Consider the following 115,343-nt stretch of genomic DNA (forward strand, 5'->3'; position numbering starts at 1 on the left):
GCTGACCGCCTGAATGAGTTCCACCTGGAAAATCCAATGAAGCAAGGGGTCAATAAAGCAGAATTACTGCAGGCAATGCAGAAAAAATATCCTAAAACCCTGGTTGAATTTGTCTTAAATTCAGGGATTGAAGAGAGTGCGTTCCAACGAAATGGCCAGTTTCTGCAGAATAAAGGTTTCAATCCTCATATACCGAAAAGCTGGCAAAAACGCACTGACAATCTTCTTGCTGAATTAAAAAAAGACGGCTATAAAGTAAAGCCTTTCGATGAATATTATGCTTCTGCAGGAATCCCTGAGAATCTCAAAGGAGACTTAAAACGATATTTAGAAGACCAGGAAATCGCAGTACCGCTCGATGCTCAATACTATTGGCATGGCGATCATTTTAGAAAAGCAGTAGAAGAACTGAAAAAGAGCACAGCTGTTGAATTTGAAGTGGGCAATGCAAAGGAAGTATTGGGCCTTTCCAGAAAGTATATGATTCCTTTCCTCGAAAAACTTGATTCTTTGGGAATGACACGCAGAGCAGAAAATAAGAGAATATGGATTTAAAGAGTTTTCTTTAAATAGATCAGCTTTTGAATGCTGATCTATTTTTTGTTTATGAAGAAGAAAGTTTAATTAGAATAATCAGAAATATGACGAAAAACTACCCGGTTTCGCCTGTTAGCATGGAAATTACTACTAATTAATACAGGATAAATTTACTGCAACTTAACCACTTGAGGAAATGCTATGAAATTATAGATGATTTTACCTGTTTGTCCATTATTTTCAGATAGGATTTTACTAGAATTATTACTAATATTAGGTTGTCAAAGAAATTTAAGGAGTGTACAACTTGAAGAAACAACTACTTACAATGGCTGCGACAGCTGGTTTTTTGATTACACCGTTCAATGGAGAAGCAAGTGCTCATGAAAATAAATATATAATTCAGTCTGGAGACACTCTATGGGGAATCTCCCGCTCTAATAATCTTTCAATTGAAGAGTTAAAGACATGGAATAATATTTCAGGATCGATAATATATAAAGGACAAGCTTTGACTCTGCTGGCACCGCATGGCCATGACGCTTCAACAGGCGGGTCTAAAAGCGGTACAGTCAGCTACACAGTGAAATCAGGCGATACTTTATGGGGAATTGCAAGAACTCACGTCCTTTCCGTCAGTACACTAAAGAGTCTAAACGGAATCAGCAGTGACACGATATATCCAGGCCAAAAGCTTAAAGTGAAAGGATCGGCTAACACTGCTGCACCTTCTGCTCCTGCTAGCACTGGATCTTACACCATCAAAAGAGGAGACACTCTTTCAGGGATTGCATCTCGCCATAACTTATCGGTTTCACAATTAAAGGCAATGAATAACCTATCTTCTGACTTAATTTATGCTGGCCAGACTCTAAAAGTATCTGGTACGGCATCGAGCAAGCCGGCAGAATCACAGGTAGCAGGCCAAACGACGTCAAAGGTGAATGAACTCATTACTGAGGCAAAAAAATACATCGGTTCACCATATGAATGGGCAGGAAGCACACCTGCTGGATTCGACTGCAGCGGCTACTTGAACTATGTATATGGTAAAGCAGGAATCTCAATTCCTCGTACTGTAGCATCCATTTGGAGCGCGACAAAACATGTTACAGCACCAAGAGTGGGCGATTTGGTTTTCTTTGAAACATACAAGTCAGGCCCATCACATGCGGGAATTTATCTTGGTAATTACAAATTCATTCATGCTGGTTCTTCACGCGGTGTAGAAATCAGCGACATGAATAATTCATATTGGAAGCCTCGTTATTTAGGGGCGAAAACGACTTTTTAAGAAATCTTCTGATGGAAAAAGTACTCAACGCTCTAAAGCTGCGTTGAGTACTTTTATTAATCTCTGCGATCATTGAAAGTCTTTGACAGTGCTTGCTTTGCATCTCCCCATTTTTCCTGTGCCTGTCCTTTTAATTTTTCCATATTTCCTTCAGCTTCTTTGGATTCATTATTGGTCAGCTTGCCGTATTGCTTTTTAAATTCACCTTTTAATTGATCCACATTGCCGTTTGTTTGATCTTTGTTCATAAGTATCTCCTCCTCTGTTATGGCTTTCTATTTTGTATACCCAAAACCTATTTTCCAAAACAAATAAATATATTTTTTCTTTCTAGCAAATGAATTAATTTGCTTGTCTACCAGTAAGGATTGACTTCCTATTATTAATTATGGAATTCATTCTTTAAAAAGGTGAAGTTTCGAAAAAGTCTTGTTAAAATAAGAAGGATCAATCTGAGGAACCCTCAAAGAAAGGACAAAAAACCTTGCTTTTTAGACAATTAAGAAGATTTCTTGTTTTTTTATTATTGATATCGACTATCGGACTTTTATTCTATCAATATATTCGATTTATAGAAGAACCTGACTTTACAGAAGTTCCACCGCCAACTGCTCTGCACCCTGTCGTTGCAGAAAAGAAAGAAGAACTTATTGCTCAGGCTGCTGACAAAGGCATTAACGTAGTCATCACCCAGGATTTCAGAAGTATAGAAGAACAGAATGCCCTATACGAAAAAGGGCGCTCAGCGGAGGGGAATATTGTTACACATGCTAAAGGGGGAGAGTCTTACCATAATTTCGGTCTGGCGATTGATTTCGCCCTGATGTCGGTAGAAGGCCAGGTTATCTGGGATATGCAGTATGACGGCAACGGCAACAGCAAGGCGGATTGGATGGAGGTCGTTGAAATGGCAAAGGATCTTGGTTTTGAATGGGGCGGGGATTGGGCACAATTCAAAGACTACCCTCATCTCCAAATGGACTTTGGACTTACCATCTGGGAGCTGCAAAGAGGCAAGTGGCCGCCTGAAACTGAATGATGATATAAAAGAACCTGCACTCATAGTATATGGTGCAGGTTCTTCTTTCTTTGTTAAAGTACCATCTCTGACTGTACATAGTGATACAGCAGCTTAGCTGTATTCTCAATTGAATCCTCATGTGTACGTTCGAATGCATGGGAAGAATCAATTCCAGGACCGATTAAGCCGTGGACAATATCATGGCCAGCACGGATGGCTGCCGAAGCATCGGATCCGTAGAAAGGGTAAATATCCAGTTTGTAGTCAATTCCATTTTCCTTGGCAAGCTGAACCAGACGCTTTCTTAGTTCGTAGTGATAGGGGCCGCTTGCATCCTTCACACAGATGGAAACGGTGTACTCATCAGTGGATTGGCCATCACCCATAGCACCCATATCAACAGCCAGATATTCTACAGTCTCCGGTGTGATATTGGAGTTTCCGCCATATCCAATTTCTTCATTATTTGAAATGAGGAAGTGGGTAGTATATGGCAGCTCAATGTTATCGGACTTCAGTTGTTTAATCAGCTGAAGAAGGATCGCGACACTTGCCTTGTCGTCAAGATGGCGTGATTTAATGAATCCTGCCGGAGTGGTCTGCACACGAGGATCAAAGGAAACAAAATCCCCAACTTCTATGCCCAGTGCACGCACATCCTCAGCATTATGTATTTTTTCATCAACGCGGACTTCCATGTTTTCCTGGTTTCTTTCTGCTTTTCCGGCATCTTTATATACATGAACAGAAGTTTGATGCATAAGAATGGTGCCGGTGAATTTACTGCCTGAAGATGTTTCGATTTCGCAATATTCGCCTTCAATAGAGTTATATTTGAATCCGCCGATCAGGTCAATCTTCAGTCGTCCGCTTGGCTTAATTTCTTTCACAATCGCTCCAAGGGTATCAACATGGGCAGTCAGCATCCGGTGATGATTTTGGTCTTTTCCGGGAAGAGCAGCAATTAGCCCTCCTTTGCGATTGCGTTTTGTTTCAACATTAAGCTCATTCAAAAACTTTTCCACATATGTAATCACTTCATTGGTATTTCCGGATGGACTTGGAATAGAAACGATTTCTTTTAGTAAGTTAATGGTTTCTTTTGTGTTAGGGTATGCCATATAGAAAATCTCCTCTCAAATTATTCACGCGCAATTCTTATTATACTGTTATTTCTTGGGATAAGCATGCCCTATAAATAAAAAAACTGCCATAACGGCAGTCACACTCTTTATATATCTTCTGAAAGCAAACTTTTCCTTGTTCTTAAACGGTAAAACCTTCTAAAGTCTTTTACAAGAACCTTAACCACGGAATAGAACGGAATGGCAATCAGGATCCCGATAAAACCATAAATCGATCCTGCAGCCATTAAGATTATTATGACTGTAAGGGGGTGGAGATTAAGCCTTTTGCCCATCACGTGAGGGGAAACGAGATTGCCTTCAAGCAGCTGAACAGCGATCAATACCAGTATTATTTTTAATACCATTCCTGGGCCTTGCAGTAATCCGATGAAAACGGCGGGGATGATTCCAAGCACTGGACCAAGAAATGGCACAACAGTCAGGAACATCGCAAAGAATGCCAAAGTTAATGCGTATTCCAAGCCTATAATCATATAGCCGATATACATTAACACACCATCGACGACTGCCACAATAAACTGGCCGGTAACATAGGAAAATAACGTTTTATCAATATCAGCAAGTATCTTATTTCCCTCTTCCTCGTGTTTATCAGGGAGATATTTCAAAAGAAACGGCCGGAGCTTATGATCATCCTTCAGGAAATAGAAAAGGATAAATGGCACAACCACGATTACAGTGACAATGCTTGTAATGGTAGAGAACACTTTTATCACATTTTTGCCAGCACCTGATAAAATGGTTTCTAAAAAGTTCAGCACTTTATTTTTTAAATGGTCATAAGAGAACATGCCCATATTGTTTTTTTCAACCACTTTCTCCGTTTCATCCGATAAATCTTCCATCTTTGCTGGCAGGTTTCCGCTGAGTTCAGTAACCTGGCTGCCAATCAAATTGCCGATTGCGTGAAATCCAAAGTACCCTAAACCCAACACCACAGCAAATATGACGATAATGCTGGCTGTTTTGGGTAAAGACTTAGAAACCAATCTGACCAGGGGCCTCAATATATAGTATAGAATGCCGGCAATCAATACCGGAAAGAAAATGGTTGCGATCAAAGCCCGGATCGGCCACAGGAAATGATCAATCTTTCCAAGCAGAAAGATAATGATTAAAACGAAAATAATGCCAGCTGCATATTTAAAAAATGGTTTATTGATCCACATTCATGTACCCCAACCTTAATATATGTATTTACTATTCACCTTTCCTTTTTTTAAACATTGTTAAACACAGCAGTTTAAGAATCGATGTAAGAGGAATAGATTAAACAATAACTACATAACAGGTGAGGGAATATAACTATGTTCTTTATTAAGAATGTTACCATTAAGGAAGCAATGCTTTTTTTATTGTTTGCAGGAGTGATATTGGCTGCCAAATGGACAGTTAACTTACTTGTGAAAAAGAGGAAGGGCAAGTCAGTACAAAACGACCGGATCATGCAGGGAATTTCTTCACTCGTGAACTGGGCAGCTTTTTATGGAATTATCATTCTATTCTTGTTTTATTTTTCAAGGGAGAAATGGCTTTTTTATACCTTGTTCACGGCAGGGGAGGTAGATGTGACGCTATATTTAATCATTGTAGCGTTTTTGACAGTCTCGCTTGCAAATCGGATCGTAAAAGTATTCACTAAATATGTATTAACATCTGTTTATGAATTCTATGGAGTTGATCGGGGGCTCGGCTATTCATTCAACAGAATGATTTATTATACCGTCATGGTTGCAGCGCTCGCCATCAGCCTTACAACGGTCGGGCTTGATTTAACAGCGGCTGCTGCCATACTGGGTGTCCTTGGTATTGGTATAGGGTTCGGCATGCGCAATATTGCCGGTAACTTTATTTCAGGCATCATCATCCTTTTCGAACGGCCGATTGAAATTGGGGAAGTGATCGAGATCAATAATAAGATCGGTAAAATAGAAAGCATCCGTCTCAGATCAACTATCGTCCGTACAGCTAAAGAGGGAACCCTCATCGTCCCAAACCAATACTTCATCGAACAAATCATCAAGAACCGGACAGGCTCAGAAATGCTTGCCCAGGTTCTAATCAGCGTAGCGTACGGCACTGATACAGATAAAGTCGAAAAGCTTCTGAGAGAAGCAGTGGATGTGGAAATCCCCAAAACAGAAGGGATTTTAATGGCACCTGCACCTGATATCCGTTTTGTGGATTTCCGCAATAAGGCAATGGACTTTTTGATAGAAGTACCTGTTGCAGATTTTGAAGCCAAACAGAAATTTGAAAGCCGGCTAAGACATGTAATTGCAGAGAATTTTTATAAAAACGGAATTGAACTTGCCTCAGCACAGCTGCTGCCCGGTGAATGACGGGTTCAGTTAACAGGAGATAAAACGAAAACACCAGCCGCTCGGGGCTGGTGTTTTCCAAAGTGTATCCTATTTCCCTAACAAAGCTTTAACTCCAAGATAAAGAATGGCAAGACCAAATATGATCATAGCCAGACCGCCGACAATGGTGAAAAAGCTGGCAATACCTGAAGTAATAACTGCAGAAACAGGTACCATAGTCATGCCGTAGCCAGCAAGCATACATGCAAGATATAATAATGCTAATTGATACATTATATATCCCTCCCTTCCATACTAAGGTATGAAAAAGAAGGAATTTTGCTTGGTTTAATATCCCGAATCTTCCGAATAAGATAAAAACAGTTCTTTAGAATTATTTAGTGCTAATGATTCTCCTTTACTTCCTGAATAGCAATGAGTTTTAAAGCAGTTAATTCTTCCTCTGATAACCTTTCAGTTAAAAGACTGTATAATTCATTCTGCTCTTCAGCAGTCAGTCCGCCTTTTACTTTTGAGACACTCTGCTGGATTTCCTTCATCGAAAAGCTTTCTGAAATCTTTTTCACAGCCTCTTCTTTTGTCTTAATCGGCAATGATGTCTCTTCAAGATCTACAGCTTTTAAATCATCCTGGCTGCTTCCAAGCAGGGCCTCTACATTTGGATCACTGGCAAGCATCTCCAGATCATCCTCAGTGATGCTGCCGGCAACTTCTGTCATTACTTTATTTGATATCAAATCCATTGAAGCAAAATAGATGAGGAATCCCAATAAAATAAAAGACCCTCCAGTTATTGTCCAAAAAATAATTTTTTTCAACTTTTTGGGCTGCTCAAATAACGAACAGATCCGTTCACACTCCTCCCATTTTCCATCTCTTTAAATTGTAAATGGTCTTTTCCTGATTTTGCAAATCTTTCTCACCTATAGAACGTATGTGCTATAATAGGGGAATAATAAAGCAAGGAGCCGTTTCCATGCATAATAAGATAAAAATATCGGTTAGATCGTTAGTTGAATATGTTTATAAAAGCGGCAGCATTGAAACAGGCTTCCGTTCTGCAGTGCCGCTTTCAGAAGGAACCAGGATTCATCAGAGAATCCAAAAACTTTATGGGGAAGAAGATCAAAAAGAAGTGTATCTGCACACAGCCTTAACCTTCAATCTCCTCAACTTTCAGCTGGAAGGCAGGTGTGATGGGCTTCTCATCAGAAATGAAGAACGGATGATTGATGAAATTAAGTCTGTTTCCCTCCCGCTATCTGAAATTGATGAATTTGCTTATCCTGTCCATTGGGCTCAGGCTAAATGCTATGCTTTCATGTATGCAAAAGATCATAATCTTCCAGAAATGACGGTTCAATTAACATATATTCAGTCTAAAACAGATGAAGTGAAAAGATTTCAGCAAAGCTATTCTTTTCGTGAACTTGAAGAATTTATACTTTGCCTTCTGGAATCCTATTTTCCATACGCCGACTTGAGGATTCAGCATCAACAGGCATTAATAAGGAGCGTACAAGAACTGGCTTTTCCTTTTTCTGCCTACCGAAATGGCCAGAGAAAATTTGCCGGGGCTGTATACAAAACCATTGCTGAAGGGAAAAACTTATTTGCCAACGCACCTACTGGCATCGGCAAAACTATTTCTACCCTTTTTCCAGCATTAAAAGCCATTGGGGAAGGACATATTCATAGGATCATTTATGCTACAGCCAAAACCATTACCCGTCAGGCTGCTGAAGGGGCCATTGCCATGATGGAGGATGGTGGATTGAAGCTAAAATCGGTCACAATCACGGCCAAGGACAAAATTTGCTTTAAGGAAGAAACCAATTGCCAAAAAGACAGCTGTGAGTTTGCCAATGGATATTACGACCGGATAAACCATGCCGTACTTGACCTCCTGAAGAATGAGAACATGATAACCAGAACGACAATTGAAAAATATGCTATGAAGCATAAAGTCTGCCCTTTTGAATTTTCATTGGATGCTGCATACGCCGCCGACGCCATTATCGGTGATTATAACTATATTTTCGATCCGAGGGTCTCACTTAAGCGATTGCTGGAAGAGGAGAAAAAGAAAACGGCGCTCCTGATCGATGAAGCGCATAACCTTGTGGACCGTGGAAGGGAAATGTATTCAAGTTCCCTGGAGAAATCAGCCTTTCTTCAATTGAGCAGAAGCTTTAAGGGGAAGGATGAAGGGATTCAAAAAAGCGCTAAACAGGTTAATGGAATTTTTATTGCATTAAAAAAGAAATGTGGTGAAAATCAGGAAATCGCTGAAAAGGATCCCCCTGAAGAACTTTTTAATGTTCTCGAGGAATTTGTTCAATATGCCGAAAACTATCTGGGGCAAACCAGAAACAATACGGATGAAGAATTGCTGGAAGTTTTCTTTGCTGCACAGAACTTTATAAGAATAGGGAAACTGTATGATGAAAGATTTGTAACGTATATTCAAAAGCAGAGGAATGACCTGATCATCAAGTTATTTTGCCTGGATCCATCGTATCTTCTGCAAAAGGCCAGAAAAGGATATAAAGCGGCTATCTTTTTTTCAGCTACCTTAATGCCTCTCAATTATTATTTGGACATGCTTGGCTTTCAGGAAGAAGATTTTATTTTATCCATTCCTTCACCATTCTCAAAAGATCAGGCTAAGGTCTACATACAGCCGCTTTCCACAAGATATCGTGACCGGGAAGGATCAATTGAACCAATCGTCATCACCATTAAGAACATGCTAAAGGGTCAAAAGGGAAATTACCTGATCTTCTTTCCATCCTATCAATATATGGAGAATGTTTATGGAAGGTTCCTCGATGAGGAAATGCCAATGCATACAATCATTCAAAAGACTGGAATGGATGAAAGAGAAAGGGAAGAGTTTCTGGATGCATTCCAGCCAAATACTGCTGGAACGCTGTTAGGGTTCGCAGTCATGGGCGGGATATTTTCAGAAGGCATTGATTTACAGGGGGATAAGCTGAATGGTGTATTTGTGGTGGGTGTGGGTCTTCCCCAGATCGGCTTTGAACGTAATATTATGAAAGCTTACTTCCAGCAGCAAGGAAAAAACGGCTATGATTATGCCTATACCTATCCTGGAATGAACAAAGTTCTTCAGGCAGGAGGCAGACTTATTCGTTCTGAAAACGATACAGGAATAATTGTCTTAATGGATGACAGGTATGTTCAGGCAAAGTATCAGGCCCTGCTGCCAGAAGAATGGAAAGATTCTATTTTGTTAAGAAGGTAAAAGCATCCTGCTCAGAAAGAGCAGGATGTTGGTGATCATTTAGTAATAAGCGGGCCTTTAGGCGCCTGCATTTTTTCAAGCGTTTTTTCGAAAATAGGGTAAAAGAATTGTACTACCAGACCAAGTGTTAATGTTACCACAATCGTGCCTACACCGATTGCACCTTTGAATAAAAACGCAAGCAGCAGGGCAAAGCTTTCGCTGATGATCCTTGAATTTCTTAAATTCAATCCAAATCTTGTGTGAATAGCTACCATCAATGTATCCATCGGACTTGCCGGAAATTTGGCCTGAAGATAGATGGCAACTCCCATTCCCATCGAAAGGATGCCAAAAAGCAATATGAATGATTGACCTGCCAATGTTTGAGGGGAAAGGTCACCAAAAATAACGAGAAGCCAAAAGTCAATTAGTGCGCCAATAATTAAGATGGAAATGGCTGCTAGGACTTCAGGCTTTTTTTTCATTAAAAAAGCATTTATAAAAATAAGTGCGATTCCATTAATAAAAACAAAGGTGCCAACTGTTAAGTTAAACATTTGAGATTCACCAACTGCCAGGGCATCCCATGCAGAAGCTCCAAGGTTTGACCTGATAATCAGGGCTACACCCATTGTCAGGATAAGCATCCCAATGATAAAAAATAAGAAACGTTCTTTCATGAAGACTCTCCAATCAACTATGTTTAATATTTAGCTTGACCCTTTTTAAAATCAATACTCCCTCAGCACTGAAATTATGAAAGGAAAATTCATTTTACCATCAGATTATATTGGTTAACAGATATTTTTTATGAAAAGTTGTTGGATTTTGCAGGAAAAAGGCGAAAGATATTAAGAAGATATCAGTTTTCATTCATCTGAAACTGTGCTATATTATTTTACATTCATTCACCATTTATTAATGCTGGCTTTACATATTTTTTACATATAAAAACTTAGCCGCTGCTAAGTTTTTCGCATGTTTACAATTTAAGAGGTGAAACCACACTTATGGGAAAGTTATTTAAATCGCCTAAGAAATTGGCGAAAAACAGCCTTGCTGTGTTCTTTCTGACTGTTATCCTTTTTTGGCTAAAAACGTATATAGCCTATCGCATTGAATTTAATTTAGGGATCAATAATGATATACAGCGATTTCTGCTGTTTCTGAATCCTTTAAGTTCAACGCTGATATTCCTGGGATTTGCTTTGTTTTTTAAAGGGAAATTGCAGTCAGGCATGCTTATTGGCTTGAATTTATTTTTATCTTTCCTGCTTTATGCAAATGTCGTTTATTATAGATTCTTTAACGACTTTATTACAGTTCCCGTACTAATGCAGGCAAAAGTAAATGGGGGGCAGCTGGGGGATAGTGCTCTTTCTTTAATGTCTCCATGGGATATTTTTTATTTTACAGATACACTGCTGCTCCTCTTCCTGGCAGTCAGGAAATGGTACAAACCAGGAAAGAAAATTAGCCGAAAACCCGCATTGGCTGTTATCGCTGCAGGTATCATTGTATTCTTCATCAATCTTGAAATTGCTGAGAATGACCGGCCTGAACTGCTTACACGTTCCTTCGACCGCAATTATTTGGTGAAATACCTTGGAGCATACAATTTCACGGTATATGATATTGTCCAAAATGCGAAGTCTGCCAGCCAAAGGGCTCTTGCGGATAATAACGATGTGACTGAAGTGGAGAACTATGTAAAAGCCAAGTATGCACCTCCGAACCCTGAATACTTCGGAAAAGCTAAGGGCATGAATGTTATTTACGTGTCCATGGAATCACTTCAGACTTTTATTATTGACTACAAGCTGAATGGAAAAGAAGTTACCCCATTCCTGAACTCACTTGCACATAGCGGCAAGACATTTTATTTTGATAATATTGTTAATCAAACCGGACAGGGAAAGACTTCCGATGCCGAGTTCATCATGGATACATCGCTATATCCAATGTCACAGGGAGCGGTTTATGTAACAAAAGCGCAAAATACCTTCCATGGCACACCTGCTATTTTAAAGTCACATGGCTATACTTCAGCAGCTTTCCATGGAAACTACAAGACATTCTGGAACCGTAACGAAATGTATAAAACCATGGGCTATGACAAGTTTTTTGATGCTGAGTATTACAATATGAGCGATGAAAACACTAAAAACTATGGGTTGAAGGATAAGCCGTTTTTCAAAGAATCCATGCCGATGCTGACCAGTCTTCCTCAGCCATTTTATACAAAATTCATCACTCTTTCTAATCACTTCCCTTTTAAAATGGATGAGTGGGATACTGATTTCCCTGCAGGCGAAACGGATAATGATGTGGTTAACCACTATTTCCAGTCGGCGAATTATATGGACCAGGCACTCCAGCAGTTCTTTGAGGATTTAAAGGAATCCGGCCTATATGATCATACAGTAGTTGTCCTGTATGGCGATCACTACGGAATTTCCGAAAACCACAATGAGGCAATGGCGGAAGTGATCGGAAAAGAGATTACTCCATTTGAATATGCCAGGCTTCAAAGAGTGCCAGTATTCATTCATGTACCTGGAGTGGATGGCGGCATTGTCCATAATGTTGGCGGACAGATAGATGTGCGTCCGACATTACTTCACCTGCTGGGCATTGATACAAAAAATTACCTGGAAATGGGATCAGATCTGTTATCAGATAAGCACCGTGAAGTACTCCCATTCCGAAACGGCAACTTCATTTCACCTGAATATACACAGATTGAAGAAACCTGTTATTTTTCTGAAACTGGCGAAATAGCTGAGGCTCATGCATGTAAGCCATTTTCCGATCAGGCGAAAAAAGAGCTTGAAATGTCAGACAACATTGTTTTCAAAGACCTGATGCGCTTTTATAAGCCGGAAGGATTTGTTCCAGTCAACCGGAATGATTACTCTTATGTAAAGAAAGAGGTGCCATTTAAAGAGGAAAGAAATGGCCCGGGTATACAGAAGTAAGATTTAGGAGCAGAGAGATAACTCTCTGCTCTCTTTTTTTGAGAGATAAGAAAGTATCATTTTTGAACGTCGATAACTGTCTAGCTCCACAAGGAATGCTTCGACAGCTTTATCATCGCACGACTAAATGCGTTAGCTTTTAGGAGGAGTGCCTACCCCCTCGAGGTCACAAGCTTGTCTAGTTGCGGCTCCTAGGGACTCGGGGTCATAAGCCGTTTCCTTTCGGAAGGAAGAACGCCTTCTTACAGGAACCGTCTTATGCCTGTCGTCCCTGGGCAGTCGCCTCCACATATCGGGCAATCCTCACAAAAAGGCAAAGTACGCCTTTCTGGGAGGATTGCTTGTGCTTGTCGGGGGTGGGCAAGGCAATTCCTCTTTTCTTGGCAGCCGCAATATATGCAGAAAGTATGCAGTTTACTAAGAGAATGCACGGGTAGAGTATCTTTGTAAAGAGATTAAAGGAAGGATGATATTAATGTATAGCCAATCTTTTGAAGAATGCATCCAGGCTTGTTTAGAATGCATGAAGGCCTGTAATGTATGCTATGATGCATGCTTAGGAGAAGAGGATGTTAAAATGATGGCGGATTGTATCCGCCTGGACAGGGAGTGCGCTGATATCTGTGCCTTTGCAGCTAAGGCGATGCAGACAAACAGCCCTTTTGCCAAGCAAATTTGCACTCTATGTGCAGACATTTGTGAAGAGTGCGGAAATGAGTGCAAAAAACACGACCACGGCCATTGCCAGCGCTGTGCTGAAGCATGCTTTAAGTGTGCGGAAGAATGCCGTAAAATGGCTGCTTAAATTAGCAGGCAAAACAGACATCCAGCAGGGTGTCTGTTTTCAATGCGGATTATTTACAATATTCGGTTATGAATAAATGTACATATTTTCCATTTCTCAGGGAAGTATTAATTTAGACTTTTGTATGCCTGTTCCATAGTTTCTGCACAATTTATTGCCATACTAACTTCATGAAGAAAAGGAGGAATAGATATGTTAACAAATAAAAAATTCGCCATTTGGTTTGTTTCGCTCGCTGCGGCTTTAACTTTAACTGCCTGCGGCGGAAATGACGGGGATGCCGGTCAAGAAGGTACCAGCAATGAAGAGAGCACAGCGAATAATGAGAGCAGCGGCCATTCAGGAGACCATTCTGGCATGGACCATTCCGGCTCCGGAGAAGTCCCTGAAGGAATAAAGGAAGCAGAAAATCCAAAATATGAAGTTGGAAGCAAGGCCTTTATTACAGAAGGACATATGGAAGGGATGGAGGGAGCTGAAGCAACAGTTGCAGGTGCATATGATACAACAGTCTATTCAGTCTCTTATACACCAACCACTGGCGGTAAAAAAGTTGAAAATCATAAATGGGTAGTTCACGAAGAGATTGCTGATGCGGGAGAGGAACCATTTAAAGAAGGCGACGAGGTAAAAATAAATGCAAGTCACATGGAGGGGATGAAAGGAGCAACTGCTGAAATCGATTCTGTGCAGGAAACAACAGTCTACACAGTTGACTTTACTACAGCTGACGGCCAGGAAGTAAAAAACCACATGTGGGTAACAGAAAACGAGCTTTCTCCATCGGAATAATATAGAATGTTAAAGAGCTTATCTGCCGAAGATAAGCTCTTTAACGTAATTTATAATTTTTACACAAATGGTAAACCAAAAAGGAAAAAGCAGCTAAAAGGAAAATGGCTATTTGCAGCTCCATTTTTAATTTTAGTGCATGTGAAACCGCAAAGGCTTCAATAACTAAAGCAGGTATTTTTCCGATGGTGCTGGCAATGCCAAAGGGCAGAAGCCTCATTTTGCTGTATGCTGCTGCCAGCGTGACTGCACCTGATGGGACAAAAGGCAAGACTCTCAGCAAAACAACCATGAAATACGCAACTGGACCTTCCGCATTCTGGAGCTTAGAAAAAAATTTGTTATTCTTTAGCCGAGGAAAAGAGGAGGTAAGCTTGGTGATTCCTTTGCGATAAAGAATAAAACTAATAATAGCTCCTGCTGCTTCTCCGATGATTAATAGGATTAGACCCATTTTGAGATCGAAAGCGGCAACTGTGCCCGCAGTAATAAAGGCACTTGGGAGGAAACCCGTTATCGCTGCAGCAATGTTCATAGATATGCTAAAAAAAGCTGCCAATATCGGTTCCTTTGATAGCCATCCGATGATATCAGAAAACATCTATTAATCCTTTCCGGTCCATTTATAGCCTAAACCCCAGACAGTCGTCAGATACTCATCTGCAGGAAACCCGGCTTTCCTTAATTTTTCCCGTAAATTTCTGACATGCGAATCTATGGTGCGGTCTTCGATTGACACCCCATAGCCCCATACAGAGCCTATTAAATGCTCACGTGAAAAAACTCTGTTCAGGTTTGAGAGGAAAAGGCTTAACATTGAAAACTCTTTTGGAGTCAAAAGGATTTCCTTATTTTTATAGGAAAGCTCAAAAGAATCTTCTTTAAGTTCCAGCCCTTTAAAAGTTTTGGTTTTTCCATCTTTTTTGCTTCTTCTCAGAACCGCTTCAATCCTTGCAGATAATTCCTCTTCATCGAATGGCTTTAAAATATAATCATCTGCTCCGATGTTCAATCCTTTTACAATGTCTGGCTTTTCGCTTTTGGCAGTAAGCATGATGATGGGAATATCCCAATATTTTTTAATTTCCTCGCATACTTTCCATCCATCCATTTCAGGCATCATAACATCCAAAAGGACGAGATCTGCAGAATGGGTTTCTAAGTAAAGCAAGGCATCTGAACCTGAAGCCAATTTAATGCATTTGTAGCCGCGGGGCGTTAAGTATAAAGAAATTAGATCAAGCATTCTAGTTTCATCGTCAACCAAAAGTATTGTTTTCATTATTCCGTTTCTCCCTTAAAAACAATTTCAAATTCTGTTCCGTCACCTTCCCTGCTGCAGACAGATATAGTCCCTCCATGGGCATGGACAAGTTCCTTAACAATGGCGAGTCCGAGACCGGTCCCACCAAGAGCTCTTGCACGTGATTTATCCACTCGGTAAAACCGATTAAAGATAAAGGGCAGTTCCTCCTCAGAAATTCCTCTTCCAGTATCATTTATTTTAATGGTGACATGTTTTTTGGTCCTGCTTACATTAATTGTGGTTTTATCTCCAGCTGCCGAATACTTAATGGCGTTATCCAGAAGATTATATATGATCTGTTCCAGCCTTGATGCATCCGCAGATATGGTGATTGATTCATGGCAATTAACAGAAAGCAGCATGCCTTTTTCGATGAAAGCCGGAGAGAATTTTGTTTCAATTTTTCTCATGAAATCCTGCAGGTCAATAGGTTTTTTTATTATATCAAAGGTATTTTTATCGATCTTAGCCAAATCGAAAAGATTTTTAACCATATTTGAAAGCCGGTTGGTTTCCTCCAGGATAATAGATAAATACTGATTTCTTTCTTCCGGGCTCAGGTTCCGCTTCTGAACGATATCCGCATACCCTTTTATATAAGTAAGAGGAGTGCGAAGTTCGTGCGAAATGCTGGATAAAAATTCATTGCGTTCTTCTCTGAGATAATTCAGGTCACCCGCCAATAACTGAATGGACCGTGCTAAATCCCCTAGTTCATCGTCACCAGTTTTAGGAAGGGAGACTGAAAAATCACCGCTGCTTATTTGTGAGGTGGCTTCCTTCATTTTAATCAGCGGTTTCGCCAGGGCCTTTGATAAAAAGATGATGATAGTAATGGTAAAAATGACGGCAATGAAACCGGCGATTAAAAATTGTTCATTTAAGCGTGAAATTAACGACTGAATCCAGGCTGTATCCTGAAACATATATACATGGCCTATCAGAACTCCATCCTGTTCGATCGGGCTGACTGTTGAGATATAATCCTCTTCTTTCCAATTGTCTCCGATGGTTTTGCCGCCCCTTATAACAGATGTAATAGGCCTTTCTATGTACCTTTGGATAGAACTGCTATCAACAGAAGCGCCAAGGATCTCTTTAGTTGGATTTGTAATAACTACATCTGTATTTGCTTCAGATTCCATCAGAGCCACATGGGAAATCGTATTTTCATCAAAATGCTTTTCGAGTATAGCACGGTGTGAGTTGCCGCGTGTCTGCAGGGCTATAAGCTCTTCTTCCACACGTGATTCAACAAGGGTACTATGTAAAAAAAAGAACATAATTGTTTCAAGTCCGAAAAGGATCAGAAAGAACAACAGGCCTAGCTTCATGGAAAGTTTTTTCAAAGAACTCACTCATTTCAAGTCAATTACTTCTATTATATTCTAAATGTTTGAAGAAACTATGCAGAACAGGTATATGTTTTAATAGGACTGTAGAAGGTAAAATAGAATAATGATTTATATTAATGAAAAAACAAGTATACAGTCATACAGGAGGTTTTTTTAATGAGTGAATGTAAATTGGATCACACACCGGAAGATGTACAAAATAAGTTTGAACAGCAGAAAGAATTTCTGCCGGAAGATATGAGTTCTTTGTTTCAATCTTTTTTTCAGCAGGAACATACCCAGGATATTTTAAATGAGGTATTCCATTTGCTGAAAAAATTTGATCTTGCTTCTGAGGAGGAACGAACCGAGCGAGTCAACAGGCTTTATCTTGTATTAAAAAATGTATAATATAGAATTGCCGCATCTGATTAATTGTTGCGGCAATTTTTTATGTATCTTACAATTTTTTTGTAGCTATTAAAATTTTATTTTAACATTGTATGTTTTTATGTTAAGATGCAATTATAGAGAAATATAGAGTAGTATAATAATGAAAGCGATTTCATAAAAGGGAGTGACAAAGTTGAAGGAATGCCATAGACCTGTTTTTGACTTGGCGATCCGGACGGCAGATATGCTTGTTCGAATGTTTGGCTCCCGCTGTGAAGTGGCCGTCCACGATTTCAGCGACTTAAAAAAATCGCTTATTCATATAGCAGGAGATATAACGGACAGGAAGATCGGCTCACCCATCACAGATCTCGTATTGAATGAATTAGCCAAACATAAAAACGAAGTTAATGATATAGCCAATTATAAAACACAATCCAAAAAAGGAAATATCATGAAATCATCCACGATTTTTCTCCGTGATGATGAAAATAAAGTAATTGGCGCATTATGCCTTAATTATGATATTAGTTTGCTCATGCAATTTGGAGGAGAAATTGAAGAGTTTATCAGCTTTGATGAACATTCTTCTAAATCGGAGACCTTTTTTAATTCCGTCCAGGATGTTATTCACGAGATGGTGGATCAAGTACTTCAAGGCTTTAGGAAGGCACCTTCATTGATGACGCTCGAAGAAAAAGTTGAATGTGTCCGCCAGCTTGAAGATAAAGGGACATTCCTCATTAAAGGGGCAACTGATTATGTCGCATCTGTGCTGGGGGTTTCCAAATTCACTATTTATAATTACCTGCAGAAAATCAGAACAATTAATGAGCTGCACCCGGAAGCTGCCGTGGAGCATAAATAAGAAAATTTTTGGGAAAAGGTAACTGTAATTTTTTATTGCAGCTATCTGAATTTAAAGACCTTAAAAGTAAAGGGGCATACAAAATGAAATACAGATCAGCATTTGATATTATTGGCCCGGTTATGATCGGACCTTCAAGTTCCCATACAGCTGGAGCTGCACGCATTGGGCGTGTTGCCCGGACTCTTTTCGGAAAACAGCCGTCCAAAGCCGAGATTTCTTTATATGGTTCTTTTGCAAAAACCTATAGAGGACATGGTACGGATGTTGCAATTGTCGGCGGAATCCTCGACTTTGATACTTTTGACGAGCGAATTCCTTCTGCCCTGCAATTAGCTGAAGAAGCAGGGATTGAAGTCATTTTTACAGTTGAAGATACCGTTACAGACCATCCCAATACTGTAAGAGTCAAGCTTACAGAAGGGGGACGTGACCTTGAACTTGTAGGAATATCCATTGGCGGCGGCACAATTGAAATAACCGAACTGAATTCCTTTGAACTTAAATTATCTGGTGAACATCCTGCCATTTTAGTTGTTCATAACGATCAGTTTGGAGTTATCTCCGCTGTTACGAATATTTTATCAAAGCACCAGATTAATATTGGACATATGGAAGTTTCACGCAAGGAAAAAGGAAAAATGGCAATAATGGTTATTGAAGTGGATCAGAAGATCGGCCATGATGTGATGACGGAGCTTGAAGGGCTTCCGAATATCACACAAATTATTAGAATGGTTGACTAATAGTTAGCTGGTCATCAGGAGGGAAAGTCTAATGTTGTTTAGAAATGTTGCTGAGCTTGTTGAGCTCGCTGAAAATAAAGGTGTAAAAATTGCTGAAATCATGATTCAGCAGGAGATAGACGTAACTGGTTTAAGTCGTGATGAAATAATCGCTAAAATGGACCGTAATCTGACTGTCATGGAACAGGCAGTTGAGAGGGGATTGAAAGGCGTCACGTCTGTTACAGGCCTGACTGGCGGAGATGCAGTCCTTTTGCAAAAGTACATTCAGAGCGGAAAGGCATTATCAGGAAACATTTTATTGGACGCTGTCAGCAAAGCAGTTGCAACCAATGAAGTGAATGCAGCAATGGGTACAATTTGTGCCACCCCTACAGCAGGTTCGGCAGGCGTAGTGCCAGGTACACTGTTCGCTGTAAAAGAAGTACTCAATCCAACACGAATGGAAATGATAGAATTTCTGTTTACTTCAGCAGCATTTGGCTTTGTGGTGGCAAACAATGCCTCCATATCCGGTGCAGCAGGAGGATGTCAGGCTGAGGTAGGGTCTGCAAGCGGCATGGCTGCAGCATCCATTGTGGAATTGGCAGGCGGGACACCACAACAGGCTGCTGAAGCAATGGCGATTACACTTAAAAACATGCTGGGCCTTGTTTGTGATCCAGTTGCCGGACTAGTAGAAGTCCCATGCGTAAAGCGAAATGCCATGGGTGCTTCCAACGCCATGACAGCAGCAGACATGGCCCTCGCTGGAATTACAAGCAGAATTCCATGTGATGAAGTCATCAACGCAATGTTCTTAATCGGGCAATCCATGCCTTCAGCACTAAGGGAAACAGCTGAGGGGGGACTGGCTGCAACGCCAACCGGAAGAAGACTGCAGGAAGAGATTTTTGGGAAAAAGAAGTAATTTAATTTTGTAGCTTATAACACCAGTTCTTTAGTGAATTGGTGTTTATATTTGTGTGGAAAAAAGTTATGCTTATTTAGGATAAATTTTAAAAAAGGGGAGAGAAATAAGAGTTTGAAAGTTATAAGAGGGGCTATTATCACTATTGTTATTGTGTTTATGCTGTTAATGGGAATTGCTGCTCCTGCAGCATTTATTGGATTAGCTGTCTTTTTAGTTGGATTATATTTAAATATTCAATACCGAAAATATAAGATTAATTTTAAAAAATCTGGCTGGATTATGGCTGCTGGCTTTGTGTTATCCATTTTTTTAGCAACTGCAGATTCTGATGCAACAGAAACAGTAAGTGAACCTGAGAAAGAACAAATAATGACAGATCAGGATGAAGCAGATAAGAAGGCTGAAGAAGAAAAGATTGGTGAAGAGAAGGCTAAAGAAGAGGAAGCCAAGAAGCAGGAAGAGGAGCAAGCACGGCTAGAAGCAGAACAGGTAGAAAAACAGAAACAAGAAGAGGCTGAAAAGCAAAAACAGGAACAGGATCAAAATCAGGCTGCAGAAAGCTTGGGCCTGGAACTAGTTACCGTTGGCAGAGTAGTAGACGGTGACACAATAGAAACATCAGACGGGAGAAAGGTCCGCCTGATTGGAGTGAACACTCCCGAATCAACAACAAGAGTAGAAGAATACGGAAAAGAAGCAAGCCAATTTACCACATCTGAGCTGACTGGCAAGAAAATCTGGATGCAAAAGGATGTCTCTGACACAGACCGGTATGGCCGCCTGCTGAGAATCATTTGGGTGGATATCCCGACTGATGATATGGACGAAAATGAAATACGTGAAAAAATGTTCAATGCCCATTTGGTTCTGAATGGTTATGCCGAGCCATCCACCTACAATCCGGATGTAAAATACAGTGAATACTTCAGAAAATTCGGAAGGGAAGCAAGAGAAGCCAATAAAGGGTTATGGGCTCTCGGGGATGAGGGTACTACTAAAGGGGACCTGGATTCTGCAGCAGCCAGCGGGTCGAATGACAGCAGTGGTACAGCCAGCAATTCGACTTCCGCAGATGGCAGCACTGAGTCCTACCAAAACTGTACAGAGTTAAGAAAGGTTTATCCAAATGGTGTGCCGTCTACACATCCTGCATATGCCTCGAAACATGATCGAGACAAAGACAACTTTGCCTGCGAACGATAATAGAAGGGGTGGCTCTAGATATAGAGCCGGCTACTTTTTTGTAAAAAGAGAACCTGGGCGTACATGACCCAATTTAAATAAAGAACACTGGCTCCTGGCCAGTGTTCTATGAGGTTCTTTTATGATGGTCATTCAATTTAATAAGGGAACCCCTTTTTATCCAATAATGAAAATTTTCTGCCGGGAAGACCCCGCGTCCATTTGACCTGTCCATCTGGATGACAACGCTGTTCTGGGTCACCTCCAGAATTTTAAGTGTTTGGGAACGGTTAAGATTTGGCATGAAGGTACTTTTGATTTCAAATTGCATATCCTTATCAAGGTTCAATGATGACACCTCCTAAATATTTAATTATTTCTAATCTTCCCATTCACCTTTATTTCTATCCAATTATTGGCCAGTATATTTTTGAATAATCGAAGCGCAAAGCTTTTTTAACCTATTAGAGGATTTACAACTTTAGAATTTTTGTAATAAACTGTATAATCCAATGGAGAACTATGAAATTTAACAAGCAGGTGAAGTATGTTGAAGGAAAAAATTAAAGTTGGATTAATAGGAATGGGTGCCGTGGGGGAAAGGATCCTGCGTCAATTTCGGCAGCATGAGGAGTTTGAGATTGCAGCTCTTTGTGATCGAAATGCCGAACGATTAGATAAATTTAATGCTGAGCTGCCAGATGCAGCATTACATACCAATCATTTGGAACTGCTTCAGGACGAAACCATCAAACTAATCTATTTAGGTGTTCCGCCAAAATTTCATTATTCAATTAGCATGGATATTATAAAGAGCGGCAAGCACCTTCTTTGTGAAAAGCCCCTGGCCAATTCTATTGAAGAGGCTAAGGATATGTATGAAGCTGCTGAAAATGCCGGAATTATCCATGCCATGAATTTTCCAATGGCATACAGCCCGGCCTTTAAAGTGTTTAGAGAAAAGATACAGACTGGTGAACTGGGTGAGATTAAGAAGGTAGAACTGCACCTGCAATTTACACAATGGCCACGTGAATGGCAGCAGAACGAATGGATTTCCAGCAGGGAACAAGGGGGCTTTATCCGGGAAGTATCTCCTCACTTTATTCATATGATTCTGGATACCTTCGGAGAGTTGGCCAATATCCGTTCTTTTGTGGAATATCCGGATGATGAACGTTTATGTGAAACCAGCTTTACCACTTCATTGAAGCTTCCAGGCGGCATTCCTGTTCTATTTAACGGAATTGCGGGAATTGGGCAAAAAGAACATCTGTCTTTTAAAGTTTTTGGTGATAAAGGAACTATGGATATGCAGAACTGGGGTGTTCTTGTACAAAGTACGTCCGAAAACAGCGGAGAAATGATAAGGCTTGATAAGCCGAAAAACAGTCTTCCTGCAGAACTCCTCAAAGCAATAAGAGGAGACAATGCATTATTGGTTTCCTTTAAAGAAGGATATCAGGTGCAAAAGGTGCTTGAAAAAATCCTATTAAGATAATTAGAGGTATTTGTGTCTCTTTTTTATTCATCTAAACCGTACAGTAATCCCATCCTTCTTCTTATGAAACAATACTCGAAAAAGTCCTGTGTTTTAATGTATAATAATCAGGTGAGAGTTCTTCCGATCTGTGAAGACTCTATTATTTATCATAAATTTCATAGATCCAAAGTTGAAAGAGAGTGGGACATATGGGCCGTAAATGGAACAATATTAAAGAAAAGAAAGCATCAAAAGACGCAAATACGAGCCGTGTATATTCCAAGTTTGCACTTGAAATATATGTGGTTGCCAAGCAAGGTGAGCCTGATCCGGAAGCAAACCAGGCTTTAAAATTTGTGCTCGAACGTGCAAAAACATATAACGTGCCAAGAAATATCATTGATCGTGCAATTGAAAAAGCAAAAGGCGGAGCGGAAGAAAACTATGATGAGCTTCGCTACGAAGGATTCGGGCCTAGCGGATCCATGATTATAGTCGATGCATTAACTAATAACGTAAATCGCACAGCTTCTAACGTACGTGCTGCATTCGGAAAAAATGGCGGGAATATGGGTGTGAGCGGATCTGTTTCCTATATGTTCGACTCAACCGCTGTTATCGGCATTGAAGGCAAATCGGAGGAAGAAGTGCTGGAAATCCTGATGGAAGCAGACGTAGATGCACGTGATATTCTGGAAGAAGATGATACGGTAATCGTTTATGCAGAACCCGATCAGTTTCATGCAGTTCAGGAAGCATTCAAGTCAGCAGGCATAAATGAGTTTGCTGTTGCTGAATTAACAATGCTCCCGCAAAATGAAGTCACCCTTGAGGCTGATGCACAGGCGCAATTTGAAAAGCTGATTGACGCCCTTGAAGACCTGGAAGATGTCCAGCGTGTTTATCACAATGTAGACCAAGGTGAATAACTGAGAAAAGGAGTCCTCTTAATTGCTGGACTCCTTTTTTTGTGAAATAATTTTATTATGTAAACTAATAATGTTACCAGATTAAGCATTTGGGAGAAAAGGCATTTTAGATAATTAAATTTACTCTCTTTTGAAAAACCGCTGAAAAAAATGTGGCTTTATGGTGATATCAGCCGATATCTTTCGAATAGCATTTTGCTATCTAGTGCTATCTCCTTGCCGAATGTAAGTATTGCCCTTAACATCCCATCGAGAGATTCATTGGAGTTTAATCTGACTAATGGAAAATAACTGCAATACAAATTTCTGTGTTTAAACACTGTATACACGGGAACATGAATGGGGAAAGGAGAGTTTAGCACACATGAATACGTTTAAGGTTATTTATACTTTTGAAAAAGGTGTTACCGTAACAGAAGAGGTTGAAGCAGAAAATAAATCCGAAGTAATCGGAAGCATTAAAGACCTGGAAGGGTTTGTAGAACTAACATGTTCTGAAGGTCACTACCATCGTTTTGATTTTGCAGATGTAAAGTTAGTCACAATTACAGAATAAAAGGAAGGCCAAAAACGGCCTCCCTCTAAAAGCCCGCCTGGATAGCGGGTTTTTTATTTTCTTACAAGATCTCCCATGAGGATATACCTCTGTGGTGCATCTCCAATAAAGTCAAAAGGATAGCAGGTTGTTACAGTTAGAGTTGCTCTTGGCTTTGGTACAATTACTGTTCTGTCGTCTGCATCGACGATTCTTACTTTACGAACTTTATAGGTAAATTCACCAGCAGAAGTGTTTACGACAAGTAAATCGCCAATCTCTACTTCTCCAAGTTTGCGAAAGACTGTATCCCGGTGGCCGGAAAGGACTGAATTGTCTTCTTCTCCTGGAAGGACGCTGCCGGCATAATGGCCAACTCCCTTTTCTAACTCATCTTCATCCGTACCATGGAAGATTGGCAGATGTGCTGATATCTTAGGTATTGATAAAACGCCCATTTCTTCTCCCATTTTTGGACGGACGGTGTATAGGCTATGCTGTTCCGTTTTTTGTTCAGCCTTCACTTCTGTTTTTACAGTGCTGGAGGGATCAATATGGGCTGAAGTTTTTTGGCTATTCAAATATGGCATGAGATTTGAAGCTGCAATCCAAATTCCGCACAAAATAAAAGTTAGACCAATAGCTCCTTTTAATGAGAGTTTCCTTTTCACGCAGCTTTCACTTTTCGTCTTCGGAAAATGGTAATTCCTATAAGGGTTAGACCGATGCCTGCTAATAGTCCTTCAGTATAGTGGCCTGCTGTGTTTGGCAGTTTTCCGCCTTTTACAGTTTTTACGTGTTTTGAAACTGGTTTCACTTTAGCAGGCTCCTGTTTTTTGATTACAGTTTCAGCCTGATTCAAATCTGTCACTGTGTCTTCAATTAGCTCTGAACTGAACATCTCTGCTGTAATAATCATATCTGCCAGGAACTGGCCTTGAGTATTATAAAGTTCAATAAGCAGGTCATAGCCATTTGTCTCTTCCAATGCAACCATTTCAGCTGTAGTTAAATGGATTTTTTCACCATCTTTCACAAGATAAAACTCGGCATCAAGCTGAAACAGATCCATCATTTCCTTCATAATGCTGATAAGTTCAGCTATTTCTGCTTCTGTTAAATCCCCGGCACTGTCAAACTCCCCAAATGCCATTAAACGGCTTTCAAGGTCCATCATTTTATCAAGCAAGTCGGGATTCTCGAAATCCAAGGTCATAAAATGTGCAAATAATGCTTCAAGTTCTTCGTCTGTAAGATCTATATCTGCAAGTATTTGGTTCATTTCGTCTTCACCAGGTAATTCATCTCCACCCAGATAAATGGAAACCATGATATCAAGGTCCTCAATATATTCGTAGTTTTCAATGGAGTCATCGTTCTCCTCAAGCAGGGAAATGAGCTCCTCTTTTGTAAGTCCGTAATCATTTAATAGCTGCTGAAGAGTTTCATCGTTAATTTCAGTGCCTGTATATGTTAAAAAAGAAATAGTGGAATCCAAAGCATCAATATATCGGAAAACATCCCTAACATCGTCAGTCGTTTCCATTTCTCCATTCTCCGCAAGCAATGCCACTAACTCTTCCTCATTTTCAAAATCATAGTCAGCTAAGAGCTGCTGAAGGTTTTCTTCAGTAATAGGCTCACCCAGATATTCAATCATTTCCTCCATCGTATCGAAATCTTCGATATTCATATCCCAAAAATATTCCAGATGGTCATTTAATCCTTCTTCAGACCAATTTGTTTCATTCAGGAATTCAGCCACTTCATCATCGCTTGGTGCTGCAAAGCTGACAGCCGGAAACAAGCTCAACAATAGGATGGATGCAATAACAATACTTAGTCTTTTCAATGATATTTCCTCCATATAAGATAATAAATTCTAGAATAATATAATGGAAAAAATATTTTTCGGATAGAATTGTTATTTGAAAATTTATAAGATATAATATTTGGATTTTTTTGCAGCAGAGTGAGAGGGGGGGAATGCTGGTTTATCAAGGGGTTTAATTATTAGGCTGAGAAGATCCGGTTAAGAAAAGAGCTGATAATTCCTTATTAATCCATTTTTTCCTCTAATTAAATAATTATTTTATACACATACACGTGAAGTAAAAAATGCCAAAACAGGGATTGATTAATTATTTTAAAATGTGTAAAATTACACTAATCGAACCAAACGAATATTATTCTATTTAAAAGAGGTGAATCCCTTGAACGCCGAAACCGAAAAATATCAGCAGAACATATTTCAATTTGAACTCATGAAATTGAAAGAGAAAGACTATATATCATCAGAACATTATGAAATCACCTTGAAAGCCCACCATCAGTACTATCAGGACCTGGAAGAGCTGAAGCAAGTGCAGGTTAAGGCAGCAAAAGCTGCAGAAGAAATCAGGCAAAAGTCCATTCAGCCAGCAAAAAAAACTGTGAAAAAGAAATTATCTCAGGAAGAAGTCCGTGAAAGAAACATTTCCTGGCTGCTGAATGTTGGAGTCATCCTGCTCCTGATTGGCGGACTTTTTGTGGCAACAAGCAATTGGGATACAATGTCAAATTTCATGAAAAGTGCATCCATTGCTGTTGTTTCCCTTATTTTCTATGGCTTTGCCTTTATTTCGGGTAGGGTATTAAAGATAGAAAGAACGTCGTTTGCTTTTATTGTTCTTGGGAGTTTATTTTTGCCAATATTTATTTTGTCTATCGGCTGGTTTGAATTGCTTGGCCCTTATCTTTCCTTTTATGGGGAAGGACGCTATATACTCGGAGCGGCTGGCAGTTTATTGATCGTTCCAGTATACAGTGTATTTGCACAGAAACTGGGCTCACGTCTTTTTGTCTGGTTTGCTTATATTGCCCTGACTGCATGGGCTGGTTATACCATGGCAGCGTTCAAGCTTGAAAATGACAGTTTTTATCTTGGATTGATGATTTTCAATGCTCTGCTGTCTGCAGCCTATCACCGCATAAAAAAACAGGCTTCCCTTAAATTGTTCTCGAGAGAATTGGTTTTCTTTGCTCAAATCAATTTAGTGATCTCTACTTTATTGATGCTTGTATTTTTCAATAGCCATGTTTTTTACAGTGTGAATATTCTGTTGACGGCAGCTGTTTATTTATCAATGGTGTATGTAACAGGCAGGAAGGAGTTTCATTTCGTCTTCAGCTTACTGATTGTCTATGGTGCCTATCAGCTGATTGAAAATACTATGTTAAATGCAGCAGGCCCATTTTTCTTTGCGCTAGTAGGAATTGGTTTTCTGTTTGTTCCTAGAGTTATGGATAAGCAATATTCCTGGGATAAGATTTTTATACTGACCAGTGCAGCGGTTTCGATACTTGCTTTTCTCTATATTTCAGTTGAAGGAATCCTGTTAATGGCCGGCGAACCCTCTGCATCACTGCTGCTGGCTTATATTATTCTTGCGGTGCAGTTTATATATTTGGCAAGTGTTATGGCAAACGGGATATTTGCTTACCTGGCACCGGTATTTTTAGCCTCTGCCCTATTCGAAGTAGTACTAATGCTGGATAAAGCCGCCCCGTTCAATAATCTATCTTTACCTGTTTTCTTCATTGGCTTTGTGCTTTTTATTAGTTTCGGCTATCTGCTTAATTATCCGCTCTTAAAAGTGGTGGAATCAAGCTCACGGGATGTGGCTGTTAGTATTATGTTATTTTCAGTTGTGATTGCAGCAGGATTTCTTGATTGGCTCGCTGCAGGCACCATGCTATTAATCTTCAGCTTTGTCATGTACCTCATGAATAAGGCTGAAAATCGGATTTTTTATACAGAAGCCATTCCCTGGGCCATCCCTTTGTCAATCGGGTTTGCATTTATGTTTTATGGCGAACATCTGCGAAGCTACTCAAGCTTTTATCAGAATGAGTTAGGTATGGCCATGAATACCGTAATTGCAAGTATTGCCCTCCTTATACTTTATGGAGTTCTTTCTAAGAAAGGGCACAAAACTCATGCCAGAAACGTGTTTTTAATCTCGCTGGGATTTTATACAATCTCACTGTTTACAGCAGTTGCTTTGACAATCAATGAAGTCTGGATGAGACCTGCAGTATTTATAGGCGGCATAATCTTGTATCTTGCCCTGTATCATTTCCATAAACAAAGCTGGATTCCGTTTGTGTCAGCATCGATTTCTCTTTTTGCTTACTTTATGCTCTTGATTGGTTTACCAGTTAACTTTACATTTTTTAATTGGGTACAATTTCCGCTAGGGGCATGGATGCTGCTTGGTGCGGCTTTCTATATTTCTAATAAAGACTTTGTCCTGGCAAGAGGGTTCAGCTGGATTGGCCATATTTACATGCCGTTTGCCATGATCCTGACATTTTTTATCTATAGGGAAAACAGTATCTGGTCCTTCCTGGTCACCCTGGCGGTCTATTGGATCAGTTTCAGGGTTTCTGTTAAAGAGTGGAAGGTAAAGATATTCCTCTACAGCTCATTCTTAACTTTGTTCATGGTAATCTTGACGGGAATGGATCATATTTGGGAGGAGAACTTCAGTGAGTATGCCGTTCTTTTAGTCAGCTGTGCCGTATTCATATTCTGGCTAACCGGAAAAACTCAAGATAAACAGAGAAGTGTTTACTTTCTTATACCCTGGTCCGTGATTGGGATCTTGGCATTTTTAACTTCATATCCCTTTGGGTATGTGCCGTTTATCGTTTCTATTATCTATTCTGCAGGATTGATTGTATATTTGCATAGAACTAAACTTGATATATTGGATGCTGTTCCATTGTTATTATTATATGTGGCAGTACTTAAATTTCTGTTCATTAACGGAGTCGCTCCAGATATGAAAATTCTGGTTTCCGCAGGTTTCGGGCTGGTTTCGGCAATCATCGGAAAAATGGTATATGCCAAAATTTTAATGACTAAAAAAGCTGATAGCTACACTATTATCTCGCTGTTATTTTTCCTTACCGCCTATCTTTTTCCGGCAGTTTCCCTATGGGCGGAAGTTCTCCCTGGACTCCTGATCGGTACACTTTTATTTTTACAGAGGGGCAGAATGGCATCAAAACACGAATGGCTGCCTGGATTGCTGTCGGGAGCGGTATTGCTGGAGCCTTATTATAGTTTATTAAAGAATATTGAGTTGCCTGACCTTTTCATAAGGGAGGCATATGTGCTTCCATGGATTATCCTGATTATTTTTGTCAGGAAAGTTCTGAAAGGGCAATACGCAGCACAAACAAACAAAATTCAGTGGGCAGTCCTAATATTGGTTTCCCTGCTGCTTGTACAGGATGGCCTTGCAAGCAATACGGTTTATGATGCGCTCATAGTCGGTACGCTCTCCCTGATTTCGATGCTGGCTGGCACCTTCTGGAGAATAAAGTCCTATTTCTTTGTTGGTTCTGGGGTCCTGCTTCTGAATGTGCTTCTTCAAACAAGACCTTATTGGGGAAATCTCCCTTGGTGGGCGTATCTTTTAATTGCAGGCTCTATCCTCATTTCTGCAGCAAGTTATAATGAATGGCAGAAGCAAAAGACAGCTAAAGGTGAGGAGACTTTAATATCTAAATGCAAAAATAGCATAATGAATAAATTAAAAGAATGGTCCTAAGAAAGTTAACCTAGCCCTCGGGCTAGGTCTTTTTATTAAATCAGATTGTATAAATTTGTACGTCAATAACTGTCTAGCTACAGCGCCTACCCCCTCGAGGTCACAAGCCAATCCTCCCAAAAAGGCAAAGAACGCCTTTCCGGAAGGCTCGTCTTGTGCTTGTCAGGGGTGGGCAAGGCGCTTCCGCTTTTAAAATAAATAAGTAAATTTTCAGAAAATAAGTTGACTTTTTCCTGTTTACACGGTATCTTTGTGTTAAATATATAACACATATTTTATCTGACGATATTTTAACGTTATATGAAATAACTATCTTAATATGATGATAATCTGGGAGGTCATGTCTTGATTCTGCATGATATTGAAACGGAAAGCCGCGATTTTATAGAAGAATTGCAGTTGGACCGGCTCAAGCAGACAGTGGAAAGAGTATTTAATCATGTGCCTTTTTATCGGAAAAAGTTTTTGGAAAGTAATATTGCACCTGAAGACGTTAACAGCCTGGATGATATTCAAAAGCTGCCCTTTACTGTTAAAGCAGATTTGCGGGAACATTACCCATTCGGGCTTTTTGCTGTGGATAAAAAAGAAATTGTCCGGCTGCACGCTTCTTCGGGAACGAGCGGCAAGCCGACTGTAGTGGGCTACACCCGAAATGACATCGAAATGTGGAGCAATCTGATAGCCAGGGCAATCTCAATCGGAGGAGGTGAACCTGGTCTGACATTGCATAATGCTTACGGATACGGTCTGTTTACGGGTGGATTGGGACTGCATTATGGCAGCGAACAGCTTGGCATGGCAACCGTACCTGTTTCTGGAGGAAATACTGACAGACAAATTATGCTGATTCAAGACTTTAATCCAGAAGTTATTTGCGGAACTCCCTCCTACATCCTCAATTTAGCAGAGAAGTTGGAAGAGAGGGGAATAGAACCGGCCGATACATCATTAAAGTATGGGATATTTGGTGCAGAGCCCTGGTCTGAAGAAATGAGGAAAACACTAGAAGCTAAGCTTGGGATTAAAGCATGCGATATTTATGGACTTAGTGAAGTTCTGGGACCGGGTGTAGCCATGGAATGCCATGAATCTCAGGATGGGCTGCACATTGCAGAGGATCATTTTTATGCAGAGGTGATCGATCCGATAGAAATGACACCGCTTCCAAACGGGGAGGAAGGTGAGCTCGTCTTTACAAGCTTAACGAAGGAAGCTTTTCCGGTGATTCGCTACCGAACTGGTGATATCGCCTCCCTTTCTGAAGAGAAGTGTGTTTGCGGGAGAACTACGATTCGCATGAGCCGAGTGAAAGGCCGCATAGACGATATGCTTAACGTAAATGGTGTAAACGTCTTTCCTTCCGAAATCGAACGGTGCATCCTTCAGATGCCTGAGCTTTCTCCCCATTACCATATCCAAGTGTATAACAGGGGAAGTTTAAAAGTTTTGGAGCTTCATGCTGAATGGAGCGAGGAGTTATATAGAGATATGGGAGAAGCAGAACATGTAAAAAAGAAGATCCAGAAAGCAGTGAAGCAAAATTGCTTTATTAACATCGGACTTGTTCTCCATCCGCCTAAAACGCTGCCAAGATCGGAAGGGAAAGCTGTCAGGATTGTAAATCCGGCAGTGAAAAATGCAGTAACCTGAATGAATAATTTTTAACTCACTGGGGGTGAATCACATGTCAGAAGCTCTTTTCTTTCAAGAAATGACGGAAGAACAAAAATACGAGAAGTTCATGAAACGCATTAATGCAGAAGAAAAAATTGAAGCGGATGATTGGATGCCGGAAGATTACCGAATGACATTAATCAAATTGATTTCGATGCATGGAATCAGTGAAATTATGGGAGCACTTCCTGAAAAGGAGTGGGTGCCAAAAGCCCCATCATTAAAACGGAAGCTGGGAATTATGGCAAAGGTGCAGGATGAGATGGGACATGGACAGCTGCTGCTCCGTGTTGCAGAGGATTTAATGAAGCCTCTCGGCAAAACCCGTGAAGATATTATGCAGGATTTATTCAGTGGAAGACTGAAGTTCCACAATGTTTTTCATATGGAGGCTCCAACATGGGGGGATGCCGGGCTGATTGGCTGGCTGGTTGACGGTGCTGCTATTATTACCCAGACCAATATGCTTAATGCTTCATACGGCCCTTATGCAAGAGCGCTTAAGCGGATTTGCGCGGAAGAGGTTTTTCATGCCCAGCATGGTGAAGCAATCATCATGGCGCTTGCAGAAGGAACCGAGGAGCAAAAAGCGATGGTCCAGGATGCGGTTAACCGCTGGTGGGAAGCGCTGTTAATGTTCTTTGGCCCCGGTGATGCCTCTACTACCGGCACTTCCAAACAGGATACAACGATAAAATACAGAATCCGGACAAAGACGAACGAAGACTTAAGGCAAGACTTTTTTACAAAGTATATTCCCCGGGTTCTCTCGCTTGGCCTCAAACTGCCGGATGAGACAATGCATTTTGACCAGGAACAGGAGCTTTGGGTCTATAGGCAGCCTGACTGGAATAAGTTCAAGGACATTATTAAAAATAATGGGCCAAAATCTCAGGAGCGACTCGGACTCCGCCGCACAGCTTATGAGACTAACAAATGGGTGCGCGAAGCGCTCAATACTGCAAACTAAACCGTTCAGATGGGAGGGGTCCCTTTGGGAAACGAAGGATTTTATCAGGAATTCGAAGTCTTTAGTCAAAGAACCGATACCTCGCCTCTGCAATATCAATTTTCCCTGCTGGCGCCAAATCGAGAGCTTGCACTAGTCATGGCACAGGAAAATTTTATGAGGAGAGAACCGGTTGCTGATATCTGGGTCATCAAACGCTCTGATATCCGGAAGCTGACACCGGAAGAAAAGCACTCACTTCAGCGTCTGGACAACAAAGATTACCGCACGACAAAAGGATACGGATATTTGAAGAAAAAGTGGCGCCACTACGAGCAGGAAATGCTTGATGAAAAGGAAATTCTGTCATGGGGAGGGATGAAGAAAGGTGACTGAGCCAGTTAGTAAAATGCCAATTGACGCTAAGGTTAAGCCGGCACTGACATCGTTATTATATCAGCTTGCTGACGATGACTTCATACTTGCCTACCGGGGTTCAGAGTGGCTTGGCCTGGCACCTCATATAGAGGAGGATGTCGCCTTTTCATCCATCAGCCAGGATACCATGGGCCATGCCGCCATGTTTTATCAGCTGCTGGAGGATCTTGGAGAAGGCAATGTAGATAATCTTGCACATGCAAGAGAAGCTTCTGAAAGGAGAAATGCTGTCCTTTTGGAGGTGGCCAATGGACCAGGTCATTACTTGTCTTCAGCACAATATGACTGGGCATTCGCGGTAGTAAGAAATTATTTTTATATCCAATCGAAAAAAATCAGATTGGACTCTCTTAAAAATTCTTCTTATCGGCCTTTAGCCGAGGTGGCATTAAAGGTTAATATGGAGCTTTATTATCATCTCCTTCACTGGAAGACATGGTTTATACAGCTGATGCAGGTTGGCGGGGAAGCCAGAACGAGGATGGAAGCGGCCATTGGGAAGGTTTTAGCTGATTTTGAAGGAGTCATAACATTGGGACCGCTGGCAAAAGATATGGAGGAAAATGGTCTCATTGAGAAGGAAGAAATATTAAAGCAGCGCTGGCTGCTTACAATGAAGCCTGTTTTTGAATCTATCAATCTTGCAGTCTCAGAAGCAGACATTTCAATGGAAAATGGAAATGGCCGCATTGGAGAGCATACTGCCGACCTTGAGGCAGCTTTAGCCACTTTGAGCGAGGTGTATAACATAAATCCAGCTGCAAGCTGGTAAGTTTTTTTAAGGGTGATGTAAATGGAGCAGGATCAAATATTGATAAAAACCGCGTTAGAAGCGCTTCATAATGTTAAAGACCCTGAAATAGATACCATTTCAATCGTTGATTTAGGAATGCTGGAGCAGATTGAGGTGGAGGGCAATTCAGTATTGGTTAAACTCCTGCCTACTTTTATGGGATGCCCTGCACTGGATATCATTCGAAAAAACGTTGAAACCGAGATAGGCAAGGCAGGGATTTTTGAAAAAATAGATGTCCAGTTTATCTATCATCCGCCCTGGACGTCTGACCGGGTAACAGAAACAGGAAGGATAAAGCTAAAGGAATTCGGGATTGCGCCGCCTCCAAAATTAATAAGTGAAACAGGCGAATGGCATGTGGATTGTCCTTTTTGCGGGTCCGCATATACGACGATGGAAAACCTGTTTGGCCCTACAGCATGCCGCAGTATTTTATACTGCAAATCCTGCAGGAACCCATTTGAAGCTATGAAGCCTGTATCAACGATGATGTAGCTATTAGGACTTTCGAATTTGTTATGAACGCCTGTCAAATTGTGTCTAATGCTTGATAAAAAATAAAACCTTCTACATGATAAAAAATCATGCTAGATAAACTGTTAATACTGCAAGATAAATTCATGGAGAGAAAACACAAATAACATATGAATTCAGCTCCAGGAATACTATTAAATGAATCAAATCCACTAAACCTGAAAGGAAGTTGACAAATGGTAAAATTAATCGCTCTTTATAAGCACCCTGAAAATAAGGAGGCATTTGATGACCATTATTTTAATACGCACGCGCCGCTTACAGCCAAAATTCCGGGCCTCCGCAAAATGGAAGTTACAAAAATTGTTGGCAGTCCTATGGGAGGCGAAGGGAAGTACTATTTGATGTGCGAAATGTATTATGATAGCCATGAAGCTTTGCAGGAGGCCATGAGAACAGATGAAGGCAAGGCATCAGGAAAAGACGCCATGAAATTTGCAGGTGATATTATCACTCTTATGATTGGTGAGGAAGCAGATGAGTAAAAGCTATGAAGCCATTGAAGTTTCACAGCACGGAAAGCTTGGTTTAATTGCCTTAAACCGGCCAAAAGTTTTAAATGCAATCAACCGCCCGATGGTATCAGAGATTCTTGAGGCAATGGAAGGGTTTGAGGCCGACAGCAGTATAAAGGCCATCGTATTAAGAGGCAATGGCAGAGCCTTTGCAGCCGGGGCAGATATTGGTGAAATGGCAAATGACCAGACAATAGATTTCGAGCTTCGCAATCAATTTAAAGATTGGGATCGCCTTGCCATGATCAAGAAACCGATTATCGGGGCGGTACAGGGTTTTGCCCTTGGCGGGGGCTTTGAGCTTGCCTTATGCTGTGATTTGCTTTATGCCGCTGATAACGCGGAATTTGGCTTTCCGGAGGTTAACCTGGGTGTAATGCCTGGTGCTGGCGGCACGCAGAGGCTAACTAAGCTTGTCGGAAAAACGAAAGCAATGGAATGGCTTTTTACCGGCAAAAGAATAACGGCCAAAGAAGCGCTTCAACATGGCATCGTCAACCAGCTTATCGCAGAGGAGCTTCTATTGGAGGAAACGATGAAGGCGGCTGAACAAATTGCCAATCAGGCGCCAATCGCCATACGCCTCATAAAAGAAGCAGTCCTTAAAGCAGTTGATACTTCTTTAAATGAGGGAATGGAATTCGAACGGAAGAATTTTTATCTATTATTCTCGACAGAAGATCAAAAAGAAGGAATGAATGCCTTTATTGAAAAACGAAAGCCTCAATTCAAAGGGAAGTAGAGGAGGTGTACATAGCAAATGTTTGAAACAGTGAAATATGAGGTCGCAAACGGTGTTGCTTGGATTTCATTAAACCGGCCGGAGAAACTGAATGCATTCACTGAACAGCTTAATAAAGAGGTTCAGCAGTCCATAAAACAGGCAAGCCGGGATAAAGACGTCCGATGTCTTGTTATTACAGGTGAAGGACGCGCATTTTGCTCTGGCCAGGACCTTCAGGGTGTAAATGAGGATATGGATCATGGCGAGGTACTCCGCCGGTTCTATAATCCAATGGTATTGGAGCTTCATAAATGTAAAAAGCCGGTTATCGCTGCGGTCAATGGGGTGGCAGCAGGTGCAGGCATGAGTCTCGCATTAGCATGCGATTTTAGGCTCCTATCTGATAAAGCCAGTTTTTTAGAAGCTTTTATCCATGTCGGGCTGGTGCCTGATGCCGGGAATCTCTACTTTCTGCCAAAGCTGATCGGTCATGCGAAAGCCATGGAGCTTGCAGTGCTCGGTGAAAAGGTTAATGCACAGGAAGCCAAAGAGCTGGGCCTGGCTACAAAAGTAATTCCTATGGAGAAATGGCAAGATGAAATAACGGCTTTTGCAGAAAGGCTGGCCAGCATGCCGACAGCAGCCATTGCCATAATAAAGAAGAACCTGAAAGCGAGCTGGGAATCCACTTTAGAAGAATGTTTGGAGAGAGATGCACAGGGTCAGCGGCTGGCAGGACTTACTCTTGACCATAAAGAGGGTGTAGCAGCATTTATGCAAAAGCGAAAGCCTGTGTTTCAAGGGAAATAGACCTTGCTGGATTAAAAGACTTAGAATCCTATTAAAATATTTGCCCGTTTTCTGTTCTTCTTGCGAGCATCTCGTTTCGGGTGCTCGTCTTTTTTTAAACTGAAAGGAGGATTACACCATGAAAAATATAGTCGTGATTGGTTCAGGCGTAATGGGGCGGGGGATTGCGTATGTCAGTGCAGTCGGGGGATTTCACACCACCCTTGTAGATATCAGCCAAGAACAATTATTCCGTGCGGAAAAAGAGATTTATAGCATCTTTGAAAAAGGACTCGCCAGGAATAAAATAACAGCCGCTGATATGCAAGCAAGCAAAAACCGTCTTACCTATTCTGTAAGTCTTGCACAGCATGTAAGTGAAGCTGACCTTGTTATTGAGGCAGTCCCTGAAGTGTTGGATATTAAGAAAAATATTTTCGAGGTGATTGATCAGCACGCACCTGAACACTGCTGTTTTGCTACAAACACTTCTACCATGAGTCCAACCGAGATTGGATCATTTACAAAACGTCCGGACAAAGTGATTGCCATGCACTTCTTTAATCCCGTCCAAAAAATGCCGCTTGTTGAAATTATTAAAGGGCTTGAAACAAGCGAAGTAACAGCACAGTTAATTAAACGGGCTGCCGAGCAAATGGGTAAAGAAACAGTAGTCATTAATGAGTTTCCAGGCTTCGTAACAAGCAGGATCAGTGCGCTCGTTGGAAATGAGGCATTTTATATGCTGCAGGAAGGTCTTGGCACACCTGAAGAAATTGATAAGGCAATTAAGCTTGGGCTGAATTATCCGATGGGGCCATTCGAACTTGGCGACCTTGTCGGTCTTGATACGCGCCTGAATAATTTAAAATACCTTCACAGCAAGCTGGGTGAAAAATACCGGCCGGCACCGCTCCTTGAACAATATGTTAAAGCTGGCAGGCTTGGACGCAAAACGGGCAGGGGTGTATATGATTACTCTGCCAGAGAGGAAATTAAGCAATGAGAAAAGCAGTAATTGTGGATGCTGTCAGGACACCAATCGGAAGATATAAAGGTGCTTTAAAGGATATTCGTCCGGATGATTTGGGAGCCATCGTCATTAGGGCTCTGCTGGATAGAAACCCGATCGTGAATCCAGCAGAAATTGAAGAGGTCATACTGGGAAATGCCAATCAGGCAGGAGAAGATAATCGCAATGTGGCCAGGATGGCAGCTTTGCTTGCCGGTTTGCCTGTCGAAGTGGCTGCTTCAACAGTTAACCGGCTTTGCGGGTCTGGTTTAGACGCTGTTAATTATGCTGCACGGGCCATTATAGCCGGAGAAGGAGATATTTTTATTGCAGGCGGTACGGAAAGCATGACTCGTGCACCATTTGTCCTGGCAAAGCCAAGCAGCGAGTTTCCAAGAGGGAATATGGAGATGTATGACACGACCATCGGCTGGCGATTTACAAACAGCAGGCTTGAGAAAATGTACGGTGCTGAAAGCATGCCTAAGACCGCAGAAAATGTTGCAGAAAAGTATGGCATATCCCGTGAAGAGCAGGATCTGTTTGCTTTTGAAAGCCAGAAGAGAGCAAAATCAGCTATTGAAAAAGGCATATTCAAGGATGAAATCATTCCCGTTACATATATAGATAAAAATGGGAGTGAGGTGACGATTTCACTTGATGAGCATCCCCGTCCCGAAACAACTTATGAAAAACTCTCAAGCTTAAAACCCATTTTTCAGGGCGGAACTGTAACTGCAGGCAATGCTTCAGGGGTTAACGACGGTGCGTCTGCATTGCTGCTGATGTCAGAGGAAAAAGCGAGTGAACTAGGATTAAAGCCCCTTGGAACTTATACTGTATCCGCAGCAGCAGGGCTTGAGCCTTCGATTATGGGGGCAGGTCCTGTTTATTCCACTCAGAAAGCTTTGAAGAGGGCTGGCCTTACCATGAATGATATAGACTTAACCGAATTAAATGAAGCTTTTGCTTCACAATCCCTTGCCTGCATAAAAGAACTTGGCTCCGATTCGGAGCGGGTAAATGTAAATGGCGGAGCAATTGCATTTGGCCATCCGCTTGGGGCGAGCGGTGCCCGTATTCTGACAACTTTATTGCATGAAATGAAGCGCAGGAATTCAAAATACGGCCTGGCAACAATGTGTGTGGGAGTTGGCCAGGGGATTTCTACAATCGTTGAGCGCTGACCATAGAGACTTTATACTCTATGGTTTTTAGGGTTTATAAAGACTTTATCGGTGATGCATAAAGGCAGAGGCAGGCAAATTATTTAGTATGCCGAAAAAGTATTGTTCAAAACTGCCTAATTTTAGTACAATTGTTTATAACGAATTTTTTCCGTTCAACCCACATGATGAAATGAGGATGAAAGCAAGTTGAATACAAGGTCAATGATTTTCACACTTTATGGCGATTATATTTCACATTATGGAAGCAAAATTTGGATTGGAAGCCTTATAAAGCTTTTAAGCGAATTTGGTCATAATGATCAGTCTGTCAGAGCAGCTATTTCCAGAATGAATAAGCAGGGATGGGTGAGCGCAGAAAAGATCGGCAATAAAAGCTATTATTCCTTAACGCCAAGAGGGCAGAAAAGGATTGAGGAAGCGGCTAAGCGCATCTTTAAATTAAAGCCTGAAGAGTGGGATGGCAGGTGGCGCATACTTATGTATACAATCCCGGAAGAAATCCGCAATGTGAGGGATGAATTGCGGAAGGAACTTGTTTGGAGCGGTTTTGGCTCGATGTCAAGCAGCTGCTGGATTTCAGCTAATAATCTTGAGAAACAAGTATTTGATTTGATCGAGAAATATGATATTGCCGACTATGTTGATTTCTTTATTGCCAGGTATGCAGGTCCGCATAAGAATATCGAAATTGTTGAAAAAAGCTGGAACCTGACAGAGATCAATGAAAGATACCAGGAGTTTATATCCGAATACAGCCAGAAATATATCATTGATAAAAATAAAATCCAGAAGGGGAATATGACTGATGCAGAATGTTTTGTGGAAAGAACAAAGCTTGTGCATGAATACCGGAAATTCCTCTTTGTGGATCCAGGGCTTCCGGAAGATCTCCTTCCAGATAAATGGCTGGGCAGTCATGCTGCTGCATTATTCAGTGAATATTATAAAGAACTGGCAGAACCGGCATCAAGATTTTTTGAAAGTGTTTTTAAAGAAGGAAATGAACTTAAGAACAGGGATGCTGATTATGACGCATTAAATCACCCTTATATGGTTGAGTGAGAAAGAGCCATCTTGCTGCAGACAAGCAGGATGGCTCAATTATTTTCGCAAATAAAGGAATCGAATCTATTTCCATCAGTAAATATTAAAGCTTTCCACGCAGTATCATTATAAAAATCTAACGTAAAAGATCTATCGGCACCTCAAACGTTTTCCATAAAAATATAATCCAAATGAACCCGATTCCCACTGCTGCTAACGGCCGATTATGATGAATCCTAAGAATAATAAACATGAAAACATTAAAAAAGAACGACCATTGAATTGACCAGCCATTTGAATGCTCAATGAGGTTCAAATAGTAAAGATTGATAAATTCAATTGAGGTATATAGAAACACCCATAGCAAAATCCATCCAGCCTGCTTGAGGAGTCCAGCCGGATAACGGCCGATGAAAATTAGAATAGTTACCGGATACACGATTGCCATAATCATGAGATTAATGACCGGGTGTCCAATAAGGATATTTTCTGCAAATATGGTCTCTTTATATTGCCACATTGGGTAATTGCGAAAAAGAAAATTTTTTAACAAATCACCTCCAATAAAAAAAAGTATAGTTGGGTAGTATACACGCCAGTTTCTCCAATCCCCCCATTTCAGTCCCGCCAATAAAAAGAAAAAATTATAAAATAAGTGCATCATATCCCTCTTTCAATACGAATCCCAAAAATAAAACATCGCATTAATGAATAAATATATCTTTCCTAAACAATATTACTTTTATGATTCATTTCTTCATTAGAGTTTATTAATCCGAAAATCCATCCAAATAAGGTGATTTTATGGTTCTGCCTGCAGCACTTGTAATTGCATTTTATACACTAAGTTTCTTTTTCTTTATAGAAAAAAAGCTTTCCTTTATGCAAAACTCTCTGGTTCTTATGCTAATTTCAATTGCAGCCCGAAATTACACAACCATACTTGCCCTTCAATTAAAGTGGATTCATATAACAGAAGACTCTATTTTATTTATTGTCTTTTTGATTCATCGTGAAATTATTGGTCCCTTTCTAGTTCTAATGTTTATTAATATTTATTGGAAAACTCAATCTGGCGTTAAAAGGATAAATGTCTTCGCCATATTCTTAATCTGTCTTCTTGGAATGGATCTTTTCAGCTTAACGTCCGGAGTAATTACATTTTTAGACTGGAATTTAATTAAAGCAGGCATAGGAAATTCGGCCTTTTTGATTGCCGGGCTCGGATTGTCCAGGTGGATAATGTATCTAAAGCAGGAGCCTACTAATTATGGAAAAGGTATATGAAAGAGCTTTTGACGCAAATGAATGGTTTGTATTAGCAAATTTACTGGTATCGCTAATTGTTATATGGAAACTGCCCAAAAAATTATCTGGCTTGGAAACGGCAGTTCATATCACCATCGGCGTATTTATCGGAATGTTCTTCGATCATACCATTAGTATCAGGCCGTGGGATTTATATGATGTAAATGATACATCGAATTATCAAATCATTGATCTTTTGAGCTATATTATGTACGGGCCATACAGTTATTTTTTTGTTTATTTATATGTGAAACTAAATCTAAAGGGATATAAGAATATCCTGTATGTCACCCTCTGGTCTATTCTTGCTGTACTGATTGAATGGTTCTCTGTTAAGCTGGGCATATTTCATTATGAAAAAGGCTATCAGATGGCCTGGTCTTTTCCTATTTATGCATTTGTTCAAACCCTGCAAATCATGTTCTATAAAATCTCACTAAAAATGGAAAAGCGCACTGAATAGAGGTCTGCTGCAAAACCGCGATATGCATGTAACGGTCATTTTAACCTGATGCATAGACTGCACCTTCATTGTTAAGTATATGTGTTCCTAATTGTCAAACTATTAAAATTAGTATAACATTATTTTAACGAAGGAGGAATTTTATTGAATATATTAACGGACATTTTAAATATTAAATATCCAATTATTCAGGGTGGCATGGGAAATATTAGCAACGCCATTTTAACAGCGGCAGTCTCGGAAGCCGGAGGGCTTGGCACTATCGGGGCAGGAACAATGTCTCCTATGGAAGTTGAGAAGATAATTGAGGAAACAAAGAGTTTAACAAATAAGCCATTTGCCGTTAACGTTGCATTAAGTGTCTCCCCTTATGTAAAGGAAATCCTGTCCCTTGTAATTAAACATAAGATTCCTGCAGTATCCCTTTCGGCCGGAAACCCGGCTCCTTTTATCCCTAAGCTGCATGAAAAAGGTGTGAAGGTCATAACCGTAGCTGCTTCGGTAAGACAGGCGCTGAAAGCAGAGGCAGCCGGCGCGGATATCATTGCTGCTGAAGGGTATGAGGCAGCAGGAATCAATAGTTCTCTTGAAACTACTACACTCGTATTGATTCCTCAGATAACAGGCGAGGTGTCAGTTCCTGTCGTGGCTGCCGGGGGAATCGGTGATGGCAAAGGGCTTGCTGCCATGCTTGCACTGGGGGCAAGCGGGGTGCAAATGGGCACTAGATTCATAGCAACCAAGGAGGCACCATTCCACCCGCAATATAAAAAGAAAATTATTGAAGCATCCGATCATGAAACCCTTATATTGGGGCGTTCAGTTGGCAGAATACGAAGAGTGCTTTCCACCGGTTATGCCAATAAATTGCTGGATTACGAAAAACAGGGCATCAGTCTTGATGAGTTTAATAAACTCACTTCAGAAGACTATCATAAAATTGGAGCGATAAATGGAAACGGTGATGAAGGGTTTATGAACAGCGGCCAGATAGCTGGCCTGATTGATGATCTTCCAAGCGTAAAGGAACTTTTAGAAACAATGATAGAAGATGCCAATCTTCAGATTCAAAATGCAAAGAAGCTATTAAACTAGCAAGCAGGCAGTTATATTTCTGCTTGCTTTTTTATGTAATCATAACTTGCTAAAATATATTAAATTTTTAGAATATTATTGACACTCCAATGCTTAGGGTGATAATATAACGTTGTATTTACGATATTAAAAGTAAATATCATATAAATGGTGAAAACCATTTTGCGTACAGTTTCTACTCCAAGATGTAAGCGCATACATAATAGGTTTAAACTATCAGTAAGCTGATAGTTAATAAATTTGAATAGGGGGTCATATAATGAAAAAATCGTTAAAAGCTCTTTCCTTGTTAATGGCTGCAGGGATGCTTGTTTTGAGCGGCTGTGGACAGGAAAAATCCAGTGGTTCTTCTTCAGAAGGAGATGAGAAGAAGCAATACACAATTGGCATCACACAATTTGTAGAACATCCATCTTTAGATGCTGCGACAGAAGGATTTAAAAAAGCATTGGAGGATGAAGGCTTTAAAGAAGGCGATAATGTAAAATTCGATTTCCAAAATGCTCAAGCGGATATGAATAATACGCAGTCGATCGCAAATAATTTTGTCGGCGATAAAGTGGATATGATTTTTGCAAATGCTACTCCGAGTGCCGTGAGTGCTCTAAATGCGACGAAGGACATTCCAATTCTCTTCACATCTGTTACAGACCCTATTGGAGCCGGCCTTGTTGAATCCTTTGATCAGCCTGGAGACAATATCACAGGTACTACTGATAACCACCCGGAAGGAACTTCAAAAACAATTGATTTTATGATTGATGAAGCAGGTGTTAAAAATATTGGCATCATTTACAATTCTGGAGAGCAAAATTCCGAGGTTCAGGTTAAACAGGTAAAAGAACTTGCTGAACCAAAAGGTGCAAAAATTGTTGAAGCATCTGTTTCAACCTCTGCTGAAGTTAAGCAGGCCGCCGACTCTCTTGTTGGAAGGGTAGATGCCATTTATATCCCTACAGATAACACGGTTGTGTCGGCTCTTGAATCGGTTATTTCTGTCGCTGACAGCAAAAAGATTCCTTTATTCGTGGGTGAACTGGATTCCATGAAACGCGGGGCTATAGCAGCCAGCGGTTTCAACTATTTTGATCTTGGTTATCAGACAGGCACAATGGCCGCTGAGATCTTAAAAGGAAATAAAAAACCATCTGAAATTCCGGTTGAGCTTCCTGGAAGCCTTAAACTGGTTATCAATAAAAAAGCAGCTGAAGCACAAGGACTGGAAGTAAAAGAAGAATGGGCAGATTTCGCAGAGTTCCATGAAGAATAAATGAGAATATCCGCCGGCTGGAAGCCCAATATCCTGCCGGCTGCTTTATAAACTTAGCTATAAAGAATTAAATAAAGGGTGTGATTCTTAGTGTTTACAGCCATATTCGGTGCGTTCGAGTCAGGTATTATTTACGCAATTATGGCACTTGGAGTATATTTATCGTTCAGGGTACTGGACTTTCCGGATTTAACGGTCGATGGAAGTTTTGTGACTGGAGCGGCGGTAGCTGCAACCATGATTGTCAGCGGTGCTAATCCTTTTCTGGCTACGATCACTGCCTTATTTGCAGGTTTTATAGCCGGCTGCCTTACTGGTATTATTCATACTTTCGGAAAAATCAATGCTCTGTTATCAGGAATCCTGATGATGATTGCTCTGTATTCGATAAACCTTCGTATCATGGGTAAATCAAATGTTCCGCTCTTGAACACAGAAACAGCTATTACACATGTCAGGGATTTTTGGGATAAAACAGGAATTGATCCTTTTTTCAACGGTATATTGACCATGGTGGGACTTGGCGACAGCCTCCCGAGAACATGGGGCATTATCCTCTTTATGTTAGTTGTAACATTGGCCATAAAATTCTTGACAGATCGGTTTCTTCAGACTGAGATTGGATTAGCTTTAAGGGCTACAGGCGACAACAAGAGGATGATCCGCAGTCTTTCTGCCAACACCAACATGATGGTGATTTTGGGGCTTGGCCTTTCCAATGCAATGGTTGCTTTCTCCGGAGCATTGATTGCACAGCAAGGAGGATTCGCCGATGTTGGTATGGGTATCGGAATGATTATCATCGGGCTGGCTTCAGTCATCATCGGTGAAGCATTATTTGGCACAAAAACCATTGCCAGAACTACTCTCGCGGTTATTGGCGGAGCGATTATCTACCGCATCGTAGTTACCATGGCGCTGAGAGTAGAGTTCCTGGAACCTGGTGATATGAAGCTGATTACAGCAACTATTGTAATCCTTGCTTTAATAATGCCCAAGATTATTGACCGCACGAAGGAGAAGAAACGGAAAGCCAAAAGACTGGCAGGAAGCATGAACATAAGTGAATTGCCATCAGGCGGAAAGGGTGAGACTGGTGCTGCAATTAAATCAGATTCATAAAGTCTTCAATGAAGGTACTCCAGATGAAAAGATTGCACTGGATACGATCAATCTCACATTGAATGAGGGGGACTTTGTCACTGTTATCGGAAGTAATGGGGCAGGGAAGTCCACTTTAATGAATATTATCTCCGGTGTCATGATTCCTGATGTCGGGTCCGTTTATATCGATGGCCTAAATGTCACGGGCATGTCTGAATATAAACGGGCAAAGCTCATAGGCCGGGTTTTTCAGGATCCGATGGCCGGTACCGCTCCGTCCATGACAATTGAAGAAAATCTCTCCATGGCGTATTCAAGGAATAAAACAAGAACATTAAGAAAAGGAGTTACGAAAAAGCGCAAAGACTATTTTCGTGAAGTTCTTGAAACCCTCCATCTTGGCCTTGAAGACCGTTTAAATGCAAAGGTTGGTTTATTATCAGGAGGAGAACGGCAGGCACTTTCATTATTAATGGCTACCTTCACAGAGCCATCCATTCTTTTGCTCGATGAACATACCGCTGCTCTTGATCCGGCTCGCGCAGAGCTTATAACAAATCTGACAAAGGAAATTGTTGAAAAGTACAATTTAACCACTTTAATGGTCACTCATAATATGCAGCAGGCGCTGGATTTAGGAAATAGGCTGATTATGATGGATAAAGGCCAGATTATTCTTGAAGTAGATGATGGACAGAAACAGCATCTGACAATTGAACAGCTTCTAAACGAATTTCAGCGGATTCGCGGAACAAAAATGGCAAGTGATCGTGCTTTGCTTTCTTAGAATAATAAAAAGGATTAGCCAATTTTGCTGGTTAATCCTTTTTGCATGGCAGAGAATCAAAAGAATTTTTAAAGTTTTTACAATTTATTGACTATTTATTTAACGTAATGGTATCATATCGTTAAATAAACGTCATACATATTTTATGAATAACAGGGAGGGATGGTATGAAACCTGGGCTGCAAATTGGGAACCAGGCAGTTGTCCATGCAGTGGTTTCCCCTGAGATGTTCGCACAGTTTGAAGGGGAGGTCATTCATCCTGCCTATTCAACCGTAACGATGATCTATCACATGGAATGGGCATCCCGCCTGCTGATCATCCCCTACTTGGATGAGGAAGAAGAAGGGATGGGGGGAGCTGTTACAGCCAGGCATTTATCCCCTTCACCTGAAGGATCATCCATTATCATAACAGCTACCGTATCCAAGCTGGACGGAAATTCAGTTTACTCAACTGTAACCGTCCATAATGGAAAAATACTTGCTGGCGAAGGTGAAGTCAAACAGGTGATTCTGAAGAAAAGCAGGATTGCAGAATTGTTAAAGAGAGAATAAAAGAATAGAAGTATCTTAGCCTAAATAAAAAAAGGCATTTTAATTTAATCTTATTGTAAGCGCTATCATATATAAAGGGGAGAATGAAATGACAGATATGTTTCAAAAAATTAAAGATCATGAACAAGTCGTTTTCTGCAACGATGAATCTACCGGTTTAAAGGCAATCATTGCAATCCACAGCACTAGATTGGGTCCGGCTTTGGGAGGCTGCCGTATGTTTCCATACAACAGTGTCGATGATGCCCTTGAAGATGTCCTCCGATTATCAAAAGGCATGACCTATAAATGTGCAGCAGCCGATTGTGACTTCGGAGGCGGGAAGGCTGTAATTATCGGGGATCCATTAAAAGATAAAACACCCGAACTATTCCGCGCTTTTGGCCAATTTGTTGAATCATTGAACGGGCGATTCTACACAGGAACAGACATGGGTACTTCTACAGAAGATTTTGTTCATGCCCTGAAGGAAACGAATTGCATTGTAGGAGTTGATGAGGTTTATGGAGGAAGCGGCGATTCTTCGGTACCAACCGCACAGGGTGTTATTTATGGCCTTCAGGCAACAAATAAAGCACTGAATGGAACAGACGACCTTTCAGGCAAAAGTTATGCCATTCAGGGACTTGGCAAAGTTGGATATAAAGTGGCAGAAAGACTGCTGGAGGAAGGGGCAGATTTATTTGTGACAGATATCAGCCGGCAGGCAATCGACCAGCTTCTCAGCAAAGCGAAAGAAATTGGTGCCGGGGTGAAGGTACTATCCAGCAATGAAATATATGCGGCTCAGGCAGACTTTTTTGTTCCATGTGCAATGGGCGGAGTCATTAATGATGACACAATCGGCCTGCTTAAAGTAAAAGCAATCGTAGGTTCTGCCAATAACCAGCTTATGGATATGCGACATGGTCAAATCCTTAAAGATAAGGGCATCTTATACGCTCCCGATTATATTGTGAATGCAGGGGGATTAATCCAGGTCGCAGACGAATTATATACACCTAATAAAGAAAGGGTACTCCGCAAAACAAAAGCTATTTATAACTCTCTTCTGAACATCTACGAACATGCTGAAGCAAATGGAATAACAACGGTGGAAGCATCCAACCAATTCTGCGAGAGCCGCATTGAAGCGCGCACACGCAGAAATAGCTTTTTCTCCCATATGAAACGCCCGAAGTGGGCAGTAAGAACTTAATTTTTTTGCTTGGATAACAATATATATACCGTATAAAAGTGCTGAAAATAATTAAATAGCCAAAGGGTGAGAAGATGGAAAATCACTTTCCGATCAGGCGGATAATGGACGAAAATGGAAAAATTATCAATTCCGATTATGAAGAAAAAATAACTGAAAAACTTGTAAAAGAGTTTTATAGACATATGGTAAGAATTCGTATTTTTGACCGCAAGGCTATTTCACTTCAGCGTCAGGGCAGGATAGGCACATATGCACCTTATGAAGGACAGGAGGCTTCCCAGGTCGGAACTGCTGCTGCATTAAGGGAGAATGATTGGATGTTTCCTACCTATCGCGACCACGGAGCAGCTATGACATTTGGCCACTCATTGCGAAATATCCTGTTGTTTTGGAACGGAAGAAATGAAGGGTGTGTGCCGCCTGACGGAAAGAATATTTTTCCTCCGGCCATCCCGATTGCAACACAAATCCCTCATGCGGCAGGAGCTGCTTTCGCAGAAAGGAAAAAAGGCACAGCAAATGCCGCTATTGCTTATTTTGGAGACGGTGCGACTTCCGAAGGAGATTTTCATGAAGGGTTGAATTTCGCCAGCATTTTTAAAGCGCCGGTTGTCTTCTTTAATCAGAACAATCAATACGCCATATCTGTTCCTTTTGACAAGCAGATGAACACAAAAACAATCGCCCAAAAAGCCCTGGCTTATGATATTCCGGGAGTCAGAATCGATGGGAATGATGTTTTCGTGGTTTATTTTGAAACCTTAAATGCATTAGAAAGGGCACGTAAAGGTGAAGGGCCGACACTAATCGAAGCAGTAACGTGGAGATATGGGGCTCATACCACTGCAGATGATCCATCTAAGTACCGCGATCAATCGGAAAGCAACAATAGAAGACAGGAGACTGACCCCATTTTAAGGCTTGAGCGCTGGATGAAAAATATGGGGAGATTCGATGAGAAATGGGTGCAGACCACTGAAGAGAAAGCAGCTGCTGAAATAGATAAGGCTATAGCCGAAATGGAGAATTTTCCTCCTGCCGATCCAGCAGTTATTTTTGACCATGTCTTTGCAGAGCCTACATGGCAAATCAGGCAGCAGAAAGAAGAGTACCTGAAGCTGATGGGAGGTGGCCGATAATGAAAACGGCAGTTGAAGCAAAAACCATGACATTGGTTCAAGCCATTACCGATGCACTAGATACCATGCTGAATGAAAAGGAAGAGGTTTTGCTGCTAGGAGAAGATATCGGAAAGAACGGTGGTGTTTTTCGTGCAACTGATGGTCTCCAGGCTAAGTATGGCGAAGGCCGTGTTATTGATACTCCTTTAAGTGAAGCGGGTTTTGTCGGAGCGGGAATTGGCATGGCTGTAAATGGATTTTTACCGGTAATCGAAATTCAGTTTCTGGGTTTTATCTATCCTGCATATGAACAAATCATGACTCATGCTTCGAGGATCCGAATGAGGACTATGGGACATTTTACTGTTCCGATGGTTATAAGGGCTCCATATGGTGCAGGTGTAAGGGCTCCGGAAATTCACTGTGATTCAACGGAAGCCATTTTTACTCATATGCCTGGAATTAAAGTAGTCTGCCCATCCAGTCCTTATGACGCGAAAGGACTGCTGATTGCTGCCATTGAAGACCCGGATCCGGTTCTGTTTCTTGAGCCGATGCGCTGCTATCGTTCGGCCAGGGAGGAAGTTCCTGAAGGGAAGTATAGCATTGAAATTGGAAAAGGCAAAAAGCTCATGGAGGGTGATGATGTGACGGTCATTACGTGGGGAGCAATGGTGCCTGAGGCTATGGAAGCGGCAAAGCTGATGAAAGAAAAGAACACTCATTGTGATGTGATTGATTTAAGAACCCTTTTCCCTCTGGATAAAGATATGATCGCAGAATCTGTCCAAAAGACAGGGAGAACAGTCATTGTCCATGAAGCTCATGCTACCGGTGGAGTAGGAAATGATGTGCTTGCCATCATTAATGATACATCGTTTTTATATCAGAAAGCACCAGTTGAACGGGTTACTGGATTTGATGCACCAGTGCCATATTTCGGTTTTGAGGACCATTACCTGCCAACTCCGGCAAGGATCCAGCAAGCAATAGAAAAAGTTATGAAGTTTTAGGAGGAGAAGCCGTGGAAGTGAAACTTCACGATATTGGAGAAGGCATGACAGAAGCAGATATCAATTGCTTTTTAGTCAAACCAGGGGATGCAGTCAAAGCCGATGATCCGTTAGTGGAAGTACAGACTGATAAAATGACTGCTGAAATACCTGCTCCCAGAGCGGGAATTATTAAGGAATTTAAAGTGGAGCCTGGCGATACGGTTACAGTGGGGACGACCATATTAATTTTAGAGGCTGCGGGACTTGATGGGAATGAGAAAGTGAAGGTCACTTCTCATACTGCGAACTCTCATAAGCCGCAGGAGCCATTGAAATCTTTTACGGCATTCAAAGGAAAACGGGTGCTTGCTTCTCCATTTACGAGAAAAATAGCACGGGAAAATTCGATAGACATTGAGAATATTACTGGGTCAGGTCCTGCCGGCCGTATTTTGGATGAAGACATCTATCGATACTTAGCATCCGTACAGAGTAAACCTGACCCAGCTGAACAGGAGATAGAGGTTTCAATGGATACTTTAGTAAGCCTTCCTGGTGAGAAAGGAATCATTCCATTTAGGGGCAGAAGGAAACAGATTGCCAGGAAAATGGCACAATCCCTCTATACTATTCCGCATTGTACCCATTTTGAAGAAATCGATGTAACCGAGCTGATCACTTTCAGAAAAGAACTTAAAATTCTAAACCAAAATATATCTGCAACAGCCTTTTTCCTGAAGGGATTGTCCATTTGCCTGAAAGAATTTCCTGTGTTCAATGCAGTCCTGCATGAAGAAAAGGAAGAAATACATTTGGCCAGTGAACACCATCTCGGTGTTGCGGTTGATACGGCTGAGGGGCTCATCGTTCCGGTCATTAACCATGTTGAGAATAAAACAATCAGAGAAATTCATGCAGAAATGAAACAGCTCACGGAAAAAGCGGTGGAAAATAAGCTGTCTGTAAAAGAAATTTCTGGCGGGACATTTACGATCAGCAATGTGGGACCGCTTGGCGGAAGCTTTGGAGCGACCCCGATTATTCAGCATCCGCAAACCGCACTGGTATCTTTTCATAAAACAAAAAAGATGCCTGTTGTCACAGATGATGACCAGATTGTGATCCGGTCAATGATGAATATATCTATGTCTTTTGATCATAGGGTTGCAGACGGGGCGACAGCTGTACGCTTTACAAACCGGTTTGCTGAATTGATTAAAAATCCGAAATTGCTTGTTCTGGAGATGGTATAAATGGTAGTTGGAGAACTGGCACATGAGCGCGATGTCATCATTATCGGCGGCGGCCCTGGAGGATATCATGCTGCGATCCGTGCTGCACAGCTCGGAAGCAGTGTTACCTTGGTTGAACAGGAGCAGCTTGGCGGGATTTGTTTAAATAAAGGCTGCATACCTTCAAAGATCCTTACACAGTCTGCAGAAAAATTCACTTCATTTCAAGAGGGGGAAAATTGGGGGCTGGAAGGAGGAGATATATCGTTTAATTTAAGCAAGCTTCAGCAATACAAACAGAAGAAAATTGAACAGCTACGAGCAGGAGTTGAAGCGCTCTGTCAAGCCAATAAAATTGAAATACTTAATGGTTCAGCTTTTTTTCTGTCTGAGGATAAGGTTGGCATCGAAAAAGGAGACAAATTTGATGTTTTCAGATTCAGGAATGCAATCATTGCGACCGGCGGAACACCTGAAAAACCACCTTGGACCAGAGAGTTAAGTGAAATGGTATTAGATCAGCATTCCATTTCAGATTTGAGTGAAATACCCGATAAACTATTAATCTATGGCAGTGACTATATTGCGCTTGAAATTGGTATGGCTTTTCAGACGCTGGGATCTAAAGTGACTATGATCCTTGATGAAGGGAAAGAGGATTTTGATTTCGATCAATCCATTTGCCAGGAACTGAAGAGGATTTTAAAAAAGAAAAAAATAGACATTGTAAGAAATTCGGATGTATTGGAATTACAGCATAAGGAAGACATGTTTACAGTAACTTTTGAATTGAAGGGAAAAATAGAAACAATTTCAGGCACACATTTATTTGTTTCAACTGCCCTTAGACCAAACACCATTCAGCTGGGACTACCCCGAATAGGGGTTGAACAATGTGCTGCGGGGTTTATAAAGGTGGATGCTCAAAGCAGGACAACACAGAATCATATCTTCGCTGTGGGTGATGTAACAGAAGGTCCGGCACTTGCTGTAAAAGCAATTAAACAAGGAAAAACAGCTGCAGAAGCGATTGCAGGGATTCAATCTCAATCAGATTTCCATTTCATTCCGATTGTAGCTCATACACAGCCTCCAATTGCGAGTGCCGGGTTAACGGAAAAGGAAGCAATAAACATGGGCAACGATATTGAAATTGGCCAATTTTCATTGTCCGCCAACGGATTTAGCACTCTGACCGGAAAAAAAGAAGGATTTATAAAAGTGATCAGCTGCAAGGAAAAACAAGTTCTTCTGGGAATCCACATGGTAGGCACTGGGGCAATAGAGCTAATTTCAGCCGGCATTACTGCATTGGAAATGGCAGCCAGGGATGAAGATCTAATTTTCCCTAACTATCCTCATCCCAGTGTAAATGAAGGCTTACTGGAAGCTGTTGAAGCTTTAAGGAATCAGGCTATTCACATCCCCCCAAAAAGCAAAAATGAGCAAAAGTTAAAAGTGTAACTTCCTTTAATGCAGAAGTGCATTATAGCTTTAACTTGAACTCTTGAGAACGTTTGCAAGTTTCGTATATGATAAATTCAAAATATTACTAATATTTAAAATGGAGGGGTTAGCATGCAAGATGAAAAAATGTTAAGGGAACAAAATAAAGCCGATTTCTTTCCTGTTAAAGAGGTAGATTATTTAGAAATCTACTCAGGGAATGCGAAACAGTCCTGCCATTATTTCTGCACGGCTTTCGGCTTTAAGCCAGTTGCTTATTCTGGTCTGGAAACAGGCAATAGGGAAACGGTGTCTTATGTTCTTCAGCAAAGAAAGATCCGCCTCGTGATCACCGGAACTTTAAATGACAGTTCCAGAGTATCGAATTTCATTAAAAAGCATGGGGATGGCGTAAAAGATATTGCTTTAGCCGTCGATAATGTTGAAACGGCCTACAATGCTGCAGTCGAAAGAGGCGCAATTGAAATACAGCCCCCTTTTGAGATAAAGGATGCACATGGCACAGTAAAAAAAGCAGTTATTGGTACATATGGAGATACAATTCACACACTTGTCGAACGCAATAACTATAAAGGCGTATTCATGCCTGGCTTTGAGCCTTATCAAACTGAAGTTCCATTTGAAGATGCCGGTTTTATCGGAATCGACCATGTTGTTGGAAATGTAGAGAGAATGGAGGAATGGGTGAATTATTATGCAAATGTAATGGGCTTTAAGGAAATGAAGCACTTTACAGATAAAGACATTACAACAGAATATTCCGCACTGATGTCCAAGGTTATGCATAATGGCGGCAGGATAAAGTTCCCGATTAATGAGCCTGCAGAAGGGAAACGCAAATCCCAGATTGAGGAATACCTTGAGTACTACAACGGGCCTGGTGTGCAGCATCTGGCGATCCTGACAGAGGATATTGTCAGTACTGTCAGCATCCTTCGCAAAAATGGGGTGGAGTTTTTAAGCACACCTGATTCTTACTATGAAATGCTTTCTGAACGCGTAGGAAAGATTGATGAAGAGATTGACAAATTGAAAGAATTGAATATACTCGTTGACCGCGACGACGAAGGGTATTTGCTTCAAATCTTCACGAAGCCAATAGTTGACCGCCCGACCCTTTTCATCGAAGTCATTCAGCGTAAAGGTGCCAGAGGATTTGGTGAAGGCAACTTTAAAGCACTTTTCGAATCAATTGAACGCGAGCAGGAGAGACGCGGAAATTTATAATTTTTTAGCCTAAAAGGGAGATTATTTCTCCCTTTTTTAATAATAATTAAAGAAGGAGGCAACGCAGATGGTCAGAATCCAGACAAAAAGCGCAGTGGAGAAGATTGTTTCTTATCCGCTTGGCAGCTCGCCGGAAGAGATCAAAGAAAAGTTCAATTTAATGGCTGTCCGGAAAATGTCTGATAATGAAAATGTGTATGGCTGTTCACCAGAAGTAAAGAACAGCATCAGCAAAGCAATGAACAGTCTTTATTTTTATCCGGACGGAACTGTTTCCCTGCTCAAGCGCAAACTGGCCGGGTTCTATAATATACGTGAAGATAAATTTATTGTAAGCAATGGTTCAGAAGAAATCATCCGCTTATTGACTAGAGCATACATAAGTCATGGAGACGAAGCTATTATGGCACAGATTACCTTTCCGAGATATGAAACAAACGTCCTGATTGAAGGCGGCAGTGCTATAACTGTCCCGCTGCAAAATGGCACACATAATCTAAATGCCATGTATGCGCAGATTAACAAAAAAACAAAAATGGTATTTATATGCAATCCTAACAATCCTACAGGAACCATAGTCGGTAAAACAGAACTTCTGCAATTCATCGAAAAAGTTCCTTCGAATATCTTGATTATTCTAGATGAAGCTTACTATGAATATGTGCAATCTGCAGATTACCTTGACTCTATTTCACTTTTGGAAAAGAAGCCGAACTTGATCATTCTGAGGACTTTTTCTAAAATTTATGGTCTCGCCGGACTCCGTGTCGGCTATGGAATCATGGATTCTGAGATAGTGAATGAACTTCATAAGGTAAAAGATGTTTTTAATGTCAATCATCTGGCACAGGCAGCAGCTGCAGCAGCATTACATGATCAAGGCTTTATAAGGGAATGTGCTGAAAAAAATGCGAATGAGATGGAATTTGTGAGCCAAAAGTTAAATGATTTACACGTCGGCTTTTTTCCATCCCAAACCAACTTTATTTATATTTTCAGTCAGTATCCTATAGCGGAAAACTTGATTGCAAATGGCTTAGTTGTACGGCAAATGAAGCTTGAGGGATATCTTGATTCTTTTCGGATGACTTTAGGTACAAGGGAAGATAATGAAGCAGCCATGAATGTGATAAACAAACTTCTAAAAGAAAAGGCGGTGTAAAGTGTATGGATTTAAATCCTGCCAGTCTGGAATGGAATAACGCTTATAAGCTGCTGGTTGGTTCTATCCTGCCGCGTCCCATTGCGTTTGTTACCACAATGGATGCGGATGGAAATGTAAATGCAGCTCCATTTAGCTTTTTTACTGCCATTTGTGCGGATCCGATGCTGATTTGCTTTTCACCGATGCGAAAAGGGACGGATGGCTCTAAGAAAGACACGCTTGCCAATATCGAAGCGACAAAGGAATTCGTTATTAACATCGTCAGTGAAGACTTTACTGAAAAGATGAATATTTGTGCAGCGGATTATCCGGCTGGTACAGACGAACTAGTCGCCGCTGGGCTAACTAAAGAAAAAAGTGCCGCTGTGAATCCTCCTCGGGTGAAAGAATCAAAAGTCCACTTGGAATGCAGTCTCCATCAGGTACTTCATTTTGGAGAACAACCTGGTTCAGGAAGCCTGGTGATTGGAAAAGTGGAGCATGTGCATGTTGCTGAAGAACTATATGAAAATGGAAGGATTAATTCTGAGAAACTGAAGCCAGTTGGCCGGATGGCAGGACATATATATACCAGGCCGATGACGGATGTATTTGAATTAATCAGAAAAACAGACCCAAGGTGATGCTATGAAATTCATAACCTTTCAAAAATCAGATGGATCCATAAGAGCTGGCTGGCTTAAGAATGAGGAGTATGCCGTTGATATGCATGAAGCGACCAATGGCGTTCTTCCCAAAACAATGCTGGCATTCCTGGAGAATCATGAATTTTTTATGGAATACTTATCTTCCAGCAAAAAGCTGAAGAACACTGATAGAGGGGTATATCCTTTATCAGAAGTCACTTTAAAAGCTCCACTTCCAAATCCAAAAAGCTTCCGGGATTTCTATGCTTTCGAGGAACACGTAAAAACGGCAAGAGCCAACCGAGGACTTGATATGATACCCGAATGGTATGACATACCAGTTTTTTATTTCTCAAATCATTTAAGCATCAAGGGGCCGAATGAAGAAATTTCACGCCCCAGCGAGTGCGAATGGCTTGATTATGAGCTCGAAATTGGCTGTATCATTGGAAAAGAAGGAAGGGATATCATAGCTTCTGAAGCGGATGATTATATTTTCGGGTATTGCATCTTAAATGACTGGAGTGCAAGAGACATTCAGCGCAAAGAAATGAAGGTAGGTCTTGGCCCTGCAAAAGGGAAGGATTTTGCCACTTCTACCGGGCCATACATCGTTACAAAAGATGAGCTTGAGGATTTCCGTGTTGAAAATGGCTATGATTTGCTGATGACAGCAAAAGTAAACGGAACTCTTCTATCAGAAGGGAATATGCAGGATATCTACTATTCTTTTTACGAAATGATAGAGCGGGCTTCTGACGGTGTAACCCTTTGCCCTGGTGAAATGATAGGATCTGGGACTGTTGGCAGCGGCTGCATCCTTGAGCTGGGCACAGATGTGCACCGCTGGCTTGAACAAGGAGATGAAGTGGAGCTTGAGATTGCAAGTCTTGGAGTCTTAAAAAATCGAATTGCAAACGAGTGAGGTGGAACCATGTTTTATCGCCAAATGGGAAGAGTCCCGCACAAACGGCATACAACTTTCAAAAAATCGGATGGAACCCTATTCAGGGAACAGGTTATGGGGACAAAAGGTTTTTCCGGTACCCAATCCATTCTTTATCATCACTATATGCCGACAGAAGTAGCACGTACTGAGCTGATAGGAAAATATGTTCCCGAGTATGAGGAGCAGGAAAGCTTGAAACACCGCCATTTGTTTACAGATCAAATCGAAAAGAAAGGAAATGCACTTTCAGCCAGGGAATATCTGCTTGGGAATGATGATCTTTTAATAGGCACTATAAATATTACAGAGCCGATGAAGAGCTTTTACCGGAATGGTGATGGCGATGAGATGCTCTACATTCACTATGGCACAGGGAAAATTGAGACCATGTTCGGAACATTAACCTATCGTCCGGGGGACTATGTCATTATTCCGATTGGCACTATTTACCGGGTGATTCCGGACAAAGAGCAATTGACTAAAGTGCTCCTGGTGGAGTCCTTCAGCCAAATTACAACACCAAGAAGATACCGGAATGAATATGGACAGCTGCTCGAACATAGTCCATTCTGTGAAAGAGATATTCGGGGACCGGAGACCTTGGAAACATATGATCAAAAAGGGGAACATGAAGTTATTACGAAAACAAGGGGATATTTGCATTCTCATATCCTGAATCATCATCCGCTTGATGTGGAAGGCTGGGACGGCTATCTCTATCCGTGGGTATTTAATATTGAAGACTTTGAACCGATTACAGGAAGGGTCCATCAGCCTCCGCCAGTTCATCAGACATTTGAAGGGCATAACTTTGTTGTGTGTTCTTTTGTTCCTAGATTATATGATTACCATCCAGATGCAATCCCTGCCCCATACTATCATAGCAATGTCAATAGTGATGAACTGCTTTACTATGTGGAAGGCAACTTTATGAGCAGAAAGGGTATAAGGGAAGGCTCCATCACACTTCACCCAAGCGGGATTCCCCATGGCCCTCACCCTGGGAAGACAGAAGCAAGCATTGGCAAAAAGGAAACACTTGAACTTGCGGTTATGATTGATACATTCAGGCCATTAAAATTGGTGAAAAAAGCTAAGGTAATAGAAGATGAAAAGTACATGTACACATGGATTGAATAGTGAAAAGCACTTTCCCTTTTGCTTGAGGGAGAGTGCTTTATTTTACATTTCATTCTGCCAAATGATGGCAATCGTTCCTTCACCTGCATGGGCAGCAATAGTTGAGCTTATTTCACCAATGAATATATCGAGGCGGGGAAAGTGCGATTTGATTTCCTCCGCCAGTTCCTCCGCTTTGCCGCGCACATTCCCATGCATGATTTGAACCTGAGGAATGGTGTGGTTTTCGTAAGCATCCCCGAGCAATTCTATCATTCTTTTAATTGCTTTTTTATCCGAACGGACTTTATCAAACAATTCAAACTCACCGTCCCGGTTAATGCGGATTATTGGCTTTATTTTTAATATGCTTCCCAGCAGATATTGTGTTCCTGACATTCTGCCGCCTTTATAAAATTGCTCAAGGCTGCCAAGCAAAATATAATTCTCAGATTTATATGCCTCACTTTGCAGGATTTCAGCAATCTTATGTGCTGGCATATCATTCTCAGCAAGCTTTAATCCTTTATACAGTAAAGACGTAATGGCATAAGACATGCATTTTGAATCAACTGCCGAAACAGGGAACCCTGCCAGCTCTGATCCAGCCAGGCAGCTGTTCATCGTACCGCTTAATTTGCTGGAAACATGTACAGCAACCGCAGCATCATATTCAATCTTCAATGATTCAAATAGTTCAGCAAATCTCCCGGCAGATGGCTGTGAAGTTTTAGGCACTTCTTTTTCTGTCCGGATTCGGCTGTACAGCTGGTCTGTGTTTAAATCAATACCATCTTCAAATGACTCCTCACCGAATGTAATTGATAGAGGCACAACGTAAACATCAGGATGTTCGAGCAGCTCCTCAGAAATATAAGCAGTGCTGTCTGTAATCCAGGCAATCTTCTTTTTTGTCATGAATTTTATAAGTCCTTTGCCAATTATTTTTCAAAAATATTAACCGCTTCCATTATTGAAAACTTCCCTTATTATACACGAAGAAATCATTGCCTGTATTGCTTTTGAGTGATCCATTTATAGGAAATGGCCTGAGTATGTTAGGTAGAATGTTTATTTGGAGAACCTGAAGGTAAATAAGAATCTTTTGTGAACAATGTTTGAACCAGATAAAAAGGGCGCCTGAAATGAAAAATCCCCTGCGTGGCAGGGGATTGTGTCTACTTTATTGACCTAATACCATTTAAACTTGTTTATTGAATTAAAAAACTTTCGTAGTCCAATCCTCACAATTCCAAATATCGGTCGCAATTTCACGATAGAAATCAGGTTCGTGGGATACCATCAAGATACTTCCGCGATATGCCTTTAAAGCACGCTTTAATTCTTCTTTTGCATCCACATCCAAGTGATTGGTAGGTTCGTCTAGAATTAATAAATTCGTTTCTGTGTTTAAAATTTTACACAATCGAACTTTGGCTTTTTCGCCACCAGAAAGGACTTCGATTTTACTTTCAATATGTTTCGTCGTTAATCCGCATTTTGCAAGAGCAGCACGAACTTCAGCCTGATTCATACTTGGGAACTCGCTCCAAATCTCTTCAATACAAGTGTTGTAGTTGGACTGTTTAACTTCCTGCTCAAAGTAACCGATGTATTGATACTCACCGCGTTCAACTTTACCCGAAATGGGACTAATCAATCCAAGAATACTTTTTAAAAGAGTAGACTTACCAATACCGTTAGCACCCACGAATGCAATTTTTTGTCCGCGTTCCATTTTCAAATTCAGAGGGCGAGAAAGTGGTTCATTGTAACCAATAACAAGATCTTCAGTCGTGAAAATCCAACGACTAGCTGCACGAGCTTCTTTGAAAATAAACTCTGGTTTCGGCTTCTCTCTCCCCAATTCAATAATTTCCATTTTGTCGAGCTTCTTTTGACGAGACATCGCCATATTACGAGTCGCAACACTTGCCTTGTTGCGAGCAACGAAATCCTTTAAATCAGTAATTTCTTGTTGTTGACGCTTGTATGCAGCCTCTAGCTGCTGCTTTTTCATTTCATATATTTTTAAGAAGTTATCATAGTCACCAACATAGCGATTCAACTCTTGGTTTTCCATGTGATAGATCAAGTTAACAACATTGTTCAAGAATGGAATATCATGTGAAATCAAGATAAATGCATTCTCATATTCCTGTAAATAGCGCTTCAACCATTCGATATGCTGTTCATCCAAATAGTTTGTAGGCTCGTCTAGTAATAGGATTTCAGGCTTTTCCAGCAAAAGCTTAGCTAGTAAAACTTTCGTACGTTGCCCACCGCTAAGATCATCTATATCACGATCAAGTCCAACATCGTCTAATCCTAGGCCACGAGCAACTTCCTCAACTTTTGAATTAATTTGATAGAAATCATTACTATCTAAAGTTTCTTGTAGCTCGCCAACTTCTGCAAGTAATGCATCGATATCAGCACCTTCATCACCCATTTTTGCATAAAGTTCATTGATCTCTGATTCAGCATCAAAAAGATATTGAAAAGCAGTACTCAAAGCGTCACGCATCGTAGTGCCTTTTTTAAGTACAGCATGCTGATCTAAGTAACCAACACGAACTTTTCGTGACCACTCAACTTTCCCCTCGTCGGGTTGCAGCTTCCCGGTAACAATATTCATGAATGTAGACTTACCCTCACCATTTGCCCCAACTAGTCCAACGTGTTCACCTTTTAAAAGTCGAAAAGACACATCATTGAATATCGCACGATCACCGAAACCGTGACTTAAATTTTGTACATTTAATACGCTCATTTTTTTACCCCTTCTCTAATATTCCATGTGGATATCTTACTAGATTTAGAATGTTTTTTCTATCTAAAGTTATTTCTTGTGAAAAAGGTAATTCGATTATTGGGATAAATTGAAGTCTGTCCTTTCTTAATTAAAGGCTCTATTAAAGCTGGATGTTGATTTTATGGCATTGAAAAATAGGCGGAAAGAATCCTGCTAAATCAGGGAATCCACATAATTCCCTACAAATAAGCGGATTTTTCCAATTCCTAAGATAACCTTGAAGGACCATTTCCAAAGAGAGGCCACCCGCGCTGCTTTCTCAATTTTAATATCCAGAGAATAAAAAGCCGCCATCATCAAGATGGTCCTGGATTTCGCCCATTTTTTCAAGATGCTCCTCATGCTCTTCAGGGGTGGCATCTGCCATTTTGGCTGTTGCTTCATTTAGTTCCTCCTCTTGCTTGAAATGGGCAGGGGGGACAGGAAGCTTCTTTAGATGGACATGAAGCCAACCTTGCACAAGGAAGACAAAGGATTAATCAGGATGGCCATGACGCGGAAGTAATGTTGGGGGATCAGCAAATAGGGGGTCACACTAACACTTCATCCGGAAAAAAGGTGCCAATTAGGTTATTGGCACCTTTCGCTATTTCTAATGGTTCACTTTACTCCCTGCGGAACTGCCAGGCCAAGCCCTTTAGCAATACGTGTACCGTAATCAGGGTCCGCTTTAAAGAAATGCTGAATCTGGCGATGCTTAATTTCTTCTTTTTCTACAGGCTTCATTGCAGCAACAATGTTTGCCACCAGACGGGAGCGTTCCTCTTCATTCATTAAGCGGTATAGATCACCGGCTTGTGTGTAGTGGTCATTATGATCATACGCAACGCTTTCGGCTAAACCGGAAACAGGGTATGCAGCCTGCTTGTGCTCCGGTGCCTCAGTAGGTCCTCCAAAGCTGTTCGGCTCGTAATAAACAGAACCTCCGCCATTGTTGTCAAAGCGCATCTGACCGTCACGCTGATAGTTTTGCACTTCGTTCTTAGGGCGGTTGATTGGCAGCATCTGATGGTTCGCACCTACGCGGTAGCGGTGTGCATCATGGTAGGCGAACAGACGGCCCTGGAGCATCTTGTCAGGTGAAACATCAATCCCCGGCACAAGTGTTCCAGGAGAGAAAGTAGCCTGCTCAACTTCAGCAAAGTAGTTTTCAGGGTTTTTATTCAGTACCATGCGTCCTACTTCGATTAATGGATAATCTTTCTGTGACCATACCTTTGTTACATCGAATGGATCGAAGCGATAAGTATTCGCATCTTCAAGCGGCATGATTTGTACGCATAGTTTCCATGATGGGAAATCGCCATTCTCAATTGCATTAAATAAGTCCTCTGTATGATAATCAGGGTTTTCTCCAGCCATTTTCGCTGCAGCTTCCACGCCTAGGTTTTTAACGCCCTGTTCAGTTTTAAAGTGATACTTAACCCAGACACCTTCACCTTGTTCATTTACCCACTTAAATGTATGGCTGCCGAAGCCGTGCATATGTCTAAGGGTTGCAGGTATGCCGCGGTCTGACATCAGGATGGTTACCTGGTGCAGAGATTCAGGGGATAAGGACCAGAAGTCCCAAACGGCTGTCGGGTTTTTCAGGTGTGTCTTTGGATCACGCTTTTGTGTATGAATGAAGTCAGGGAATTTAATTGCATCCCGGATAAAGAATACAGGCGTATTGTTCCCTACAAGATCGTAGTTGCCTTCTTCTGTATAAAACTTAACCGCAAAGCCGCGTGGGTCGCGTACAGTATCAGCAGAGCCCAATTCACCGGCAACAGTTGAAAAACGGATGAATAAAGGAGTTTTTTTGCCTACTTCTGATAGGAATGCGGCTTTTGTATATTTAGTGAGGTCATTAGTAACTTCAAAATAGCCATGTGCGCCAGCACCTTTGGCATGAACAACTCGCTCAGGCACGCGTTCTCTGTTGAAATGAGCCAGTTTTTCCAGCAAGTGTACATCCTGAATTAAAGTGGGCCCTCTTGAGCCGGCGGTCATTGAATTTTGATTGTCGCCAACAGGGGCGCCCCAGCTTGTAGTTAGATTATTCTGATTTGTCATTCTATAATCACCTCATAAAAGTTTAATAGCTTGCTTACATTCATAATGATAACACTTCTCAATATAAAATCAATACTGTTTTATAATTATTATAAATAAAAACAAATTCTTAAGAAGAACATCTTATAAAAAGGGGAGGAGAATGCTTGTTTTTAATGGCATTAGTATATTTATATTTGCGTTTTTTCTTAAAAGAACTGGTTTTTTCTGAAGGAGGGGAGCAGAAGGGGGATGTTCATATAAATTTAGAGGATCCATATGAAAAAATCGGGCGGTATATGGAACCGCCCGATTTACTAGCTAATATTTTCTCTTATTATCGGCATGCTCATGCATCTTGGGCCACCCCGTCCTCTTGAGAGTTCTGAGCTGAGAATTTCAATTACCTCAACCCCATTTTGACGGAGGATGTCGTTTGAGACATAATTCCGGTCATAAGTTACAACTACACCGGGAGCGATGGCGAGTGTATTGGATCCATCATTCCATTGTTCGCGTGCCGATGCAATCGGGCAGCCTCCTCCACAAGGGATTAACACTATTTCATCAAGATAAAGAACTTCTTTTAATGTTTCCTTCAAAGAGTTTTTCTCTGTAATTTTAAGAAGATCGGAATTCTTCTCCTGTTCCAATATGTAAATCTTCATACTGCCATCTCTATCTTCAATAGCAGGATGGTAAGTGAACTTATCATGATCAATCATCGTAAATACAGTATCCAGGTGCATGAATGCCCGGATTTTGGGGATTTCAACTGCCACAACTTTTTTAAAGGATTTCTGACGGGTGAATAGTTCCTTTGCAAGTTTTTCTATCCCTTGCGCAGAAGTTCTTGCGCTGACGCCAATGGCGACCGCTTCATTGCTCAATATCAGTTCATCTCCGCCTTCAAGTGAGTAGTGATCATCACGTTTAAAGTAAGCAGGGATTTCATGTTTATTAAAACGGGGATGATGATTCATGATGCAGTCCATAAAAATGGATTCCCTTCTCCTTGCAGGTTCATGCATTCGATTTATGGTAATGCCTTCACCTATAACCGCAGCAGGATCCCGGGTAAAATAGAGGTTGGGCATCGGGTCCAGATAAAAAGGATAATGATCCGGCATCAGTTCATGAAGATGAATTTTCTTATCCTGATCAATATCCGATTTTACGACACCTGACATCACTTTCTTTACCAGCTCATCAGGCGGAAGAGATAAGAGATACTCTTTTACTGTTTCGCAGGAACCATTGATATTCGATTGACTTTCCCATAAGACCTTTTCAATAAAAGACATTCTTGTCTCGTCTTGCTGTATGGCTTCTGTCATCAATTTATCGAGATATAAGACCTCTATTCCCCGATTGCTCAGAATATTGGCGAAATAATCATGTTCTTTTTGAATGGCAGGCAAAAAGGGAATGTCATCGAATAAAAGTCTTTTCAAATATTGAGGTGTGAGATTTTCAATTTCCTTACCCGGCCTATGAAGAAGGACCGTCTTTAATTCTCCTATTTCCGAAGTTACATTTAGCGGATGTTTCATTATAAATACCTCCAAAGGCTTAATGCCTGACCTATTGTTATATGTTTGATTGGTTCCCTATGCATTCATAGAGTAAACAGATCATTCTTGTGCATATTTATTCAATAGAGCTAAAATGTGCCGGGTAAATTTTTTCAGATTAAAAGGGCAAACTAAATATCAGGCAATCTTAATGAAAATGAAAGAAAATCTGTCCTTCATAAGTGTACAAATTGAAAAATTGTGTTAAAGTATTAATTGATAAACCTTTACATAGCTTTATTTGTTTCATGAAATAATGTCCGCTCTGAAAGTACAGTTGTGTATGAGTTGACGACATTCAATAAAAATGTACTGGGGGATACTGATATGACCAGCAAAATTTTAGATGCTTTTTTACAGGAAAACCTGGAGGATTTAAAAGATAGAGGACTTTACAACGTAATCGACCCTCTTGAAAGCCCAAATGGCCCTATAATCAAAATCAACGGAAGAGAATTAATCAATCTTTCATCTAATAACTATTTAGGTTTGGCAACTGATGAAAGACTTAAAAAATCCGCAATTGAAGCAATTGAGAAATATGGCGTTGGAGCAGGTGCTGTCCGCACTATAAATGGAACGCTTGAACTTCATACAAAACTTGAAGAAAAGCTGGCTGAGTTCAAACATACAGAAGCAGCCATCGCATACCAGTCTGGTTTTAATTGTAACATGGCAGCTATTTCAGCTGTTATGGATAAAAATGATGCTATATTGTCTGATGAATTAAACCATGCCTCCATTATTGATGGATGCCGTCTATCCAAAGCCAAAATTATTCGCGTAAATCACTCTGATATGGAAGATTTACGGGCAAAAGCGAAGGAAGCAAAAGAATCTGGACAGTACAACAAAATTATGGTTATTACTGACGGTGTTTTCTCAATGGATGGGGACATCGCAAAGCTTCCTGAGATTGTGGAGATCGCAGAAGAATTCGATCTGATTACTTATGTGGATGATGCACACGGTTCAGGAGTTCTTGGAAAGGGAGCAGGTACTGTTAAGCACTTCGGCCTTTCCGATAAAATCGATTTCCAGATTGGAACACTTTCTAAGGCAATAGGTGTTGTTGGCGGATATGTGGCCGGCAAAAAAGACTTGATCGATTGGCTGAAAGTCCGCAGCAGACCATTCCTTTTCTCAACTTCTTTAACACCTGCTGATGTAGCAGCAAGCACGAAAGCCATTGAGCTGCTGATGGAAAGCACAGAGCTGAATGAAAAGTTATGGGAAAATGCCAACTACCTTAAGGATGGTCTGGAAAAATTAGGATTTGATATCGGCGACAGTGAAACACCAATCACTCCTTGTATTGTGGGAGATGAAGTAAAAACACAGGAATTCAGCAAAAAACTCAATGAAGAAGGCGTTTATGCGAAATCAATCGTCTTCCCGACTGTCCCAAGGGGAACGGGACGTGTCAGAAATATGCCGTCTGCGGCACATACGAAAGAAATGCTGGATCAGGCTATTGCCATTTATGAAAAAGTCGGCAAAGAAATGGGAATTATTTAAGTTTGACTATAAAGCAAAATCTAGAAGGCAAAGAGGAAATGTTGGAGGAATAAGATGAAACGAATTATGATTACTGGAGCTTTAGGCCAGATTGGCTCTGAACTAACCTTGAAATTAAGAGAAATCTATGGAACAGACAATGTTATTGCAACAGACATCAGAAAAAGTGAGTCTGAAGCTGCCCAATCAGGACCGTTTGAAATGGTTGATGTTACTGATGCAAAATCAATGCTGGATACGGCTAAAAAATATAATGTGGATACAGTCATCCATATGGCAGCCCTGTTATCAGCAACAGCTGAAGCCAACCCAGTATTTGCATGGAATTTAAATATGGGGGGGCTTATGAATGCACTTGAAACGGCTAGAGAGTGCAGCGCACAATTCTTTACGCCAAGCTCCATTGGCGCATTTGGTCCTTCTACGCCAAAAGACAACACACCACAGGATACTATTCACCGCCCAACTACTATGTATGGCGTGAACAAGGTTGCGGGCGAATTACTGTCTGATTACTACTATTACAAATTTGGTGTTGATACCAGAGGCTTGCGATTCCCTGGTTTAATCTCTTATGTTACTCCTCCAGGGGGCGGAACGACTGATTACGCTGTTGAGATCTACTATGAAGCGATTAAAAATGGCCGCTATACTTCTTATATCGACCAGGGCACATATATGGATATGATGTATATGCCGGATGCGTTAAATGCCATCGTTGATTTAATGGAAGCCGATGCAGATAAACTCAATCACCGCAACTCCTTCAATGTAACTGCAATGAGTTTTGAACCTGAACAGATTGCGGCAGAGATCAGAAAGCATATTCCTGGGTTTGAAATTTCCTATGAGGTTGATCCTGTGCGCCAGGCGATTGCCGACAGCTGGCCAAATTCGATTGATGCAAGCGCAGCAAAAGAAGAGTGGGGATTCAAAGCAGACTTCGATTTAGCCAAGATGACTGCTGATATGCTTGATAAACTAAAAACAAAATTAAGATAAAGCAAAAGGGACGCCGTTTGGCCGTCCCTTTTATAATTTTATATTGAATTGCTCGCGGAGAAAATCCTTTTTTTCCTCCTCGGTAAGTTCATATTTTTCTTTTGCGCCTTCCTCAGACTTAGTGACAGTCAATCCTGAGAGTGTAACACGGCCATTTTTTGTCGCAATAGTGGCCAGGTCGCCATGTGTAAAATGGGATTCAGGAGAAGTCTGATTGAATAAACATGCATCATGGAAGTCATCGAGCTGCTTTGGCTTATCAGAAAAACGGTAAAGAATTCTCCATTCACCATCCTCAAGTCTTTGAAGATCATATATTCCTTCACCGGACTCTCTTATCCTGTAAGTTCCGCTTACATCGGTTTTTTCATCTCCCGTTAAAGGCAGAGGCTGCCTGACGGAATCACCAAATCCAACATCCGCCAAATAAGGAATTTGGTTTAAAAAAACCAGTATGGCTGCATGGGAATCTTCTCTGACCCATCCATCCGGCTTTTTGACGGTGCAGGAAATCAGGTGTGATTGAAATCCCAGTTCGGACAGCAGGTGTTGAAAAAGACCGTTTAATTCATAGCAAAAGCCTCCCCGGCTTCTTTCAAGAATTTTTTCAAAAAACGCATCTGTGTCCAGCTGAATGGGAATTTTTCTTGTTACATCCAAGTTCTCAAAAGGAATGTTGTGCATATGGCTGCTCTGGAGTTCTTTCAGATATTCAAGATCCAGATTGCGTTCAGCGGATACTGCAATGCGTTTTAGGTATTTCTGTGCATCCATAAGATCACTCCATAAATTTTTTTCTTTTTTAGCGATTAAGAAGGAAAAACAAATCAATTTGCAGTAATGAAATAGTTATACTAAAATGTCATTATATTTACATTTTAGCAAATTACATACGGGGGTTTAAATATGGCATATGAAGTAACTGTTGAATTTTGCATGATGTGAAACTACGCACCAAAAGCCGCGAGTTTCGCGGAAGAACTTTTTACACATTTTCGCTCTGAGATTTCAAAAATGGAACTGGTTCCAAGTAAAGGCGGAGCTTTTGAAGTGACAGTAAATGGAGAAAAGCTTTATTCTAAGCTCGATACTGGCATTTTTCCTAAAACCAAAGAAATTATTGAAAAGATGCAGCAATAAGCTGCCAAACCTTCTCCCGACGGAGGAGGTTTTTTTACTGATCCATAATAATTTTATCGCAGTCTAACGGGCAGTAAGACTCCCACTTCAAGACTCAGAGGAATCAATGGAGGATAAGTGGGGGTCAAACTGCCCGTAAAGGCCCGATTGGTTCAACTAACAATCAGTGGGGGATAAAACCCCACTGATTGAAGTTTCACTTTATGTAAACAAAGGGCAAAAAGGCTACCTCTATCTCAGTTTTTCAATTGATATTTATATCTCTATCGCATCCTGGCCCTGCTTTATGTTTATTTATAAATATCTCTAATATCTCATTGGAAAAATCTGCACTTACCTTTTTATTAATAACTGAAAAAGGCAGCATTACCTTCCGCATACATGGCTGGCCGCAGCGAATTGGATCTGTTTCATCTATTTTAACCGCTTTAATGATCACGGTGTTTTCTTTTAAGGAAACGGTTACATCTTTTGAAACGCATCCTGTTAAAAGCGCCTCAACGATAATTTCCGCTTCCGTATCATATAAGTCGATGCGAAAAGTAATTTGATCCAAATACGATGAAAGCGGGTCCAGGTAATAATCCTCCATCCATTTTTCCAATTCATCCAAATTAAACGGATGGAAATCTTCCTTTTTGTTCAATTTCAAAACCCCCTTGTTTCAATCTATAGTATTCATTTCATGTAAAATAGTGAAAAATGATATAATAATCAGGCAAGTGCTGGAGGGATCTATATGAAAAGTACAGTCAGAAATATTTTGCCGGTTCATGAACTGCAAAAAGACCGGCGTTTTACTCATTTAATGAAACAGTATGGACTTGACTTTATACATACAACTAACATTTTAAAAGAGGTAATTTCTGAAATCAGGAATAACATTCTTGTTGGTAATTGGACCGGTGAGGAGCCTGGTACTGAAAAATTTACCAACGCTATATTTAAAAAAGCAGAAGAGGTAATCACTGCTCGGTATGGATATACACTAAAAAGGGTTATCAATGCCACCGGCACTATTCTTCACACTAATCTTGGCCGAGCGCGTTTAAGCAAATCAGCAGCCGAACATATGCTTGAAATTGCCATGAACTATTCCAATTTGGAGTATAACTTGGGTGAAGGAGCACGGGGATCCAGGCATACTCACCTGGAAAGCCTGGTCAAAGAGCTGACAGGTGCAGAAGCAGCTATGGCAGTTAACAATAATGCTGCTGCTGTTTATATTATCTTAAAAGCTCTTGCTGAAGAAAAAGAAGTAATAGTTTCCCGCGGTCAGCTTGTTGAAATCGGAGGCTCCTTCAGGGTATCAAGCATAATGGAAGAGAGCGGTGCAACGCTTGTTGAAGTAGGAACAACGAATAAAACCCATTTGGAAGATTATAAAAATGTGATCAATGAAGATACAGCCATGATAATGAAGGTACATACGAGCAATTTTAAAATTATAGGCTTCACCAAAGAAGTTGGAACTGACGAACTTGCCCAGTTATCCAAAGAAAAAGATATCATATTCTATGAAGACTTGGGCAGCGGTGCACTATTTGATTTTAAAAGCAAGGGTATCGGAAATGAGCCAGCCGTACGCGATGTGATAAAAATGGGGGCAGATATCGTTTCTTTTAGCGGGGATAAGCTTTTGGGCGGCCCGCAGGCAGGCATTATTGCCGGGAGAAAGGACTTAATTGAAAAACTGAAAAAACACCAGCTTGCCCGGGTTCTTCGAGTTGATAAAATGACAATTGCTGCGCTCGAAGGCACGCTTATTGATTACTTAAAAGGGGAAGAGGGGCTGAAAAATATTCCGGTGGTCCATGATGTATTGATGACCGGTGATGAACTCGAAACGAGAACAGCACAATTTCTTCACAGATTACAAGCAGCTGCGAAGGATTATGAATGCTCTATGAGAGAAAGCACAGGGCAAGTAGGGGGAGGCACAATGCCCGATGTTGAACTGCCGTCCTGGATTGCCGTTCTAAAGCACCGGCGTTATTCAGCGGAACATATTGGCCGCCAGTTAAGGATTGATTGTAGCCCTTCCATAATAGTGAGGATACATAAAGAAGAAATACTGATTGATCTGCGGGCAGTAACTCCAAATGAAGAGGACACCATTATAAAAGCATTAACTGCTATTTAATTCTAGCAGCTGCCTGATTTTGAGGCAGCTGCTTTTTTATTAAAATTTACATATCATGGTGGGAATTATGTTTTTGTCTGGTATGGTTACGGTTTTTCACTTTTTTTGAGCCGCTTAATGGTTCAGGCTGTCCATCGTTATTATGTCCTTTGGGTGCATTTTTTCGCATGTCTTTGCCATTGTTTTTGTTCATTTGATGCCCTCCTCATAATATAGGATGCTGACTTCCGCTCCAGGCAGCTGCTATACTGTGCTGCCGTCTTACTGGCTGCTGGGCAATAAGATAGAAGGAGAAATTCACCTTCATCTCATGTGTTAGTTTGGCTCTTTTACATGAAAAATTGCCTTGCAAATTGTGGCTGAATTTCAAGATTTCCGCCTGAGTGATTTGGCGGAATATTTTATGGTTCTATTGCGCAATTTAATGGTACAAATTTTATTAGGAGTGAAAAAAGCATGCCATATCATAAAGATAAACAGCAGGCATTTCAGGCAGCACAGCAGGGAATGGAAGATGCACAGGAGCTTTATGCTGAAATTGTAAAAGATTCTGCCAGTTACGGCCATCAGCTTAAACATCTTAAGCAGGAGGTAAACGAAGCGTACGCTCAAATTGAAAATGCACTTGAGGTTGCATCGGAACATCAGCGGGCACAATTGGAGAGATTCCAGCAGGACTTGCGAACTATGGTTGATGATGTGAACCAATACTAGAACGTATGAATGAATAAAATTAACCAAAAACCCGGCTGCGGACCAGCCGGGTAATTTAAATTTAATTTACTAAGGAAATACAACATTTTGAACTTCGATAACGGTCTAGCGCAAGCAGCCTGCCCCCTCGAGGAGGCCCCCAGGATGGGGGTCATGCAGATGTTGCCACAGGACGTGGCGTTCTTAATCTGCGATCCTTTAGTGGGCAAGGCGCTTCCGTTTTTCTTATTTACTGATTCTTTTTCCTCTTTTTATTATTTTGCTTTTGCGCTTCTGTTAGGGGTTCATTGGCATATTCCTCATTGTATCCGGTGCCCATGCCCTGCCCTTTTGCAGCATTCATACCCTCTATAATATGATTAGCCTTTCTTTTAGCCATAGCGAATCACCTCCGTAGTACTATTTTTCCGTGGATGATGTCAATTTATGTTGTTTTTTAGACAAGAGATTCCGCTTTTTCGTTTTATCAGTATAATAACCAAGCAATAATGGGTTTTATCTTCTAATTGAAAAACGCTATCAATTACGGCATTTAAAAGGCTAAATGAAGTAAATAAGAAATTATGATAAGAAAAACTTATCAAAAACAATAACTTTCTTGTTATTTACTTATATAACTGGTTGTATTAATATAGGAATTGTGAGAAAAGTAAGGATGGATGAAAATTCAAACTTTTCGACAATTACCTAACACTTGGTATATGATGTTTATTGAAAGAGGGGGTAATACATTTGGCAAAGAATGATGTGTTCAATTCCCGCAAATCCTTTGATCTGGACGGGAAGCGCTATCATTACTATCATTTAGGCGCTCTGGAAGAAGCTGGAGTAGGTAATGTTTCCAAATTGCCTTATTCAATTAAAGTATTATTGGAATCCGTACTTCGTCAATATGACGGCCGTGTAATTACAAAAGAGCATGTTGAAAACCTGGCAAAATGGGGAACTTCTGAAGTAAAAGAAGTAGATGTTCCTTTCAAACCATCACGTGTAATTCTGCAGGACTTCACTGGAGTTCCGGCAGTAGTTGACCTGGCTTCATTGCGTAAGGCAATGGCTGACATGGGCGGGGACCCTGACAAAATCAATCCTGAGAAGCCGGTTGATCTGGTTATCGACCACTCTGTACAGGTAGATAAGTATGGTACACCTGATTCTCTTGAAGCCAACATGGAGCTTGAATTCGAGCGCAATGCTGAGCGATACCAGTTCTTGAGCTGGGCACAAAAAGCATTTGACAACTATCGTGCAGTTCCGCCTGCAACAGGTATTGTTCACCAGGTAAACCTTGAGTTCCTTGCGAATGTTGTTCATGCTCTTGAAACAACGGAAGGCGATTTCGAAACTTTCCCTGATACTCTTGTAGGTACTGACTCCCATACAACCATGATCAACGGTATCGGCGTTCTTGGATGGGGTGTAGGAGGTATTGAAGCTGAAGCAGGTATGCTGGGCCAGCCTTCATATTTCCCTGTTCCTGAAGTTGTAGGGGTTAAACTTACCGGCGAGCTTCCTAACGGAACAACTGCTACTGACCTTGCATTAAAGGTAACTCAAGTACTGCGCAGCCAGGGAGTAGTTGGCAAGTTTGTAGAATTCTTCGGCCCTGGTGTTACACAGCTTCCATTAGCTGACCGTGCTACAATTGCTAACATGGCACCAGAATACGGAGCTACTTGCGGATTCTTCCCTGTTGATGCAGAAGCCCTGGATTACATGCGCCTGACTGGACGTCCGGAAGAGCAAATCAAAATTGTAGAAAAATACTGCAAAGAAAATGGAATGTTCTTTGATTCATCTCTAGAGCCAGTATATACGAATGTAGTTGAAATCAATCTTTCCGAAATCGAAGCGAACCTTTCAGGTCCTAAGCGTCCGCAGGATTTAATTCCGCTTTCAGCTATGAAAAAGGAATTCAATGACGCTATCACTGCTCCTCAAGGCAACCAGGGCTTCGGCTTGGATAAGAAAGAAATCGACAAAGAAACTACTGTTGAATTTGCAAATGGCGATTCAACCAAGATGAAAACGGGTGCTGTTGCCATTGCGGCAATCACTAGCTGTACAAATACTTCAAACCCTTACGTTTTAGTAGGTGCAGGTTTAGTGGCGAAAAAGGCAGTTGAACTTGGAATGGAAGTTCCTAAGTTCGTTAAAACTTCTTTGGCTCCGGGATCAAAGGTTGTTACTGGATATCTGCGTGATTCAGGACTTCTTCCATACATGGAACAGCTTGGATTCAACCTTGTAGGTTATGGCTGTACAACATGTATCGGCAACTCCGGTCCATTAAGAGAAGAAATCGAAAAGGCTGTAGCTGAAAGCGATCTTCTTGTAACATCTGTTCTTTCCGGTAACCGTAACTTTGAAGGGCGTATCCATCCGCTTGTAAAAGCTAACTACCTGGCTTCTCCGCCATTAGTAGTCGCTTATGCACTTGCTGGAACAGTCGATATCGATCTTCAAAACGAGCCAATCGGAAAAGACAAGAATGGCAACGATGTCTTCTTTAACGACATTTGGCCATCTACTGCTGAAGTTAATGAAGTGGTTAAACAGACTGTTACACCTGAATTGTTCCGTAAAGAATATGAGCATGTATTTGATGACAATGCTCGCTGGAACCAAATCCAAACAAGCAATGAGCCGTTATATTCATTTGATGATAATTCAACATATATCCAGAATCCTCCGTTCTTTGAAGGCTTAACTCCTAATGCTGATGAAGTGAAACCTTTATCAGGACTGCGTGTTGTCGGCAAGTTCGGTGATTCTGTAACAACTGACCATATTTCTCCGGCAGGTGCGATCGGCAAAGATACACCAGCAGGAAAATACCTTCGTGAGAACGGTGTTGAACCACGCGACTTCAACTCTTATGGATCCCGCCGCGGTAACCATGAAGTTATGATGCGCGGTACATTTGCAAACATCCGTATCCGCAACCAAATCGCTCCTGGCACAGAAGGCGGCTTCACGACTTACTGGCCTACAGGAGAAGTGACTTCCATCTATGATGCTTGCATGAAGTACAAAGAAGATGGAACTGGCCTTGTTGTTCTTGCCGGCAAAGACTATGGAATGGGATCTTCCCGTGACTGGGCTGCAAAAGGTACAAACCTGCTTGGCATTAAGACAGTAATTGCTGAAAGCTATGAGCGTATTCACCGTTCTAACCTTGTTCTAATGGGTGTACTTCCGCTTCAGTTCAAGGCAGGCGAAAGTGCAGAAACTCTTGGCTTGTCAGGAAAAGAAACGATCGATGTTCAAATCGACGAAAATGTTAGACCGCGTGACTTTGTTAAGGTTACAGCTACAGATGAAAACGGCAATCAGACTACTTTTGAAGCTCTTGTTCGTTTCGACTCTGAAGTTGAAATTGATTACTACCGTCACGGCGGAATCCTGCAAATGGTTCTTCGTGATAAATTGGCAAACTGACTTTAACTCCCGCTATGTGCTTGTTCACATAGCGGTTTTTTATTTACAAAATATACGGGTTGAGGTATCTTTACTGTATATGAACTTTGGGGGGCTGACATTGGGTGCTTTTTTGATTGGACCTTTATTAGTGAAGTATGAATGGGTTTTAATCCTGCTCTCAGGTATTGTTGCTTATTTTACTATTGCAAAAGCATTAAGAGACCACGGGGAATATAAAAAAATCTTTCTGAATGTCATAATAAATTCAATGCTCATTGGCTTTTTTACTTATAAGTTTAGTTCAATTCTCTTTCAAACAGAAAATATTCTAAGCAGTCCTCTAGGGATTTTATATTTCTCAGGTGGAAGCAAAGGATTCATCTTAGGGGCTTTTTTGGCTCTTATATATATAGTAATAGAAATAAAAAAAAATAAATATCCGCTCAAAAAGTGGTTTTATGGAATTGTTTACGGATCTGTCACATTTATGCTGTCTTTTTGGCTGTTCAGAACCTTATTAATTTTGCTTTTCTAGGTTAAAATACAATCAAGGAAGCAAAAAGGCCTTAATAGCCGGGAGGGAATACAGCATGTTCAAAAAAATGTTTGCAGCTGCTGTGTTATTAATAATAACTACCGCAATTTTTGTGGTGCAGGCAGTTGAAAAAGATGAAGTCGAGAGTCATCCCGTTAATCAGACTGGTTTAGGAATAGGCTTGAAAGCCCCAGATTTTGAATTGAAAAACCTTCAGGGGGAAACAGTAAAGCTCTCAGATTATAAAGGAAAGAAAGTCATGCTCAACTTTTGGGCAACATGGTGTCCTCCATGTAAAGCTGAAATGCCTGATATCCAAAAATTCTATACTCAAAAGGGAAATGAAGTTGTTATTTTGGCAGTGAACATCGATTCTCATTCTGATGTTGCTGGCTTTGCAGAAGAAATGCGCGTGAATTTTCCAATTCTGCTTGATGTGAATGAAAAAGCATCCAATGCTTATCAAATAATAACGATTCCTACCACTTTTTTTATTGATGAAGAAGGAATTATCCGGAATAAATATTTAAGTGCGATGTCCCTGGAGATTATGAATCAGTATATAGATGAAATGTAAAAAAACATCTGCAGAGAGCAGATGTTTTTTTATGTATAGGTTTACGCCGCCATAAAAAAGGAAATTTAGATGAGAGGAGTTTTTTCTGAATATTTCATCAATAATAACGAACCATATGTACTTTTTTCACGTATTTTGGGTATATGCGGATTAAATTTTCGAAAAGTTGTAATAATTTAAAGAGTTTCTGGAGATAATGACTGTTACAATGTTATTAAAGGAAGGTGAATGATTTATGAGAAAGCCTAGAAAACGCTCCTTTGCTGAATTAGTTTCAGAAAATAAACGCCAGCTGCTTAAAGATCAAGATGCAATGGAAAAAATCGAAGAACGCCTTGAGCTTAAACGTCTTAATAAGGCCGAATAGAATAACTTGCCATTCATCAAACCCTCTTCAACAGAACATACTTAAAATGAGGAGGGATATCAATGAGTAATCCAAAGAGACACCCCAATCATTTTAATCCGAACCATATTGGGACACAATCACGCGGATTTGGCGGCAATAAAGGCAAGAAAATGCAGGACAAATCCGGACAGCATCCTCAAGTAATACAAACTAAAGGCGAATAATTATAATTAACCTGCCATTCCATTTACGGCAGGTTTTTTGTTTTAAAACTCAGGCATACCTTCCGGCAAGCTGCCCACACATTTCCGCCAATATTTTTCTTGTTCTTTCACAAACTAATTTTGTACCATCACCTAATAAAGGGAGGAACAAACTATGTCACATAACAGACCAAATCCAGATGACCGCAGCGATAACGTCGAAAAGCTTCAATCCATGATCGTTCATACTATCGAGAATATGGACGAAGCTGAAGAATCAATGAAGTATGCAAATGCAGAGGATCTTGCCAGGATTGAAGCAAAAAATGAACGCCGCAGGGAAAGCCTTGCTTCATTCCGTTCTGAAATAAAGGACGAGTATCAGGCACAGCAGAACGGCAATGCCAACGAGAACAACGAGAACCATAATTTTTAACATCCTAAAAAGACCTAATCCAGTGTGATTAGGTCTTTTCCTATTGGAAGATCATGATAAGAAGCGCATCCTTATAGATAATTACAGAAATATGGTAAGATAAGTTGTGGAAACTAAGAAGAAGAAGTGATAATCAATGACACAGCAGAAAAGACAGGCAAAACCGGCAGAGGGTCGGGCTTATCATTGGAAAAATGAGCTTGATCAATACGGATACATACAAAATGAAGCAGAATTGCTCAATGTTATTAAAAATATCAAAGAAAAGGAAGATCCCGGGCTGCTTTCGGAATTACTGACCATTGCTGCTATTTCCCGGTTAAGCAAGTATACCGATGATACTCTTGCCAGTGCATGGCTGCAGAAAGCTGTTGAACTGGACACTGGCAATACTATGGCGGCAGCCCAAATAGGAAAATCCGAATGGAAAAATAAAGGCAATCTTCTTGAAACCCTGACTTTCCCGCCGATTCGGGAAACCGATAACAGGGCAGCAAAAAAGAAAACAGCTGAGCAATTCATTGAAATTTGCAGAAGCTTTATCAACAAATCAGATGATGAGTTAGAAGAACTGCAGAAAAAGCAGCATACCTATGAGGATGTGGAATATCGGAAGCTGACTGAAATACTAGAAAAAGCTATTGAGGAAACAGCTTTTCTTTTAAAAGCTTCTGAAGAATATGAGCAATCTATATCCGGTGTATTTCATACTTCAACCTATTACACCGATATGAAAAAGCACTTAAATGCCATCAACAGACTTAAAAATGAATGGAAAGAGATATTTGAATCAGAGGAAGAAGAGTCTGATTTACCAAAAGATCCCCTGGATGAACTTAATGAAATGATTGGCCTGCACTCGGTCAAAAGCAGAGTTCATGACTTTTACCGTTTTTTAAAATATCAAAACGAACGAAAGTCACTTGGTTTTCAAACGAAAGATGAACTCAGCCTCAATATGATTCTAACTGGCAATCCAGGTACAGGCAAAACAACTATCGCCCGGCTTTTGGCAAAGATTTATCATAGCCTTGGGGTATTGCCGCGGGAAGAAGTAATCGAAGCAGATCGGTCACAGCTGGTTGGCGGATTTGTCGGGCAAACAGAGGAAAATGTCAGAGCGGCCGTTGAAAAGGCAATCGGTGGAGTGCTGTTCATTGATGAGGCGTACAGCTTAAAGCGTGAGGGACAGACCGGCAGTGACTATGGACAAACAGCCATTGATACTCTTGTATCGCTGATGACCGGGACTGAATATGGAGGAAAATTTGCGGTTATCATGGCCGGTTATCCAGAAGAGATGAGACAATTTCTGGACAGTAATCCTGGCCTTCGCAGCCGTTTCCCAGAGTCGAACTTTATTGCACTGCCTGATTATTCTAATGAGGAGCTTCTCCAGATTGCTGAAAAGCTGTCTGCGGATAATGATTATGTCCTTACGGAAGGAGCAAAGCAGGAACTGGGCAAACGAATTGAAAAAGAGCGGGTTGATGATACGTTCGGAAATGCCAGGACTGTCAGAAACATTGTTCTTGATGCCATTTTTAGAAAAGGCTCCCAAGCTGAAAAGGACGAAAACATCATGGCATATACACTCTTGGAAAAAGAAGATTTTGAAAGTGAAGAAGAAGAAAAGCTATTGAATCCACAAGAGCAGCTTGCCCAGTTAATCGGGCTTGAAACAGTCAAAACAGAAGTTCATAACTTAGTGTCATTTGTTAAGATGCAGCAGCTGCGCCGTGAAAAAGGGCTGCCTGTAGTCCCTATTCAGCTGCATTCAGTATTTACGGGGAATCCGGGGACAGGGAAAACGACTGTAGCCAAGATTTATGCAGAATTGCTGAAGGAATGTGGTTTTCTTAAACGAGGACATTTAATGGTTGCGAGCCGTGCTGATTTTGTAGCTGGTTATGTAGGCCAAACCGCCATTAAAACAAAGAAAAAGATAAGAGAGGCGTTAGGCGGTGTCCTATTCATCGATGAGGCCTATTCACTTCTTTCCCAGACATCAGGAGATTTCGGAAAAGAAGTCATCGATACATTAGTGGATGAAATGACAAAACATAATGAAAATCTTGTCGTTGTTTTAGCGGGTTACCCAAATGAAATGGAGAAGCTAATGTCAAGTAATCCCGGGTTAAAGTCCCGATTTAAAAAGTTCTTTCATTTTAAAGATTATTCAACGGCAGAGCTCTTGGAAATTATCATTTCGTATGCTGGACAATATGAATATACGCTTACGGAAGAAGCGGGGGACTACCTTAACCGCACTTTATCAAAGGTCGAAATAAATGGGAATGGACGTTTTGCCGCCAACCTTGCGGATGAGGCTATTCAGGCACAGGCAATGAGAATTGTATCAGCAATTGATGAGGATATTGAGCAGGTTAGCATTTTGGAAAAAGAAGATTTCGAGATCGCTTTAAATAAGATAAGCAAAGGGGAATAAGTATGCTCATTTCTACAAAAGAAATAGAAGTAAGGTATGCAGAAACAGATCAAATGGGAGTCGTGTATCACGCCAATTATCTCGTATGGATGGAGCTTGGCCGGACACAGATCATAAAAGATCTGGGGTTCAGTTATGCTGAAATGGAGAAGGATGGCATCATTTCGCCTGTTCTGGATATCCTGGCTTCCTACAAAAAACCATTGCGCTACGGTCAAACCGCAACGATAAAAACCTGGATTGAAGAGTATGACGGGTTTCGCGTCAGCTATGGATATGAAATATACAATGATGAAGGAGATCTTGCAGTAACAGGCTTGTCCAAGCATGTTTGCGTCAAAAAGGATAATTTCCGTCCGATCTCAATTAAAAAGAAATATCCTGATTGGCATGAAGCATATGAAGAAGCTAAAAGGCAGCCTGAAAGTGCAATCAAATAATTTTGCTTGCTGCTTAAAGGATGGAGAAAATATATGGCATTCGGTCTTCGCAGAAAAGATCTTCAAGAATGGAAGATGAAAATAGATCGTGGAGAAATTGCTTTTTTAACCCATTATTGGATAGATGATCGCTTCCCTGGCTGTAAAACGGTCACAAAGGTCGGGTGTTCGGATCTGAAGAAATTGATAAAATGGGGAGAAACACATGGCCTTAAGCCTGAGTGGATTGATTATCGGAATGATGGATACTCACACTATGATTTGATTGGTGCCAGGCAGAAAGAAATCCTTGAAAAGGAGAAGCTCTGGGAGCAGCTGGAACGGCTGCTATAAGAAAAGCTCCAGGCGCCCGCCTATCGGCTTATGACCTCGAGCCGATGGCGCCTGGAGCTAGACAGTTATCTAACTTCAAAATTTATTCTTATCTTTTGAAAAAAGAAGCAGGCCGGATCTGCTTCTTTTACCCATTGTTATATTTGAATTCAGGTTCCTGTGCTTTTGCATTAAATGTCACGAATAAATCATGATTATCAAAGTACCATAAGTCCTTTTCTTCAATAAAGTAAGTAATTCCGTTTTTTTCAGTCTGCACTCCTGCGTTATGCGGGTGTTCATTAGAGACTCCTAATGAAAATCCTTGCTGGACAGTACTGCAGCCGCCATATCTTGCAAAAAAGCGGACGAAGTCACCCTTATTCAAGAACATTTCCTCCTGATACCATTGGGCAGCCTGATCTTCAATATGTATGTTCATTTGAAATTCCTCCTCCTGGGTGATAGTCATATTATAGGCTAGTTTTTCCCTGTGCGCGAATAAAATGTCTGTACCAATACTTTTAATGATGGAGTGAATCAATATTTATTCATCCTGGGAAAGGGATTAAACCGCTTAAAATCATAAATACGTTCATGGCCATGTGCCATATGACAGCAGGGAAAATACTTCTGGACCTAACAGTAATAGCCGCATAAAATATCCCGCCAACAGCAAACAGCAGACATAGGACAAAAGAGTAGCCAAGCATCATATGAGAAAATCCAAACGCCAGCCCAGAAAAAAGAACGGCTGCCTTTTCGCCTGAAAGCTCTGACATTCTAGATAAGATGATTCCTCTCCATAAAAGCTCTTCCATCATTCCATTAATGATGGAGAAGCCAATCATGAATGTAAAAAAGTCCCTGGTAAAGGAGTTTTCAGCTGAAAAAATGGAATAGGCAAATGAAGCAAAATTAATCATGATAGCAATCACAAGAAAGTGTTTTATTTTTAATGAATGGAAGCCGCTCCATATGAATGGGAAAAATATTTGGGAATTCCAATCCGGTTTGCGCAATAAGGGGATGGCAGTTTTATTAAATTTGATAGAAATATAGACAAGCAGCAGGATAGGAATTAACAGAAGAACCCGATTGAATATCATTAAGATATAGTGTTGAAAGGGCAGTGCATCAAGCAGTTTATCTCCATAAAGAAACAGTAGACTGCCTGTTAAATACCCTGCAATGATCCAGGGAAAAACACGCTCCTGCTTTGAAGTGAATAGTAAGAAAATGATAAGTCCAAAAGAAAGCATGAAAGCGAAAGCAAAAAGTTTGTATTGAAAAAGCAATATTGCAGCTGAGAATATACTTAATTGCAAATAAGAAAAAGACTTATTAACATAAGCGGTTTTCATGATCATACCTCCTTTGCCTACATCATATATTACCATTTTTTACACAAAAAAAGCGCCAAAAAGCGCTTTACTGAACATGATCTAGCATATGTGCCATAATTTCGTTGTATTTGGACTCTGCATTGGGAAGGCCATAGCCAGCAGCATCCTTCAACGGTACGACCCGATATTTTTTTAGCTGTTTATTACTGACGTATGTCGGGATGAACCCCGGATTGGAAAGTTCAATATCGACCCCGTTTTGATCAATATATTTCGTAATCTCCACAGTTGCAATACCGCCTATGTCCTTGTAATCACCAATCTGCCCGGATAAAAAATTGCCTAAAGAGTATACAACAAGAGATTTCCGTCCGTCTTTCCTGTCAATCCATTCCATTGGCTGCAGGACATGTGGATGGTGTCCGAAAATAATGTCCACACCATGATTTGCGAGGACCTCTGCCAGTTCCTTTTGTTCTTCTGTGGGCTGAAGCTGGTATTCATTTCCCCAATGCATACTCATAACTACTACGTCAGCTTCATCTTTTGCCCGGTTAATTTCCTCTTTCATTGCTGTTCTATCAATGAGGTTAACGAGATAATCTTTTCCTGCCGGAACGGGTATTCCGTTTGTACCATATGTGTAAGAAAGATAAGCAACTTTAATTCCGTTTTTGTTTATTACCTTCAAGGTTTGCTGTTCACTGGGTGTTCTGTTCGTTCCCACATGTGGCAGTCCTATCTGATCCAGATAATCCAGGGATGTTTTCAAACCTTTTTCTCCCTTATCGAGTGAATGGTTATTGGCAGTTGAAACAATGTCAACACCAGCCTCAATGAGGGCGTCTCCAACCTCCTGAGGGCTATTGAACATAGGGTAACTGGAAATTCCTATTTCCGGACCTCCCAAAATAGTCTCTTGATTGGCAAGCAGGATATCGGGAGTTTTTAAAAGCGTTTTTGCCTGTTCGAACATTGGCTTGAAATCATAGCCTGTTTTAGTTTTTGCAACATTATATACCCTGTCATGAATAAGTATGTCGCCAATTGCTCCCAATGTTGCCTTCTCTATAAGCATTTTATTAACCGCGGTGGTTTCTCTGTTTTGCATATGCAATTGAACTGGTTTTGCTTCAGCTGCCTCAGCCTTATTTTCAGTGTGTGTTTTATAAATGAGCAGACCCGAGCCAATTAATAATGTGGTACAGAAAAATGCGGATAGCAGGAAGGCTTTGGTGAGTTTCATAAAATTATCCCCTTAATATAAAGCTCAAAATATATTAATAGTCTAATTTTAATATGAATTTTTACAATTTTCATCATTTTTTTTGCTGGTTTGTAAATTTCATTATTTGATATATTGATAAATGGCATATCCACTTGTATTAACAGCGTCATCTAAAGGGTGAAGGTAGTTCAATTTCAAAAACGGTGCCATGTGAAAAATTGGAGTGGACGTTAATTGTGCCACCATGTTCTTCTATTATCTTCCGGCATATTGATAGGCCGATGCCAGTTCCTTTTTCTTTTGTTGTATAAAATGGCACAAATAATTGGTTTAAGGTTTCTTCTGTCATTCCGGGTCCATTATCCTCAATAATGATTTGCGTTTTCTGGCTGATTGATTTAACAATAAGACAGACCTTCCCTTCTGTGGCATGAGCTTCTTCACAGGCTTCAAGTGCATTCCTAATAATGTTGATCAGCACCTGCTTAATCTGCTTCGAATCACCATAGAAGAGGGGGTTTCCAGAGCAAAGGCTTACTGTAAGGTTTATATTTTGAATGTTAGCCTCGTTTTCAAATAAGATTTTCATTTCCTGAATCAATTTGTTTAAATCAATTTCCGTTTTTTTGTTTTGAGCAGGTTTGGATGCATTCAAAAAGTCATAAATCATATCATTTGCCCGATTTATCTCTTCAATGGCAATTTCAGCGTACTGTTCTTTGCCGATCTCAATTAAATAAGGCTTCAAGAGCTGAAAAAATCCTTTCACTGTTGTCAGCGGATTTCTAATCTCATGTGCAATACCCGTAGCAAGTTGTCCAAAATCTGCAGAGTAATCAGATGTCATTTCGGTTTCTTTAATCTCTTCCGCTGTTTTTTTTAAGTACTTCTCTTGTTCTTTTTCCATTCAATAATTCATCCTAACTTTAACGTTTTTGGCTGAAATTCTAGCCTAAACTAATGTATGGCGAAAGATAGCAATTTATGTTTTTTTATGTATAAAAATTTGTTTGCTGAAAAATTTTTTGATATTAAGCTTCTAGGTCTTTGTGATTAGTATAATATCACTTTAACACTTTATTCAAATAAACTATACTGAAATATCAGAAAATAATTCGAATTAAATAAAAAACAGCAGATAACAAGTCTGCTGCTTTGCGGTTGCTGGCTGTTTTTTCAGCCAAGCCATTTTATTTTGGGCTCGGTTTTGTCCCTGATTCTTTTAATATTTGCTCTATGCCTGTAAATAACAAAGAATCCCAGAATTGAAACAACTATAATCAGTGGTATGTCCCCTAGAATAAGTGCGTAAATAATGGAGGCTGCTGCTGCCAGAATAGAGGACAAGGACACGTACTTTGTTATGTAAAGGCTTAAAAAGAAAACACCCAATATGATAAGAAACATTAAGGGTACATAGGCTAGAAGCACACCGCCTGATGTAGCGACTGCTTTTCCTCCGCGAAAGCCGGCAAACAGCGGATACATGTGCCCAATAACTGCAAAAACTCCTGCAACTAGATGATGCATGTCCGATCCGAAGAAAAAGGGCAGGGATGCAGCCAGGGTGCCTTTTAAGATATCAGCTATGGTCACAATCATGCCGGCCTTAACTCCAAGAGTCCGGAAAGTATTGGTACCGCCTAAATTTCCGCTGCCATGCTCACGGATATCCACTCCATAAAAAAGTTTCCCTACAATTAAACCAGAAGGAATGGAGCCAAGTAAGTAAGCTAAAATAATGATAATTCCATAAATCATAAAAACTCTCCTTCATACTTTCTATGTTAGTATATTGTACCATGTGAGCAAACCTGCATACCATGTGCAAATAAAAAGTTGTCCAATTTATTTCAGGGAGGTTTTTCAAACTCTCTGGCTTGCGTTTGATATGTTTGCCAGCGGGTATTAGTAGACTGTCACAGTAATCAAATCCATATAAAGGAGAGATTCAGCATGGAACAGAATATGAATAACGTAAATGGACAAGCAGGCAATGTAGAGGAAAAGCTCAGTAATATGGGAAGCGAAAAGAAAGATGAAATTCTTTCAAGCTTTGACGGTTTTAAAGAATATTTAAGCGGAAAGGTTTCCATGGGACAGAAAATGGGCATGGATGAGGAACAGCTTGCGAACACAGCACAAAAGGTAGGCGATTATCTGGCTTCCAAAGAAGAGCCAAGAAACCGTGAAGAAAAGCTTCTGCAGGAACTGTGGAAGGTAGGAACTGAGGAAGAAAAGCACAAACTATCTCATATGCTAGTAAAGCTTGTAGGCTAAAAAAATATATATCATTCAAGGCGAAGGCGCTGGCCTTCGCCTTTTATTTTGCTTGAAAGCGCATAGATGAGTTTACAATAGTCAAAAATGGTCTATATATAGTTATCGCAGTCTAACGGGTAGGGGGAGTCCTGGTGAAAAAGGTTCTGGGAAAGTTAAATAGAAAAACGGTATGGATACCCATTTTGAGCCTTGTGCTGGTATTGGCAGCAACCATCATCTATCAATCCAATAAACCATTGCCAAAAGGCCTTTCTTTCGAGGGGGAAGTTTACACTGTAGAAGATATTAAGTTCTTATACGATTTAACTTTTGAAAAAGATAGCGGCAGAAGAGAAAGTGATCAGCAGATTTTTAAGCGGATATTAGAAGCCATTGGTGAGGCAGAGGATTTTATAGTGCTGGATATGTTTTTATTCAATGGTTTTAATGATGGTGATAAAGAATATCCGGATATTAGCGGTAAAATAACTGATGAGCTCATCGAACAAAAGCATAGCCACCCCAATATGGATATTACGGTGATCACAGATCGGATTAACAGCACATATGGATCACATGATGTACCAGAATTCAAGAAACTGAAAGAGAATGGTATAAATGTAGTTTATACCTCATTAGTTCCTTTAAGAGATTCTAATCCTATCTATTCGGCATTTTGGCGTGTTTTTTTACAATGGTTTGGCCAGGGAGGTGAAGGCTGGCTTCCCAATCCGCTTGCAGAAAATGCTCCTGAAGTGACATTTCGGTCCTATCTCGATCTCATGAATATTAAAGCAAATCACCGGAAAGTTTTTGTAACGGAGAAAACAGGGATTGTAACATCTGGAAATCCCCACAATGCCAGCGGATTTCATTCAAATATCGCGTTTGAAGTAAAAGGGCCAATCTTAGCTGACCTCGTAAAAACCGAGCAGGCGGTGGTCGATTATTCAGCATCAGGCAAACTGACAGATTTTAAGCCTGAAGACAGTAATAAAACTGGCACGGTTAAGGCCCAGGTGCTGACTGAAGGCAAGATCTATAAACACATTATTAAAGAAATCAATAAAGTTGGGAAAGGTGAAACCATCTGGCTTGGCATGTTTTATCTTGCTGACAGAAAAGTGGTTGATGCACTAAAAGAAGCAGCCGACAGGGGAGTAAAAGTAAAAATGATCCTGGATCCAAATCAGAACGCCTTCGGCTCTGAAAAAATTGGGCTGCCTAATATACCTGTGGCAGCTGAATTAGACAAATTAGGCCATGAAAACATAAAAATCAGATGGTACAATACGGGTTTTGAACAATACCATTCGAAAATCATGTATGTAACCGGCAAAGAAAATAGTATGATCATAGCTGGTTCAGCAAATTTTACAAAGAGAAATCTTGATGATTTAAACCTGGAGACAAATGTAAAAATAAGCGCTCCTGCCCATTCCCAGGTTATGAAGGATGTCGACAGCTACTTTAATAAGCTTTGGAATAATAACGGTGCAATTTATACGAATAACTATCCATCCAATGAAAAAATGCCTGTGGTAAAGTATTTTACATACAGACTGCAGAAGCTTACTCACTTTACAACATACTGATAAAAACTTGAAACCTTTCCTATATTAATTCCGTTAATATAGGAGGGGTGGAAATAAGTTGAAGACATTCTAAATTTTCTTCCCATTTTCTGATTATTTCGATACGATGGATTTAAGGGAGGAAAAGGAATGTATAAAATTGAAACAAATCCACAAAAGCCTCCCGCTAAAAAACTTATTTTTGCGGGGCTTTTGTTTGCTTTTACACTGATAACATCAAGCATATTCGTGTTTTTATATCCTTTTGCCTCTAAGGAAAAGGTATCTTACTTTAAAGGAGATCATCCGATTTTGTTTATGGGCAAACAGGTGGGCAATGCTTATATAGAAGGTGAAACGATCTACCTGCCCTTAACGTTTTTGCAGGAGTTTGTCGATGAAGCCATTATTTTTGATGAACATTCACAATCCATCATTATCGCTACAAAAAATAAAGTTGTACAGTTGCCATCTGAATCTTTGAGCTATTATGTGAATGAGAAGTCTATGAAACTGGATTTTACAGTAGCTAAACAGATAGGAAAAGACAGATATTTGGCGATCGAGCCGCTATTGGCTCTCTATCCAATTACTTATTCACTTCTCTCTGATACAGGTGCAATATGGGTTCAAAAGAATGGGGAGTCAATTGTTTCCGGTAAGGTGAAGGAAAAAGATATTCATGAAGAATTGCTTCGGCTGCGGACGAAAGACAGCCTGGAATCCCCATATACGGCTTCAGTGTCTCCAAACGAGAATGTTTTAATAGAACAAGAAAAGGGAGACTACTATTTTATTAGAAAAGAAGACGGTACAGCTGGATATTTGAAGAAACAATACATAAAAAAGGGTGTGAGCAAACAGATTGCTATTTCCCTTGATGAATCAATTAATACAGTGCCAGAAGTGGAAGGTCCTATACATTTGACCTGGGAAGCTGTATATACAAAAAACCCCAATACATCTAAAATTCCGAAGATGCCGGGCGTTAATGTCATTTCGCCAACATGGTTTGAGCTTGCGGACGGAAAAGGTTCCATCAAAAACCTAGGATCGAAAGATTATTCAATGTGGGCAAGAAAACAGGGATACCAAATATGGGGCTTGTTTTCAAATGCATTTGACCCTGTTTTAACACATGAAGCATTTGGTTCTTTTGAAACAAGGCAGAATATGATTCGACAGCTTCTGCATTTCAGTCAATTGTATGAATTAAACGGGGTCAATCTTGACATTGAAAATGTTAACCCGGAGGATGGGCCTTTAATAACGCAGTTTGTGAGGGAAGCTACTCCGTATTTTCATGAAGCAGGTTTAGTCGTGTCGATGGATATCACATTTATTTCATCTAGCGGTAATTGGTCAGCTTTTTATGAAAGAGATAAGCTTGCCGGTATAGCAGATTATTTGGTTGTCATGGCTTATGATGAGCATTGGGGAAGCTCGCAGGTTGCAGGAAGCGTAGCGAGCCTGCCGTGGGTGGAAGAAAACCTGAAACATCTGCTGGAGTTTGTTCCTAATGAAAAATTAATATTGGGAGTGCCATTGTATACTAGATTATGGGAACAAAATTCAAACGGGGATGTTTCTTCTAAAGCACTTTCTATGAGCAAAGTGAAAGAATGGCTCAGTCAAAATAAAGTTACTCCAGCATATGATCGGGAAAGCGGGCAAAATTATGCTGAGCATTTTTCAGAAAAAGATAAAATCACATACAAAGTGTGGCTTGAAGATGAAATATCATTAACAAAACGGGCTGAATTGGCTAAGAAATATAATTTGGCCGGTGTGGCAAGCTGGAGCAGGTACTTTGCAGATGAAACAGCTTGGGCAGCACTATCATTAAAAAAGAAGGAAGTTACTAAGAAATGAAATAAGGCCGGAGAATATCCCGGCCTTATTTTTTTACGCTTCTACTTTAATGTGGCTAAAGGAGCTGACGGAAAATAATCCTCTATCAGTTAATTTGAGCTCAGGTATTACTGGAAGCGCTAAAAATGAAAGCGTCAAAAACGGGTTGAATTCCATGCTGCATCCGACTGTTCGAAGTGCATGATTCAATTCAGACAAACGTCCAAAAATAAATGAAGAATCCCGATCACTCATGAGCCCCGCAATAGGCAGGGGCAGTTCCGCAAGGATTTTTCCATCCTGTACAACAGCCAGTCCGCCTTTCATTGATGCCGTCTGCTTAATGGCCGCCAGTAAATCTTCATCAGAGGTGCCAGCTGCCACAATATTATGGGAATCGTGGGCAACCGTTGAGGCAATGCCTCCTCTTGTAATCCCCAGTCCCTTAATTATGCCAAGCCCGATGCTTCCGGTGAGATTATGCCGCTCCACCACAGCCAATTTTAAATAATCTTTATCAGGATTAGGCTGGAAATAGCCATTAAGTGAATCAGCCTTTTCCACCAGGTGCCTGGTCACAATGCTGTTCGGTATAATGCCAATAATATTGGCATCACTAGTTCCAATGTTTATGCTTAAATCTTCACCCTTTAGGCTGCCGATTTTGACACTGTCCAAGATGGCAGGTGCAGGTTCGACGCTGTCCGGGATTGAATCTTTAATGATCCCGTTTTCTGCAGCAAGTATTCCGCTCTTCATTACTTTCTCAATCTTGACATTCCTAAGATCACTAATAAAAACCAGGTCGGCTTCATAACCGGGAGCAATAGCCCCTTTATTTTTCAGGCCGAAGCACTCTGCTGCATTCAGCGTAGCGATTTGAACGGCAAGGATAGGATCCATCCCTTCCTTAATGGCCATTCTGACATTATGGTCAATGCTGCCTTCATTGATCAGGTCATCCAGATGCTTGTCATCTGTCACGAATAAACAGCGCCGTGCGTTTTGTTCACTGACAGATTTGAGAAGTGCTAATAAGTCCCTTGCCGCAGACCCTTCCCTCAGCATAACATACATCCCTTTGCGCATTCGGTCCAGTGCTTCTTCAGGGTTTATGCATTCATGGTCCGTTCTAATGCCGGCAGCCATGTATATATTAATTTCATCTGCATTAAGTCCTGCTGCATGCCCATCGATGCATTTTCCTTTGCTATGTGCGTCTTCCAGTTTTTTTAGCATTTCTGCATCATTGTTCATAACAGCAGGGTAATCCATTACTTCGCCAAGACCGAGCACTCTCGGGTGACCGTAATATTTTTCAAGATCCTTGTAACTGAGGAAAGCGCCGGCATTTTCAAATGGAGTTGCAGGCACACAGGATGGAAGCATAAAAAACACATCAAGCGGGATCTCTTCTGAAGATTCCAGCATGAAATCTATTCCATCTGTTCCGCTGACATTGGCTATTTCGTGAGGGTCTGCAATGACAGTCGTTACTCCATGCGGGAGGACAACATTGCTGAACTCAGCAGGGGTAACCATCGCTGACTCAATATGGACATGCCCATCAATGAATCCGGGGGCTATATAGCTGCCCCCAGCATCAATCATTTCCTTCCCTTCATAGCTTCCTAAACCAGCTATGAATCCATCAGTGATTGCAATATCTTCCTCGATGATTTCACGTGTAAATACATTTATAACCTTCCCGTTCTTAATAACCAGATCGGCAGGAGTCCTTTTGGCTGCCACGTCAATTCTTTTTCGTAAAGTTTCAATGGTAAGCTTCATATAAACTCCTCGCTTTTCTTAAAAATGCAGTCATCAGATTAATGTCCGCCCATAATGAAATTAATGATAAAGGCAGCACTGACAAAATACATGATCCAGTGAATTTGATGATTCTTGCCTGTTAGAAGCTTAAGCAATGTGTAAGAGATAAAGCCGAATGCTAACCCCTGGGCGATGCTGAAAGTTAAAGGCATAAGAACAATTGTTAAAAAGACGGGAATAACATCAGTGAAGTCATCGAAGCTTATATGTTTTATTTCACTGAGCATTAAGGCACCAACGAGGATCAGAATAGGTGCTGTGGCTACAGACGGTATGAAATAAATGAGCGGAGCAAAAATGAGCGACAGAAAAAATAGAACTGCTACAGTTAAAGCAGTTAAGCCAGTGCGGCCGCCTTCTGAGATTCCAGTTGCGTTTTCCACATAAGCGTTTAAGGCAGTGCTTCCAAAAGCTGCACTTGCCATCGTGCCAACTGCATCTGCCTGAAGTGCACGATCCAGATTTTCGATTTTTCCATTTTCATCAGTGAGGCCAGCTTTTCTTGATAATCCGATGAGGGTAGCTAAATTGTCAAATAATTCTACAATAGTAAAGGAGAAAATGACTGAGATGATGCCATATTTTACTGCTCCCATAATATCCATAGCTAAAAACGTCTCAGACATGCTTGGGAGACTGAGGGATACGATATCACTTACGGCCTTTGGATATGCAATAAAGCCAACAATCATGGCCAGCGCACTTGTACCCAATATACTAATAAGAAGCGCGCCTTTTACTTTTTTTGCCATGAGGAGGGCGGCAATAATTAGTCCAAAAAGGGCAAGAAGCGGGCCTTGGCTTGTTATGCTTCCTAAGCCGACAAATGTAGCTTCATTTGCGACTACAAGTTCTGCATTTTTTAAGCCAATAAAAGCAATAAATAAACCTATTCCAACACCTATAGCTGACTTTAAAACATCCGGGACACCATCTACGATTTTTTGGCGGACTCCCGTAACTGTCAAAATTAAAAACACAATACCCGATATAAATACAGCTCCAAGGGCTGTTTGCCAGGAAAGACCCTGGCCAAGGACGACAGTATAGGCAAAAAAGGCATTCAGCCCCATCCCCGGGGCAACCGCTACTGGGAAATTTGCCCACAGTGCCATTAGAAGAGTACAGAAGACACTTGCGTAAATAGTTGCAGCCAATGCGGCTTCTTTTGGTATTCCTGCGTCAGCTAAGATAATCGGGTTGACAAAGATGATATAACTCATTGTCATAAACGAAGTGATGCCTGCCAGTATTTCTGTCTTTACATTTGTGTTCCTTGCGGAAAGCTTAAAGAGCCGTTCTAAGAGGTTCGCATTAGAGGCAGGCGGGAGGCCCGACCCAAGATCCTTTTCAATCATCGACATGAAAGGTCACTCCTTATTCATGGTTACTGTTCATCCTGAGACACGAACTGACTTGACCATGGAATAGGCGGGAGATATATTTTCTTCAGGTTAGATGGGTTCAATAAAAACATCCATAATTCCACCGCATATTCCGCCATCTTCATAAAACAGCCCTTTTGTTAAATCAACGCGTTTTTGACTTGGGGTATTTGTTTGTATGACCTGGAAAGCCTTCTCAATTACTTCTGCTTCACCGCAGCCTCCGCCAATTGTTCCTTCTATTCTTCCACAGGAGAATACAATCATCCGGCTTCCGGTTTTTCTCGGAGTAGAGCCCTTCGTGCGGATAATTGTGGCGAGGGCTGCTTTCTCACCTCCTTTCCTGATATCGAGGGTGCGCTTTATAAGCTGCATTTGGTCCATTTGTCAGCCCCCTCATGGAAACCCATTTTTGCAAATCTTTTAATTTGCGAACTTAAGGAATCTCCGGATTTTTGATTTTTCACTTTCAGAATTTCTGCCATGATGCTGACTGCAATCTCTGCAGGAGTTTCAGCACCAATATCGAGACCCACAGGGGTGTATAAGTTTTCAAAGCTTTCATCCGGAAAATCCTGCTGAAGTTCTTCGAATACACCCGAAATACGTCTTCTGCTGCCGATCATGCCAATATATCCTGCCTGACATTCCCTATTTAAGAGTTCATTCAAACTGAGAACGTCATACTTATGTCCCCGGGTAAGAAGGAGAATATAAGTTTTTTCCGAAATGTCGACATGCCTGAAATAATCCAGATAGGATTGGCAAACCACTTCATTTGCATTTGGAAAGCGTTCTCTGTTTGCAAACTCTTTCCGATCGTCTATTACTGTCACGAAAAATCCGAGCATACGTCCCATTTCTGCCACGGGTTCACACACATGGCCGGCACCGGCGACTATCAAATGGAGAGGAGAAGGAAAGTACTCAGCAAAACATTCAACTAAACGATCCTTCCACATAAATCTCACAGTGCCGGACCGTTTTTTGGTGACCAGTTTATTGCAATGTACCGCTAATAAATCCTTCACATCCAGCGGCAGAAGGGAGGCTTCGGTGCAGAAATCTCCGTCTGGCCATAATAAAGCTTTCGCTCCAATGAGTTTTTCATCAGGATAATCTGTTATGGTCAGCAGAAATGTGTCTTTCCGGTTTTTGAATGACTCTTCTAATTTGGCAAATAAATTGCGGCTCATCAATAGGATCACCTTGAGGATTGGACTTTTTGTTTTTTGAGATCTTTCAATGCATTAAAAACTCTTTCGGGAGTAGCCGGCAGATGGCGGATTCTGGCTCCTGTTGCATCATATATGGCTGACATGATAGCAGCAATAATCGGAATCATCACCACTTCTCCAATTCCCTTCGCCCCATAGGGCCCTGATTGTTCAGGCTCTTCTACCGGAAAGGTCTCAATTAAAGGAGTCTCGCGAATAGTAGGGATGATATAATCAGTGAAATTCCGCGTTTTATGATATCCATTTTCGATCAGTACATCTTCATAAAGGGTATAGCCGATGCCCATTACGGCTCCGCCTTCAGCCTGGCCCTCCAGTCCCTGCGGATTAATGATTTTGCCCGCGTCCGGGATGGATACAACCCGCAGAACTTCCGTTTCACCTGTTAAAGTATCAACTTCCACCATTACCACATGTGTCAAATATCCGTATATATGGTGGGGAGCACCGCCGGAACCTTTGATTTCTTCTTTTTCTTTCGGCAGGTAGAAGTGACCTTCTACTCTAGTTGCCTGATGATGATTATAAAGGTATTTATAGATAGACTTATAAGGTATGATCTCTCCATGGGCTGAAATATGGTTCGGTCTTAAGTCAATTTGGGATGAATTTATATTCAGCATTTCAGCAGCAGTTTGAATAAGAAGCTCAGTCATCCTGGGTGCTGCTGCCGCTACAGCTCTTCCCCCGGTATAGGTGGAGCGGGATGCAGTTACAGTACCGCCATCAAGTGTTTTTTGTGTATCACCTTGAACGATTCTGATATTGCTGATATCACAGTTCAGCATTTCAGCGGCTATCTGGGCATAGACGGTGCTGTTGCCTCCTCCGATCTCCTCGCATCCCACACCTACAAGGAATGTTCCATCCGGCAGAAGTTCAATAGAGGCGGCTCCATAGTCAGGAAGGCCAATTCCCATTCCGATGCCATGAAAGGATGTTGCCACGGAAACTCCCCGTTTTTTCCATGGCTCACTTACTTCGGATTTATATTTTTCCCGGTTTTTCCACAGATCGCAATTCTCTGCTGTTTCCAGGGTTTTATAGGTGCCAACACTGGATTTGACAATATGGCCGACACTTGAAACTTCCCCCTGGTGATAGACATTTTTTTTGCGCAAGTCAATAGGGTCCATTCCCAGCTTTTCTGCAATCATGTCCATATGTGTTTCAATTCCCATGCATACCTGATTGACGCCAAAGCCTCTGAAGGCACCGGCAATGCCGTTATTTGTATATACACAGAAGCCCTCGAGATCCACATTGGGAATTTTATAAGGGCCGCATGAATGCTCTATCGCCAGAGCGATGACTGCTCCTCCGAGTGAAGCATAGGCACCTGTATCTCCTATAGCTGTGACCTGGTTAGCCAGCAATGTGCCGTCTTTTTTGGCAGCCGTTTTCATTTTGACTTTAAAAGGATGCCTTTTTATGCCGGCAATGACAGACTCTTCACGGCTTAAATGAATTTTTACCTGCCGCCCGTTTGTATGCATGGCAAGAAGGGCCAGATAAATTTGAACCGTAATCTCATCCTTCCCGCCGAATGCTCCGCCAATAGGACTTGAAATGACTCTGATTCTTTCAGGGTTAAAAGCCAGGGACCTTGCAATCTGCATTCGATCGCGGTAAGCGTATTGGCCAGGGCAGCGGATCGTGAGAAACCCTTCGTCATTCATAACTCCCCAGCCGCCTTCTGTTTCGATAAAAGCATGCATTTGCCGGGGAGAGTAGAAGGTATTCTCTAAAATGATGTCAGCTTCCTCGAAGGCTTTCTCAATGTTTCCGGTATTAATTTTGACATGGCTGTGCAGATTGCCATCAGGATGAAGCTTTGGAGCAGAATCCGTTAGGGCATATTCAGCATCTGCAACAACTTCCAGGGGCTCATAGTCCACTTTAATTAAACTCAGTGCCTGTTCGGCGATCTCCAGTGTTTCCGCTCCAACCAGGGCTACAGCGTCCCCTGTGCACCGGACGACATCAGAACACAGAACAGGCTGATCGGGAACAACAATCCCAAATCCATTAAAGCCGGGAATATCTTTATGGGTTAGTACACATATAACACCAGGCAGATTTTTGGCTGCTTCAATATCAATAGAATTAATTTTTGCGTGCGGATATTCAGACCGCAGCACTTTGCCCCAAACCATATTGTCAAAATGGTAATCGGTCATATATTTTAATTCTCCGGTTACTTTTTCCGGGCCATCAATTCTTTTTACCCTTTTCCCAACCCATTTGGTGTTCACTGGTTATTCCACCTCCTGATTAAACGGTACAATCCTCTTTCTAATAAAGCGCTCGCCATATCCCTTCTATATGTAGCAGTTGCTCTTCCATCTGTGATGGGCATGACCTCTTTCCAGGCAATTTTGGCGATATTCCGGATTAATTCATCATTAAGCGTTCCCAGGGGAAGCATTGATTCACACTTGCGTGCCCGGATAATAGTTGGAGCCACAGATCCGAAGGCGATTTTTCCTTCCCTGCATTTCAGGTCCTGGTCCATTGTGAGTGAAATAGCAACATTCACAATGGAAATAGATTGTGCTTTGCGGGGGCCTAGCTTCTGGAAAATGCCTATTTCATTTGGTTTTTGCGGTTTTATGAGGATTTTTGTGATCATTTCATTTTCTTTTAAAACTGTCCTGCCGGGACCAAGGATAAACTCTTCGATTGGAATGATTCGTTTATTCGACAGCGAGGTGAGTTCAAGCCTTGCTCCAAGAACATACAAAGCCGGAAGGGTATCGCCTGCAGGAGAGGCAGTACCAATATTGCCGCCGATTGTTCCCATATTCTGCATTTGAGTGGCGCCAACTTCCCGCGCTGCATCCACGAGAACATCCGCTTTTCTTTGCAGAAGCGGAGAATGAATAATATCCGTATGTGTGGTCAATGGGCCAATATGAATACAATCTTCACTTTCTTCGATATACCGCAGCTCACTTAAGCTTTTTATATTGATCCAAATTTCCGGCCGCCATTTGCCTTCCTTCATCCGGACTGCAGCATCTGTACCGCCTGCTATCAATCTAAGTTTCCTGCCTTCCTTCGATAGCTGCATCAGACATTCGGATAGAGAGGAAGGGGTAATCATGTCAATCTCTGAAACAAGCATCGACTTACCTCCTGGTATATTTTTTAAGCGCAATTTTATAATCTTCCTGATGATTCAGGTTGAGATGAATCTGCTCATTTTCCACTGGCACCTCTAGGAGAAATTTCTCATGCTGCTGAATTACATGTCTCAAGCCCATTTTCTCTTCCTTTATCGATAAAAGCTCGTTCCTCAATCGGGAGGAAAAGAGGATTGGGTGTCCTCTTTTGCCTTGGTGGCTGGGGACTGCAATCAGGCAGCGGCTTTTTCTAAGATTCTCGGCGAGCTTATTAATGGTGACAGAATGAAGCGGCTGGTCCACGGATGTTATCAGAATCGTTTCTGATAACGTGACTGCAGCTTTCACCCCTGCAATGATTGACGAGCATTTACCATCTTGAAAATGTTCATTTATTATCAATTTTGCAGAATACTTTTTTGCGATTGAGAGGAATTTTTCAGCTTCAAATCCCAATACAACTACAATATCTGTGAACACCGATTTTCTGAGAGTGTTCAGCTGATGCTCGATTAAGGTCATACCATTCCATGGCAGCAGTCCTTTTAGAGTACCCATTCTGCTGGACTGGCCCGCGGCAAGCAAAATGGCTGTATGTGTCATGGACTATCGGATTGTTTCCGGCTCGGATATTTTTTGGCTGGCAGCTGTCTGAACGGCCTTAATAATTTTGGTATAGCCTGTACAGCGGCATAAGTTGCCTCCTAATGCGGTTTTAATTTCCCCAACGGATGGAACATGGTCAATTCCATCCAAGAAAGCTTTTGCTGATACGATGATTCCCGGAGTACAGTACCCGCATTGTGTTGCTCCTTCGGCGATAAATGATTCCTGAATCACATCCAGATTTGGTGATAATCCGACTCCTTCACAAGTGGTGATCACCTGGTTTTCCGCCTGGCCAGCTAGTACAAGACAGGAACATACAACCTCATTATTGATTAGAACAGAGCATGATCCGCATTCTCCCTTTCCGCAGCATTCCTTGCTGGCAGTCAGACCCAGATCTTCTCTCAAGACATCAAGGAGCGGTTTCGCAGGCGGGCAAACGACCGTAGATTCCTTTCCATTAACAATAAATTTAATACTTTTCAAATCTTCGCCTCCTCATAGATTTTGAAACTATAATGGCAATGAGAAAAATAGTGTGAGTAGTTTGTAGGGATATTAGCCTGGCGAGCAAGCAGAGGTATTTAAATTATGATATTATGCATCTTCTTCTAAATAGACTAATAAGCATAAAAAAATTCCTGCACAAAAGGTTCCTGTATGAAGTCCACAGGAAATATACCTTTCGTAGATAGGAATTCCGGTTCCCAGTAGAAACCCTCAAACCAATTATTGAGGTTATACGAAAAATTCTATTTAATTTTTCATGGTGCTGAAGGGAGGTATTATTGGGACTATTATAGAAATAGAGGGGGAGTTGATTTGTAGTGTAATAGTTAAGTTAATATTTTGTCAAGTACGAATTTTCTGAAAAAAGATATTGACTTATAAAATAGCCTTGTTTAATATAGTGATTAACAGGAGGATTACATGACTGTTTTAACCTCAAAATTATCTCAGACAATAAAAAAAGATCTCGCTTTTCTCTATAATCGTGTGAACCAGGAGATCTATGGAACAGGCGTAAAAAAACAGCGTATTGAAACTTTTGATGATAGAGTCATCATCTTTGCACAGCATAAGCGTGTTCAGGCACTGCAGATGCTGAGCCAGAACTTCCATCACCTGACCATTTCGGTTGATTCAGCATTGATTGTTGAATTCAAATCGCTTTTTAAAGGTATGATTGAAGATGCTCTTCATTTGAAAGTCAAAACGATTTTAAAAGATTATGATCCTGTTACTGAAGAAGCATGCACCATTATTTATTTTGAAGAATAGCAGTTTTACATTATGTTTGGGAGAGCTGTGCATGACGCAGTTTTTCTTAAACCTGAATATAGGAGCGGTTCCTTTGTCTTTTGTTTAACGGAAGCTGAATGAAACCGCAGTAATAGAACATCTATTGTTTACTTTGATGTTATCTATTGCTGCGGTTTTTTTTATACACATTTTTCTTTTGGGAGGTGATGCCGGTTTTTAAAAGCTGGAGTAAGGCTAAGGCATAACAAAGAATTAAACCTGGGGGGAAAGTCTTTGGAAAAGCTAAATCCTTGGAAAGTAAGGACTTTGGGATTTCAGCATGTGCTAGCCATGTATGCAGGTGCTGTCATTGTACCGTTGATTGTGGGACCAGCAATTGGGCTTACTGCCCAGCAGCTTGCTTACTTAATTTCGATTGATTTGTTTACCTGCGGGATTGCTACATTGCTTCAAGTTATAGGGGGGAAGCATTTTGGCATTAGGCTGCCTGTGATTCTGGGATGTACTTTTACAGCAGTCGGCCCGATGATTGCCATCGGGAATTTGCAGGGCATTACAGCCATCTACGGGGCTATTATTGCTTCAGGTATTATCGTCATGATCCTATCCCAATTTATGAGTAAAATTATGAGGTTTTTCCCGCCGGTCGTAACCGGTTCAGTCGTTGCTATTATCGGGGTATCACTGATTCCTGTTGCCATGAATAATGCTGCAGGCGGGCTTGGATCACCTGATTATGGAAGTGCGGGAAATTTATTCCTGGCTGCATTTACATTGGTGTTGATTATTTTAATGAACAGGTTTTTTAAAGGCTATATGAAAGCGATTTCTGTCCTGCTGTCATTGGTGGCCGGGACAATAGCAGCTTATTTTATGGGGCTTGTCAGCTTTGCCGAAGTCAGCCAGGCTTCCTGGTTTCATGTCGTTCAGCCGTTTTATTTCGGATTCCCGACATTCAATGCCTCAGCCATCCTTACGATGACTTTAGTAGCGATTGTGAGCATGATTGAATCTACTGGGGTATTTCTGGCTCTCGGAGATGTCTGTGAGAGAAAACTGGACTCTAAAGACATTAAAAAAGGGCTGCGTGCAGAAGGACTGGCTGTTGTTATAGGGGGCATTTTTAACGCGTTTCCTTATACGTCCTTTTCACAGAATGTGGGACTTGTAGCATTGACTAAAGTAAAAACGAGAAATGTTGTTATCGCAGCCGGTGTCATATTAATGATTCTGGGCCTTTTGCCTAAAGTGGCTGCTCTGACTACGATTATTCCTATGGCTGTTCTTGGAGGAGCAATGATTCCAATGTTTGGGATGGTTATCTCATCGGGAATCAGAATGCTTTCTGTAGTGGATTTCAGCAAAAATGAAAACTTGCTTATTGTTGCCTGTTCAATAGGAATTGGACTTGGTTCAGCGGTGGTCCCGCAGATTTTTGAGAGTCTGCCGACAAGTGCACGCCTGCTGGTTGAAAATGGAATCGTACTGGGAAGCATCACAGCAATTTTATTAAATTTGGTATTTAATTATAAAGATTTAAATATAAGTGAAAGTGAAAGAATCGAACAGCTGAAAGGAGATCATTCAGCTGAAATGATTTGATAGCAGCTGCTGTAACCATCTGCCTCTTTTTTTGAGGCAGAAATCAAATTAATAGATAGGAGCAGGGAAAATGGACTTAATTCTGAAAAATGCAAATATTCCGCAGGGAGATCGTCAGGTTTTAACAAATATTCTAGTAAACGAGGGAAAGATTGTCGGCTACACGAATGACATTTCTTTTCTAAATGCATCCAAGGTCATTGACATTCAAGGGAAATTAGTCGTTCCAGGCTGTATTGATCCACATACCCATTTTATGGATCCCGGGTTTACTCACAGAGAAACATTTGCAACCGGCAGCCGTTCTGCAGCAGCCGGAGGCTTGACAACCATTATCGATATGCCATGCTGCAGCAAGCCATCTGTACGCGATGGAGATAGCTTCAATAAAAAAATCGGTCCAATCAGGGATCAGGCTTATATTGATTACTGCTTCTGGGGCGGCATGACTGGTGAGGATGCACGAGAAGGCTGGATTGATAATATTTACCCTCAGATAGATCAGGGAGTTGTAGCATTTAAAGTTTACATGACTCCTTCTGTACCTACCTTCCCTAAAGTATCTGACGCAGAAATGCTGGAGATTTTCAAAAACGTTGCAAAAACCGGTCTTCCTATTGGTGTTCATGCTGAAAACTACGATATCTGCACATTCAATTCGAAGAAACTTGAAAAAGAAGGCCGCCTTGACGGACCGGCATGGGCTGAAGCTCGGTCAAGCCTCGCTGAGAAGGTGGCCATTGAACTGATTCTCAGCTTCGCGGAAGCTACAGACGCACGTGTACATGTGGTACATATGAGCACAAAGGAAGGCGTCGAACTGGTTAAAGCTGCAAAGAAGCGCGGTGTCAAGGTTACAGCTGAAACCTGCCCTCACTACCTTGTTTTAAATGCTCAGGATTCCATGTCAGAGCGGGGCTCCTATGCAAAAATCGCTCCTCCGCTGCGAGGAAAAGAGGATAACGAATCCCACTGGCAGGCTCTGGCTGATGGCACAATCGACTTTGTCGGAACTGACCATGCTCCATATGAAATTGCCACCGAAAAGGATTATCCCGGTGCAACGATCTGGAACACCTTCCCTGGCATCCCGGGTGTAGAAACGATGGTGCCGATCCTTGTCAGTGAAGGGTTAAATAAAGGCCGCTTATCCCTATCAAGATTTGTAGAAGTAACGAGCCGCAATGCCGCCATTCATTATGGCATATACCCTAAGAAAGGCTCAATGGAAATTGGCAGTGATGCAGATTTCACGGTTATCGATCTTGAAAAAGAATATGTTATTGATGAGCAGAAAACAGAATCAATGGCTAAATATAATCCGCTCCATGGCATGAAACTAAAAGGGAAGCCAGTCCAGACAATTATCCGCGGAAACGTGGTCTACGAAGAAGACAAAGGGATCGTCGGAGAAGCGGGATATGGTGAGTACGTTCCGCGCCAAAGCATCCAGAGACTTGAAAGAACATTGAAGTATGAAAAATACGAAGCGGTAAATGTGAAAACAAAAGATCCTGTAGCACAGCAATAAATATATATATCGAGGGAGGCTGAATGGATTGGAACTTAGGGGAAAAAAGCACTGTGTAGTCATTATTGATATGTTAAACGACTTTATCGGGGAAAAGGCAGCATTAAGGTGTGAAAATGGCGAAAAAATCGTTCCTAAAATTCAAGAGCTTATTGAATTCGCACATGATCACAATATCCAGGTTGTGCATGTTCAGGAAGCTCACAGAAAGAATGACCGTGATTTCCGTGTAAGACCTGTCCATGCAGTAAAGGGAACTTGGGGTTCGGAGTTCATTCCAGAGCTTCAGCCCGATGAGAGCAAAGGAGATTATGTGGTCCAAAAGAGGCGGCATAGCGCATTCAGCTACACCGATTTTGATCTCTTCTTGAGAGAAGAAGAAATTGATACGGTCGTCCTTACTGGAGTCTGGACCAATGTATGTGTACGCAGTACCGCCTCTGATGCCTTGTATCATGGCTATAATGTTATTTGCGTATCAGATGCCACCGCTTCTCAGGATGACGATATGCACGTATCCGGTCTAAGGGACATTGACATTTTCGGAGATATATTATCAACAGAAGAATACAAAGAACTGGCTAAAAAGAAATTCTCCCAAGACGAATCTGTTGTCTAACTCTTCTCCAGGTCCAAGGAAAAAACGAATTTTAGTGGGCATAACCGGAGCAAGCGGATCATTGTATGCATATACACTGATCCGCGCTCTTCATCAATTAGAGATCGAAACGCATTTAATTGCTACGGAGATGGGAGAAAAAGTAATGCAATTTGAATGCGGGGTCAAGATGGACGAGCTGAAGGAGTATGCCGCTATCCATAGCAACCGGAATCTTTTCGCTGCGGTTGCCAGCGGATCCTTTAAAACAGACGGAATGGTGATTGTGCCATGTTCGATGAATACATTGGGTGCGATTGCGAACGGGGTCGGCGATACGCTTCTAAGCAGGGCTGCCAGTGTTGTTTTGAAGGAGAATCGAAAGTTTATTATTGTTCCGAGAGAGGCTCCTTTTAATTTGATTCACCTGCGCAATATGACTCTTCTTGCTGAGAGCGGTGCATGCATAATGCCTGCATCACCTGGCTTTTACCATAAGCCGACGGAAATTTGGGAGCTGGCCAACTTTATGGTGGCGAGGATATTGGACATGCTGGATATTGACCATGAGCTCTTGGAGAGATGGGGGGAAAAGGCATGAACCCTGTAACAATGAGGGCTTTGCTGGATAGATGGGAAAGCAGGGGACTTCTTCATCGGGTGAAAAAAGAGGTGGATCCGCTCTACGAACTGGGAGCAGTGATTAATACGAAAAATGGAAGACAGCCTTTTTTATTTGAAAGAATCAAAGGCTATCAATCTTCCATGGCTGCCGGTTTGGGAGGAGATAGAGAGCTGATGGCAGACAGCATGGGAATCACCTCATCTGAACTTATTCCTAAAATCATCGAATCAATTGTTAATCCTATTCCGACGACTTTAAGGCAAACTGGTCCTGTTCAGGAGAATCTTGTGACCGGGGAATTTGATCTGGCAGATTTGTTTCCTATCCCAACCTATCATGCAGAAGACTCAGGAGCTTATTATGTAGCAGGAATACTGGTGGTTAAAGACTTATCCGGCAGAAAAAGGTATACCTCGATTCGCAGGATGCAATATCTTGGCGGTAATCGAACGAACATTCTCATAACCTCCCCGGAGCTGATGGAGCAATATGCCCATTATGAAAGCATCGGCGAACCGATGGAAGTGGCTGTTATGTTTGGTGTAGTTCCAGCTGTTGTCTTAAGTTCTCAGATCAGTACGCATTTGTATCATACCGACAAATTGGATGTAGCAGGTGCACTGCTTGGCCAGTCTCTGGATGTCGTTCAGTGCAAAATGGTGGATTTGGAAGTACTGGCTGATGCGGAAATCGTTCTGGAAGGCAAAATGCTGCCATTTGAAAGAGAACTGGAAGGGCCGTTTGGCGAACTGGCCGGTTATTATGGCACCAGAACGCCTCAGCCGATAGTAGAATTTTCAGCCGTTACTTACCGTAATAACGCTATCTCACAGACTATTTTTCCATCAAGCTATGAAGAAAGGCTGCCAATGGCGCTAGTCAGGGAAGCCACACTTTTAAGCACCGTCAGGCAGGTTGTTCCAAATATCAAAGCTGTACATATCCCGATGGGCGGGGTGGCTCGCTATCATGCAGTCATACAAATTGAGAAGAAACATGATGGTGACGGAAAACAGGCAGCACTTGCAGCTTTTGCAAGCGATAAGGATTTAAAGCATGTAGTTGTTGTGAATGATGACGTCGATATCTTTGATTCAGATGATGTTGAATGGGCTATAGCGACAAGAGTACAGGCGGGGGATGACATTTTTATCGTACAGGGTGCGAAGGGATCACCGCTCGAGTCTTCCCATCATTTAAAAGGAGTGAGTGATAAGATGGGCATCGACGCCACCTATCCGCTTGGAAAAGAAGAGTTATTTAAAAGGACTTCAATCCCCATTGAAGTGAATCTCGAAGACTATCTTTAAGTTTTTGCAGTAGAGGAGGTCAAAAATGAAGGCAATTGGCTTGATAGAAACAAGAGGCTTGACAGCAGCTATTGAAGCGCTGGACTCAATGGCAAAAGCAGCAAATGTCAGCTTAGTTGATTTAAAGAGAGTCGGATCCGGACTTGTCACCGTCATTATTGAAGGGGATGTTGCAGCAGTCACAGCTGCTGTTGAGGTTGGGAAGACTGCTCACACCATGGCTGGAGGAGAACTGGTTTCGGCCAATGTTATACCCCGCCCTCATTCAGAACTTCGCAAAATTCTATAAGAAGATGTTCCAAAAGTGGAGGTGCATAATGTGTGTCTGACTTTATTAAAAGTGTTGTAGAAGAAGTGATGAAGCCCTACAGCAAGTCAAAAGTAAATCCTATTAATGGAGCTCCCAATTTGTCCCCGCACCAAAGCCAGCCGGGATTAAAGTCGGGTATACCGGGCATAAACCGGCCTAATTATCAGAAGGAAAAAATGAATAAAAGAATAGCTGTCAATCATGCAGATGCGCCACAGGCTGCTAATCCACACCCGAACGTTAGAAGGCAGACAGTTTCACTTTCTTCACCCAAGCCTTCCGCTAAAGAAAAAATTGCACAGCTTCAGACCCTGTCCCTGGTACAAGGGAAACAGCGGGTTTCTGCTGAAACAAAACCTAGACGAAATGCAAGAGAAAGCCAGTTTATCGGACAAACGCCGGAGGGTGTGAAAGTCTGGCTGTTCTCAGATCTTCATCCCACATTGGAAGGCTCCTTTCAGCGGGAATTAAAAACAGCCTCAATCGGGGTAGTTACTTCAGAAAAATGTACGCCAGGACAGCTATTTTTACTGAATGACCTTTTAAGAGAGTTTCCTTCTTTAAAATATTGCCTGTCATGGGACAAAAACAGCGGGCAATCCTTTTCGCTGGAGCTTTATGAAGAGGATTATGAATTACTGTTGGACGCTTTAAAGAGCTTCTTTAAAAAACTTTCCCAAAAATCATTTAAAACGATTACGGCCTATAAAGAAAAGTCCCCCAGTCCATGGCTTACAAAACAATTGGGGCTTAACTCGTCAATTGGCGGTGTCGCTGTCATTGAAGGAATTGACTATTATTCGGGTATTTTACTCCTTGACCGGCACATGAAAAAAAGTACGGCCGAACACATCAATTTTTTAATAGAGAAGAAATACGTGCTTCTTCACGGTCAGTTTGATGAGGTATCCCGGATCACGGATCAGCTTTGTAAGGAATTCGACAGGATTAAATAAGGCTTGGCCAGCAGCACAGTCACAGATCAGCACAATAATTCCTAAAAATTTAGCCGGTCTGACAATTTCATAGGAGGAGGATTCTTCAGTTGCAAGCATTGGGTTTGATTGAAACCGTTGGTTATTCAACAGCAGTTTCTGCAGCAGATGCAGCCGTAAAAGCAGCAGATGTAGAAATTGTAGGAATTGAAAAAGTAATAGGTGTGGATGGCTATCTGGGCGTCACAATTCATTTTAACGGCGATGTGGCAGCTGTAAAGTCTGCAGTCGATGCCGGTGTGAGTTCAGCAGAGAGAATAGGGAAAGTAATTTCTGCTCATGTTATCCCGCGTGCTCACAGTGAAGTAGCCGGGAAGCTGCTTCCGCAATTTAAGCTGAAAGAAATGCATATGGAAACAGATGCTGAAAAAAAGGATAAAGCTGAAGAAGAGCCGAATGGAAAAAAGCAAGCTAAAGAACTAAATGAACATAACGAAAATAATAATGACAAACCATCAGTTTAATAAACTTAAGGAGGAAACACACAATGGGTGAAGCATTGGGATTAATCGAGACGAAAGGTCTTGTCGGCGCAGTTGAGGCAGCGGATGCAATGGTTAAGGCAGCAAACGTGGAGATCTGCGGATATGAAAAAGTGGGATTTGGACTTGTAACAGTTATGGTCAGAGGAGATGTCGGAGCCGTTAAAGCTGCCACTGATGCAGGTGCTGAAGCTGCCAGCAGAGTAGGAGAACTCATCTCGGTCCATGTCATTCCAAGACCGCACAGCGAAGTTGAAAGAGCTCTATTATCAAAAAATATCGGTGAATAAGCATGAGGAGCAAAAAGCAGAGTGTTATGGCGAAAAACACTCTGCAGGCGCTTTACATGCGAAATAATAACTGCAGAGACAGAAAACCTCATATCCTGGCTCTATTAACCTCTCATATGATAGGAATGGAACCGGGATTTTCTTACTTGAAAAAGTTAATACAGAAAGATATTACACTTAGAATGGCTGCTGAAGAAGAAATGCTGACCCAATTTCCGCTTGAGGAGTTAGTTTTTCTGACCGGGAATGACGATTGGATCTCTGCTTCATTGATTAATGATCAGCTTCTTGATCATTTTGATGAAATCCTTTTGCCTATTCTATCATTTTCTTTAATAGCAGATCTATTAACCCTTAACGAACAAAGGCCTTTGGTGCGGATCATACTAATGTGTTTATTAAAAGGGAAACGGGTTACGGCTTTGAAGGCTGGAGGTGATCCTTTCAGCCAATATTGGAAACTGAAAGGAATGGATAAAGGTCCGGACTTATTAAAAAGAAAACTTAATGGGCAGATGGCAGAGCTAAAGATGCTTGGCATAAGATTAATAGATTTCAATGATGGGGCAGACTTTACTGTTCAGCAAATGAAGAAAACAGTTATTTCAGATGAGACAGTCCGGTTTGCCTATTTGAGCAAGCTTAATCAGCTAACTGTTCCAAAAGGGGCTATCATAACCCCCCTGGCAAGAGATACAGCAAAGGAACTTAAGATCGAAATTATTTTACTTTAAGGAGTAGGTCTTTATGCAAATGGGAATAGTGGTTGGCCGTGTAACTGCCACAAGAAAAGATGATAATCTGGTGGGCACAAAACTATTAATTACCCAGCCTATAGGATTGGACGGCTCAATGTTACCGAACCCCATTATAACCGTTGATACTGTTGGTGCCGGCATTGGCGAGAAAGTCATCTATGTGACTGGAAGCATGGCATCAAGAGCGGTTCAGAATAAAGATGCTCCTATCGATGCTGCCATTATCGGAATTATTGACAGTGTAGAAGGAATGGAAACAGGGGGTTAATAAATGGATGCAAAAAATATCAAAAAGGCAGTGCAATACCGCAAGCTTATTGATGTATTGCTTGATTCCAGCCAGTATGCAGATGTAGTTCTGAAAGGGGGATACTTTATTAATGTGATCACCCGGGAGATCTATGAAGCAGACGTAGCGATGAAAGGCGAATATATTTTAATGGCAGGGGACGCAAAGGACTTAATTGGGCCAAAAACGAAAGTGGAAAACATTCAGGGGAAATTCGTTTGTCCAGGGTTCATTGATTCTCATATGCATTTTGAGAGTGCGATGCTGACTTGTACGGAATTCTCCAAGCTTTCCATTCCGACAGGAACCACCACGCTGATTGGTGATCCGCATGAAATTGGGAACGTCCTGGGTGTTCACGGAATGCAGGCAATGATTGAAGAAGCTAAGACACTTCCAAACCGGGTATTATTTACGGTGCCTTGTGCTGTGCCTGATGCTCCAGGACTTGAAACATCCGGCTTTGATGTGACATCAAAGGATATGAAAGAGCTTTTGGCAGACCCATATGTGCAGGGAATTGGGGAAATTCAAAGCTTCAGCAATATCGGGCCCGTATATGAGCATGCACCGGAATTAATAGACGACCTTGTTGCCGCAGTTTCATATGCAAACAGCATAGGGAAGACGGTTGAAGGGAACGCGCCGGGATTGTTTGGAAAAGAGCTTGCAGCCCATATTATCAGCGGAGGGAACCATGTGTCCTGCCATGAAACTACGACGAAAGAAGAAACAGTGGAAAAGCTTCGCAATGGTGTAAGTGTGTTCATGCGTGAAGGCTCCTCCCAGAGAAATATGGCAGACTGCATCAGGGCTATTACAGAGGATGGACTGGATTCCCGCCGTGCAATCCTTGTATCGGACGATATGGTGCCTGCTGATCTGTTAAATTTCGGACATATGAACGATATTGTCCGCAGAACCATTGCAGTAGGGATTGATCCAGTGGAAGCCATCCAAATGGCGACCATTAATCCGGCCACCCATTTTGGCTTTAAGGATGTGGGGGTAATTGCACCAGGCAAAAGAGCAGATGTTGTCGTGATCAGCGATCTGAACAATATGACAATTGATCAGGTATACCTGGCAGGGAAAAAAGCAGCTGAAAAAGGCGAATTAACCATAGATATTGCTCCTTACATATATCCGGAAAGTGTGAAAAAGTCAGTGAAGCGGAAGCCTGTAACAGTGAAGGAACTCGCTATTGAAGCTCCAGGAAGCCGTGCAAAAGTAAGGGCAATTGAAGCTATACCTTTTCAGAACTTAACTGGCGGAAGCGAATTCACATTGAATGTCAAAGACGGCATTGTGCAGCCGTGCCTAAAGCAGGATGTTCTGCCTCTGCTGGTTGTTGAACGCCATGGCAGAACCGGAAAAATCGGCAAGACGTTTCTTCATGGCTTTGATTTGAAAAGCGGAGCCATAGCAGAAAGTGTTGCTCATGATACACACAATATCATTGTAACAGGAACTAACTACGAAGATATGGTCACGGCGGTGAACCGTGTCATTGCCATGGATGGCGGAATAGCCATGATAAAGGATAGCAAAGTAGTAGGTGATCTTCCTCTCCGGATTGGCGGATTAATGACAGATGAATTAACTGGAAAAGAAATGAGTGAAAAGGTCGATGAATTGTCGCAGCTTGCCAAAGAAGTTCTTGGCTGCGGTATGGAAGTTCCCTTTATGCATTTATCATTCTGGTCATTGGTAACAAGCCCTAAATGGAAAATTACAGATATGGGGCTTATTGATGTAGATAAGTTTGAGGTCATTCCAACCATTATTAATTGATCATTAAAGCGGCGTTCTCTGCCGCTTTCCATATAGTAAAAGATACAGCAGGTAAAGGAGGAATACCATGGGAGTTAAGCTTGTAGATTTAACGCAGGAAATTTATCAGGGGATGCCTGTTTTTCCCCTTCATCAGAAAACAATGATCTTCCCGAATATCTCCCACGAAGAAAGTGAAAAGCAAATTGGGTTTATGTTTGCAACTAATAATCTATTAATCAATGAACATGGTCCAACTCATAGTGATGCAACTTATGAATATGATCCAAACGGCCAATACATCGATGAAATGCCGCTTGAGTATTTTTACGGGCCAGCAGTTTGCCTGGACGTATCCCATATCAAGCCCCATCAATATATTACAGACCGTGACCTCGAGGATGCACTGAGGAAATCACAGCAGTTTATTGAAAAAGGAGATATCGTCCTCCTCTATACAGGCCACTACAATCGGTCTTATGGTACTGATAAATGGCTCACCACGTATACTGGCCTGGATTATCAGGCAGCAAAATGGCTGGCTGAAAAAGGTGCAGTCAATATAGGCATTGATGCTCCGGCCATTGACCATCCGGATGATCCAAAGTACTCCGGACATCTTATTTGCCGTGAATACGGAATAACAAATACGGAAAATCTCTGCAATCTCGACCAGATCGCAGGCATGCGATTTCTATATTTCGGACTCCCTCTCAGAATTCGGAAAGGAACGGGATCTCCGATTCGTGCGGTTGCAGTTTTCATTGAATAACAACAAAGGCTGGTGATCAAATGAAAGAGGTTTTTAACAGAGGCAAGATCCGGGACGAAATTATTATCCCGCCGTATGAAGGAAGAAGCGCACTGATTCACAAAGGGGAAGAGCTGATTATTATTGATATGGAAGGAAAACAGGTTGGGGACTTTGTCTGCTTTAACTATGAAGATCCCGGGGAACATGTTTCACCTGTCCATATGCGGGCTTCACTAAGCAGCATACGGCTTAAAACGGGAGACTGGCTTTACAGCAACCGCCGCCGTCCGCTAATGCAGCTGTTGGAAGATACTGTTGGAAAACATGATTTCTTCTTTCCGGCATGTGATTATTACCGCTACAAAGTTGATTTCGACAAAGAGGACCACCCTAATTGCCATGATAATATTGCGGATGCATTGAAAAAGTATAATATTCATCCTCCGATTATTCCGGATCCCATTAATATCTTTATGAATAATGTCCTTGATGATGCCGGGGATTATGTCATTGCAGAACCCCTTTCCAAGCCTGGCGATTACATAAGGCTGAAAGCACTGTGCGATGTTGTCATTGCCTGTACAACTTGTTCCCAGGACATGGCGCCTGTTAATGGGTTTAAAGTGACCCCTATTAAAATGCAAATTATGGAGGCAGATTCATGAATGATATTCAGTTTCTTCAGCATCTGCTCCAAATTGACAGCTCCAATCCGCCCGGAAACGAGCATTTAGTGACTGAAGCTTTTATTAACAGATGCAAGCAAAATGGTCTGCCGTTTAAAGTGACCATGCTTGATGAGACTCGAAGCAATTTTGAAGTTACGCTGCCAGGAAAAAGCGGTAAACAGCTATTCTTATGCGGCCATATGGATACAGTTTCACCTGGAACAGGAGAATGGGTTTACTCCCCTTTTTCAGGGGAAATCGCAAATGGCCGGATTTATGGCAGAGGAGCTTCTGATATGAAAAGCGGCCTTGCAGCAATGTTCCTGGCTTTGGAGGAGCTGTATCTTTCAAATATTCTTCCGCCAGCAGACGTTACCTTTTTGGCAACAGCAGGGGAAGAAGTTGACAGCTGCGGTGCCAGGGTTTTTTTAAACGAAAATGATGGCCGAAAAATTGATGCACTTGTCATTGCCGAACCGACAAATGAAAAAATTGTGATTGGCCATAAGGGAGCCCTTTGGCTTGAGATCACAGCTTATGGAAAAACCTCTCACGGTTCCATGCCGGAACAGGGAATCAATGCAGTAGATCATATGCTGAAAATAATCCGGGTATTGGATGAAATGAAAAATGAATGGAAGACAGAAAAGAAGCCCCTCGGACAAAGCAGCCTGGCTGTTACCATGATTGAAGGCGGAGTGCAGACTAATGTCATTCCGGATAAATGCAGCATCAGAGCAGATATTAGAACAGTTCCCCCTCAATCCCATTCCCATTTTATAAACAAGCTAAAATCCAAACTAGATGTTCTATTGGATCAGGGCGAAATTTATAAATACAGTGTTGAACCCCTTCTTGACCGTCCATCTATTTTAACTGATCCTGCTCGGGACATTATTCAAATTGCGCAGATGGTAAAGGGCGAATCGGAAGCGGACCATTACGGGGTGTCCTACTATACAGATGGTGCTGTACTTAATCCAAGGAGTGAAATTCCTACCTTGATTTATGGCCCAGGTGATGAAAAGCTCGCGCATCAGCCAAATGAGTGGGTTAGTCTGGCGGCATATCAGCGCTCCATTCAATTTTACAGACAGCTTATTATGTCATATGGAACGCTGGAGCCGTCAGAAGTAACTCCAATGCGAGGGGGAGGAAGAAATTGAGCAGTATTCTGATAAAAAACGCTGAAATTATTACAATGAATGCAGCTGAAGAAATCATTTTCGGAGACTTATATATTGTAGATGACCGCATTGCCGAAATTGGACAGAACTTAACACATAACGCAGATAAAGTAATCGATGCCAGCGGAAAGACGATCATTCCAGGATTTATTCAGACACATATCCATCTGTGCCAGACATTATTCCGCGGGCAGGCTGATGATTTGGAGCTTCTTGATTGGCTGAAGCAAAAGATCTGGCCGCTTGAGGCTTCGCATGATGAAGAGTCCATCTATTATTCTGCTATGCTCGGAATTGGCGAATTGCTCCAGAGCGGAACAACAACTGTAGTGGACATGGAAACGGTTAATCATACCGAATATGCCTTTCAGGCCATTGCCGAAAGCGGCATACGGGCACTTGCCGGAAAGGTCATGATGGATAAAGGGGATGAGGTCCCTGTTCCGTTAAGAGAAAATACCTCCAAGTCCATCCAGCAAAGCGTGGATCTCCTTGAAAGATGGCATAACCGTGATAACGGACGCATACAATATGCCTTCTGTCCCCGATTTGTCGTTTCCTGCACAGAGGAATTGCTGACAAATGTCAGGGATCTCTCTGCACAGTACAATGTAAGAGTTCATACTCATGCATCGGAAAATGCCAATGAAATTCTGCTTGTTGAAAGAGAACTGGGCATGCGGAATGTAGTTTACCTGGACAGCATTGGGCTTGCCAATGAAAGGCTGATACTGGCCCATTGTGTTTGGCTTAATGAAGATGAAAAAAGAATCATTAAAGAGCGGGGCGTAAAGGTCAGCCATTGTCCGGGATCCAATCTAAAGCTGGCATCAGGTGTGGCAGAAATTCCATCCTTATTGGATCAAGAGGCTTTTGTAAGCCTGGGGGCGGATGGGGCTCCCTGCAATAACAATCTGGATATGTTTAATGAAATGAGACTGGCTGCCATCATTCAGAAGCCTGTGCACGGACCAACAGCAATGAATGCGAGAACCGTCTTCAGAATGGCGACGATCGGCGGAGCTAAGGCAGTTGGAATGGAACAGGAAATCGGAAGTCTGGAGCCCGGAAAGAAAGCAGACCTTGCTATCCTTAATCTGAATGATTTTCATGTATATCCGTCATTTGATATCGATACTATCTCGAGGATAGTCTATTCAGCCACTCGTGCAGATGTAGAATCTACCATTGTCAATGGGAAAATTGTGATGGAAAATCGGAAGCTGAACACAGTTGATAAAGAAATGGTTTTAAAAGAAGCGAACTCCAGCATAAAAAGGCTGCTCAAAAGATTAGAGACAGCAGTTTATTAATCTTCTAATTCGGCTGAAAACATATCAGCCGGTTTTTTTATGGTAAAATATAGTAAAGGGGTGTGATGTTGTGAAAGCCGAAATTTTAGATCATGCAAATCTAATGCAGGCTTCTGAGTTTATTGCAGAATTGAACGCCTTGCCAGAGTGTCATATAGGGTATTTGGGGACCAGTCAAAACGATATTTATCAAAGTCTGGAAGAAATGAATCGTGATGCCGTATCAGCTGCATTTATTGTCTGGGAGGGTGATGCTCTTGCTGGTTTTCTGGGTGCAGATGCCGATCTTAATAAAGGGACAGCGGAGTTATGGGGACCTTTTATACAGGAAAATGAACTTATGAGACTACTATGGGAAAAAGCACTCCATTATTTTGAAGGAAAGCTGCATACATACTTTATATTTGCAGATACATCCAACCATGCGGCAGCCGAATTTGCATCAAAAAACGGATTTAGGCTGCAATCGGCTCAAACATACATGGAACTGAAAGATAATTCAAGCAATGGTTTAAGAAAGGTCAGTTTATTGCCGATTCACTTTCATAGTGAATTTATTCATTTGCATGATACCTTATTTCCTCATACATATTATTCAGGAAAAGAGATTATCGAAAGAATGAATGATGATCATAAAGTCTATACATCTCTTGATGCTGATGGATTAAATGGCTATTTATATGCAGAATACAATCGTGAAGAAAAAGAAGGAAGCATTGAATTCATTGGTGTGGATCCCAATAAGCGCATGAAGGGGATTGGACGGAATTTGCTTGAAATGGCGATTCATGATCTTTTTATGAATAGTGGAGCCAAAAGCATTAAGCTTTGTGTAGAGACAACAAACGAGAAAGCGCTGTCTATTTATAAAAAAGCAGGGTTTAAAGTTGAGAGATCATTGAATTTTTATAAGCTTGATATTCGGGAATAAGAGCAATAAGTTAGTGTGCTTTTGCGTTTTTAGGTAAAATATAATTAACCAGATAAAATTGGAGGGAACAAAATGGCTATTGAAAACCCAAGCAGGGACGAAATCGGTGTCCTCTTAAAAAAGGCAAAGCGGATTGCTGTTGTAGGATTAAGCGGAAATCCTGAACGCACATCCTATATGGTATCAGAGGCGATGCAAAAAGCTGGATATGAAATCATTCCGGTTAATCCGTCTGTTGATGAAGTTCTTGGTGTAAAGGCAGTGCCTAGTCTTAAAGACATCGAGGGGCATGTGGATATCGTTAATGTATTCAGGCGATCTGAGTTTCTTCCGGAAATCGCGCGGGAATTTGCTGAAATAGATGCTGATATCTTCTGGGCTCAGCTTGGAGTGGCAAACCAGGAAGCATATGATTTTCTAAAAGAAAAAGGGTACATTGTCATCATGGACCGCTGCATTAAAGTTGAACATGCTCTGACGAAGTAAACTCAGCATGAGGTCTCTATAAGATCTCATGTTTTTTATTTTTTATAGAATCCCTGTAAATAAAGGGTTTATGCAACGGAAATAATCAGGATAAATCTTTTAAATCCCAAGATCTTATTTGCCAAAACCAAATAAATAGATAAAATAAAGCATAGACCATCCTAATTTATATGGTAAAATATAAATATAGAACACCTGTTCGAATATTGTTTGTTCACAAAGAAAATTGGCTGTGCAGCCGAATTCTTATACGGGTGTTCCATTGCCGTGATTTTGGCGGCATGTGTTTTTGCAGGAAATGAAAGGGGTATGTTCGTGGCAAGAAATCAGGAAGCTTTTGACTACAATGATGATGCCATACAGGTACTCGAAGGGCTTGAAGCTGTTAGGAAACGCCCTGGGATGTACATTGGAAGTACGGATGCAAGGGGTTTGCACCATCTTGTATATGAGATTGTCGATAATGCTGTCGATGAAGCACTGGCAGGTTACGGGGATCATATCATTGTCAGAATACATAAAGATAATTCAATAAGTGTTCAAGATAAAGGACGCGGTATGCCTACAGGTATGCACAAAATGGGCAAGCCGACTCCAGAAGTTATATTGACTGTCCTTCACGCTGGGGGAAAGTTTGGCCAGGGAGGCTATAAGACAAGCGGCGGGCTGCATGGTGTTGGTGCATCCGTAGTCAACGCCCTCTCCGAGTGGCTTGTTGTTAAAATTAAACGTGACGGCTTTGTGTATGAACAGCGTTTTGAGCAGGGCGGAAAGCCGGTGACCACGCTGGAAAAGGTGGGTAAGACAAATCAATCAGGGACTACCATCCACTTTAAGCCAGATCCGTCGATTTTTTCGACTACCACGTATAATTACGAAACACTCTGCGAGCGTCTACGTGAATCTGCTTTCCTTCTTAAAGGAATGAAAATAGAAATCATAGATGAACGCAATGACTTTCATGACGTTTTTCACTATGAAAATGGCATAGAAGCATTTGTTGAATATTTAAATGAAGAAAAGGATGTTCTTCACCCTGTAGTAAGCTTCGAAGGCGAAAGTAATGGTATTGAAGTGGACTTTGCTTTTCAATTCAATGATGGATACTCAGAAAATGTCCTTTCATTCGTCAACAACGTCCGCACAAAAGACGGCGGTACGCATGAGGCTGGATCCAAAACAGCGATGACAAGGGCTTTTAATGAATATGCCCGCAAAGTGAATCTTCTGAAGGAGAAAGATAAAAACCTGGATGGAGCAGATCTGCGGGAAGGATTCACGGCTATCGTCTCTGTTCGTGTCCCGGAGGAGCTTTTGCAGTTTGAGGGCCAGACGAAAGGCAAACTGGGAACCAGTGAAGCACGTTCGTCTGTTGATTCTGTTGTATCCGAGCATTTGTCTTATTTCCTTGAAGAAAACCCTGAGACAAGCTCCCTGTTAATCAAAAAGGCGATTAAAGCTTTCCAGGCAAGAGAAGCTGCCCGCAAAGCACGTGAGGAAGCAAGGAGCGGGAAGAAGCGGAAAAAATCTGAAGCAATGCTTTCTGGAAAACTTACCCCAGCACAATCACGGAACCCGCAAAGAAACGAATTATATCTGGTTGAGGGAGATTCTGCCGGGGGATCTGCTAAACAGGGAAGGGACAGGCGCTTCCAGGCTGTGCTCCCGCTTAGAGGTAAAGTAATCAACACAGAAAAAGCAAAGCTCCAGGATATCTTTAAAAATGAAGAAATCAATACGATTATCCATGCAGTTGGGGCAGGCGTTGGCGCAGATTTTAATCTGGACGACGTCAACTACGATAAGGTAATCATCATGACAGATGCCGATACGGATGGAGCACATATTCAGGTGCTTTTGCTCACTTTCTTTTACAGGTATATGAAACCGCTGCTTGAAGCGGGCAAGGTGTTCATTGCGCTGCCCCCCTTGTATAAAGTAAGCAAAGGTTCAGGCAAAAAAGAAGTGATTGAGTATGCATGGAGTGATGATGACCTGCAGGATACCATTAAAAAAGTGGGTAAGGGCTATATGCTTCAGCGCTATAAAGGGCTCGGAGAAATGAACGCTGATCAGCTCTGGGAGACGACTATGGATCCAGAGTCGCGCACACTGATCCGCGTAAAGATTGATGATGCAGCAAGAGCTGAACGCCGTGTGACCACATTGATGGGCGATAAGGTTGAACCTCGCCGCAAATGGATCGAATCCAATGTAGCGTTCGGTCTTGAAGAAGATGGAAGTATACTTGAAAATGAGAATATTTCAGTACTAGAGGAGGATGGTGTTGAATCATGAGTTCTGCTGAAAAATTCCGGGACCTTCCTCTTGAAGATGTATTAGGCGACCGCTTTGGGCGTTATAGTAAATATATTATTCAGGATCGTGCGCTTCCAGATGCACGTGATGGGCTAAAGCCCGTTCAAAGACGGATTCTTTATGCCATGCATGTAGAAGGCAACACACACGAAAAGGGCTTTAGAAAATCTGCTAAAACAGTCGGAAATGTAATCGGCAATTATCATCCGCATGGCGATACATCTGTATATGACGCCATGGTGCGGATGAGCCAGGATTGGAAGGTTCGAAACCTTCTAGTTGAAATGCACGGTAATAATGGGAGCATCGATGGAGATCCTCCAGCAGCCATGCGTTATACAGAGGCGCGATTATCGGCCCTTTCTTCCGAATTGCTGAGAGATATTGAGAAAAGAACAGTTGAATTTATCCCGAACTTTGACGATACGTCTAATGAGCCAACCGTTTTGCCGGCTGTCTATCCGAATTTGCTTGTCAATGGCTCAACAGGTATTTCGGCTGGTTATGCAACTGACATTCCGCCGCATCATTTAAATGAGATTATAGATGGTGTTATTTTACGGATGGATAAGCCCGACTGTTCTATCGATGATCTGATGGAGCATATTAAAGGGCCGGACTTCCCTACTGGAGGCATCATCCAGGGAATCGAAGGAATTAAAAAAGCTTATGAAACAGGAAGAGGGAAAATCATTGTCCGCGGAAAGGCCGAATTCGAAGATTTGCGCGGAGGAAAAAAGCAAATTGTCGTTACTGAAATTCCTTATGAAGTGAATAAAGCAAATCTGGTAAAGAAGATTGATGAATTCCGCCTGGACCGGAAAGTAGAAGGGATTGCCGAAGTTCGTGATGAAACAGACCGGACGGGCCTTCGTATTGTGATAGAGTTAAAAAAGGATGCGGATCCTGAAGGCGTCCTTCATTATCTGTATAAAAACAGTGATTTGCA

General features: G+C 41.4%; 118 protein-coding genes and 1 riboswitch (2 of these 119 running past the window's edge). Of the genes, 83 read left to right on the plus strand and 35 right to left on the minus strand.

Annotated elements, in window-relative coordinates; all coding sequences use genetic code 11:
- Positions 1-555: the 3' portion of a selenocysteine-specific translation elongation factor gene (gene selB / locus IRB79_RS12500; RefSeq protein ID WP_243509379.1), read on the plus strand. The gene continues 1,299 nt to the left of window position 1, outside the view; only the last 555 of its 1,854 coding nucleotides appear in the window; its start codon lies off the left edge, out of view; it ends in the stop codon at positions 553-555.
- Between the two features lie 289 nt (positions 556-844).
- Positions 845-1,831 (plus strand): C40 family peptidase, encoded by a 987-nt coding sequence (locus IRB79_RS12505; RefSeq protein WP_431833419.1) that lies wholly within the window; start codon positions 845-847, stop codon positions 1,829-1,831.
- A gap of 56 nt (positions 1,832-1,887) precedes the next feature.
- Here the strand turns inward: IRB79_RS12505 and IRB79_RS12510 are convergent, their stop codons facing one another.
- Positions 1,888-2,079, minus strand: a complete 192-nt coding sequence (locus IRB79_RS12510; RefSeq protein WP_243508764.1) for a CsbD family protein — start codon at positions 2,077-2,079, stop codon at positions 1,888-1,890.
- Positions 2,080-2,315: 236 nt separating this feature from the next.
- Here IRB79_RS12510 and IRB79_RS12515 point away from each other — a divergent pair, with 236 nt between their 5' ends.
- The gene (locus tag IRB79_RS12515; protein ID WP_279401061.1) at positions 2,316-2,870 is read left to right on the plus strand and encodes a M15 family metallopeptidase; all 555 of its coding nucleotides are present in this window, start codon (positions 2,316-2,318) and stop codon (positions 2,868-2,870) included.
- A gap of 53 nt (positions 2,871-2,923) precedes the next feature.
- On the opposite strand, the gene IRB79_RS12520 is transcribed toward IRB79_RS12515, so the two are convergent.
- Complete coding sequence (locus IRB79_RS12520; RefSeq protein ID WP_243508766.1) at positions 2,924-3,973, minus strand: M42 family metallopeptidase; 1,050 nt, start codon at positions 3,971-3,973, stop codon at positions 2,924-2,926.
- Positions 3,974-4,083: 110 nt separating this feature from the next.
- Positions 4,084-5,169 (minus strand): AI-2E family transporter, encoded by a 1,086-nt coding sequence (locus tag IRB79_RS12525; protein ID WP_243508768.1) that lies wholly within the window; start codon positions 5,167-5,169, stop codon positions 4,084-4,086.
- A gap of 138 nt (positions 5,170-5,307) precedes the next feature.
- On the opposite strand from IRB79_RS12525, the gene IRB79_RS12530 reads away from it, so the two are divergent.
- The gene (locus IRB79_RS12530) at positions 5,308-6,342 is read left to right on the plus strand and encodes a mechanosensitive ion channel family protein (protein ID WP_243508770.1); all 1,035 of its coding nucleotides are present in this window, start codon (positions 5,308-5,310) and stop codon (positions 6,340-6,342) included.
- Positions 6,343-6,411: 69 nt separating this feature from the next.
- Here IRB79_RS12530 and IRB79_RS12535 read toward each other — a convergent pair whose 3' ends face one another.
- Together IRB79_RS12535 and IRB79_RS12540 are read right to left on the minus strand one after the other, a co-directional pair.
- Entirely contained in the window at positions 6,412-6,597 is a 186-nt protein-coding gene (locus IRB79_RS12535; RefSeq protein WP_243508772.1) for a hypothetical protein, read from the minus strand.
- Between the two features lie 110 nt (positions 6,598-6,707).
- Positions 6,708-7,142: a hypothetical protein gene (locus tag IRB79_RS12540; protein ID WP_243508773.1), complete on the minus strand. Its 435-nt coding sequence runs from the start codon at positions 7,140-7,142 to the stop codon at positions 6,708-6,710.
- A gap of 158 nt (positions 7,143-7,300) precedes the next feature.
- Between IRB79_RS12540 and IRB79_RS12545 the strand changes: the two genes are divergently transcribed.
- Positions 7,301-9,592 (plus strand): ATP-dependent DNA helicase, encoded by a 2,292-nt coding sequence (locus tag IRB79_RS12545; RefSeq protein WP_243508775.1) that lies wholly within the window; start codon positions 7,301-7,303, stop codon positions 9,590-9,592.
- A gap of 35 nt (positions 9,593-9,627) precedes the next feature.
- Here the strand turns inward: IRB79_RS12545 and IRB79_RS12550 are convergent, their stop codons facing one another.
- A complete protein-coding gene (locus tag IRB79_RS12550; RefSeq protein ID WP_243508777.1) occupies positions 9,628-10,254 on the minus strand; it encodes a YczE/YyaS/YitT family protein in 627 nt (208 codons plus the stop codon).
- 330 nt (positions 10,255-10,584) lie between these two features.
- Between IRB79_RS12550 and IRB79_RS12555 the strand changes: the two genes are divergently transcribed.
- The 3 genes from IRB79_RS12555 (at position 10,585) to IRB79_RS12565 (ending at position 14,149) form a co-directional block, all read left to right on the plus strand.
- A complete protein-coding gene (locus IRB79_RS12555) occupies positions 10,585-12,552 on the plus strand; it encodes a lipoteichoic acid synthase (protein WP_243508779.1) in 1,968 nt (655 codons plus the stop codon).
- A 475-nt stretch (positions 12,553-13,027) separates the two neighbouring features.
- Positions 13,028-13,357 carry a four-helix bundle copper-binding protein gene (locus IRB79_RS12560; RefSeq protein ID WP_243508781.1) on the plus strand — a complete coding sequence of 110 codons (330 nt, stop codon included), beginning with the start codon at positions 13,028-13,030 and terminating at the stop codon, positions 13,355-13,357.
- Between the two features lie 192 nt (positions 13,358-13,549).
- On the plus strand, positions 13,550-14,149 hold the full coding sequence (locus IRB79_RS12565) for a YdhK family protein (RefSeq protein ID WP_243508783.1): 600 nt from the start codon (positions 13,550-13,552) through the stop codon (positions 14,147-14,149).
- A gap of 40 nt (positions 14,150-14,189) precedes the next feature.
- Here the strand turns inward: IRB79_RS12565 and IRB79_RS12570 are convergent, their stop codons facing one another.
- From IRB79_RS12570 to IRB79_RS12580, 3 genes are read right to left on the minus strand one after another with little or no spacing between them, the layout of a single operon-like run.
- On the minus strand, positions 14,190-14,750 hold the full coding sequence (locus IRB79_RS12570; protein WP_243508786.1) for a TVP38/TMEM64 family protein: 561 nt from the start codon (positions 14,748-14,750) through the stop codon (positions 14,190-14,192).
- Positions 14,751-14,753: 3 nt separating this feature from the next.
- Positions 14,754-15,431: a response regulator transcription factor gene (locus IRB79_RS12575; RefSeq protein ID WP_243508788.1), complete on the minus strand. Its 678-nt coding sequence runs from the start codon at positions 15,429-15,431 to the stop codon at positions 14,754-14,756.
- Positions 15,431-16,804, minus strand: a complete 1,374-nt coding sequence (locus IRB79_RS12580) for a HAMP domain-containing sensor histidine kinase (protein ID WP_243508790.1) — start codon at positions 16,802-16,804, stop codon at positions 15,431-15,433. Before IRB79_RS12580 ends, IRB79_RS12575 begins: the two co-directional genes overlap by 1 nt.
- 162 nt (positions 16,805-16,966) lie before the next feature.
- Between IRB79_RS12580 and IRB79_RS12585 the strand changes: the two genes are divergently transcribed.
- From IRB79_RS12585 to IRB79_RS12605, 5 genes are all read left to right on the plus strand, one after another.
- Positions 16,967-17,200, plus strand: coding sequence for a group-specific protein (locus IRB79_RS12585; RefSeq protein WP_243508792.1), 234 nt, complete (start codon positions 16,967-16,969; stop codon positions 17,198-17,200).
- Positions 17,201-17,375: 175 nt separating this feature from the next.
- Entirely contained in the window at positions 17,376-18,050 is a 675-nt protein-coding gene (locus IRB79_RS12590; RefSeq protein ID WP_243508794.1) for a helix-turn-helix transcriptional regulator, read from the plus strand.
- 83 nt (positions 18,051-18,133) lie between these two features.
- Complete coding sequence (gene sdaAB, locus IRB79_RS12595) at positions 18,134-18,796, plus strand: L-serine ammonia-lyase, iron-sulfur-dependent subunit beta (RefSeq protein ID WP_243508796.1); 663 nt, start codon at positions 18,134-18,136, stop codon at positions 18,794-18,796.
- A gap of 34 nt (positions 18,797-18,830) precedes the next feature.
- Entirely contained in the window at positions 18,831-19,706 is an 876-nt protein-coding gene (sdaAA, locus tag IRB79_RS12600) for an L-serine ammonia-lyase, iron-sulfur-dependent, subunit alpha (protein ID WP_243509384.1), read from the plus strand.
- 114 nt (positions 19,707-19,820) lie between these two features.
- Positions 19,821-20,912, plus strand: a complete 1,092-nt coding sequence (locus tag IRB79_RS12605; RefSeq protein WP_243508798.1) for a thermonuclease family protein — start codon at positions 19,821-19,823, stop codon at positions 20,910-20,912.
- Between the two features lie 106 nt (positions 20,913-21,018).
- Here the strand turns inward: IRB79_RS12605 and IRB79_RS12610 are convergent, their stop codons facing one another.
- On the minus strand, positions 21,019-21,249 hold the full coding sequence (locus tag IRB79_RS12610) for a hypothetical protein (protein ID WP_243508800.1): 231 nt from the start codon (positions 21,247-21,249) through the stop codon (positions 21,019-21,021).
- A gap of 189 nt (positions 21,250-21,438) precedes the next feature.
- Here IRB79_RS12610 and IRB79_RS12615 point away from each other — a divergent pair, with 189 nt between their 5' ends.
- The 3 genes from IRB79_RS12615 (at position 21,439) to IRB79_RS12625 (ending at position 23,859) form a co-directional block, all read left to right on the plus strand.
- The gene (locus IRB79_RS12615) at positions 21,439-22,392 is read left to right on the plus strand and encodes a Gfo/Idh/MocA family protein (RefSeq protein WP_243508801.1); all 954 of its coding nucleotides are present in this window, start codon (positions 21,439-21,441) and stop codon (positions 22,390-22,392) included.
- A gap of 191 nt (positions 22,393-22,583) precedes the next feature.
- Positions 22,584-23,303, plus strand: coding sequence for a YebC/PmpR family DNA-binding transcriptional regulator (locus IRB79_RS12620; protein WP_243508803.1), 720 nt, complete (start codon positions 22,584-22,586; stop codon positions 23,301-23,303).
- A gap of 364 nt (positions 23,304-23,667) precedes the next feature.
- Positions 23,668-23,859 carry a hypothetical protein gene (locus IRB79_RS12625; RefSeq protein ID WP_206837306.1) on the plus strand — a complete coding sequence of 64 codons (192 nt, stop codon included), beginning with the start codon at positions 23,668-23,670 and terminating at the stop codon, positions 23,857-23,859.
- Positions 23,860-23,912: 53 nt separating this feature from the next.
- Here IRB79_RS12625 and IRB79_RS12630 read toward each other — a convergent pair whose 3' ends face one another.
- Together IRB79_RS12630 and IRB79_RS12635 are read right to left on the minus strand one after the other, a co-directional pair.
- Positions 23,913-24,509, minus strand: coding sequence for a class D sortase (locus IRB79_RS12630; RefSeq protein ID WP_243508805.1), 597 nt, complete (start codon positions 24,507-24,509; stop codon positions 23,913-23,915).
- Positions 24,506-25,690 carry a processed acidic surface protein gene (locus tag IRB79_RS12635; protein ID WP_243508807.1) on the minus strand — a complete coding sequence of 395 codons (1,185 nt, stop codon included), beginning with the start codon at positions 25,688-25,690 and terminating at the stop codon, positions 24,506-24,508. Before IRB79_RS12635 ends, IRB79_RS12630 begins: the two co-directional genes overlap by 4 nt.
- Positions 25,691-26,042: 352 nt before the next feature.
- Between IRB79_RS12635 and IRB79_RS12640 the strand changes: the two genes are divergently transcribed.
- The 12 genes from IRB79_RS12640 to paaX all read left to right on the plus strand — a co-directional run bounded on the left by IRB79_RS12640 (position 26,043) and on the right by paaX (position 39,124).
- Positions 26,043-29,438 carry a DUF2157 domain-containing protein gene (locus IRB79_RS12640; protein WP_243508809.1) on the plus strand — a complete coding sequence of 1,132 codons (3,396 nt, stop codon included), beginning with the start codon at positions 26,043-26,045 and terminating at the stop codon, positions 29,436-29,438.
- Positions 29,439-29,783: 345 nt separating this feature from the next.
- Positions 29,784-31,091 carry a phenylacetate--CoA ligase family protein gene (locus IRB79_RS12645; protein ID WP_243508811.1) on the plus strand — a complete coding sequence of 436 codons (1,308 nt, stop codon included), beginning with the start codon at positions 29,784-29,786 and terminating at the stop codon, positions 31,089-31,091.
- Positions 31,092-31,125: 34 nt separating this feature from the next.
- Positions 31,126-32,085: a 1,2-phenylacetyl-CoA epoxidase subunit PaaA gene (paaA, locus tag IRB79_RS12650; protein WP_243508813.1), complete on the plus strand. Its 960-nt coding sequence runs from the start codon at positions 31,126-31,128 to the stop codon at positions 32,083-32,085.
- 9 nt (positions 32,086-32,094) lie between these two features.
- The gene (gene paaB, locus IRB79_RS12655; protein WP_243508815.1) at positions 32,095-32,460 is read left to right on the plus strand and encodes a 1,2-phenylacetyl-CoA epoxidase subunit PaaB; all 366 of its coding nucleotides are present in this window, start codon (positions 32,095-32,097) and stop codon (positions 32,458-32,460) included.
- A complete protein-coding gene (gene paaC, locus IRB79_RS12660) occupies positions 32,453-33,274 on the plus strand; it encodes a 1,2-phenylacetyl-CoA epoxidase subunit PaaC (protein ID WP_431833420.1) in 822 nt (273 codons plus the stop codon). The genes paaB and paaC overlap by 8 nt, the downstream gene beginning before the upstream one ends.
- A gap of 21 nt (positions 33,275-33,295) precedes the next feature.
- The gene (gene paaD / locus IRB79_RS12665; protein ID WP_243508817.1) at positions 33,296-33,793 is read left to right on the plus strand and encodes a 1,2-phenylacetyl-CoA epoxidase subunit PaaD; all 498 of its coding nucleotides are present in this window, start codon (positions 33,296-33,298) and stop codon (positions 33,791-33,793) included.
- A gap of 215 nt (positions 33,794-34,008) precedes the next feature.
- The gene (locus IRB79_RS12670; protein WP_009334759.1) at positions 34,009-34,317 is read left to right on the plus strand and encodes an EthD family reductase; all 309 of its coding nucleotides are present in this window, start codon (positions 34,009-34,011) and stop codon (positions 34,315-34,317) included.
- Entirely contained in the window at positions 34,310-35,089 is a 780-nt protein-coding gene (locus IRB79_RS12675; RefSeq protein ID WP_243508819.1) for an enoyl-CoA hydratase-related protein, read from the plus strand. The genes IRB79_RS12670 and IRB79_RS12675 overlap by 8 nt, the downstream gene beginning before the upstream one ends.
- An 18-nt stretch (positions 35,090-35,107) precedes the next feature.
- Positions 35,108-35,881, plus strand: coding sequence for an enoyl-CoA hydratase-related protein (locus tag IRB79_RS12680; RefSeq protein WP_243508821.1), 774 nt, complete (start codon positions 35,108-35,110; stop codon positions 35,879-35,881).
- A 118-nt stretch (positions 35,882-35,999) separates the two neighbouring features.
- On the plus strand, positions 36,000-36,866 hold the full coding sequence (locus tag IRB79_RS12685; RefSeq protein WP_243508823.1) for a 3-hydroxyacyl-CoA dehydrogenase: 867 nt from the start codon (positions 36,000-36,002) through the stop codon (positions 36,864-36,866).
- Positions 36,863-38,059 carry a thiolase family protein gene (locus IRB79_RS12690; protein ID WP_243508825.1) on the plus strand — a complete coding sequence of 399 codons (1,197 nt, stop codon included), beginning with the start codon at positions 36,863-36,865 and terminating at the stop codon, positions 38,057-38,059. Before IRB79_RS12685 ends, IRB79_RS12690 begins: the two co-directional genes overlap by 4 nt.
- 189 nt (positions 38,060-38,248) lie before the next feature.
- Complete coding sequence (gene paaX, locus IRB79_RS12695; RefSeq protein WP_243508827.1) at positions 38,249-39,124, plus strand: phenylacetic acid degradation operon negative regulatory protein PaaX; 876 nt, start codon at positions 38,249-38,251, stop codon at positions 39,122-39,124.
- Positions 39,125-39,242: 118 nt separating this feature from the next.
- Here paaX and IRB79_RS12700 read toward each other — a convergent pair whose 3' ends face one another.
- Positions 39,243-39,770 (minus strand): CBO0543 family protein, encoded by a 528-nt coding sequence (locus IRB79_RS12700; protein WP_347815355.1) that lies wholly within the window; start codon positions 39,768-39,770, stop codon positions 39,243-39,245.
- Between the two features lie 140 nt (positions 39,771-39,910).
- On the opposite strand from IRB79_RS12700, the gene IRB79_RS12705 reads away from it, so the two are divergent.
- The 17 genes from IRB79_RS12705 to IRB79_RS12785 all read left to right on the plus strand — a co-directional run bounded on the left by IRB79_RS12705 (position 39,911) and on the right by IRB79_RS12785 (position 56,813).
- The gene (locus tag IRB79_RS12705; RefSeq protein ID WP_243508830.1) at positions 39,911-40,393 is read left to right on the plus strand and encodes a hypothetical protein; all 483 of its coding nucleotides are present in this window, start codon (positions 39,911-39,913) and stop codon (positions 40,391-40,393) included.
- The gene (locus IRB79_RS12710; protein WP_243508832.1) at positions 40,377-40,877 is read left to right on the plus strand and encodes a hypothetical protein; all 501 of its coding nucleotides are present in this window, start codon (positions 40,377-40,379) and stop codon (positions 40,875-40,877) included. The genes IRB79_RS12705 and IRB79_RS12710 overlap by 17 nt, the downstream gene beginning before the upstream one ends.
- 144 nt (positions 40,878-41,021) lie before the next feature.
- Positions 41,022-41,972: an NAD(P)H-dependent flavin oxidoreductase gene (locus IRB79_RS12715; protein ID WP_243508833.1), complete on the plus strand. Its 951-nt coding sequence runs from the start codon at positions 41,022-41,024 to the stop codon at positions 41,970-41,972.
- A gap of 259 nt (positions 41,973-42,231) precedes the next feature.
- Complete coding sequence (locus IRB79_RS12720; protein WP_243508835.1) at positions 42,232-43,242, plus strand: ABC transporter substrate-binding protein; 1,011 nt, start codon at positions 42,232-42,234, stop codon at positions 43,240-43,242.
- Between the two features lie 90 nt (positions 43,243-43,332).
- Positions 43,333-44,364 carry an ABC transporter permease gene (locus IRB79_RS12725; RefSeq protein ID WP_243508837.1) on the plus strand — a complete coding sequence of 344 codons (1,032 nt, stop codon included), beginning with the start codon at positions 43,333-43,335 and terminating at the stop codon, positions 44,362-44,364.
- Positions 44,339-45,133: an ABC transporter ATP-binding protein gene (locus IRB79_RS12730; RefSeq protein ID WP_243508839.1), complete on the plus strand. Its 795-nt coding sequence runs from the start codon at positions 44,339-44,341 to the stop codon at positions 45,131-45,133. The genes IRB79_RS12725 and IRB79_RS12730 overlap by 26 nt, the downstream gene beginning before the upstream one ends.
- A gap of 167 nt (positions 45,134-45,300) precedes the next feature.
- Positions 45,301-45,690: a thioesterase family protein gene (locus IRB79_RS12735; protein ID WP_243508841.1), complete on the plus strand. Its 390-nt coding sequence runs from the start codon at positions 45,301-45,303 to the stop codon at positions 45,688-45,690.
- An 88-nt stretch (positions 45,691-45,778) separates the two neighbouring features.
- On the plus strand, positions 45,779-46,888 hold the full coding sequence (locus IRB79_RS12740) for a Leu/Phe/Val dehydrogenase (RefSeq protein ID WP_243508843.1): 1,110 nt from the start codon (positions 45,779-45,781) through the stop codon (positions 46,886-46,888).
- 74 nt (positions 46,889-46,962) lie between these two features.
- Positions 46,963-48,030 carry a pyruvate dehydrogenase (acetyl-transferring) E1 component subunit alpha gene (pdhA, locus tag IRB79_RS12745; protein ID WP_243508844.1) on the plus strand — a complete coding sequence of 356 codons (1,068 nt, stop codon included), beginning with the start codon at positions 46,963-46,965 and terminating at the stop codon, positions 48,028-48,030.
- Positions 48,030-49,025 (plus strand): alpha-ketoacid dehydrogenase subunit beta, encoded by a 996-nt coding sequence (locus IRB79_RS12750; RefSeq protein ID WP_243508846.1) that lies wholly within the window; start codon positions 48,030-48,032, stop codon positions 49,023-49,025. The genes pdhA and IRB79_RS12750 overlap by 1 nt, the downstream gene beginning before the upstream one ends.
- An 11-nt stretch (positions 49,026-49,036) precedes the next feature.
- A complete protein-coding gene (locus IRB79_RS12755) occupies positions 49,037-50,260 on the plus strand; it encodes a dihydrolipoamide acetyltransferase family protein (protein ID WP_243508848.1) in 1,224 nt (407 codons plus the stop codon).
- The gene (gene lpdA, locus IRB79_RS12760; protein ID WP_243508850.1) at positions 50,261-51,703 is read left to right on the plus strand and encodes a dihydrolipoyl dehydrogenase; all 1,443 of its coding nucleotides are present in this window, start codon (positions 50,261-50,263) and stop codon (positions 51,701-51,703) included.
- Positions 51,704-51,817: 114 nt separating this feature from the next.
- A complete protein-coding gene (gene hppD / locus IRB79_RS12765; RefSeq protein WP_243508852.1) occupies positions 51,818-52,933 on the plus strand; it encodes a 4-hydroxyphenylpyruvate dioxygenase in 1,116 nt (371 codons plus the stop codon).
- A 67-nt stretch (positions 52,934-53,000) separates the two neighbouring features.
- Positions 53,001-54,095 carry a histidinol-phosphate transaminase gene (hisC, locus tag IRB79_RS12770; RefSeq protein WP_243508854.1) on the plus strand — a complete coding sequence of 365 codons (1,095 nt, stop codon included), beginning with the start codon at positions 53,001-53,003 and terminating at the stop codon, positions 54,093-54,095.
- Positions 54,096-54,100: 5 nt separating this feature from the next.
- A complete protein-coding gene (locus IRB79_RS12775; protein WP_243508856.1) occupies positions 54,101-54,721 on the plus strand; it encodes a flavin reductase family protein in 621 nt (206 codons plus the stop codon).
- A gap of 4 nt (positions 54,722-54,725) precedes the next feature.
- Complete coding sequence (locus IRB79_RS12780; RefSeq protein ID WP_243508858.1) at positions 54,726-55,649, plus strand: fumarylacetoacetate hydrolase family protein; 924 nt, start codon at positions 54,726-54,728, stop codon at positions 55,647-55,649.
- Between the two features lie 9 nt (positions 55,650-55,658).
- Positions 55,659-56,813 carry a homogentisate 1,2-dioxygenase gene (locus IRB79_RS12785; RefSeq protein WP_243508860.1) on the plus strand — a complete coding sequence of 385 codons (1,155 nt, stop codon included), beginning with the start codon at positions 55,659-55,661 and terminating at the stop codon, positions 56,811-56,813.
- A 42-nt stretch (positions 56,814-56,855) separates the two neighbouring features.
- Here IRB79_RS12785 and IRB79_RS12790 read toward each other — a convergent pair whose 3' ends face one another.
- The 5 genes from IRB79_RS12790 to arcA all read right to left on the minus strand — a co-directional run bounded on the left by IRB79_RS12790 (position 56,856) and on the right by arcA (position 63,197).
- A complete protein-coding gene (locus IRB79_RS12790) occupies positions 56,856-57,710 on the minus strand; it encodes a DegV family protein (protein ID WP_243508862.1) in 855 nt (284 codons plus the stop codon).
- Between the two features lie 301 nt (positions 57,711-58,011).
- A complete protein-coding gene (locus IRB79_RS12795; RefSeq protein ID WP_243508864.1) occupies positions 58,012-59,565 on the minus strand; it encodes an ABC-F family ATP-binding cassette domain-containing protein in 1,554 nt (517 codons plus the stop codon).
- A gap of 195 nt (positions 59,566-59,760) precedes the next feature.
- Positions 59,761-59,991: a hypothetical protein gene (locus IRB79_RS28220; RefSeq protein ID WP_431833421.1), complete on the minus strand. Its 231-nt coding sequence runs from the start codon at positions 59,989-59,991 to the stop codon at positions 59,761-59,763.
- A gap of 216 nt (positions 59,992-60,207) precedes the next feature.
- Positions 60,208-61,665: a catalase KatA gene (gene katA / locus IRB79_RS12805; protein ID WP_243508866.1), complete on the minus strand. Its 1,458-nt coding sequence runs from the start codon at positions 61,663-61,665 to the stop codon at positions 60,208-60,210.
- 296 nt (positions 61,666-61,961) lie between these two features.
- The gene (gene arcA, locus IRB79_RS12810; RefSeq protein ID WP_243508868.1) at positions 61,962-63,197 is read right to left on the minus strand and encodes an arginine deiminase; all 1,236 of its coding nucleotides are present in this window, start codon (positions 63,195-63,197) and stop codon (positions 61,962-61,964) included.
- A 348-nt stretch (positions 63,198-63,545) separates the two neighbouring features.
- On the opposite strand from arcA, the gene IRB79_RS12815 reads away from it, so the two are divergent.
- Together IRB79_RS12815 and IRB79_RS12820 are read left to right on the plus strand one after the other, a co-directional pair.
- Positions 63,546-64,736, plus strand: a complete 1,191-nt coding sequence (locus tag IRB79_RS12815; protein WP_206837407.1) for a glycine C-acetyltransferase — start codon at positions 63,546-63,548, stop codon at positions 64,734-64,736.
- Positions 64,737-64,790: 54 nt separating this feature from the next.
- Positions 64,791-65,738: an L-threonine 3-dehydrogenase gene (locus tag IRB79_RS12820; RefSeq protein ID WP_243508870.1), complete on the plus strand. Its 948-nt coding sequence runs from the start codon at positions 64,791-64,793 to the stop codon at positions 65,736-65,738.
- Between the two features lie 30 nt (positions 65,739-65,768).
- Here the strand turns inward: IRB79_RS12820 and IRB79_RS12825 are convergent, their stop codons facing one another.
- Entirely contained in the window at positions 65,769-66,512 is a 744-nt protein-coding gene (locus IRB79_RS12825; RefSeq protein ID WP_243508871.1) for an arylamine N-acetyltransferase family protein, read from the minus strand.
- A 132-nt stretch (positions 66,513-66,644) separates the two neighbouring features.
- Here IRB79_RS12825 and IRB79_RS28165 point away from each other — a divergent pair, with 132 nt between their 5' ends.
- On the plus strand, positions 66,645-66,878 hold the full coding sequence (locus tag IRB79_RS28165; RefSeq protein ID WP_345798937.1) for an Rdx family protein: 234 nt from the start codon (positions 66,645-66,647) through the stop codon (positions 66,876-66,878).
- A 244-nt stretch (positions 66,879-67,122) separates the two neighbouring features.
- Here IRB79_RS28165 and IRB79_RS12835 read toward each other — a convergent pair whose 3' ends face one another.
- On the minus strand, positions 67,123-67,524 hold the full coding sequence (locus tag IRB79_RS12835) for an Hsp20/alpha crystallin family protein (RefSeq protein ID WP_243508873.1): 402 nt from the start codon (positions 67,522-67,524) through the stop codon (positions 67,123-67,125).
- A gap of 93 nt (positions 67,525-67,617) precedes the next feature.
- Here IRB79_RS12835 and selA point away from each other — a divergent pair, with 93 nt between their 5' ends.
- A complete protein-coding gene (selA, locus tag IRB79_RS12840; protein ID WP_243508875.1) occupies positions 67,618-69,021 on the plus strand; it encodes an L-seryl-tRNA(Sec) selenium transferase in 1,404 nt (467 codons plus the stop codon).
- 46 nt (positions 69,022-69,067) lie between these two features.
- Here selA and IRB79_RS12845 read toward each other — a convergent pair whose 3' ends face one another.
- Entirely contained in the window at positions 69,068-69,214 is a 147-nt protein-coding gene (locus IRB79_RS12845) for a small acid-soluble spore protein P (RefSeq protein WP_009334725.1), read from the minus strand.
- A gap of 263 nt (positions 69,215-69,477) precedes the next feature.
- Between IRB79_RS12845 and IRB79_RS12850 the strand changes: the two genes are divergently transcribed.
- A complete protein-coding gene (locus IRB79_RS12850) occupies positions 69,478-69,735 on the plus strand; it encodes a hypothetical protein (RefSeq protein ID WP_243508877.1) in 258 nt (85 codons plus the stop codon).
- Positions 69,736-69,964: 229 nt separating this feature from the next.
- Here the strand turns inward: IRB79_RS12850 and sspO are convergent, their stop codons facing one another.
- A complete protein-coding gene (gene sspO, locus IRB79_RS12855; protein ID WP_243508880.1) occupies positions 69,965-70,114 on the minus strand; it encodes a small acid-soluble spore protein SspO in 150 nt (49 codons plus the stop codon).
- Between the two features lie 353 nt (positions 70,115-70,467).
- Between sspO and acnA the strand changes: the two genes are divergently transcribed.
- From acnA to IRB79_RS12900, 9 genes are all read left to right on the plus strand, one after another.
- On the plus strand, positions 70,468-73,176 hold the full coding sequence (acnA, locus tag IRB79_RS12860) for an aconitate hydratase AcnA (protein WP_279401062.1): 2,709 nt from the start codon (positions 70,468-70,470) through the stop codon (positions 73,174-73,176).
- Positions 73,177-73,276: 100 nt separating this feature from the next.
- The gene (locus tag IRB79_RS12865) at positions 73,277-73,693 is read left to right on the plus strand and encodes a hypothetical protein (protein ID WP_243508882.1); all 417 of its coding nucleotides are present in this window, start codon (positions 73,277-73,279) and stop codon (positions 73,691-73,693) included.
- A 55-nt stretch (positions 73,694-73,748) separates the two neighbouring features.
- Positions 73,749-74,270 (plus strand): peroxiredoxin family protein, encoded by a 522-nt coding sequence (locus tag IRB79_RS12870; protein ID WP_243508884.1) that lies wholly within the window; start codon positions 73,749-73,751, stop codon positions 74,268-74,270.
- A 235-nt stretch (positions 74,271-74,505) separates the two neighbouring features.
- On the plus strand, positions 74,506-74,637 hold the full coding sequence (locus IRB79_RS12875) for an FbpB family small basic protein (RefSeq protein ID WP_026041570.1): 132 nt from the start codon (positions 74,506-74,508) through the stop codon (positions 74,635-74,637).
- Between the two features lie 62 nt (positions 74,638-74,699).
- A complete protein-coding gene (locus IRB79_RS12880; RefSeq protein WP_243508886.1) occupies positions 74,700-74,843 on the plus strand; it encodes an acid-soluble spore protein N in 144 nt (47 codons plus the stop codon).
- Between the two features lie 154 nt (positions 74,844-74,997).
- Entirely contained in the window at positions 74,998-75,258 is a 261-nt protein-coding gene (gene tlp, locus IRB79_RS12885) for a small acid-soluble spore protein Tlp (RefSeq protein ID WP_243508887.1), read from the plus strand.
- 136 nt (positions 75,259-75,394) lie between these two features.
- A complete protein-coding gene (locus tag IRB79_RS12890) occupies positions 75,395-77,707 on the plus strand; it encodes an AAA family ATPase (protein ID WP_243508889.1) in 2,313 nt (770 codons plus the stop codon).
- Positions 77,708-77,709: 2 nt separating this feature from the next.
- Entirely contained in the window at positions 77,710-78,147 is a 438-nt protein-coding gene (locus IRB79_RS12895) for an acyl-CoA thioesterase (RefSeq protein WP_243508891.1), read from the plus strand.
- Between the two features lie 33 nt (positions 78,148-78,180).
- Positions 78,181-78,480 (plus strand): hypothetical protein, encoded by a 300-nt coding sequence (locus IRB79_RS12900; RefSeq protein WP_243508893.1) that lies wholly within the window; start codon positions 78,181-78,183, stop codon positions 78,478-78,480.
- A gap of 127 nt (positions 78,481-78,607) precedes the next feature.
- On the opposite strand, the gene IRB79_RS12905 is transcribed toward IRB79_RS12900, so the two are convergent.
- The 5 genes from IRB79_RS12905 to plsY all read right to left on the minus strand — a co-directional run bounded on the left by IRB79_RS12905 (position 78,608) and on the right by plsY (position 82,794).
- Positions 78,608-78,901 carry a HesB/YadR/YfhF family protein gene (locus IRB79_RS12905; protein WP_243508895.1) on the minus strand — a complete coding sequence of 98 codons (294 nt, stop codon included), beginning with the start codon at positions 78,899-78,901 and terminating at the stop codon, positions 78,608-78,610.
- 109 nt (positions 78,902-79,010) lie between these two features.
- Positions 79,011-79,823 (minus strand): CPBP family intramembrane glutamic endopeptidase, encoded by an 813-nt coding sequence (locus IRB79_RS12910; RefSeq protein ID WP_243508897.1) that lies wholly within the window; start codon positions 79,821-79,823, stop codon positions 79,011-79,013.
- Between the two features lie 67 nt (positions 79,824-79,890).
- Complete coding sequence (locus IRB79_RS12915) at positions 79,891-81,051, minus strand: CapA family protein (protein ID WP_243508899.1); 1,161 nt, start codon at positions 81,049-81,051, stop codon at positions 79,891-79,893.
- 148 nt (positions 81,052-81,199) lie between these two features.
- Positions 81,200-81,940 carry a sensor histidine kinase gene (locus tag IRB79_RS12920; protein WP_243508900.1) on the minus strand — a complete coding sequence of 247 codons (741 nt, stop codon included), beginning with the start codon at positions 81,938-81,940 and terminating at the stop codon, positions 81,200-81,202.
- A 269-nt stretch (positions 81,941-82,209) separates the two neighbouring features.
- Complete coding sequence (gene plsY, locus IRB79_RS12925; RefSeq protein ID WP_243508901.1) at positions 82,210-82,794, minus strand: glycerol-3-phosphate 1-O-acyltransferase PlsY; 585 nt, start codon at positions 82,792-82,794, stop codon at positions 82,210-82,212.
- Between the two features lie 195 nt (positions 82,795-82,989).
- Here plsY and IRB79_RS12930 point away from each other — a divergent pair, with 195 nt between their 5' ends.
- The 3 genes from IRB79_RS12930 to IRB79_RS12940 all read left to right on the plus strand — a co-directional run bounded on the left by IRB79_RS12930 (position 82,990) and on the right by IRB79_RS12940 (position 86,741).
- On the plus strand, positions 82,990-83,313 hold the full coding sequence (locus IRB79_RS12930; protein ID WP_243508903.1) for a DUF3243 domain-containing protein: 324 nt from the start codon (positions 82,990-82,992) through the stop codon (positions 83,311-83,313).
- Between the two features lie 134 nt (positions 83,314-83,447).
- On the plus strand, positions 83,448-84,890 hold the full coding sequence (locus IRB79_RS12935; protein ID WP_243508905.1) for a phospholipase D family protein: 1,443 nt from the start codon (positions 83,448-83,450) through the stop codon (positions 84,888-84,890).
- 129 nt (positions 84,891-85,019) lie between these two features.
- Positions 85,020-86,741: a glycosyl hydrolase family 18 protein gene (locus IRB79_RS12940; RefSeq protein ID WP_243508906.1), complete on the plus strand. Its 1,722-nt coding sequence runs from the start codon at positions 85,020-85,022 to the stop codon at positions 86,739-86,741.
- 33 nt (positions 86,742-86,774) lie between these two features.
- On the opposite strand, the gene ade is transcribed toward IRB79_RS12940, so the two are convergent.
- From ade to IRB79_RS12980, 8 genes are all read right to left on the minus strand, one after another.
- Positions 86,775-88,511, minus strand: a complete 1,737-nt coding sequence (ade, locus tag IRB79_RS12945) for an adenine deaminase (RefSeq protein ID WP_243508908.1) — start codon at positions 88,509-88,511, stop codon at positions 86,775-86,777.
- Positions 88,512-88,549: 38 nt separating this feature from the next.
- A complete protein-coding gene (locus tag IRB79_RS12950; protein ID WP_243508910.1) occupies positions 88,550-89,917 on the minus strand; it encodes an NCS2 family permease in 1,368 nt (455 codons plus the stop codon).
- 90 nt (positions 89,918-90,007) lie between these two features.
- Positions 90,008-90,322, minus strand: a complete 315-nt coding sequence (locus IRB79_RS12955) for an XdhC family protein (RefSeq protein ID WP_243508912.1) — start codon at positions 90,320-90,322, stop codon at positions 90,008-90,010.
- Entirely contained in the window at positions 90,301-91,134 is an 834-nt protein-coding gene (locus IRB79_RS12960; protein ID WP_243508914.1) for an XdhC family protein, read from the minus strand. Before IRB79_RS12960 ends, IRB79_RS12955 begins: the two co-directional genes overlap by 22 nt.
- 8 nt (positions 91,135-91,142) lie before the next feature.
- Entirely contained in the window at positions 91,143-93,431 is a 2,289-nt protein-coding gene (locus IRB79_RS12965; RefSeq protein WP_243508916.1) for a xanthine dehydrogenase family protein molybdopterin-binding subunit, read from the minus strand.
- A complete protein-coding gene (locus IRB79_RS12970; RefSeq protein ID WP_243508918.1) occupies positions 93,428-94,303 on the minus strand; it encodes an FAD binding domain-containing protein in 876 nt (291 codons plus the stop codon). Before IRB79_RS12970 ends, IRB79_RS12965 begins: the two co-directional genes overlap by 4 nt.
- Positions 94,304-94,307: 4 nt before the next feature.
- Positions 94,308-94,904, minus strand: coding sequence for a nucleotidyltransferase family protein (locus IRB79_RS12975; protein WP_243508920.1), 597 nt, complete (start codon positions 94,902-94,904; stop codon positions 94,308-94,310).
- A 3-nt stretch (positions 94,905-94,907) separates the two neighbouring features.
- Entirely contained in the window at positions 94,908-95,396 is a 489-nt protein-coding gene (locus IRB79_RS12980) for a (2Fe-2S)-binding protein (protein ID WP_243508922.1), read from the minus strand.
- A gap of 182 nt (positions 95,397-95,578) precedes the next feature.
- Positions 95,579-95,676, minus strand: a riboswitch (purine riboswitch).
- Between the two features lie 164 nt (positions 95,677-95,840).
- Here IRB79_RS12980 and IRB79_RS12985 point away from each other — a divergent pair.
- The 21 genes from IRB79_RS12985 to parC all read left to right on the plus strand — a co-directional run.
- Positions 95,841-96,191, plus strand: a complete 351-nt coding sequence (locus IRB79_RS12985) for a Na-translocating system protein MpsC family protein (RefSeq protein WP_243508924.1) — start codon at positions 95,841-95,843, stop codon at positions 96,189-96,191.
- Positions 96,192-96,503: 312 nt separating this feature from the next.
- Entirely contained in the window at positions 96,504-97,775 is a 1,272-nt protein-coding gene (locus IRB79_RS12990) for a nucleobase:cation symporter-2 family protein (protein WP_243509395.1), read from the plus strand.
- Between the two features lie 70 nt (positions 97,776-97,845).
- Positions 97,846-99,306 carry an allantoinase AllB gene (gene allB, locus IRB79_RS12995; RefSeq protein ID WP_243508925.1) on the plus strand — a complete coding sequence of 487 codons (1,461 nt, stop codon included), beginning with the start codon at positions 97,846-97,848 and terminating at the stop codon, positions 99,304-99,306.
- 28 nt (positions 99,307-99,334) lie between these two features.
- Positions 99,335-99,925: a cysteine hydrolase family protein gene (locus IRB79_RS13000; RefSeq protein ID WP_243508927.1), complete on the plus strand. Its 591-nt coding sequence runs from the start codon at positions 99,335-99,337 to the stop codon at positions 99,923-99,925.
- Positions 99,918-100,505 carry a UbiX family flavin prenyltransferase gene (locus IRB79_RS13005; RefSeq protein WP_285869762.1) on the plus strand — a complete coding sequence of 196 codons (588 nt, stop codon included), beginning with the start codon at positions 99,918-99,920 and terminating at the stop codon, positions 100,503-100,505. Before IRB79_RS13000 ends, IRB79_RS13005 begins: the two co-directional genes overlap by 8 nt.
- Positions 100,502-101,839, plus strand: a complete 1,338-nt coding sequence (locus tag IRB79_RS13010) for a UbiD family decarboxylase (protein ID WP_243508928.1) — start codon at positions 100,502-100,504, stop codon at positions 101,837-101,839. The genes IRB79_RS13005 and IRB79_RS13010 overlap by 4 nt, the downstream gene beginning before the upstream one ends.
- A 25-nt stretch (positions 101,840-101,864) precedes the next feature.
- Positions 101,865-102,128: a BMC domain-containing protein gene (locus IRB79_RS13015; protein WP_061790799.1), complete on the plus strand. Its 264-nt coding sequence runs from the start codon at positions 101,865-101,867 to the stop codon at positions 102,126-102,128.
- Between the two features lie 32 nt (positions 102,129-102,160).
- Positions 102,161-103,105 carry a hypothetical protein gene (locus tag IRB79_RS13020; RefSeq protein ID WP_243508930.1) on the plus strand — a complete coding sequence of 315 codons (945 nt, stop codon included), beginning with the start codon at positions 102,161-102,163 and terminating at the stop codon, positions 103,103-103,105.
- 89 nt (positions 103,106-103,194) lie between these two features.
- Positions 103,195-103,608 carry a BMC domain-containing protein gene (locus IRB79_RS13025; RefSeq protein ID WP_279401063.1) on the plus strand — a complete coding sequence of 138 codons (414 nt, stop codon included), beginning with the start codon at positions 103,195-103,197 and terminating at the stop codon, positions 103,606-103,608.
- Positions 103,609-103,631: 23 nt separating this feature from the next.
- Positions 103,632-103,916, plus strand: coding sequence for a BMC domain-containing protein (locus IRB79_RS13030; protein WP_009334686.1), 285 nt, complete (start codon positions 103,632-103,634; stop codon positions 103,914-103,916).
- Between the two features lie 26 nt (positions 103,917-103,942).
- The gene (locus IRB79_RS13035; protein ID WP_243508932.1) at positions 103,943-104,650 is read left to right on the plus strand and encodes a hypothetical protein; all 708 of its coding nucleotides are present in this window, start codon (positions 103,943-103,945) and stop codon (positions 104,648-104,650) included.
- A gap of 13 nt (positions 104,651-104,663) precedes the next feature.
- Positions 104,664-104,942 (plus strand): EutN/CcmL family microcompartment protein, encoded by a 279-nt coding sequence (locus IRB79_RS13040; protein WP_048010084.1) that lies wholly within the window; start codon positions 104,664-104,666, stop codon positions 104,940-104,942.
- A gap of 3 nt (positions 104,943-104,945) precedes the next feature.
- Positions 104,946-106,757 (plus strand): adenine deaminase, encoded by a 1,812-nt coding sequence (locus tag IRB79_RS13045; RefSeq protein WP_243508934.1) that lies wholly within the window; start codon positions 104,946-104,948, stop codon positions 106,755-106,757.
- Between the two features lie 67 nt (positions 106,758-106,824).
- Positions 106,825-107,508 (plus strand): cyclase family protein, encoded by a 684-nt coding sequence (locus tag IRB79_RS13050; RefSeq protein WP_243508936.1) that lies wholly within the window; start codon positions 106,825-106,827, stop codon positions 107,506-107,508.
- A gap of 20 nt (positions 107,509-107,528) precedes the next feature.
- The gene (locus tag IRB79_RS13055) at positions 107,529-108,155 is read left to right on the plus strand and encodes a DUF1989 domain-containing protein (protein WP_243508938.1); all 627 of its coding nucleotides are present in this window, start codon (positions 107,529-107,531) and stop codon (positions 108,153-108,155) included.
- Positions 108,152-109,324: a M20 family metallopeptidase gene (locus IRB79_RS13060; protein WP_243508940.1), complete on the plus strand. Its 1,173-nt coding sequence runs from the start codon at positions 108,152-108,154 to the stop codon at positions 109,322-109,324. Before IRB79_RS13055 ends, IRB79_RS13060 begins: the two co-directional genes overlap by 4 nt.
- On the plus strand, positions 109,321-110,658 hold the full coding sequence (locus IRB79_RS13065) for a 5'-deoxyadenosine deaminase (RefSeq protein ID WP_243508942.1): 1,338 nt from the start codon (positions 109,321-109,323) through the stop codon (positions 110,656-110,658). Before IRB79_RS13060 ends, IRB79_RS13065 begins: the two co-directional genes overlap by 4 nt.
- Before the next feature lie 70 nt (positions 110,659-110,728).
- Entirely contained in the window at positions 110,729-111,589 is an 861-nt protein-coding gene (locus IRB79_RS13070) for a GNAT family N-acetyltransferase (protein ID WP_243508944.1), read from the plus strand.
- A gap of 72 nt (positions 111,590-111,661) precedes the next feature.
- Complete coding sequence (locus tag IRB79_RS13075; protein ID WP_243508947.1) at positions 111,662-112,075, plus strand: CoA-binding protein; 414 nt, start codon at positions 111,662-111,664, stop codon at positions 112,073-112,075.
- A gap of 315 nt (positions 112,076-112,390) precedes the next feature.
- On the plus strand, positions 112,391-114,373 hold the full coding sequence (gene parE, locus IRB79_RS13080) for a DNA topoisomerase IV subunit B (RefSeq protein WP_252217958.1): 1,983 nt from the start codon (positions 112,391-112,393) through the stop codon (positions 114,371-114,373).
- Positions 114,370-115,343, plus strand: partial view of a DNA topoisomerase IV subunit A gene (gene parC / locus IRB79_RS13085; protein WP_243508950.1) — the beginning only. The gene runs 1,477 nt beyond the window's last position; only the first 974 of its 2,451 coding nucleotides appear in the window; its start codon is at positions 114,370-114,372; its stop codon lies off the right edge, out of view. Before parE ends, parC begins: the two co-directional genes overlap by 4 nt.

It is taken from the genome of Cytobacillus oceanisediminis (assembly GCF_022811925.1).
Taxonomy (GTDB): Bacteria; Bacillota; Bacilli; order Bacillales; family Cytobacillaceae; genus Cytobacillus; species Cytobacillus oceanisediminis_D.

Excerpts from the sequence above, each read along its gene's own strand:
- IRB79_RS12670 (WP_009334759.1), top strand. The coding sequence starts at position 34,009 with ATGGTAAAATTAATCGCTCTTTATAAGCACCCTGAAAATAAGGAGGCA.
- IRB79_RS12710 (WP_243508832.1), top strand. The coding sequence starts at position 40,377 with ATGGAAAAGGTATATGAAAGAGCTTTTGACGCAAATGAATGGTTTGTA.
- IRB79_RS12960 (WP_243508914.1), bottom strand. The coding sequence starts at position 91,134 with ATGAGCCGCAATTTATTTGCCAAATTAGAAGAGTCATTCAAAAACCGG.
- pdhA (WP_243508844.1), top strand. The coding sequence starts at position 46,963 with ATGGAAAATCACTTTCCGATCAGGCGGATAATGGACGAAAATGGAAAA.
- IRB79_RS12675 (WP_243508819.1), top strand. The coding sequence starts at position 34,310 with ATGAGTAAAAGCTATGAAGCCATTGAAGTTTCACAGCACGGAAAGCTT.
- IRB79_RS12525 (WP_243508768.1), bottom strand. The coding sequence starts at position 5,169 with ATGTGGATCAATAAACCATTTTTTAAATATGCAGCTGGCATTATTTTC.
- IRB79_RS12750 (WP_243508846.1), top strand. The coding sequence starts at position 48,030 with ATGAAAACGGCAGTTGAAGCAAAAACCATGACATTGGTTCAAGCCATT.
- IRB79_RS12585 (WP_243508792.1), top strand. The coding sequence starts at position 16,967 with ATGAGTGAATGTAAATTGGATCACACACCGGAAGATGTACAAAATAAG.
- selA (WP_243508875.1), top strand. The coding sequence starts at position 67,618 with ATGAAAAGTACAGTCAGAAATATTTTGCCGGTTCATGAACTGCAAAAA.
- IRB79_RS12850 (WP_243508877.1), top strand. The coding sequence starts at position 69,478 with ATGCCATATCATAAAGATAAACAGCAGGCATTTCAGGCAGCACAGCAG.
- IRB79_RS12820 (WP_243508870.1), top strand. The coding sequence starts at position 64,791 with ATGAAACGAATTATGATTACTGGAGCTTTAGGCCAGATTGGCTCTGAA.
- IRB79_RS12890 (WP_243508889.1), top strand. The coding sequence starts at position 75,395 with ATGACACAGCAGAAAAGACAGGCAAAACCGGCAGAGGGTCGGGCTTAT.
- IRB79_RS12910 (WP_243508897.1), bottom strand. The coding sequence starts at position 79,823 with ATGAAAACCGCTTATGTTAATAAGTCTTTTTCTTATTTGCAATTAAGT.
- IRB79_RS13075 (WP_243508947.1), top strand. The coding sequence starts at position 111,662 with ATGGCTATTGAAAACCCAAGCAGGGACGAAATCGGTGTCCTCTTAAAA.
- plsY (WP_243508901.1), bottom strand. The coding sequence starts at position 82,794 with ATGATTTATGGAATTATCATTATTTTAGCTTACTTACTTGGCTCCATT.
- IRB79_RS12955 (WP_243508912.1), bottom strand. The coding sequence starts at position 90,322 with ATGGACCAAATGCAGCTTATAAAGCGCACCCTCGATATCAGGAAAGGA.
- IRB79_RS12780 (WP_243508858.1), top strand. The coding sequence starts at position 54,726 with ATGAAATTCATAACCTTTCAAAAATCAGATGGATCCATAAGAGCTGGC.
- IRB79_RS12775 (WP_243508856.1), top strand. The coding sequence starts at position 54,101 with ATGGATTTAAATCCTGCCAGTCTGGAATGGAATAACGCTTATAAGCTG.
- IRB79_RS12915 (WP_243508899.1), bottom strand. The coding sequence starts at position 81,051 with ATGAAACTCACCAAAGCCTTCCTGCTATCCGCATTTTTCTGTACCACA.
- IRB79_RS12985 (WP_243508924.1), top strand. The coding sequence starts at position 95,841 with ATGACTGTTTTAACCTCAAAATTATCTCAGACAATAAAAAAAGATCTC.
- IRB79_RS13015 (WP_061790799.1), top strand. The coding sequence starts at position 101,865 with ATGAAGGCAATTGGCTTGATAGAAACAAGAGGCTTGACAGCAGCTATT.
- IRB79_RS12535 (WP_243508772.1), bottom strand. The coding sequence starts at position 6,597 with ATGTATCAATTAGCATTATTATATCTTGCATGTATGCTTGCTGGCTAC.
- IRB79_RS12815 (WP_206837407.1), top strand. The coding sequence starts at position 63,546 with ATGACCAGCAAAATTTTAGATGCTTTTTTACAGGAAAACCTGGAGGAT.
- IRB79_RS12575 (WP_243508788.1), bottom strand. The coding sequence starts at position 15,431 with ATGAAAACAATACTTTTGGTTGACGATGAAACTAGAATGCTTGATCTA.
- lpdA (WP_243508850.1), top strand. The coding sequence starts at position 50,261 with ATGGTAGTTGGAGAACTGGCACATGAGCGCGATGTCATCATTATCGGC.
- IRB79_RS12880 (WP_243508886.1), top strand. The coding sequence starts at position 74,700 with ATGAGTAATCCAAAGAGACACCCCAATCATTTTAATCCGAACCATATT.
- IRB79_RS12530 (WP_243508770.1), top strand. The coding sequence starts at position 5,308 with ATGTTCTTTATTAAGAATGTTACCATTAAGGAAGCAATGCTTTTTTTA.
- IRB79_RS12825 (WP_243508871.1), bottom strand. The coding sequence starts at position 66,512 with ATGGATGCACAGAAATACCTAAAACGCATTGCAGTATCCGCTGAACGC.
- IRB79_RS13030 (WP_009334686.1), top strand. The coding sequence starts at position 103,632 with ATGGGTGAAGCATTGGGATTAATCGAGACGAAAGGTCTTGTCGGCGCA.
- IRB79_RS12565 (WP_243508783.1), top strand. The coding sequence starts at position 13,550 with ATGTTAACAAATAAAAAATTCGCCATTTGGTTTGTTTCGCTCGCTGCG.
- IRB79_RS12920 (WP_243508900.1), bottom strand. The coding sequence starts at position 81,940 with ATGGAAAAAGAACAAGAGAAGTACTTAAAAAAAACAGCGGAAGAGATT.
- IRB79_RS12560 (WP_243508781.1), top strand. The coding sequence starts at position 13,028 with ATGTATAGCCAATCTTTTGAAGAATGCATCCAGGCTTGTTTAGAATGC.
- IRB79_RS13055 (WP_243508938.1), top strand. The coding sequence starts at position 107,529 with ATGAAAGAGGTTTTTAACAGAGGCAAGATCCGGGACGAAATTATTATC.
- IRB79_RS13060 (WP_243508940.1), top strand. The coding sequence starts at position 108,152 with ATGAATGATATTCAGTTTCTTCAGCATCTGCTCCAAATTGACAGCTCC.
- IRB79_RS13040 (WP_048010084.1), top strand. The coding sequence starts at position 104,664 with ATGCAAATGGGAATAGTGGTTGGCCGTGTAACTGCCACAAGAAAAGAT.
- IRB79_RS12870 (WP_243508884.1), top strand. The coding sequence starts at position 73,749 with ATGTTCAAAAAAATGTTTGCAGCTGCTGTGTTATTAATAATAACTACC.
- paaB (WP_243508815.1), top strand. The coding sequence starts at position 32,095 with ATGGGAGGGGTCCCTTTGGGAAACGAAGGATTTTATCAGGAATTCGAA.
- sspO (WP_243508880.1), bottom strand. The coding sequence starts at position 70,114 with ATGGCTAAAAGAAAGGCTAATCATATTATAGAGGGTATGAATGCTGCA.
- IRB79_RS13050 (WP_243508936.1), top strand. The coding sequence starts at position 106,825 with ATGGGAGTTAAGCTTGTAGATTTAACGCAGGAAATTTATCAGGGGATG.
- IRB79_RS13035 (WP_243508932.1), top strand. The coding sequence starts at position 103,943 with ATGGCGAAAAACACTCTGCAGGCGCTTTACATGCGAAATAATAACTGC.
- IRB79_RS12930 (WP_243508903.1), top strand. The coding sequence starts at position 82,990 with ATGGAACAGAATATGAATAACGTAAATGGACAAGCAGGCAATGTAGAG.
- IRB79_RS12520 (WP_243508766.1), bottom strand. The coding sequence starts at position 3,973 with ATGGCATACCCTAACACAAAAGAAACCATTAACTTACTAAAAGAAATC.
- IRB79_RS12950 (WP_243508910.1), bottom strand. The coding sequence starts at position 89,917 with ATGTCGATGATTGAAAAGGATCTTGGGTCGGGCCTCCCGCCTGCCTCT.
- IRB79_RS12620 (WP_243508803.1), top strand. The coding sequence starts at position 22,584 with ATGGGCCGTAAATGGAACAATATTAAAGAAAAGAAAGCATCAAAAGAC.
- IRB79_RS12845 (WP_009334725.1), bottom strand. The coding sequence starts at position 69,214 with ATGAACAAAAACAATGGCAAAGACATGCGAAAAAATGCACCCAAAGGA.
- IRB79_RS12720 (WP_243508835.1), top strand. The coding sequence starts at position 42,232 with ATGAAAAAATCGTTAAAAGCTCTTTCCTTGTTAATGGCTGCAGGGATG.
- IRB79_RS12900 (WP_243508893.1), top strand. The coding sequence starts at position 78,181 with ATGGCATTCGGTCTTCGCAGAAAAGATCTTCAAGAATGGAAGATGAAA.
- IRB79_RS12740 (WP_243508843.1), top strand. The coding sequence starts at position 45,779 with ATGACAGATATGTTTCAAAAAATTAAAGATCATGAACAAGTCGTTTTC.
- paaA (WP_243508813.1), top strand. The coding sequence starts at position 31,126 with ATGTCAGAAGCTCTTTTCTTTCAAGAAATGACGGAAGAACAAAAATAC.
- IRB79_RS12975 (WP_243508920.1), bottom strand. The coding sequence starts at position 94,904 with ATGACACATACAGCCATTTTGCTTGCCGCGGGCCAGTCCAGCAGAATG.
- arcA (WP_243508868.1), bottom strand. The coding sequence starts at position 63,197 with ATGAAACATCCGCTAAATGTAACTTCGGAAATAGGAGAATTAAAGACG.
- IRB79_RS12555 (WP_243508779.1), top strand. The coding sequence starts at position 10,585 with ATGGGAAAGTTATTTAAATCGCCTAAGAAATTGGCGAAAAACAGCCTT.
- hisC (WP_243508854.1), top strand. The coding sequence starts at position 53,001 with ATGGTCAGAATCCAGACAAAAAGCGCAGTGGAGAAGATTGTTTCTTAT.
- IRB79_RS12615 (WP_243508801.1), top strand. The coding sequence starts at position 21,439 with ATGTTGAAGGAAAAAATTAAAGTTGGATTAATAGGAATGGGTGCCGTG.
- IRB79_RS12785 (WP_243508860.1), top strand. The coding sequence starts at position 55,659 with ATGTTTTATCGCCAAATGGGAAGAGTCCCGCACAAACGGCATACAACT.
- IRB79_RS12700 (WP_347815355.1), bottom strand. The coding sequence starts at position 39,770 with ATGATGCACTTATTTTATAATTTTTTCTTTTTATTGGCGGGACTGAAA.
- IRB79_RS28220 (WP_431833421.1), bottom strand. The coding sequence starts at position 59,991 with ATGAAGCAACAGCCAAAATGGCAGATGCCACCCCTGAAGAGCATGAGG.
- hppD (WP_243508852.1), top strand. The coding sequence starts at position 51,818 with ATGCAAGATGAAAAAATGTTAAGGGAACAAAATAAAGCCGATTTCTTT.
- IRB79_RS13010 (WP_243508928.1), top strand. The coding sequence starts at position 100,502 with ATGAACCCTGTAACAATGAGGGCTTTGCTGGATAGATGGGAAAGCAGG.
- IRB79_RS12690 (WP_243508825.1), top strand. The coding sequence starts at position 36,863 with ATGAGAAAAGCAGTAATTGTGGATGCTGTCAGGACACCAATCGGAAGA.
- IRB79_RS12545 (WP_243508775.1), top strand. The coding sequence starts at position 7,301 with ATGCATAATAAGATAAAAATATCGGTTAGATCGTTAGTTGAATATGTT.
- paaD (WP_243508817.1), top strand. The coding sequence starts at position 33,296 with ATGGAGCAGGATCAAATATTGATAAAAACCGCGTTAGAAGCGCTTCAT.
- IRB79_RS12970 (WP_243508918.1), bottom strand. The coding sequence starts at position 94,303 with ATGCTTGTTTCAGAGATTGACATGATTACCCCTTCCTCTCTATCCGAA.
- IRB79_RS12990 (WP_243509395.1), top strand. The coding sequence starts at position 96,504 with ATGTATGCAGGTGCTGTCATTGTACCGTTGATTGTGGGACCAGCAATT.
- IRB79_RS12875 (WP_026041570.1), top strand. The coding sequence starts at position 74,506 with ATGAGAAAGCCTAGAAAACGCTCCTTTGCTGAATTAGTTTCAGAAAAT.
- allB (WP_243508925.1), top strand. The coding sequence starts at position 97,846 with ATGGACTTAATTCTGAAAAATGCAAATATTCCGCAGGGAGATCGTCAG.
- ade (WP_243508908.1), bottom strand. The coding sequence starts at position 88,511 with ATGAAGCTTACCATTGAAACTTTACGAAAAAGAATTGACGTGGCAGCC.
- IRB79_RS12680 (WP_243508821.1), top strand. The coding sequence starts at position 35,108 with ATGTTTGAAACAGTGAAATATGAGGTCGCAAACGGTGTTGCTTGGATT.
- IRB79_RS12510 (WP_243508764.1), bottom strand. The coding sequence starts at position 2,079 with ATGAACAAAGATCAAACAAACGGCAATGTGGATCAATTAAAAGGTGAA.
- IRB79_RS12795 (WP_243508864.1), bottom strand. The coding sequence starts at position 59,565 with ATGAGCGTATTAAATGTACAAAATTTAAGTCACGGTTTCGGTGATCGT.
- IRB79_RS12625 (WP_206837306.1), top strand. The coding sequence starts at position 23,668 with ATGAATACGTTTAAGGTTATTTATACTTTTGAAAAAGGTGTTACCGTA.
- IRB79_RS12570 (WP_243508786.1), bottom strand. The coding sequence starts at position 14,750 with ATGTTTTCTGATATCATCGGATGGCTATCAAAGGAACCGATATTGGCA.
- IRB79_RS12685 (WP_243508823.1), top strand. The coding sequence starts at position 36,000 with ATGAAAAATATAGTCGTGATTGGTTCAGGCGTAATGGGGCGGGGGATT.
- IRB79_RS12895 (WP_243508891.1), top strand. The coding sequence starts at position 77,710 with ATGCTCATTTCTACAAAAGAAATAGAAGTAAGGTATGCAGAAACAGAT.
- tlp (WP_243508887.1), top strand. The coding sequence starts at position 74,998 with ATGTCACATAACAGACCAAATCCAGATGACCGCAGCGATAACGTCGAA.
- IRB79_RS12550 (WP_243508777.1), bottom strand. The coding sequence starts at position 10,254 with ATGAAAGAACGTTTCTTATTTTTTATCATTGGGATGCTTATCCTGACA.
- IRB79_RS12705 (WP_243508830.1), top strand. The coding sequence starts at position 39,911 with ATGGTTCTGCCTGCAGCACTTGTAATTGCATTTTATACACTAAGTTTC.
- katA (WP_243508866.1), bottom strand. The coding sequence starts at position 61,665 with ATGACAAATCAGAATAATCTAACTACAAGCTGGGGCGCCCCTGTTGGC.
- IRB79_RS12790 (WP_243508862.1), bottom strand. The coding sequence starts at position 57,710 with ATGACAAAAAAGAAGATTGCCTGGATTACAGACAGCACTGCTTATATT.
- IRB79_RS12905 (WP_243508895.1), bottom strand. The coding sequence starts at position 78,901 with ATGAACATACATATTGAAGATCAGGCTGCCCAATGGTATCAGGAGGAA.
- IRB79_RS12735 (WP_243508841.1), top strand. The coding sequence starts at position 45,301 with ATGAAACCTGGGCTGCAAATTGGGAACCAGGCAGTTGTCCATGCAGTG.
- IRB79_RS13045 (WP_243508934.1), top strand. The coding sequence starts at position 104,946 with ATGGATGCAAAAAATATCAAAAAGGCAGTGCAATACCGCAAGCTTATT.
- IRB79_RS12940 (WP_243508906.1), top strand. The coding sequence starts at position 85,020 with ATGTATAAAATTGAAACAAATCCACAAAAGCCTCCCGCTAAAAAACTT.
- sdaAB (WP_243508796.1), top strand. The coding sequence starts at position 18,134 with ATGAAATACAGATCAGCATTTGATATTATTGGCCCGGTTATGATCGGA.